Source organism: Enterobacter sp. KB-280D8, assembly GCF_041399405.1.
GTDB classification, from domain to species: domain Bacteria; phylum Pseudomonadota; class Gammaproteobacteria; order Enterobacterales; family Enterobacteriaceae; genus Enterobacter; species Enterobacter cloacae_N.
On record NZ_JBGKEC010000006.1, the window covers coordinates 1 to 114,844 of the forward strand.

General features: G+C 56.9%; 100 protein-coding genes and 6 tRNA genes (1 of these 106 cut by a window edge). 45 read left to right on the forward strand and 61 right to left on the reverse strand.

What is annotated here, in order from left to right; all coding sequences use genetic code 11:
* Nucleotides 1–164 precede the first annotated feature (164 nt).
* The 9 genes from AB8818_RS16415 to AB8818_RS16455 form a co-directional block, all read right to left on the reverse strand.
* Complete coding sequence (locus tag AB8818_RS16415; RefSeq protein WP_192983666.1) at nt 165–2,519, reverse strand: type VI secretion system Vgr family protein; 2,355 nt, start codon at nt 2,517–2,519, stop codon at nt 165–167.
* Nucleotides 2,519–5,176 carry a type VI secretion system ATPase TssH gene (gene tssH / locus AB8818_RS16420; protein ID WP_192983664.1) on the reverse strand — a complete coding sequence of 886 codons (2,658 nt, stop codon included), beginning with the start codon at nt 5,174–5,176 and terminating at the stop codon, nt 2,519–2,521. Before tssH ends, AB8818_RS16415 begins: the two co-directional genes overlap by 1 nt.
* A 169-nt stretch (nt 5,177–5,345) precedes the next feature.
* Nucleotides 5,346–5,837, reverse strand: coding sequence for a type VI secretion system effector Hcp (hcp, locus tag AB8818_RS16425; protein ID WP_050861762.1), 492 nt, complete (start codon nt 5,835–5,837; stop codon nt 5,346–5,348).
* A gap of 4 nt (nt 5,838–5,841) precedes the next feature.
* Nucleotides 5,842–7,524: an OmpA family protein gene (locus AB8818_RS16430; protein WP_371199929.1), complete on the reverse strand. Its 1,683-nt coding sequence runs from the start codon at nt 7,522–7,524 to the stop codon at nt 5,842–5,844.
* Complete coding sequence (tssL, locus tag AB8818_RS16435; RefSeq protein WP_192983659.1) at nt 7,524–8,252, reverse strand: type VI secretion system protein TssL, short form; 729 nt, start codon at nt 8,250–8,252, stop codon at nt 7,524–7,526. Before tssL ends, AB8818_RS16430 begins: the two co-directional genes overlap by 1 nt.
* The gene (gene tssK, locus AB8818_RS16440) at nt 8,249–9,598 is read right to left on the reverse strand and encodes a type VI secretion system baseplate subunit TssK (RefSeq protein WP_192983656.1); all 1,350 of its coding nucleotides are present in this window, start codon (nt 9,596–9,598) and stop codon (nt 8,249–8,251) included. The genes tssL and tssK overlap by 4 nt, the downstream gene beginning before the upstream one ends.
* A gap of 18 nt (nt 9,599–9,616) precedes the next feature.
* Entirely contained in the window at nt 9,617–11,161 is a 1,545-nt protein-coding gene (gene tssC / locus AB8818_RS16445) for a type VI secretion system contractile sheath large subunit (RefSeq protein ID WP_192983654.1), read from the reverse strand.
* 32 nt (nt 11,162–11,193) lie between these two features.
* Nucleotides 11,194–11,691, reverse strand: coding sequence for a type VI secretion system contractile sheath small subunit (tssB, locus tag AB8818_RS16450; RefSeq protein ID WP_192983651.1), 498 nt, complete (start codon nt 11,689–11,691; stop codon nt 11,194–11,196).
* A gap of 641 nt (nt 11,692–12,332) precedes the next feature.
* Nucleotides 12,333–12,470 (reverse strand): hypothetical protein, encoded by a 138-nt coding sequence (locus tag AB8818_RS16455; protein WP_159427010.1) that lies wholly within the window; start codon nt 12,468–12,470, stop codon nt 12,333–12,335.
* Between the two features lie 12 nt (nt 12,471–12,482).
* Between AB8818_RS16455 and lpxP the strand changes: the two genes are divergently transcribed.
* A complete protein-coding gene (gene lpxP / locus AB8818_RS16460; RefSeq protein WP_116341078.1) occupies nt 12,483–13,403 on the forward strand; it encodes a kdo(2)-lipid IV(A) palmitoleoyltransferase in 921 nt (306 codons plus the stop codon).
* Between the two features lie 358 nt (nt 13,404–13,761).
* Nucleotides 13,762–13,833: a membrane protein YpdK gene (gene ypdK / locus AB8818_RS16465; protein ID WP_099458937.1), complete on the forward strand. Its 72-nt coding sequence runs from the start codon at nt 13,762–13,764 to the stop codon at nt 13,831–13,833.
* 53 nt (nt 13,834–13,886) lie between these two features.
* Here ypdK and alaC read toward each other — a convergent pair whose 3' ends face one another.
* Entirely contained in the window at nt 13,887–15,125 is a 1,239-nt protein-coding gene (gene alaC / locus AB8818_RS16470; protein WP_192983648.1) for an alanine transaminase, read from the reverse strand.
* A gap of 386 nt (nt 15,126–15,511) precedes the next feature.
* Here alaC and AB8818_RS16475 point away from each other — a divergent pair, with 386 nt between their 5' ends.
* Together AB8818_RS16475 and AB8818_RS16480 are read left to right on the forward strand one after the other, a co-directional pair.
* The gene (locus tag AB8818_RS16475; RefSeq protein ID WP_116338459.1) at nt 15,512–17,218 is read left to right on the forward strand and encodes a sensor histidine kinase; all 1,707 of its coding nucleotides are present in this window, start codon (nt 15,512–15,514) and stop codon (nt 17,216–17,218) included.
* Nucleotide 17,219: 1 nt separating this feature from the next.
* Entirely contained in the window at nt 17,220–17,951 is a 732-nt protein-coding gene (locus AB8818_RS16480) for a LytTR family DNA-binding domain-containing protein (protein WP_116338457.1), read from the forward strand.
* Nucleotides 17,952–17,989: 38 nt separating this feature from the next.
* Here the strand turns inward: AB8818_RS16480 and glk are convergent, their stop codons facing one another.
* On the reverse strand, nt 17,990–18,955 hold the full coding sequence (gene glk / locus AB8818_RS16485; protein ID WP_192983644.1) for a glucokinase: 966 nt from the start codon (nt 18,953–18,955) through the stop codon (nt 17,990–17,992).
* Nucleotides 18,956–19,159: 204 nt separating this feature from the next.
* Here glk and AB8818_RS16490 point away from each other — a divergent pair, with 204 nt between their 5' ends.
* A complete protein-coding gene (locus AB8818_RS16490; protein ID WP_192983641.1) occupies nt 19,160–20,395 on the forward strand; it encodes an ion channel protein in 1,236 nt (411 codons plus the stop codon).
* Here the strand turns inward: AB8818_RS16490 and ipdC are convergent, their stop codons facing one another.
* On the reverse strand, nt 20,396–22,054 hold the full coding sequence (gene ipdC, locus AB8818_RS16495) for an indolepyruvate decarboxylase (protein ID WP_192983638.1): 1,659 nt from the start codon (nt 22,052–22,054) through the stop codon (nt 20,396–20,398).
* A 185-nt stretch (nt 22,055–22,239) separates the two neighbouring features.
* Here ipdC and mgrA point away from each other — a divergent pair, with 185 nt between their 5' ends.
* Nucleotides 22,240–23,238, forward strand: coding sequence for an L-glyceraldehyde 3-phosphate reductase (mgrA, locus tag AB8818_RS16500; protein WP_192983635.1), 999 nt, complete (start codon nt 22,240–22,242; stop codon nt 23,236–23,238).
* Between the two features lie 127 nt (nt 23,239–23,365).
* The gene (locus AB8818_RS16505) at nt 23,366–23,716 is read left to right on the forward strand and encodes a DUF2502 domain-containing protein (RefSeq protein WP_116338447.1); all 351 of its coding nucleotides are present in this window, start codon (nt 23,366–23,368) and stop codon (nt 23,714–23,716) included.
* A 32-nt stretch (nt 23,717–23,748) separates the two neighbouring features.
* Here the strand turns inward: AB8818_RS16505 and AB8818_RS16510 are convergent, their stop codons facing one another.
* Nucleotides 23,749–24,987, reverse strand: a complete 1,239-nt coding sequence (locus AB8818_RS16510; protein ID WP_192983632.1) for an Nramp family divalent metal transporter — start codon at nt 24,985–24,987, stop codon at nt 23,749–23,751.
* A gap of 346 nt (nt 24,988–25,333) precedes the next feature.
* On the opposite strand from AB8818_RS16510, the gene AB8818_RS16515 reads away from it, so the two are divergent.
* On the forward strand, nt 25,334–26,521 hold the full coding sequence (locus AB8818_RS16515; protein ID WP_116338443.1) for a NupC/NupG family nucleoside CNT transporter: 1,188 nt from the start codon (nt 25,334–25,336) through the stop codon (nt 26,519–26,521).
* A gap of 45 nt (nt 26,522–26,566) precedes the next feature.
* Here AB8818_RS16515 and AB8818_RS16520 read toward each other — a convergent pair whose 3' ends face one another.
* The 3 genes from AB8818_RS16520 to AB8818_RS16530 form a co-directional block, all read right to left on the reverse strand.
* Complete coding sequence (locus AB8818_RS16520) at nt 26,567–28,756, reverse strand: EAL domain-containing protein (RefSeq protein WP_192983629.1); 2,190 nt, start codon at nt 28,754–28,756, stop codon at nt 26,567–26,569.
* A 215-nt stretch (nt 28,757–28,971) separates the two neighbouring features.
* Nucleotides 28,972–29,047, reverse strand: a tRNA-Ala gene (locus AB8818_RS16525).
* Nucleotides 29,048–29,088: 41 nt separating this feature from the next.
* Nucleotides 29,089–29,164: transfer RNA gene (locus AB8818_RS16530), tRNA-Ala, on the reverse strand.
* A gap of 217 nt (nt 29,165–29,381) precedes the next feature.
* Between AB8818_RS16530 and AB8818_RS16535 the strand changes: the two genes are divergently transcribed.
* Both AB8818_RS16535 and AB8818_RS16540 read left to right on the forward strand, forming a co-directional pair.
* Nucleotides 29,382–29,744 carry a YfeC-like transcriptional regulator gene (locus AB8818_RS16535; RefSeq protein WP_028013988.1) on the forward strand — a complete coding sequence of 121 codons (363 nt, stop codon included), beginning with the start codon at nt 29,382–29,384 and terminating at the stop codon, nt 29,742–29,744.
* 1 nt (nt 29,745) lies between these two features.
* Complete coding sequence (locus tag AB8818_RS16540; protein WP_116338439.1) at nt 29,746–30,129, forward strand: YfeC-like transcriptional regulator; 384 nt, start codon at nt 29,746–29,748, stop codon at nt 30,127–30,129.
* A 51-nt stretch (nt 30,130–30,180) separates the two neighbouring features.
* Here AB8818_RS16540 and gltX read toward each other — a convergent pair whose 3' ends face one another.
* On the reverse strand, nt 30,181–31,596 hold the full coding sequence (gene gltX / locus AB8818_RS16545; protein WP_116338437.1) for a glutamate--tRNA ligase: 1,416 nt from the start codon (nt 31,594–31,596) through the stop codon (nt 30,181–30,183).
* Between the two features lie 258 nt (nt 31,597–31,854).
* Between gltX and AB8818_RS16550 the strand changes: the two genes are divergently transcribed.
* The 4 genes from AB8818_RS16550 to AB8818_RS16565 all read left to right on the forward strand — a co-directional run bounded on the left by AB8818_RS16550 (nt 31,855) and on the right by AB8818_RS16565 (nt 32,232).
* Nucleotides 31,855–31,930: transfer RNA gene (locus tag AB8818_RS16550), tRNA-Val, on the forward strand.
* A gap of 41 nt (nt 31,931–31,971) precedes the next feature.
* A tRNA-Val gene (locus tag AB8818_RS16555) sits at nt 31,972–32,047 on the forward strand.
* Nucleotides 32,048–32,076: 29 nt separating this feature from the next.
* Nucleotides 32,077–32,152: transfer RNA gene (locus AB8818_RS16560), tRNA-Val, on the forward strand.
* A gap of 4 nt (nt 32,153–32,156) precedes the next feature.
* Nucleotides 32,157–32,232, forward strand: a tRNA-Lys gene (locus AB8818_RS16565).
* 43 nt (nt 32,233–32,275) lie between these two features.
* Here the strand turns inward: AB8818_RS16565 and AB8818_RS16570 are convergent.
* The 3 genes from AB8818_RS16570 to xapA form a co-directional block, all read right to left on the reverse strand.
* Entirely contained in the window at nt 32,276–33,160 is an 885-nt protein-coding gene (locus AB8818_RS16570) for a LysR family transcriptional regulator (protein ID WP_116343114.1), read from the reverse strand.
* 67 nt (nt 33,161–33,227) lie between these two features.
* Entirely contained in the window at nt 33,228–34,484 is a 1,257-nt protein-coding gene (locus tag AB8818_RS16575; protein ID WP_166711913.1) for a nucleoside permease, read from the reverse strand.
* Between the two features lie 51 nt (nt 34,485–34,535).
* Nucleotides 34,536–35,360, reverse strand: a complete 825-nt coding sequence (gene xapA / locus AB8818_RS16580; protein ID WP_163330542.1) for a xanthosine phosphorylase — start codon at nt 35,358–35,360, stop codon at nt 34,536–34,538.
* A gap of 207 nt (nt 35,361–35,567) precedes the next feature.
* Here xapA and AB8818_RS16585 point away from each other — a divergent pair, with 207 nt between their 5' ends.
* Nucleotides 35,568–35,909 (forward strand): FlxA-like family protein, encoded by a 342-nt coding sequence (locus AB8818_RS16585; protein ID WP_163330543.1) that lies wholly within the window; start codon nt 35,568–35,570, stop codon nt 35,907–35,909.
* Here the strand turns inward: AB8818_RS16585 and AB8818_RS16590 are convergent.
* Complete coding sequence (locus AB8818_RS16590; RefSeq protein ID WP_116343121.1) at nt 35,906–36,841, reverse strand: LysR family transcriptional regulator; 936 nt, start codon at nt 36,839–36,841, stop codon at nt 35,906–35,908. The genes AB8818_RS16585 and AB8818_RS16590 overlap by 4 nt on opposite strands.
* 89 nt (nt 36,842–36,930) lie before the next feature.
* On the opposite strand from AB8818_RS16590, the gene AB8818_RS16595 reads away from it, so the two are divergent.
* Nucleotides 36,931–37,926 (forward strand): bile acid:sodium symporter family protein, encoded by a 996-nt coding sequence (locus AB8818_RS16595; protein ID WP_163330544.1) that lies wholly within the window; start codon nt 36,931–36,933, stop codon nt 37,924–37,926.
* Here the strand turns inward: AB8818_RS16595 and AB8818_RS16600 are convergent.
* The 3 genes from AB8818_RS16600 to zipA all read right to left on the reverse strand — a co-directional run bounded on the left by AB8818_RS16600 (nt 37,923) and on the right by zipA (nt 41,208).
* Entirely contained in the window at nt 37,923–38,138 is a 216-nt protein-coding gene (locus AB8818_RS16600; RefSeq protein WP_094944600.1) for a DUF3820 family protein, read from the reverse strand. The two genes, AB8818_RS16595 and AB8818_RS16600, sit on opposite strands and share 4 nt — an antisense overlap.
* A gap of 1 nt (nt 38,139) precedes the next feature.
* The gene (ligA, locus tag AB8818_RS16605) at nt 38,140–40,155 is read right to left on the reverse strand and encodes an NAD-dependent DNA ligase LigA (RefSeq protein WP_116343125.1); all 2,016 of its coding nucleotides are present in this window, start codon (nt 40,153–40,155) and stop codon (nt 38,140–38,142) included.
* Nucleotides 40,156–40,224: 69 nt separating this feature from the next.
* The gene (gene zipA / locus AB8818_RS16610) at nt 40,225–41,208 is read right to left on the reverse strand and encodes a cell division protein ZipA (RefSeq protein WP_116343127.1); all 984 of its coding nucleotides are present in this window, start codon (nt 41,206–41,208) and stop codon (nt 40,225–40,227) included.
* A gap of 230 nt (nt 41,209–41,438) precedes the next feature.
* Here zipA and cysZ point away from each other — a divergent pair, with 230 nt between their 5' ends.
* From cysZ to crr, 5 genes are all read left to right on the forward strand, one after another.
* Entirely contained in the window at nt 41,439–42,200 is a 762-nt protein-coding gene (cysZ, locus tag AB8818_RS16615) for a sulfate transporter CysZ (RefSeq protein ID WP_116343129.1), read from the forward strand.
* Nucleotides 42,201–42,363: 163 nt separating this feature from the next.
* A complete protein-coding gene (gene cysK, locus AB8818_RS16620) occupies nt 42,364–43,335 on the forward strand; it encodes a cysteine synthase A (protein WP_014884739.1) in 972 nt (323 codons plus the stop codon).
* A gap of 317 nt (nt 43,336–43,652) precedes the next feature.
* A complete protein-coding gene (gene ptsH, locus AB8818_RS16625) occupies nt 43,653–43,910 on the forward strand; it encodes a phosphocarrier protein Hpr (RefSeq protein WP_000487600.1) in 258 nt (85 codons plus the stop codon).
* 44 nt (nt 43,911–43,954) lie between these two features.
* Nucleotides 43,955–45,682 (forward strand): phosphoenolpyruvate-protein phosphotransferase PtsI, encoded by a 1,728-nt coding sequence (ptsI, locus tag AB8818_RS16630; RefSeq protein ID WP_116343133.1) that lies wholly within the window; start codon nt 43,955–43,957, stop codon nt 45,680–45,682.
* A 40-nt stretch (nt 45,683–45,722) separates the two neighbouring features.
* Entirely contained in the window at nt 45,723–46,232 is a 510-nt protein-coding gene (gene crr, locus AB8818_RS16635; RefSeq protein ID WP_003861316.1) for a PTS glucose transporter subunit IIA, read from the forward strand.
* Between the two features lie 44 nt (nt 46,233–46,276).
* On the opposite strand, the gene pdxK is transcribed toward crr, so the two are convergent.
* From pdxK to AB8818_RS16685, 10 genes are all read right to left on the reverse strand, one after another.
* Nucleotides 46,277–47,113 (reverse strand): pyridoxine/pyridoxal/pyridoxamine kinase, encoded by an 837-nt coding sequence (gene pdxK / locus AB8818_RS16640; protein WP_192983626.1) that lies wholly within the window; start codon nt 47,111–47,113, stop codon nt 46,277–46,279.
* A 5-nt stretch (nt 47,114–47,118) separates the two neighbouring features.
* Nucleotides 47,119–48,030 (reverse strand): cysteine synthase CysM, encoded by a 912-nt coding sequence (cysM, locus tag AB8818_RS16645; protein WP_192983623.1) that lies wholly within the window; start codon nt 48,028–48,030, stop codon nt 47,119–47,121.
* Between the two features lie 67 nt (nt 48,031–48,097).
* Nucleotides 48,098–49,192, reverse strand: a complete 1,095-nt coding sequence (gene cysA / locus AB8818_RS16650; RefSeq protein WP_023615695.1) for a sulfate/thiosulfate ABC transporter ATP-binding protein CysA — start codon at nt 49,190–49,192, stop codon at nt 48,098–48,100.
* On the reverse strand, nt 49,182–50,057 hold the full coding sequence (cysW, locus tag AB8818_RS16655) for a sulfate/thiosulfate ABC transporter permease CysW (protein WP_192983620.1): 876 nt from the start codon (nt 50,055–50,057) through the stop codon (nt 49,182–49,184). Before cysW ends, cysA begins: the two co-directional genes overlap by 11 nt.
* Nucleotides 50,057–50,890, reverse strand: coding sequence for a sulfate/thiosulfate ABC transporter permease CysT (gene cysT, locus AB8818_RS16660; RefSeq protein WP_061097449.1), 834 nt, complete (start codon nt 50,888–50,890; stop codon nt 50,057–50,059). Before cysT ends, cysW begins: the two co-directional genes overlap by 1 nt.
* Complete coding sequence (locus AB8818_RS16665) at nt 50,890–51,903, reverse strand: sulfate ABC transporter substrate-binding protein (RefSeq protein ID WP_192983617.1); 1,014 nt, start codon at nt 51,901–51,903, stop codon at nt 50,890–50,892. Before AB8818_RS16665 ends, cysT begins: the two co-directional genes overlap by 1 nt.
* A gap of 173 nt (nt 51,904–52,076) precedes the next feature.
* Entirely contained in the window at nt 52,077–52,976 is a 900-nt protein-coding gene (locus AB8818_RS16670; RefSeq protein WP_116343143.1) for a Dyp-type peroxidase, read from the reverse strand.
* Nucleotides 52,977–53,068: 92 nt separating this feature from the next.
* Nucleotides 53,069–53,644, reverse strand: a complete 576-nt coding sequence (locus AB8818_RS16675) for an RpoE-regulated lipoprotein (RefSeq protein WP_192983615.1) — start codon at nt 53,642–53,644, stop codon at nt 53,069–53,071.
* A gap of 63 nt (nt 53,645–53,707) precedes the next feature.
* On the reverse strand, nt 53,708–54,157 hold the full coding sequence (locus AB8818_RS16680) for a DUF2919 domain-containing protein (protein ID WP_192983612.1): 450 nt from the start codon (nt 54,155–54,157) through the stop codon (nt 53,708–53,710).
* Nucleotides 54,144–54,569 (reverse strand): GNAT family acetyltransferase, encoded by a 426-nt coding sequence (locus AB8818_RS16685; protein WP_116343149.1) that lies wholly within the window; start codon nt 54,567–54,569, stop codon nt 54,144–54,146. The genes AB8818_RS16680 and AB8818_RS16685 overlap by 14 nt, the downstream gene beginning before the upstream one ends.
* A gap of 212 nt (nt 54,570–54,781) precedes the next feature.
* Here AB8818_RS16685 and amiA point away from each other — a divergent pair, with 212 nt between their 5' ends.
* A complete protein-coding gene (amiA, locus tag AB8818_RS16690; RefSeq protein ID WP_116343151.1) occupies nt 54,782–55,657 on the forward strand; it encodes an N-acetylmuramoyl-L-alanine amidase AmiA in 876 nt (291 codons plus the stop codon).
* A complete protein-coding gene (hemF, locus tag AB8818_RS16695; protein ID WP_192983610.1) occupies nt 55,657–56,556 on the forward strand; it encodes an oxygen-dependent coproporphyrinogen oxidase in 900 nt (299 codons plus the stop codon). The genes amiA and hemF overlap by 1 nt, the downstream gene beginning before the upstream one ends.
* Before the next feature lie 79 nt (nt 56,557–56,635).
* On the opposite strand, the gene maeB is transcribed toward hemF, so the two are convergent.
* Nucleotides 56,636–58,915: an NADP-dependent oxaloacetate-decarboxylating malate dehydrogenase gene (maeB, locus tag AB8818_RS16700; protein WP_116343155.1), complete on the reverse strand. Its 2,280-nt coding sequence runs from the start codon at nt 58,913–58,915 to the stop codon at nt 56,636–56,638.
* Nucleotides 58,916–59,204: 289 nt separating this feature from the next.
* Between maeB and tal the strand changes: the two genes are divergently transcribed.
* Nucleotides 59,205–60,155 carry a transaldolase gene (tal, locus tag AB8818_RS16705; RefSeq protein ID WP_116343157.1) on the forward strand — a complete coding sequence of 317 codons (951 nt, stop codon included), beginning with the start codon at nt 59,205–59,207 and terminating at the stop codon, nt 60,153–60,155.
* Between the two features lie 19 nt (nt 60,156–60,174).
* A complete protein-coding gene (gene tkt, locus AB8818_RS16710) occupies nt 60,175–62,163 on the forward strand; it encodes a transketolase (RefSeq protein WP_116343159.1) in 1,989 nt (662 codons plus the stop codon).
* A gap of 78 nt (nt 62,164–62,241) precedes the next feature.
* Here the strand turns inward: tkt and AB8818_RS16715 are convergent, their stop codons facing one another.
* Nucleotides 62,242–63,285 (reverse strand): DUF1176 domain-containing protein, encoded by a 1,044-nt coding sequence (locus tag AB8818_RS16715; protein WP_163330551.1) that lies wholly within the window; start codon nt 63,283–63,285, stop codon nt 62,242–62,244.
* A gap of 106 nt (nt 63,286–63,391) precedes the next feature.
* The gene (gene nudK, locus AB8818_RS16720; RefSeq protein WP_116343163.1) at nt 63,392–63,985 is read right to left on the reverse strand and encodes a GDP-mannose pyrophosphatase NudK; all 594 of its coding nucleotides are present in this window, start codon (nt 63,983–63,985) and stop codon (nt 63,392–63,394) included.
* 236 nt (nt 63,986–64,221) lie between these two features.
* On the opposite strand from nudK, the gene narQ reads away from it, so the two are divergent.
* Together narQ and acrD are read left to right on the forward strand one after the other, a co-directional pair.
* Nucleotides 64,222–65,916, forward strand: coding sequence for a nitrate/nitrite two-component system sensor histidine kinase NarQ (gene narQ / locus AB8818_RS16725; protein ID WP_192983607.1), 1,695 nt, complete (start codon nt 64,222–64,224; stop codon nt 65,914–65,916).
* A gap of 142 nt (nt 65,917–66,058) precedes the next feature.
* Nucleotides 66,059–69,172, forward strand: coding sequence for a multidrug efflux RND transporter permease AcrD (gene acrD / locus AB8818_RS16730; protein ID WP_163330553.1), 3,114 nt, complete (start codon nt 66,059–66,061; stop codon nt 69,170–69,172).
* A gap of 108 nt (nt 69,173–69,280) precedes the next feature.
* On the opposite strand, the gene ypfM is transcribed toward acrD, so the two are convergent.
* The gene (ypfM, locus tag AB8818_RS16735) at nt 69,281–69,340 is read right to left on the reverse strand and encodes a protein YpfM (protein WP_015572204.1); all 60 of its coding nucleotides are present in this window, start codon (nt 69,338–69,340) and stop codon (nt 69,281–69,283) included.
* A 387-nt stretch (nt 69,341–69,727) separates the two neighbouring features.
* On the opposite strand from ypfM, the gene AB8818_RS16740 reads away from it, so the two are divergent.
* The 3 genes from AB8818_RS16740 to AB8818_RS16750 are packed head-to-tail and all read left to right on the forward strand — an operon-like array spanning nt 69,728 to nt 71,437.
* The gene (locus tag AB8818_RS16740; protein ID WP_163330554.1) at nt 69,728–70,084 is read left to right on the forward strand and encodes an ArsC family reductase; all 357 of its coding nucleotides are present in this window, start codon (nt 69,728–69,730) and stop codon (nt 70,082–70,084) included.
* Nucleotides 70,085–70,087: 3 nt separating this feature from the next.
* Nucleotides 70,088–71,215: a succinyl-diaminopimelate desuccinylase gene (gene dapE / locus AB8818_RS16745; RefSeq protein ID WP_028014016.1), complete on the forward strand. Its 1,128-nt coding sequence runs from the start codon at nt 70,088–70,090 to the stop codon at nt 71,213–71,215.
* A 24-nt stretch (nt 71,216–71,239) separates the two neighbouring features.
* The gene (locus AB8818_RS16750) at nt 71,240–71,437 is read left to right on the forward strand and encodes a YpfN family protein (RefSeq protein ID WP_013098222.1); all 198 of its coding nucleotides are present in this window, start codon (nt 71,240–71,242) and stop codon (nt 71,435–71,437) included.
* An 83-nt stretch (nt 71,438–71,520) separates the two neighbouring features.
* Here AB8818_RS16750 and ypfH read toward each other — a convergent pair whose 3' ends face one another.
* From ypfH to dapA, 6 genes are all read right to left on the reverse strand, one after another.
* Nucleotides 71,521–72,216, reverse strand: a complete 696-nt coding sequence (gene ypfH / locus AB8818_RS16755) for an esterase (RefSeq protein ID WP_192983604.1) — start codon at nt 72,214–72,216, stop codon at nt 71,521–71,523.
* A gap of 73 nt (nt 72,217–72,289) precedes the next feature.
* Nucleotides 72,290–74,236 (reverse strand): tRNA(Met) cytidine acetyltransferase TmcA, encoded by a 1,947-nt coding sequence (locus tag AB8818_RS16760; RefSeq protein ID WP_192983671.1) that lies wholly within the window; start codon nt 74,234–74,236, stop codon nt 72,290–72,292.
* Nucleotides 74,236–75,105: a neutral zinc metallopeptidase gene (locus AB8818_RS16765; protein WP_116343173.1), complete on the reverse strand. Its 870-nt coding sequence runs from the start codon at nt 75,103–75,105 to the stop codon at nt 74,236–74,238. The genes AB8818_RS16760 and AB8818_RS16765 overlap by 1 nt, the downstream gene beginning before the upstream one ends.
* Nucleotides 75,106–75,225: 120 nt before the next feature.
* A complete protein-coding gene (gene purC / locus AB8818_RS16770) occupies nt 75,226–75,939 on the reverse strand; it encodes a phosphoribosylaminoimidazolesuccinocarboxamide synthase (RefSeq protein WP_023332985.1) in 714 nt (237 codons plus the stop codon).
* 109 nt (nt 75,940–76,048) lie between these two features.
* Nucleotides 76,049–77,083: an outer membrane protein assembly factor BamC gene (gene bamC, locus AB8818_RS16775; RefSeq protein ID WP_028014020.1), complete on the reverse strand. Its 1,035-nt coding sequence runs from the start codon at nt 77,081–77,083 to the stop codon at nt 76,049–76,051.
* Between the two features lie 16 nt (nt 77,084–77,099).
* Nucleotides 77,100–77,978: a 4-hydroxy-tetrahydrodipicolinate synthase gene (dapA, locus tag AB8818_RS16780; RefSeq protein WP_061097432.1), complete on the reverse strand. Its 879-nt coding sequence runs from the start codon at nt 77,976–77,978 to the stop codon at nt 77,100–77,102.
* 145 nt (nt 77,979–78,123) lie between these two features.
* Between dapA and AB8818_RS16785 the strand changes: the two genes are divergently transcribed.
* Both AB8818_RS16785 and bcp read left to right on the forward strand, forming a co-directional pair.
* On the forward strand, nt 78,124–78,693 hold the full coding sequence (locus AB8818_RS16785; protein WP_028016134.1) for a glycine cleavage system transcriptional repressor: 570 nt from the start codon (nt 78,124–78,126) through the stop codon (nt 78,691–78,693).
* Nucleotides 78,693–79,163 carry a thioredoxin-dependent thiol peroxidase gene (gene bcp / locus AB8818_RS16790; protein WP_032659360.1) on the forward strand — a complete coding sequence of 157 codons (471 nt, stop codon included), beginning with the start codon at nt 78,693–78,695 and terminating at the stop codon, nt 79,161–79,163. Before AB8818_RS16785 ends, bcp begins: the two co-directional genes overlap by 1 nt.
* A gap of 96 nt (nt 79,164–79,259) precedes the next feature.
* On the opposite strand, the gene AB8818_RS16795 is transcribed toward bcp, so the two are convergent.
* Complete coding sequence (locus AB8818_RS16795; RefSeq protein ID WP_116343175.1) at nt 79,260–80,324, reverse strand: AI-2E family transporter; 1,065 nt, start codon at nt 80,322–80,324, stop codon at nt 79,260–79,262.
* 221 nt (nt 80,325–80,545) lie between these two features.
* Between AB8818_RS16795 and bepA the strand changes: the two genes are divergently transcribed.
* Complete coding sequence (gene bepA, locus AB8818_RS16800; protein WP_192983602.1) at nt 80,546–82,009, forward strand: beta-barrel assembly-enhancing protease; 1,464 nt, start codon at nt 80,546–80,548, stop codon at nt 82,007–82,009.
* A 13-nt stretch (nt 82,010–82,022) separates the two neighbouring features.
* On the forward strand, nt 82,023–82,379 hold the full coding sequence (arsC, locus tag AB8818_RS16805) for an arsenate reductase (glutaredoxin) (RefSeq protein WP_049136756.1): 357 nt from the start codon (nt 82,023–82,025) through the stop codon (nt 82,377–82,379).
* Here arsC and AB8818_RS16810 read toward each other — a convergent pair.
* Complete coding sequence (locus tag AB8818_RS16810) at nt 82,376–83,200, reverse strand: helix-turn-helix transcriptional regulator (protein WP_116343179.1); 825 nt, start codon at nt 83,198–83,200, stop codon at nt 82,376–82,378. The two genes, arsC and AB8818_RS16810, sit on opposite strands and share 4 nt — an antisense overlap.
* Nucleotides 83,201–83,347: 147 nt before the next feature.
* On the opposite strand from AB8818_RS16810, the gene celB reads away from it, so the two are divergent.
* Genes celB through AB8818_RS16825 form a run of 3 tightly spaced genes read left to right on the forward strand, consistent with a single transcriptional unit; the run spans nt 83,348 to nt 87,045 of the window.
* On the forward strand, nt 83,348–84,667 hold the full coding sequence (gene celB, locus AB8818_RS16815; protein ID WP_166711945.1) for a PTS cellobiose transporter subunit IIC: 1,320 nt from the start codon (nt 83,348–83,350) through the stop codon (nt 84,665–84,667).
* Nucleotides 84,668–84,670: 3 nt separating this feature from the next.
* Nucleotides 84,671–85,627: a N(4)-(beta-N-acetylglucosaminyl)-L-asparaginase gene (locus AB8818_RS16820; RefSeq protein WP_192983599.1), complete on the forward strand. Its 957-nt coding sequence runs from the start codon at nt 84,671–84,673 to the stop codon at nt 85,625–85,627.
* Entirely contained in the window at nt 85,627–87,045 is a 1,419-nt protein-coding gene (locus tag AB8818_RS16825) for a M17 family metallopeptidase (RefSeq protein ID WP_192983668.1), read from the forward strand. Before AB8818_RS16820 ends, AB8818_RS16825 begins: the two co-directional genes overlap by 1 nt.
* 66 nt (nt 87,046–87,111) lie before the next feature.
* Here AB8818_RS16825 and AB8818_RS16830 read toward each other — a convergent pair whose 3' ends face one another.
* The 4 genes from AB8818_RS16830 to AB8818_RS16845 all read right to left on the reverse strand — a co-directional run bounded on the left by AB8818_RS16830 (nt 87,112) and on the right by AB8818_RS16845 (nt 91,560).
* Nucleotides 87,112–87,813, reverse strand: a complete 702-nt coding sequence (locus AB8818_RS16830) for a DnaA inactivator Hda (RefSeq protein ID WP_211438414.1) — start codon at nt 87,811–87,813, stop codon at nt 87,112–87,114.
* 97 nt (nt 87,814–87,910) lie between these two features.
* Nucleotides 87,911–89,200, reverse strand: a complete 1,290-nt coding sequence (gene uraA / locus AB8818_RS16835; protein ID WP_163330559.1) for a uracil permease — start codon at nt 89,198–89,200, stop codon at nt 87,911–87,913.
* An 86-nt stretch (nt 89,201–89,286) separates the two neighbouring features.
* Entirely contained in the window at nt 89,287–89,913 is a 627-nt protein-coding gene (gene upp, locus AB8818_RS16840) for a uracil phosphoribosyltransferase (protein ID WP_008501641.1), read from the reverse strand.
* A gap of 216 nt (nt 89,914–90,129) precedes the next feature.
* Nucleotides 90,130–91,560 carry a 6-phospho-beta-glucosidase gene (locus AB8818_RS16845; protein ID WP_192983596.1) on the reverse strand — a complete coding sequence of 477 codons (1,431 nt, stop codon included), beginning with the start codon at nt 91,558–91,560 and terminating at the stop codon, nt 90,130–90,132.
* Between the two features lie 266 nt (nt 91,561–91,826).
* Here AB8818_RS16845 and purM point away from each other — a divergent pair, with 266 nt between their 5' ends.
* From purM to ppx, 4 genes are all read left to right on the forward strand, one after another.
* Entirely contained in the window at nt 91,827–92,864 is a 1,038-nt protein-coding gene (purM, locus tag AB8818_RS16850) for a phosphoribosylformylglycinamidine cyclo-ligase (RefSeq protein ID WP_008501643.1), read from the forward strand.
* Nucleotides 92,861–93,502 carry a phosphoribosylglycinamide formyltransferase gene (gene purN / locus AB8818_RS16855; protein ID WP_163330561.1) on the forward strand — a complete coding sequence of 214 codons (642 nt, stop codon included), beginning with the start codon at nt 92,861–92,863 and terminating at the stop codon, nt 93,500–93,502. Before purM ends, purN begins: the two co-directional genes overlap by 4 nt.
* Nucleotides 93,503–93,709: 207 nt before the next feature.
* The gene (gene ppk1, locus AB8818_RS16860) at nt 93,710–95,770 is read left to right on the forward strand and encodes a polyphosphate kinase 1 (protein ID WP_163330562.1); all 2,061 of its coding nucleotides are present in this window, start codon (nt 93,710–93,712) and stop codon (nt 95,768–95,770) included.
* A gap of 3 nt (nt 95,771–95,773) precedes the next feature.
* Complete coding sequence (ppx, locus tag AB8818_RS16865) at nt 95,774–97,312, forward strand: exopolyphosphatase (protein WP_116343195.1); 1,539 nt, start codon at nt 95,774–95,776, stop codon at nt 97,310–97,312.
* Nucleotides 97,313–97,316: 4 nt separating this feature from the next.
* On the opposite strand, the gene AB8818_RS16870 is transcribed toward ppx, so the two are convergent.
* Nucleotides 97,317–99,557, reverse strand: coding sequence for an EAL domain-containing protein (locus tag AB8818_RS16870; protein WP_192983594.1), 2,241 nt, complete (start codon nt 99,555–99,557; stop codon nt 97,317–97,319).
* A 371-nt stretch (nt 99,558–99,928) separates the two neighbouring features.
* On the opposite strand from AB8818_RS16870, the gene AB8818_RS16875 reads away from it, so the two are divergent.
* Nucleotides 99,929–100,099, forward strand: a complete 171-nt coding sequence (locus AB8818_RS16875; RefSeq protein WP_162874990.1) for a YfgG family protein — start codon at nt 99,929–99,931, stop codon at nt 100,097–100,099.
* Here the strand turns inward: AB8818_RS16875 and AB8818_RS16880 are convergent.
* On the reverse strand, nt 100,096–100,986 hold the full coding sequence (locus AB8818_RS16880; protein ID WP_166711954.1) for a LysR family transcriptional regulator: 891 nt from the start codon (nt 100,984–100,986) through the stop codon (nt 100,096–100,098). The genes AB8818_RS16875 and AB8818_RS16880 overlap by 4 nt on opposite strands.
* Nucleotides 100,987–101,083: 97 nt before the next feature.
* Here AB8818_RS16880 and AB8818_RS16885 point away from each other — a divergent pair, with 97 nt between their 5' ends.
* The 3 genes from AB8818_RS16885 to AB8818_RS16895 are packed head-to-tail and all read left to right on the forward strand — an operon-like array spanning nt 101,084 to nt 103,587.
* Nucleotides 101,084–102,313 carry an MFS transporter gene (locus AB8818_RS16885; protein WP_192983592.1) on the forward strand — a complete coding sequence of 410 codons (1,230 nt, stop codon included), beginning with the start codon at nt 101,084–101,086 and terminating at the stop codon, nt 102,311–102,313.
* Nucleotides 102,314–102,364: 51 nt separating this feature from the next.
* On the forward strand, nt 102,365–102,832 hold the full coding sequence (locus AB8818_RS16890; RefSeq protein ID WP_116343203.1) for a DUF6130 family protein: 468 nt from the start codon (nt 102,365–102,367) through the stop codon (nt 102,830–102,832).
* An 11-nt stretch (nt 102,833–102,843) separates the two neighbouring features.
* Nucleotides 102,844–103,587 (forward strand): alpha/beta fold hydrolase, encoded by a 744-nt coding sequence (locus AB8818_RS16895; protein WP_192983590.1) that lies wholly within the window; start codon nt 102,844–102,846, stop codon nt 103,585–103,587.
* Between the two features lie 89 nt (nt 103,588–103,676).
* Here AB8818_RS16895 and iolB read toward each other — a convergent pair whose 3' ends face one another.
* The 9 genes from iolB to iolD all read right to left on the reverse strand — a co-directional run.
* Nucleotides 103,677–104,501: a 5-deoxy-glucuronate isomerase gene (gene iolB / locus AB8818_RS16900; protein WP_192983588.1), complete on the reverse strand. Its 825-nt coding sequence runs from the start codon at nt 104,499–104,501 to the stop codon at nt 103,677–103,679.
* Between the two features lie 9 nt (nt 104,502–104,510).
* The gene (gene iolE / locus AB8818_RS16905) at nt 104,511–105,401 is read right to left on the reverse strand and encodes a myo-inosose-2 dehydratase (RefSeq protein ID WP_192983586.1); all 891 of its coding nucleotides are present in this window, start codon (nt 105,399–105,401) and stop codon (nt 104,511–104,513) included.
* An 11-nt stretch (nt 105,402–105,412) separates the two neighbouring features.
* Nucleotides 105,413–107,317, reverse strand: a complete 1,905-nt coding sequence (gene iolC, locus AB8818_RS16910) for a 5-dehydro-2-deoxygluconokinase (RefSeq protein ID WP_192983584.1) — start codon at nt 107,315–107,317, stop codon at nt 105,413–105,415.
* A gap of 12 nt (nt 107,318–107,329) precedes the next feature.
* Nucleotides 107,330–108,463, reverse strand: a complete 1,134-nt coding sequence (locus AB8818_RS16915; protein ID WP_192983581.1) for a Gfo/Idh/MocA family protein — start codon at nt 108,461–108,463, stop codon at nt 107,330–107,332.
* Nucleotides 108,464–108,471: 8 nt separating this feature from the next.
* Entirely contained in the window at nt 108,472–109,500 is a 1,029-nt protein-coding gene (locus AB8818_RS16920) for an ABC transporter permease (protein WP_013098254.1), read from the reverse strand.
* An 11-nt stretch (nt 109,501–109,511) separates the two neighbouring features.
* Entirely contained in the window at nt 109,512–111,059 is a 1,548-nt protein-coding gene (locus AB8818_RS16925) for a sugar ABC transporter ATP-binding protein (RefSeq protein ID WP_163330572.1), read from the reverse strand.
* A gap of 48 nt (nt 111,060–111,107) precedes the next feature.
* Nucleotides 111,108–112,037 (reverse strand): sugar ABC transporter substrate-binding protein, encoded by a 930-nt coding sequence (locus AB8818_RS16930; protein ID WP_041908742.1) that lies wholly within the window; start codon nt 112,035–112,037, stop codon nt 111,108–111,110.
* A gap of 31 nt (nt 112,038–112,068) precedes the next feature.
* A complete protein-coding gene (iolG, locus tag AB8818_RS16935) occupies nt 112,069–113,055 on the reverse strand; it encodes an inositol 2-dehydrogenase (RefSeq protein WP_042715811.1) in 987 nt (328 codons plus the stop codon).
* A 301-nt stretch (nt 113,056–113,356) separates the two neighbouring features.
* On the reverse strand, nt 113,357–114,844 hold the 3' portion of the coding sequence (gene iolD / locus AB8818_RS16940) for a 3D-(3,5/4)-trihydroxycyclohexane-1,2-dione acylhydrolase (decyclizing) (protein ID WP_192983579.1). Its footprint extends 438 nt past the window's final position; 1,488 of the gene's 1,926 nt are visible here — the last part of the coding sequence; its start codon lies off the right edge, out of view; its stop codon occupies nt 113,357–113,359.

Here is a 114,844-nt window from a genome sequence, read left to right on the forward strand (position 1 = left end):
GCTTTTACTGGTGATGTGGATCCCGCCATGCCACATGTTATTCGTCCCGGCCAGCCAGGAGCCGTGTGGCTCCTGGCAGAGCGACTGCATCATGTCATCCAGGGTGGCGTATTGTTCACCATTCGCTTTTCGGGCAGGAAAACAGATTTTCATTTCGGTTATCCTTAACGTGAAGGGATATTACGTGTTTTGGGTGGCTCCACGCTGGCATTTGTCTGGCTGAACTTAGGCGGTGTGATGTCCATGCTGCCGCCGGCCATCGGTGAGCGGTAATGTGCAGACTTGACCAGGTAATCCCCCGGGGTTTCTTCCACAATACCGCCGTTGTCCAGCGTGATACTGGAGCCGCCACCGTTGAGTCGCAGTTTAGGCGCACTGATGAGCAATTCATCCTTGTTACTGCTGATGGTAAACAGCAGCTCTGATGTCATCTCCATAGAGCTCGCCTCTGCGCGGACCTCAACATCCCCCTGATTAGCAATCAGCTTTGCCCCGGATTTATGAGCAAACAGCCCGACAGACTCACTGGCAGCCAGCGTGATATTCTTCATTGCTCCCATATCCAGATGCTGACCTGCACTCAGGATGGTGTTCTGCTTGCTGGTCATCTGAAGATGCTCACCCGACGTGAACGCCACGCCCTGCGGTGCACTGCCCAGCAGTACCGCGGACTGAAGGTCTCTCAGGCGGTTTTCCAGCAGTCTGTTCTGGCTTTCGAGGTCACAGGTGAGTGCCTGAGCCTGCTGCGCAAGCAGATTGAGCCGCTTCATTTCGGCCGCTGACTGATTCAGGCGTTCAATAGCCGGCGCCATATCCAGCATTTTGCCCTGTGCCGCCGGTTGTGCATCAGCAGTCAGGAACATCCCCCGTCCGGCACGCAGCGCCCCGTATTCATCGGTGCGCAGTTCAAAACCGGTTCCGCGGGGCTCACGCTCACTATCTACAACATGACCGCCGTTGAGTTGCGTCTTGCCAAACGGCGTCGCCAGCTTGAAATGCTCTTCCTGACGCTTATCTTCCAGACGGAATTTGTTGTCTCCGGCCGTACGCCAGATGTTGCGCGTGTGATTATCACGGGTTACGTGGTCCGGGTGTTCTGAATCGTGCTGAGCGTGGGCAATGTACGGGCGGTCAGGGTCACCCCCGTCGAACATCACCGAGACTTCAGTGCCATCAAGCAACGGGGAGTGGAAGCCGAAGGTATCCCCGGCGTACGGTTTTGCCATGCGCAGCCAGAGGTAGGCATAGCCCTGCTCGGTGCTGTTACGGTCAAAATCAAGCCGGACGCGATATCGCCCCTGGTTGTCCAGATGCGCGTAGGTGTCATGCTTCTCATCGCTCTCCACCCGGGCAGGCAGGGAGCCGGCCACCACCGGGCGGTTCAACAGAGCCGGACGAAAACAGACCGTTTCTCTGTAAGGAATGCCCGTAAAGCGCAGCTGAAAGCCTTTGTCGCGTGCACCTGAGGTGTGAATACCGGTGATGACGATGCCGTTCTTCAGCAAGTCAGGCAGCCCACTGCCCTGTGGCTCCAGCACTTCGCCCGGAGCCAGAACCGGCCTGCTTGCTCGCCCCGTGACTGTTTGCTGAGCATTGAGGTAGCGCTCATGACGCAGGCGGGCATACCAGGCGCCGCTCTCCGGAGTGTGCTCATCCCCTTGACTCAGGAACGGCTCAGCATAGTGATACACCTCACCGATGGTGGCCCCACTCTCCTGACGAACCGTCACCGAACTGTCCTGTGGGGTCAGTGCATCACGGTAGTTATAGTCGCGGCTAGCCACACTATCTGTGACCACGCGGTCTGTCGGCCGAATATCCCAGACGCTCTCCTGGCCGTTATCACTCGTGCGTGACGGCGGGATAACAGGCAGCTTCACGCCAAACTGATACTGCATCTGGCTGTCCTGGAAAATTACCACATCCTGTTCAATGCGGCCGTCCATCTCAAAGCGCCAGAAAATGCCGACTTCAGCCAGCAGACGCTGAACAAAGGCCAGGTCCGTTTCACGCCACTGGGTAATGAGCTCGCGGACCGGGTAGGCCTGCGACAGACGGAATTCAAAATCCGCCCCTTCCAGCCCATGGGAACGCAGGATTTGCTCCACCACCTCCGGCACAGACTGGTTCAGATACACCGCACAGCGTTCGGTATGCTGCATGAGCGCAATACGCGGCACCAGTCTCAGGGCATAGGTAATTTCATCCCCCGAAACAGAGATACGGCGAAAATCATCCACCACGCCATACACCGTACGCACAGGTACGGCAGGCGTACCGTCATAAAGCGGCGTCTGAAAGGTAAAAGAGGCGGGTTTGAGCATCAGCTCACTGCCGGCAATATTCGCAGCACAGGTGACGGTGACATCGTAACGCCACGGCTGGCTCAGGGTTTCAGTGGCACGATAGCGCAGGACATCGAGAAAATGCGGGCATTCATGGACGTCCATGCGATAGCGGGACAACCCCAGAACTTCATCAATTTTCTTCTGTGCCAGACTGGCAATGCTCTCCATCATCACGCCTCCTCTGTGGTATCCGTGGCATCAAATGCCAGCCCAATCCCCTCTTCATCATTCCAGCCGAGCGTCAGAGAATGTGGTTTTTGCTTCGCCGCCATGTAGGTCAGCAACTGCTGACTCAGCACCGGCAGAATTTGTTGATTGAGCAGGCTGTCGACGTTACGCGCCCCTGTATCCGGCAGCAAGCAGGAGGCAGTCAGTGCGTCATACAGACTTTCGTTAATATGCGTGGTCAGGCCGTAGTGACGGTTCAGGCGCTTGCTGACCTGTGACAGCTTCATTTCCACGATGGTGCGCATCGCCGCTTCGGCCAGTGGACGGTAAATCACGGTCTGGAAGCGAGCCAGCAGCGCGGGCTGGAAGTGTTCACGCAGGATCGGACGTAGCAGTTCATGCAGATCGCCTTCGGTGGCCTCCGGCTGTTCGTCAAGCAGTTGCATCAGGTGATCGCTGCCGAGGTTGGAGGTCATGAGGATGACGGTATTGCGAAAGTCGATTTCTCGCCCTTCGCCGTCGCGCATAAAGCCGCGGTCGAATACCTGATAGAACAGGTTCATGACGTCACGGTGTGCTTTTTCCACCTCATCGAGCAGCACCACACTGTACGGGCGCTTACGAACCGCTTCGGTGAGAATGCCGCCCTGACCGTAACCCACGTAGCCCGGCGGCGAGCCTTTCAGCTGCGACACTGTGTGCGGCTCCTGGTATTCGGACAGGTTGATGGTGATGAGGGATTTCTCACCGCCGTAAAGCACGTCCGCCAGCGCGAGTGCAGTTTCGGTCTTACCGACGCCACTCGGGCCAATAAGCAGGAACACGCCCTGCGGACCATTCTCGGACGTGAGACCCGTTTTTGCCGCACGCAGACGCTGAGCGATAGCGTTAAGGGAGGCATCCTGCCCGACCACACGTTTACCGATTTCATTTTCCAGGGTCAGCAGTTCAGTCTGCTCGTCTTTCATCAGGGAAGAGAGCGGCACGCCGGTCCAGTCGGCAATCACGTTGGCGACCGTGCGGGTGTCTACATCTACCTGAACCAGCACGTCGCCCTGCTGTGCCTGTTCTAGCTGCTGTTGCAGGTCGGAAATCTCAGCCTGCTGGCTGATGTCCTGGCGGCTGGCCATCAGCTGCTGTGCCAGCGCCTTTTCGTTGCTGAAACGCGCTTCCTGCTCTTCGATACGCGCATCCAGTTCAGTTCGCTGCTGCTCAATGGCACCCAGGCGGTCACCATGACGGTTACTGCCGGCGGCGATATCTTCCAGTAACGCCTGCTCTTCCAGTTCCAGTGCGGTCAGTTGTGCTTTCAGGCGTACAATGGCTTCCGGCACGGTATCAAGACTCATGCGCACTCGCGCGGCGGCGGTATCCAGCAAATCAACAGCCTTGTCCGGCAACTGGCGGCCGGTCAGGTAGCGACGGGACAGGGTGACGGCCGCACGGACCGCATCGTCAGTGATGTGCACGTTATGGTGTTCGGCATAGCGGGATTTCAGGCCTCTGAGCATCAGGCACGCCGTCTCATCGTCCGGCTCGTCCACCTTCACCATCTGGAAGCGACGCTCCAGGGCAGCATCGCGCTCAAAATATTGTTTGTATTCAGACCATGTGGTGGCGGCGATAGTGCGAAGTTCGCCACGCGCCAGTGCCGGTTTGAGCAGGTTGGCCGCATCTGCGCCTCCCGCCTGGTTACCCGCGCCGATGATGGTGTGGGCTTCGTCAATAAACAGCAAAATTGGGGCAGGCGACTGTTGTACAGCATCGATGACGTTTTTCAGGCGCTGTTCGAACTCACCTTTCACTCCTGCACCTGCCTGCAACAGGCCGAGGTCGAGGGTGCGCAGAATAACCGGTTTCAGGCTTTCCGGAACGTTGCCTTCAGCGATACGTAAAGCCAGACCTTCCACCAGTGCCGTTTTGCCGACGCCTGGTTCACCCACCAGAATCGGGTTGTTCTTGCGACGCCGCGAGAGAATGTCCACCATCTGACGAATTTCAGTATCACGACCAAAGACCGGGTCGATTTTGCCTTCTCTGGCTTTGGCGGTGACATCAAGGGTGAATTTATCCAGCGCATTCTGCAGGGCCGGGGTCAGTTCCCCCTCTTTCAGTTCTGCCCCCACCGGGCGGCCAACAAACTCCACCTCACCACCGTGGCTCTGCGCCAGCTCTGCTTCCTGCTGCACGTCTGGACGTTCGTCCGACTGTGCGTCGAGCAGCGGACGTAGACGCTCCAGCTGGCTCTGGCCCAGCGTCAGCAGCGGCCACAGCCCGTCACAGCGAACCAGTTTCTGTTTCTCAACCAGCGCCATCAGCAGATGGATGCTGCGAATTTGTTCCTCACCGTTAAGAGAAGCAATCAGCCAGGCTTCCTGTAGAAGAGACTGAATGGCATCAGACAGCTGCGGACGGTGTCGTACCGAGCGCGGCTGTTTATCGAGCCAGCCCAGCAAATCCTGCCAGATGGCGTCCATGTCCCATTCGTAGCGGCGGGCCAGCACCGTCAGGTCACCTTCACCCTGCTCCAGCAGTTTCAGCAGCCAGTGCTCAGGCAGGATTTCTGCGTGCGCGCGGGTCTGACACAGGGAGGCAGCCCCTTCCATCGCGCTGGCGCAGTAAGGGTTGAGACGTCGAAGGAGGATTGCCGGGTTTTCCATGTTTGCTTGCTCACTGTTGAGGACCATTCAGGCACGCTACCGCCCCTGGCCGTTACCGAGGCCCATAAGGTCTGTTTCCGGGATATGATGTTTTTGCTGAACGCCCGCAGGAGCAGACGCTCAGCAAAAGCAAAAAAAAGCGGACAGAGAAACTCTGCCCGCTCGTGACTTACGCGGTGGCGCGTTCGTTCCAGGAATCGGAATGAATGATGTTGCCGTCTTTGTAGGTCCAGGTGATTTTTTCGTAGCGCAGCTCAATCTGCTCCAGATGGTTGTGCTTCTCAAAAGAAGGATCCTTGATATCGTGCATCACCGGATTCACCTTCACCACTTTGACGTTCTCGAGTTTTGTGTTGAAGTACTCCACTTCCTGACCCGCATCGTTGATTTTGTACCACTTGAATTCAGCAGATTTCAGGGTCTGACCGGTGGTCACCGCCTTGTACAGATACGGGCTTGACGAGTCGATTTCCTTGGTGAACTTGAACGGGGTGTGGATACGGGTACCGGTCAGCTTGCCGGTGTTGTTGTCGGTCGGGATGTACAGATCATGCTGCTGTGCAACCACTTCGATGCTGCCGTCACGATCCTGAACATCCACAGACCCTTTGATGTCCGCGCCGCCGTCGTCTTTCAGCCAAAGATAAACAGGAATTGCCATGGAATTACTCTCCATTGTGTTGTGATGCGCCATCATCCTGCGATGACGCCTGGGTGTGGCCCGGTATCTGACAGGCGTTCGCCTGCGGTACCAGACTGATTTCGACACGGCGGTTGAGCGCACGGCCCTCCGGGGTGTCATTGGTTGCGATCGGACGGCTTGCGCCATAGCCCTGCACCGCAAAACAGCTTTCCGGCACGTCACCGGTGTCACGCATCCAGTCACGCACCGCCTCGGCACGTTTCTGTGACAGCGTCTGGTTCAGCTGTGCGTTACCTGTATTGTCTGTATGACCCGCGACCACAATCAGCCAGCCCGGTTTGGCCTTAATGCCGACCAGAGAATTGACGAGCATTTTGGTCGAGCCGGTTTTCAGCACCGCTTTGCCGGAGTCAAACAGCGACATACTGTCGAGACGGACAATTTTCGGTACCGGCTTTAGCTTCGGTTTTGGCGGTGGCGGCGGAGGCACATACGTATCAATGGCCTGCTGCACGGCCAGCCACAGACGATTGCCCTGATACAGCCCGAGCCCGTAGCGATATGGCTCTCCCTGACGCTGCCAGCGCTCCAGCAACAATGCATCCTGCTGCAGGGCGTGCAGGGCCTGCGCTTTCGGGGAGTAGTGGTTCATCGGGATAGCCTGCCAGCGCTGAAGGTCGGCGCTGACCGTGCGGATAAGCGACTGGTTATGCCGCACGGACAGGGCAATGGCACCCAGGGCGCATAACAGCAGAATCATCACCACCCAACGCCCGGTTTTGCCACCCTGCAACGGGGTGGTATAAGGAGCCAGCAGAGGAAGTACCGCATCGGCAAAATGCCAGCGCGGTTCACAGGCAGTGACATGGCCGGCAGGGGCAATGCGGGTCTGGCGGAACAATAACTGTGGCCACAGCGCGGCTGTCGAGGTGGATACCGACCCGAGACGCAGGGTGACAGCAAATGGTCGTAAGGCCGGACACAACCTGTCCGCTTTGCCCAGTTCATCCAGCATCACGGCGTGAAGCAGCGATGTCGCCTGGGACAGGTATGGCTGAATTAGAGCCGTCTGCGGGGACTGCTGCCATTCGCTGAGGGTGACAGCAGGTTCGTCTTCAGGACATACCAGGGTCGTATTTCCCTGTACCACTATCCAGGGCGTTTCCGGACCGCTGAATTCGGCACTCAGGACCACCGGCACGCTAAAGCCGGTCAGGTCCCGCAACTGCTTCATCTGCAGGCGCAATGCTTTCAAAGAGGCACGCAACAGCGCCTCATCTTCATGCTGGTCCGGCAAACAGCGGTACATTGCGGCGAGCTGGCCTGCCATCGTCGGCGTACGGGCCAGCAGACGCTCAGCAAAAGGCGTGAGTCCGGACAGTTCAGTTATCCGGAGGTACCACCCCTGCGCCGTGCCACGTGTCTGCCCTGCTGCGAACATGCTATCACCCACATCCCCGCAGACCAGCACCACCGGTCCGGTATGACTGTCGGGCGGGAAAATTCCGGCCTCATCAGCCAGTTGTACTGGTTGCTGTTGACGGTAACGGCGACGGGCAAGCATGCCCGCAACCAGCAAGACCACCAGAGTCAGGATGGCTTTCCCGGCAACCGGCCAGGTCAGGAATCCCCATACCAGCCACAACACGGCGGCAAGGCAGAGCACTACCGGCAGAGCAGCCCGGACGACTGTTTTTCCACGCATCAGGGCTGCTCCGGCAGTTGCTGGCGCAGCAGATCCTGCAACCACAAATGACCACCCAGCCACACCACACCGGTCAGGATCACCGCCAGCACAATCCAGAACCAGACGGATCGCAGCAGGTTATAACGACGGCGACCGGTCTTCTGAACCACCAGTGATGTCCCGCTTTCCAGCGGTGGCACTCGCTCATTCAGGGCAGCGATCACTTCATCGCGCTGAGACTGTCCCACCCCGGAGAGGCTGTATTGCCCCTGAAACCCCAGCGCCAGCACCCGCTGGTAGCAAGTTAGCACCGCAGGCTCCGGCGCGGGCTGACGCAGCACCTCCGCGATACGATCGTACAAGGCTCCGCCCGCTCTCAGGGAGCCGAAGTAAACCGCCTGCAGTGGCGCAGAACGCCAGGCTCGTTGCCCGGCATCAAGGGGCATATTCAACGCACCAAGGGCACTGTCGCCGGATACTGCCGCTTGCGCATTTTCCGTGTGCTGAGCCACGGGTTTACGATTCATAACGGTTTCATCCAGCAGGGCGCACTGGGCATAAGTGATGTGATCAATACTTTCAGCACCCAGCCCGGCGCGCTCCAGCGCCTCGCGTACGCTTTCCACCTGCGCTTTGCAGGCCGCATACAGCGCAGGGCCATCCGCCACCTGCCCACCGTGACGCAATTGCGCCACGGTTAGCCAGGTCTCTGCCATCAGGGCATCAATGTCGATAACTTTATTCATGAGCGCAGCACCGCAAACAGTTCAAGCTCCAGCTCGCCGAGCAGGGATGGAACGTAGAATACGCACCCCCCCTGATCCAGCATTTCGCGGGCCGCATCACTCTCCATGTCCAGTACAAAGTACTGGTTCTCCAGACGCACCGGCAGTGCAGCAGGGACACGGCTCAGGGCAATGAGGCCAATTCCCTCGACGGCCACGCCGGATACTTCACCGACATTCGCCGGGGCACCGGCAATACACATCTCAGCGAACCGTTCGGCAATCTGCCATGCCGGCTGACTGGCTCGTACGGAAAGGTAAAAATCCGCTTCATCGCGCAGACGAATATCATGCAGTACCGCTTTCCAGGTCTCCGGATCCAGACGATCCATCCTGACCGCGACCACTCGTGACGGCAGGCTGGCTTCCAGCAGCTCACTGATGAGATCAAACAACGGCGGGAAGGTCTTTTCCGGCGCGCTGTGGTCATAACCCGGAATGGCATCCAGATCGTGCTCAAGCGAGAAGGTCAGCATACTGCCGGCAAGACGCGCCAGCTCGGCCCAGACCTGCTCAGGATGTCTGTCAGGGAAGCGCTCATACTCACAGAGCACCCGTGCATGCGAGTTCAGGGCATTCAGCAACCAGAACAACGACACGTCAGCGACCGCAAAATCGGCCATCCGGTCATTACTTTCACGACGCATGGACATCAGACGCTGACGGCGGGAGCGCAACTGGCGATTCAGCAGCGCAAGACGTTCACACAGATTACGACTTGCCGAGAAGAGCGCCATCGGCGGGATAAAGTCAGGATCCTGACGCCAGCCCCCCTGCCCGTCCTGTAACAGACGGGCAATGGCGCAGGTATCCCAGGCAACGTTGTCTTCATGTCCGAAACGGAATGCCAGATTAAACCGGGCCACCGCCATCGACTCTTCTTCCTGACCGAAGCGGTCGGCGATTGTCTCCCAGGCTTCCCGATAGCGCAGCGGGCGCTCTGCAGGTAGCGTGTCTGTCTGCACATTCACGATCCCGGCCTGCATCACCGGTAACGCCACATACACTGTCACCGGGGCATTGCCGGCAGAAGCCGGTGCCTCGATTTCACGTGGCTCCGGAGGCAGGTCACTGAATCGGGTATCAACCAGTGTGTCATCCGGTAACCAGAGACGAAGTGACTGCGCCTGCACGCGGCCGGAGGCCAGCATCGCGTCATCAAGCTCAACCCGACCAACACCCCAGGGGAAAGCATTTCCGCGGGCGGCAATACCAGCCCGGGAAAATGCATCCCATTCAGACTGCTGCTGGAACTGCTGAGGGGCCAGAAGTGCCCCTTCATTCCATAACGGACGATGAATTTTCATCCCTGATTTCCCCTCGCCTCAGGATTTGGCTTTCGGCATCTGGGAAACCAGTGACAGGTTCACGTCCATGCCTTCTACCTGGAAGTGCGGAATAGCGTACAATTTCACGCGGAAGAAGCCCGGGTTGTCCTCAATATCTTCCACCACCACTTTCGCATCACGCAGTGGATGAGACGCCTGCAGCTCGTCGCCCGGGTCGGTCATTTCGGTCACCAGGCTGCGGACCCAGGTATTCAGCTCCAGCTCCAGCAGTCGGCGATCCTTGGTAGTACCGATGTTTTCACGCTGAATCAGCTTCAGGTAGTGAGCGATACGCGACAGCAGGAAGATGTACGGAAGACGGGCGTTGATGCGGCTGTTCGCCGTTGCATCTGCGGTGTCATACAGTGCCGGTTTCTGCGTGGAGTTAGCCGAGAAGAAGCAGGCGTAGTCGCGGTTTTTGTAGTAGGACAAAGGAATGAAGCCCAGATTCGCGAATTCAAATTCACGGGTTTCCGGGATCATCACCTCGCTTGGGATTTTCACCTGATTGCCGGTACCGAGATCGTACAGATGGATCGGCAGGTCCTGAACCGCACCGCCAGCCTGTGGCCCACGAATCTGTACACACCAGCCATTATTGATAAAGCTGCGCACCATGTTGGACGCGAAGGCAAACGATGCGTTGGTCCACAGATATTTGTCATGATCCGGACCTTTGACCTCTTCGACATAATTGAAGCTGCGAACCGGAACGGTATCCGGGCCATACGGTAAGCGTCCCAGTACGCGCGGCATCACCAGGCCGATGTAGCGGGCGTCGTCAGTATCGCGGAACGATTTCCACTTGATGTACTCCGCGCGGTCAAAATAGTTACCAATATCTTTAATCGCCGCGACGTCTTCCATGGACTCCTTGAGGAAGAATTTCGGGCCTGCCGAGCCGATAAACGGCATATGTGCCGCAGCAGAGACCTTGGAAATGTTGCGCAGGAGAGCGACATCCTGCGCTGAAGCGTCGAACTCGTAAGCGGAAATCAGTGCCGCAATGGGCTCGCCGCCCGGGGTGTCATATTCGTCGATGTAGGTATGTTTATACAGACCACTCTGAATGACTTCTGGACAGTCTTCAAAGTCCTGACGCAGGTCTTCTTTAGACATACTCAGCAACTCAATTTTCACGTTCTGGCGAAAATCGGTTTTATCCACCAGCGACTTCACACCGCGCCACAGGCTTTCAACCGCCTGAAAGTCATCATGGTGCATGACAGCGTCCAGCTGGCGGCTGATCTGATAATCGAGCTCAGCGATATGATGATCAATCAGGCTCTTATCCAGTTTTTCGACCTTCGAGCCTGCTTTGGTCAGACATTCCAGAAAGACCTGCATACCTGCAGTCAGACGCTCATCCGCGGTCGCATCTGACATCGCCTGGGCATCTTGCCAGATATCCAACGCGCTCAGCTCAGAGACAGGGCTCAGATTGATTTTCTCAAACAGGGAAGCGTAAACCCCACCCGCAAAAGGACGTTCCAGCACCACGCTTTCACCGTCAGCAATATTATTTTGTACAGACATGAGCATTCCTTGATTAATCCGTTAAAACAGCTTGATGGTTAAGGTTTTTTTGGTGCCAGAGCTGATAGCTCATTTCGCAAATCAGCGCTAAGCGACTGGTCAAGAACGATTTTTTCCAGCTCTTTTCGGAAAGTCTGGTTATCCAACAGGTTGGCCTTCAGATCGCGAAGCAAGTTGCGCATCGCCAACATCGCCTTCAACTGCGGTATCTGGGCAGCAACCTGCTCCGGCGTGAAATCTTTCATGCTCTGGAAAGTCAGCTGAATGTTGTCTTCACCACCATCGTCAGAGAGCGTATTTTTAACGGTCAGATTAACTTTTGGGGAATATTCGGAAAGGACACTGTCAAAATTATTTTTGTTAATATTAACTTTTTCACGCTCGGATATTGACGCAGATTCCTGTCCGTTGCTGAAATCACCCGTAACAAGCAATTTCAAGGGTAATTCCATTTTCTTACTTGCTCCGCCAGTATGCAGGTCAAGCTTCAGGTTAATACGTGCCTTAGGCACCTCATTCTGAAAACTGTCAGCCATCTCATCGTCCCTCTTTGTTTTGCTATGAAAACTTCACGGTATCGTTCTTGATGCGCAATAATAGAATAATGATCGGCGCAAAATCAAATGCACAGATCATTTATCCGAATCAAGAAATTTCTTAAGAATTTTCCACTAAAACATTATTGCGAAATGGCTGGTCAACTCAGAAAAAGACGCTACTTCTGGACTATAAAACGAATATTCATATCGAATAAACGATCGCAGGCAGATAAACCCTCACAAAAACACCCTGTCTTGACCTGCATCATAACAATGAAGTCAAAAATAATAAACACACAGGCAAACGTTATTGTGACTCGATAAAATGAAGACGTTAAGAAATAATGAAAACACACGATTTTATTGATTGCATGAATAACACCTAAGAAATTTCGCAGGGAATTTTCTTATTAATTTACCTGGAGTGTTAAATAATTTTCTTAACTAAGTGACCTGCCACAACTTAACCCGCGACGCTTTTTATTCATTCAGCCCCCCCATTTTGAGATGTTTCCATCGCCAACACATGCAGACTGACGCTTTCACAGCAGAGAATATAAAAACTGTAAAATCAAGCACCTCCCTGACTGTCGCTTTTTTAATCAAAAACGAGTAATAGCACATAACGTATAACGGTGCTACATTACGCCGCCCGCCCAAATCAGCAGTGGCCAGGCAACGCCGTAAAGTTCGGTAAAGCCTGCAACCATCACCTTGAAGAACGGTCTTATCGGCACGTCGTATCGCAAACTCTGCGCTACCTTTACAGGCTTCATATAGGTTTTACTATTTTGTCTCAATCCAAATTTCAACGTGCGTTTTTACACCCACGTTACTGGTTTACATGGTTTGGTCTTGGCGTTCTCTGGCTGCTGGTTCAACTACCCTACCCTGCGCTGCGTTTGCTGGGGTCTAAACTGGGTAGCGTCTCCCGCTATTTCCTGAAGCGTCGCGAATCCATCGCGCGTAAAAATCTTGAGCTTTGCTTCCCTCAGTACAATGCTGAAGAGCGGGAGAAACTCATCGCTGAAAACTTCAAGTCTATCGGCATGGCGTTGCTTGAAACCGGCATGGCCTGGTTCTGGCCGGATGAGCGCGTGCGCAAGTGGTTTGACGTGGAAGGACTGGATAACCTTAAACGCGCGCAGATGCAAAAACGCGGCGTGATGGTCGTTGGCGTTCACTTTATGTCGCTGGAGCTGGGCGGCCGCGTGATGGGGCTTTGTCAGCCCATGATGGCAACCTACAGACCGCACAACAGTGCGCTGATGGAGTGGGTGCAAACGCGCGGACGTATGCGTTCCAACAAAGCGATGATCAGCCGTAATAACCTGCGCGGTATGGTTGGTGCTCTGAAGAAAGGTGAAGCCGTCTGGTTTGCACCCGATCAGGATTACGGACGTAAAGGCAGCAGCTTTGCTCCCTTCTTTGCCGTAAAAGACGTGGCGACGACCAACGGTACTTTTGTCATTTCGCGTTTGTCAGGTGCCTCCATGCTGACCGTGACAATGGTGAGAAAAGCGGATAAGTCAGGCTACCGTCTGCACATCTCCCCAGAAATGGCTAACTATCCGGAAAACGAGTGTGAAGCGGCAGCGTTTATCAATAAGGTCATCGAAACAGAAATCATGCGTGCGCCTGAGCAGTACCTATGGATGCATCGCCGTTTCAAAACGCGCCCTCTCGGCGAAGCCTCGCTCTATATTTAAGCCTTCCAGTAAGGTTAGTTTCGCTAAGAAACTAACCTTTTCAATCACCTGTCATCCCATGACTAAACCGCCTTTCATAGCGTCGCCCAAAGTGAATTTATTGCGTCGTGAAATCAAACTGTCGCCGTTCCACGACACTCGTAAGTGACGGAAATTATTTAAAAAAATCCCTCTTGCCACCCCTCATTTTTAGGCGTACATTAGCGCCGTCTGGCTACAGGAAAGCACAGAATTCTGAGCTGGAGTCGGCGGCATAACGGGAAAATTCTCATTTCTGATTTGGCCGGATTTCAGCTCTCTATAATCAGTTGGACTCTGTTTTTAAGTGCGTACCACAAGATACGCGGAGCGATGAAACGTGAAATATTTCTTTATGGGCATTTCGGTGATCGTTTTAGTCTGGGCCGGAACCTTTGCCCTGATGATCTAGTGAAGAACATGCAGTCAAAAAAACAGGAGCCATTTGGCTCCTGTTTTTTTATGTCATGACGATGCGGGGTGTTCTGCGACGCTCTTTGAGGTGAGAAGACCGTCGGCCCGGAACATACTTTTGATGCCCCTCACCGCCTGACGAATACGGTCGCTGTTTTCAATCAGGGCAAATCGCACATGGGTGTCGCCGTAATCACCAAAGCCAATGCCCGGTGACACACACACCTTCGCATCCTGCAGTAGTTTTTTAGCAAACTCCAGCGATCCCATCGCCGCGTACGGTTCCGGAATTTTCGCCCAGACGTACATGGACGCTTTCGGCATTTCCACCATCCAGCCGGCCTCATGCAGCCCTTTTACCAGCACGTCGCGGCGGCGCTTATACTGGGTGGCAATCTCGTGAACGCACTGCTGGTCGCCTTCCAGGGCAGCGATAGCGGCGACCTGCAGCGGAGTGAAGGTACCGTAGTCGTGGTAACTCTTGATTCGCGCCAGTGCACTCACCAGCGTTTTATTACCCACCATAAAGCCAATACGCCAGCCCGCCATGTTGTAGCTTTTCGACAGGGTAAAGAACTCTACCGCCACGTCACGCGCGCCCGGAACCTGCATAATCGACGGGGCTTTCCAGCCGTCATAGACGATGTCTGCGTAGGCTAAATCGTGAACCACCAGCACGTCATAACGCTTGGCCAGCGCGACAACTTTCTCGAAGAAATCGAGCTCCACGCACTGGGCCGTTGGGTTCGACGGGAAACCCAGGATCATCATTTTAGGTTTCGGATAGCTTTCGCGAATGGCACGTTCCAGCTCGTTAAAGAAATCGACACCTTCCACCAGCGGCACGGAGCGGACCTGCGCCCCGGCAATCACCGCGCCGTAGATATGGATCGGATAGCTTGGATTAGGCACCAACACCGTATCGCCATGATCCAGCGTGGCCAGCATCAGGTGTGCCAGCCCCTCTTTCGAGCCGATGGTGACAATCGCTTCACTTTCAGGATCAATATCAACCTGATAGCGATCCTGATACCAGCGCGAGATCGCGCGACGTAACCTGGGAATACCGCGAGAGGTTGAGTAGCCGTGCGTATCCGGGCGCTGGGCAACCGTGCAAAGCTTTTCAACGATATGCGGCGGCGTTGGGCCGTCAGGGTTACCCATGCTGAAATCGATAATATCTTCGCCGCGCCGACGCGCAGCCATCTTCAGTTCAGCAGTGATATTGAAAACATAAGGGGGGAGACGATCGATACGCGTAAAACGGCGTTCAGGACTGAATTCAGCCATAGATTCCTCAGATTAACGTTAGCGCCCGGACCGTCCGAGCGACGCTGCCACCGATGTGGCGTGCTTAGAAAATAACCTGAAAAAAATCATGCTGTCGAGGGGGAAATGAAAAAAAAGCGCGCGCGTGAAAACCGGAACACTGCAATGCCTGAAAGTGTAAGCATGGTTCTGATATCGGCTTTATGTTAGCCGTTATTTAACACAATGATATCAAAACAGTTACCTGCCGATATGGCGCTGAGAACAAATCGGGTCGCATCAATCCTTACCAGACAATCCCCTTTGTAAATTATGGTTTTTCCTCATTTGATAAACCCGACGGATAGCTGGTCAATACGCCTCAGGTTTTTTATCATGGTTTTTTCCCGTTTTCCCAGGTCTGCTCCGTGCACGAGATATTCACTATGCTGCTGGCGGTTTTTGACCGTGCGGCATTAATGCTGATTTGCCTTTTCTTCCTTATTCGCATTCGCCTGTTTCGCGAGCTGTTGCATAAATCCGCACACTCGCCGAAAGAGCTGCTGGCCGTAACCGCCATCTTTTCGCTGTTCGCCCTGTTCAGCACCTGGTCCGGGGTGCCGGTAGAGGGTTCGCTGGTTAACGTGCGCATTATCGCCGTCATGTCCGGCGGAATTTTGTTTGGCCCGTGGGTGGGTATCATCACCGGCGTGATAGCCGGGACCCATCGCTACCTGATTGATATCGGTGGCGTCACGGCAGTGCCGTGCTTTATCACCAGCATTATCGCCGGGGTGCTATCGGGCTGGATAAGCCGCAAGATCCCGAAAAAACAGCGCTGGCGCGCCGGGATCGTCGCGGGCATGGTGTGCGAAACGCTGACCATGATTCTGGTCGTCGTCTGGGCCCCCACCACCGCGCTGGGGCTGGATATCGTTTCAAAAATAGGTATTCCCATGATCCTGGGCAGCGTCTGCATCGGTTTTATCGTGCTGCTGGTGCAGAGCGTTGAAGGGGAGAAAGAGGCCAGCGCCGCCCGTCAGGCCAAGCTGGCGCTGGACATCGCCAACAAAACGCTGCCGCTCTTTCGTCACGTTAACGCGGAGTCGCTGCGCCAGGTCTGCGAGATTATCCGCCACGACATTCACGCTGACGCCGTCGCCATCACCAATATCGACCACGTGCTGGCCTACGTTGGCGTTGGGGAACACAACTATCGCGACAGCGATGACACCATTAGTCCGACCACCAGACAGGCGATTAACTACGGCAAAATCATTATTAAAAACAATGATGAAGCTCACCGAACGCCGGAGATTCACTCGATGCTGGTGATCCCGCTGTGGGAGAAAGGCGTTGTAACGGGCACGCTGAAAATTTATTACTGCCACGCGCATCAGATCACCTCCACGCTGCAGGAGATGGCCATTGGCCTGTCGCAGATTATTTCTACCCAGCTTGAGGTCTCCCGGGCAGAACAGCTGCGCGAGATGGCAAATAAGGCAGAGCTGCGCGCGCTTCAGAGCAAAATTAATCCCCATTTCCTGTTTAACGCGCTGAATGCCATCTCCTCTTCCATTCGTTTGAATCCGGACACCGCGCGCCAGCTGATTTTTAACCTGTCGCGCTATCTGCGCTACAACATCGAACTAAAAGATGACGAGCAGATCGACATCAAAAAAGAGCTGTATCAGATCAAAGACTACATTGCGATTGAGCAGGCGCGCTTTGGCGACAAGCTCACGGTAATTTTCGATATTGATGAAGAGGTCAACTGCGTGATCCCGAGCCTGCTGATCCAACCGCTGGTCGAAAACGCGATTGTTCACGGTATTCAGCCCTGTAAAGGCAAAGGGGTGGTCACCATCAGCATCACTGAAAGCGGAAACCGGGTGCGTATTGCCGTACGCGATACCGGCCACGGGATTGACCCAAAAGTCATTGAGCGCGTGGAGTCTAACGAAATGCCAGGGAATAAAATCGGGCTATTGAACGTACACCACAGAGTCAAGCTTCTCTACGGCGACGGGCTGCATATTCACCGTCTTGAACCAGGCACTGAAATCGCTTTTTACGTCCCGAATGAACGCTCCCCTGTTCATGCGGCGACATCACTGTTACCTCAGGGCGAGTAATATGAAAGTTATCATCGTAGAAGATGAATTCCTGGCTCAACAGGAGCTCAGCTGGCTTATCAAAACCCACAGCCAGATGGAGATTGTGGGTACGTTTGATGACGGTCTGGACGTGCTGAAGTTTTTGCAGCACAACCGGGTCGACGCGATTTTTCTCGATATCAATATTCCCTCGCTGGATGGCGTACTGCTGGCGCAAAACATCAATCAGTTTGCCCATAAGCCGTTTATTGTGTTCGTTACCGCCTGGAAAGAGCACGCCGTAGAGGCCTTCGAGCTGGAGGCGTTTGACTATATCCTGAAACCTTACCAGGAGTCGCGGATTGTCAGCATGCTGCAAAAGCTGGAGGCCGCATGGCAGCAGCAGACCGCCCCCGCTAGCGCCAGCCCCGCGGTACGCGAAAACGACACCATTAATCTGGTCAAAGATGAGCGCATCATCGTGACCCCGGTCAACGATATCTACTACGCCGAAGCGCACGAAAAGATGACGTTTGTCTATACGCGACGGGAATCATACGTCATGGCGATGAACATCACCGAGTTTTGCAGCAAGCTGCCAGCGGCCCACTTTTTCCGCTGCCACCGTTCGTTCTGCGTCAATTTAAATAAGATCCGCGAGATCGAACCGTGGTTTAACAACACCTATATTTTGCGTCTCAAAGATCTGGATTTTCAGGTGCCAGTGAGCCGCAGCAAAGTGAAAGAGTTCCGCCAGCTGATGCACCTGTAACGAAAGAGCCCTCTCCCGCAGGAGAGGGTAATGATGCGTCAGAGGATTTGACCGAGAACCTGACGCAGATGGGCACCCGAACCCAGCAGGCCTGGGTTATCATGCACGATGAGATAAACAGGAATGTCCTGTACATAGCTTCTGAAGCGCCCTTTATCTTCAAACCCGCCGCGGAAGCCGGAGGCTTTAAAGAAGTCGAGGAAGCGCGGCACAATCCCGCCCGCAATATAGACCCCGCCGAAAGTGCCCAACGTCATCGCCAGGTTGCCGCCGAAACGTCCCATGATCACGCAGAACAGCGACAGAGCGCGGCGGCAGTCAATGCAGTTGTCCGCCAGAGCGCGTTCGGTGACGTCCTTCGGCTGCAGATTTTCCGGCAGACGACCATCCGATTTCACAATCGCCCGGTACAGGTTCACCAGCCCCGGTCCTGAAAGGACGCGCTCGGCGGAAACGTGGCCGATCTCCGCGCGTAACTCTTCGAGGATAATGCCCTCTTCTTCGCTGTTTGGCGCAAAGTCTACGTGGCCGCCTTCACCCGGCAGGCTCACCCAGCGCTGAGCAACATGCACCAGGTGCGACACGCCCAGGCCGGTACCGGCACCGTAAACAGCAATCGGCTTGCCCTCGACCGGCTCAGCACCGCCAAACTGGATCAGGTGCTCCGGCTTTAGCATCGGGATCGCCATGGACACCGCGGTGAAGTCGTTGATGATTTCCAGATGCGCAAACCCGAGGTTTTTTTTCATCTCTGCGATGGAGAAGGCCCAGGTATGGTTGGTCATTGCGACCCAGTCGCCGGTTATCGGGCAGGCAATGGCGATGCAACCGTCTTCGACGCTCGCCTGATGCTCTTCCAGATAGACGCGAACAACGGCCTCAAGGCTTGGGTAATCCAGCCCTGAGTAGGTTTTCGCCCGGGAAATTTCACCGCTACTTACATCGCATAATGCGAGACGCGCGTTCGTGCCGCCCACATCGCCTACCAAAGCATACTTTGTCATTCTTCTACTGCTCCGCTAAAGTCAGAATAAATCTTTGGGACACTGTAAATTCAAGGCGTGATAACAACAACGACCGGAAGGTGAATGCCCGTGGATTATCGATCTTCGTCACAGAATAACTTTACCGTTTCAGCACCTTTTGCACTATTGCCAGAAGGCTTAATGTGCAAAGTAACGTAATACCTTTTGTACAAGGAAATCATCATGCTCCACCCGCGAGCCAGAACCATGCTGTTGCTGGCCATTCCTGCGCTGATCATCGGCGTGGCCTCAAGCCTGGTACTTATTGTCGTGATGAAAGTCGCGTCGGTGCTGCAAACCCTGTTATGGACGGCGCTTCCGGTAAAGCTGGGGGTCACCGCTGATTCTTCGGCGTGGATCATTGTAATGCTGACATTAACCGGCATTGCGGTGGGCCTGGTGATCCGTTTAAGTCCCGGTCATGCCGGACCGGACCCGGCGCTGGAACCGCTGATTGGCGCTCCGATTCAGCCCTCTGCACTGCCGGGGCTGATCGTCGCGTTGATCGTGGGCCTGGCGGGCGGCGTGAGTCTGGGCCCCGAGCATCCTATTATGGCGGTGAATATAGGTCTGGCGGTTTACCTTGGCTCACGCATTCTACCGCGCGTCGGCGCGCTGGACTGGACCATCCTCGCCTCCGCTGGCACCATCGGGGCACTTTTCGGCACGCCTGTTGCTGCCGCTCTGATTTTTTCACAGACGCTCACCAGCAATGATGATGCCCCACTCTGGGATAAACTTTTTGCTCCGCTGATGGCTGCAGCCGCCGGCGCGCTGACGACCAGCCTGTTTTTCCATCCCCATTTTTCCCTCTCTCTGCCCCACTACGGAGAGATGCAGATAGCGGATATTTTCAGCGGCGCCATCGTCGTCGCGATAGCCATCGCGCTGGGGATGGTGGCTGTATGGTGTCTTCCGCGCCTGCACCGGCTGGTGCATAAGCTCAAACATCCGGTGCTGATTCTGGGTACAGGGGGATTAATCCTCGGAATATTAGGCTCGATTGGCGGGACGGTGACGCTGTTCAAAGGTCTGGACGAGATGCAGCAGCTCGCCTTCAGCCAGGTATTTAGCGTTTCCGATTACCTGCTGTTTGCTGTCATCAAGCTGGCGGCGCTGGTCGTCGCTGCAGCCTGCGGTTTCCGCGGTGGACGCATCTTCCCGGCGGTGTTTGTCGGTGTGGCGCTGGGGCTGATGCTGCACGAGCATGTCGATGCGGTTCCGGCGGCGATTACCGTCTCCTGCTCTATTCTGGGGATGGTACTGGTGGTGACACGTGATGCGTGGCTAAGCCTGTTTATGGCGGCGGTCGTGGTGCCGGATTCAACGCTTTTCCCGCTGCTCTGCATCGTGATGTTGCCCGCCTGGCTCCTGCTGGCGGGCAAACCGATGATGATGGCCTGGCGAAACGACAAGTAATCAGGCGCTATTGCGCGCTTCCAGCGCTTTGGTGATCGCTCCCAGCAGCGGCGGGATGTCCGCTTTTGGCAGCATCACCTCAATCAGCGAGAGCCGCTCGTGGTGCGCCACTTTCTCCAGCACGTCCGCCAGTTGCTCCGCTTCACTGACCCGCCAGCACTTAGCCTGAGGATCGAGGCTCAGGGCCTGCGGGATTTGCGTCCAGTTCCATAGCGCAATGTCGTTGTAACGCTGCTCTGGCCCGTGAATTGCCCTTTCAACCGTGTACCCTTCGTTGTTGAGCACCAGGATGATGGGGTGTTGTTTATCACGCAACATTGACCCGAGCTCCTGAATGGTCAGCTGCGCCGCGCCATCACCCGTCAGCACAATCACGCGCCGGTTCGGGCAAGCCGTTTGCGCGCCGAACGCCGCGGCAAGGGTGTAGCCGATCGAGCCCCACAGCGGCTGGACGATAAAATTCACGTCGGCAGGCAAACGCAGGTCAATCGCGCCGAAGGCCGAGGTTCCCTGATCGGCAAGGATGATATCTCCCGGGCGAATAAACGTTTGCAGCGTTTTCCAGAAATTCTCCTGGGTAAGCGATCCCTCCGGTTGAGGGAAGTTCATCGCGCTATGGGACAAGGGAGCTGGCTTCTCGTGAACATGCTGTTTGCACAGCTCCACCAGCGTTTCAATTGCCTGAAGCATTGGGATGCCGGTAAACCAGATATCACCGACGCGTGAAGCATGAGGCTGAACCTCTATCGTTTGCGACGGGGTTAACTGGTGGGTGAAGCCAGCCGTCAGGGTATCGGTAAATCGCGTGCCGATGCACAGCACCGTGTCCGCCCCCTCTATCGCCTCTTTTACCGGGCCGGCGCTTGCCGAACCGCTGTAAGTGCCGTAAAAGCCGGCGTGACGTTCGTCGAATATGCCTTTGCCCATCAGCATGGTGGCGTGTGCCATCGGTACGTCCTTCACCCACTTCTGTAGTGCATGCTTCAGCCCATGGCGCAGAACAAGGAAATCCGCTAACAGCGCGGTACGTTTGCTGGCAGCCAGTTTATTCTCCGCGGCATCCCAGAACGCTTTCAGGCAGGCGCTATCGGCATGGGCATGCCGAAGCGTGAGAGCGTTTACAGGCGGCGTGGCGGCTTTTTTTGCCACATCGGCAGGTAACATCAGATAGCCGGGGCGACGTTCCCGGAGCATGGTCGTCAGTACCCGGTCAATTTCATAACAGGCGTTTTGTTCAGTCAGGATCGCCTGTGCAACGGTGATCGGTTCGCTCATATGGTAAAAATGACGGAACTCACCATCGCCCAGCGTATGGTGCAGCAGCTCCCCTCTTTGCTGAGAAGCCGTGCCCGGCGCCCCAACGATATGCAGTACCGGAACGTGCTCGGCATAGCTGCCCGCAATGCCGTTCATGGCACTTAACTCCCCTACGCCAAACGTCGTCAGCAGCGCCGCGAAGCCCTTACAGCGGGCATATCCGTCAGCGGCATAAGAGGCGTTTAATTCGTTGGCACAGCCCACCCAGCAGATATCCGGGCTGTCTATCACGTGGTCGAGAAACTGCAGGTTATAGTCGCCCGGCACGCCAAACAGATGATCGGCTCCACAATCTGTAAGACGGTCCAGCAGGTAATCGGCGACGCAGTACGGGGTACGCATAAACAGGTATCCTTCTGATGTTGACCTCACCTTGAGTATTAAATAAGCGTGATGGCTGTCCAGAATTGGCGGTAAGAAGGGTATGGAAAGAATGCTTTACAAAAAAGGCTGCGCTATGCTGCTTTTTTTCACGTTAATGTAAACGTATACACTACTTTTTCTCTGCAGCGCGAGGGGTCATAAAAATGGGTTATCAGCCGGACAAAAGTCGTTACCAGACAATGGAGTATCGCCGCTGCGGGCGTAGCGGGCTCAGGTTACCTGCCGTCTCGCTCGGGCTGTGGCATAATTTTGGTGACGCCACGCTTCTCGAAAACAGCCGTCAACTTTTACAGCGCGCATTCGATGTGGGTATTACGCATTTCGACCTTGCCAATAACTATGGTCCCCCGCCGGGGTCCGCCGAGCGTAATTTCGGCCGTATTTTGCAGGAGGATTTCCTGCCCTGGCGCGACGAGCTAATCGTCTCCACGAAAGCGGGATATACCATGTGGGACGGCCCTTACGGCGACTGGGGATCGCGCAAATATCTGCTGGCAAGCCTGGATCAAAGCCTGAAGCGCATGGGGCTGGAGTATGTCGATATCTTCTATCATCACCGTCCCGATCCTGAAACGCCGTTGCAGGAAACCATGAAAGCGCTTGACCATCTGGTGCGCCAGGGCAAAGCTCTGTATGTCGGGTTATCCAACTACCCCGCCGAACTGGCGCGTAGAGCGATTGATATCCTGAACGATCTGGGCACGCCCTGCCTGATTCACCAGCCGAAATACTCGATGTTCGAACGTGCGCCGGAACAGGGTTTGCTGGATGTTCTGCAGGAAAAAGGGGTCGGCTGTATTCCCTTCTCGCCGCTGGCAGGCGGACAGTTGACCAACCGGTATCTTAACGGTATTCCCGCCGATTCCCGTGCGGCAAGCGGCAGTCAATTCCTTAACCCGGATCAGATCACCGAAGAGAAGCTGGAGAAGGTACGCAAGCTAAACGCCCTGGCGGAAAGCCGCGGCCAGAAACTCTCCCAGATGGCGCTGGCCTGGGTGTTACGCCATGAGGAAGTGACCTCGGTGCTGATTGGGGCAAGTAAAGCGGCTCAGATCGATGACGCCGTGGGCATGCTGAAAAACCGCCATTTTTCCGCAGAAGAGCTGACGCGTATTAACGAAATCCTGAACAGCTCAAAATAAAACCACTTTTAGCAAAAAGTGCTCTCCCTCAGCAATTCGGAGTTGAGGCGATGAAACGAGGCTTTACCAACTCGTAATATTGCGTTAACAGGCCCCACGAAGGCCCCGATCGTGAAGGAGAAAGAGTATGTTCAGGTCACTGATTCTTGCAGCGGTATTACTGGCTTCAGCCCCGCTCATCGCCACTGCGGGCGAAATCACCCTGTTGCCATCAGTAAAATTACAAATTGGCGATCGTGACGACTACGGCAGATACTGGGACGGTGGCTACTGGCGCGACCGTGACTACTGGAACCGTCATTATGAATGGCGTGGTGACCGCTGGCGCAGGCATGATAACGGCCTGCATCGCGGCTGGTATAAAAATAACGCCTATGAACGCGGCTACCGCGAAGGCTGGAACGATCGTGACGACCGCCGCGGCGGCTGGGGTCACGGCGGAAAAGGACATGGTGGTCACGGCCACGGTCGTCATTAATGCAAAAAGGAGCCTCCCGGCTCCTTTTTCTTTTATAGCCCCAGCGCTGTGCCAATCAACAGCCATAAGTTTAGCGCTACGACTACCATCACAATCGCCCAACCGGTTCGTTTCACCAGCGTCGTGTTAACCAAATCGCCCATCAACGTTTTATTGCTGGTGAAAATCAGCAGCGGCACCAGTGCCAGCGCAATACCAAAGCTTAGCAGCACTTGGCTCATCACCAGAATTCGCGTTGGATCGAGCCCCATCAGAATCACAACAAATGACGGCAGCATGGTGACAAAACGACGCACCCATAGTGGAATATGGAAGCGCACAAAACCCTGCATCACCACCTGCCCTGCCAGCGTACCTACCACCGTGGAAGAGAGGCCGGCAGCGACCAGGCTCAGACCAAATATCGTTGCAGCAGCATGGCTCAGTAACGGCTCCAGCGTGAGATAGGCCTGATCGAGATCGGCAATACCGGTATGGCCGTTAAAGTGGAAAGCGGCGGCGGCGGTGGCCATCATCGCCAGATTCACAAAACCCGCGATGGTCATGGCGATTGCCACATCCCATTTGGTTGCCGAATAACGTTCTTTGCGCGTCCCACCATGAAGATGCTGGGTAAGCGAGGAGTGTAAATAAATGACATGCGGCATGATGGTCGCCCCCAACACCCCGGCGGCCAGGAACACCGCTTCCGAGGTAGGCAGGCCTGGGATCACCATGCCTTTCGCGAGCTGCGCCAGGTTCGGCTGTGAGAAAATCAGCTCAACGATGTACGCCGCAGCGACAAACAGCAGCAGACCACCAATGACCTTCTCCAGCGGCTTTTGCCCCCGACGCTGCAGCATCAGGATCAGGAAAGTAGCAATCCCGGTCAGTACCGCCCCTTGTAACAGTGACACACCCAGAATTAGCTTAAAGCCGATCGCCGCGCCGATAAACTCAGCGAGGTCGGTTGCCATGGCGATGATTTCTGCCTGAACCCAGTAGAGCCAGACCGCTGGACGCGGATAGTGGTCGCGGATTTGCTCCGCCAGGTTTTTACCCGTGGCAATCCCCAGCTTTGCAGAGAGCATCTGGATCAGCATCGCCATCAGGTTAGCCCAGACGACCACCCACAGCAGCTTATAGCCGAAGCTGGCCCCGGCCTGAATATTGGTCGCAAAATTACCCGGATCGATATAGCCGATGGCAGCAATGAACGCAGGCCCCATTAATGCGAACCGCAACTTGCGCGCTGCTCTGCCACTGCTACCCTCTACGCGACTGTTTGTCATTATCTGCCTCTGGAAATATAGCCTTTGCTATGTTTAATGCTATCAAAATGAGAATGATTATCAAGATCATTTGGATGGTTTGAAATGATTTCTCTGATAGCTAAGAACGATAGATGGGCAGGTGGTGCGACATCACAGAATGTGAAAATGCGCAGTCATTTGTGAAGCGTAGCACACAAACTTAACTTTTCACTCATTTACCTAACATAACAAAAATGTATTGTGGATCACTATTTTTGAGACTCGTCACAGGATGTAACTATAGTGTGTCCTTGATCTCGTTTTCTTTTCGCTTGTTACATAGAATGTGCACGAAAATTAAACCTGCCTCATATTTGGAGCAAATATGGACCGCGTCCTTCATTTTGTCCTGGCACTTGTTGTCGTTACTGCACTCGCATTGCTGGTCAGCACAGACCGCAAAAAAATTCGTATTCGTTATGTTGTCCAACTGCTGGTCATTGAAGTTTTACTTGCGTGGTTCTTCCTGAACTCCAACGTAGGCCTCGGCTTCGTGAAAGGCTTCTCCGAAATGTTCGAAAAACTGCTCGGATTCGCCAACGAAGGGACAAACTTTGTCTTCGGTAAAATGAACGACGAAGGTCTGGCGTTCTTCTTCCTGAAGGTACTGTGCCCAATCGTCTTCATCTCCGCGCTCATCGGTATTCTGCAGCACATCCGCGTTCTGCCGTTCGTTATTCGTGGAATTGGTTTCCTGTTATCCAAAGTGAACGGCATGGGTAAGCTGGAATCTTTCAACGCCGTAAGCTCCCTGATCCTCGGTCAGTCTGAGAACTTCATCGCGTATAAAGATATCCTCGGCAAAATGTCCCGTAACCGCATGTACACCATGGCGGCAACCGCAATGTCTACCGTTTCCATGTCTATCGTGGGCGCGTATATGACCATGCTGGAGCCAAAATATGTTGTTGCAGCGCTGGTTCTGAACATGTTCAGCACCTTTATCGTTCTGTCGCTGATCAACCCGTACCGTGTTGACGCCAGCGAAGAGAACATTCAGATGTCAAACCTGCACGAAGGTCAGAGCTTCTTCGAAATGCTGGGTGAGTACATTCTGGCCGGTTTCAAAGTGGCGATTATCGTTGCCGCCATGCTGATCGGCTTCATTGCGCTGATTGCTGCACTGAACGCCCTGTTCGCTGCGGTGCTGGGTATCTCCTTCCAGGGCATTCTGGGCTACATCTTCTATCCATTTGCCTGGGTGATGGGTGTTCCGGCTCACGAAGCGCTGCAGGTGGGCAGTATCATGGCGACCAAGCTGGTTTCAAACGAATTCGTTGCGATGATGGATCTGCAGAAAATTGCCGGCACGCTCTCTCCACGTGCGGTGGGTATTCTGTCCGTATTCCTGGTCTCCTTCGCCAACTTCTCGTCCATCGGCATTATCGCCGGTGCGATTAAAGGCCTGAATGAAGAACAAGGTAACGTAGTTTCTCGCTTTGGCCTGAAACTGGTTTACGGCTCCACCCTGGTGAGCGTTCTGTCTGCTTCTATCGCAGCACTGGTACTGTAACGTTTACTGTTAAAACAAAAACCGGGAGTCTGGCTCCCGGTTTTTTTATGCCCGCAATTCTTTCAGCGGTTTGGGTTTGCCTATCAGATAGCCCTGCAGATAATCCACGCCGAAGCGAAGCAGCATCTCCCGCTGCGCCGGTGTTTCTACATATTCCGCAACAATGCACAGCGATTTCGTTTTCGCCAGATTACACATCGACTGGACGATCATCGCATCCATATCATCAGTGCAAATATCTTTAACAAAGCAGCCGTCAATTTTAATGATATCTGCCTGCAGACGTCTGAGACGCTCGTAGTTGGCATAACCGGTGCCAAAATCATCAATGGCAATCCGGAAACCATAATCCCGCAGCTGTTGAATATTGCTGATGCTGCAGCCGGAATTTGAGAAGGCCTGCTCTTCAGTGATCTCAATCACCACGGTCTGAGGCGCAACGCCGTAGCGCTCAAACAGCGTACAAATCTCGGTCGCCACCTCCTGTTGCATCAGCGTGAGCGGCATCAGATTGACGGAGAATCGGGCGCCAGCCTGCGTCGCAGGGTGATCGCGCAGCCACTGCAGTAATTTTTCCATAACGCACATATCAAACCGGTGGCTGAGGTTGAACTGGGCAACCAACGGAATAAAGCGATCCGGGGTGATGATCTCCCCTTCACTCTCCATGCGCGTCAGAATTTCATAGTAGCCGCTACCGTCTGCCTTCTGAATCGGCTGCACGTATAAATGGAACCGATCTGTCTCCAGAGCATGCTTAATACGCGCTAACATCAGAACACGCTCCGTTGTTTGTCCCGATGCTGCCTCCAGGCTATTCGTCAGCGCAAGCACGTTGTGCCCTGCGCAAGATTGCTCGGCCAGCCAGCTCAGTTGCCCCAGCGTGTGATGCAAATTTTCACCGTTTTCTACCATCCCCCAGGACGCACCAAACTCAATATCCAGCCCGGTGTTGTTCCAGAAAATCTTACGGCTGTTCAGCCGATCGACCATATGCTGGAGACGCTCTGCAATTTCTGGCCCCAGCAATACCACCACCAGCTCGCTTCCGGGTAACTGGAAGAGCATCTCATTCTTTTGCAGAAGCGGCTGCAGCGACGTGGCGATCGTTCGTTTGCAATGGACCCGCATGAGGATCCCGTAGTGGCGGCTCAAAAATTCCAGGTTATCCATGCGCAACATGCAAACCTTGGCCTCCGGATGCATCTCAAGATGCTCTTCCAGCGCACGAATATTGGGTAAACCGGTTAGCGGATCGGTGAGCGCCCTGCCCTGCCACCCCCGCTTCAGCCACTCGCTACGCTGGTAAATCCGCGACATGTAAAGCAAGCAGATGGCAAAAGAGATCAGCACGGACAGAATAAAGGAGAGCGAATGGCCGGTTTCCACCCCGTTCAGGAAGTTATAGTTGTAGGTCAACAGCAGAAGCGCTGAAGCAGCCCACAGCAGTGAGATAAGCGCGTAGGTCAGGCGGCTTATCGCTAAGGTAAAAAGAATAAAAATCAGCGGCATTAAATAGCCCGCAATAACAGGTGATTCAAAAGGCCCACATAAAACGGCCAGGACGAAGCCTAAAAGCATCAGCCAGACAAATATATATAATGAATTCTTGTGGAAAAACACGGGCTTCACGCTTTGCCGCCAGAAGGTTATGGCATAGCGGGGATTAATTATCATTCTTAACGGGTAATAGAACATCATGGTAAAAATCAGCGCCGCGCAAATCAGGCTTTGAATATCCACGACGTTATAAATTACCGTTCCTTCGCCGAAGAAGGTGGAGATAGTTACCGGGAAATCAAAGAAATAGCCAGCTAAATACATCGACAGCTTAATGCCGACGGGAACGATAAAACCGAGCCAGAATATACGTAACCCGACGTGCTTGTTCGGGATGCAGAAGCGCCAGCGCCTGCCCAGAATGAGGCGCAGAAGGCCACACGCCGCGAACAGCGAAAAGGTCTGACAAAACAGTAATACTGAATATTGTAGCGGTACTAAATTAACGTAAAATAAATTAGTGACACTAAAACCTAACAAAATGGGAAGAACGGCCCGGCGACCAAATAACAGTATTACCGCCAGCATTACGCTCAGGGGGAGCCACGCTAAATAAACATCGTGACCATTTACCATTGCGCGGGGAGAGAGGTAACGGGAAAAAGGTACCGCAATCAGACATATTGTCAGGGCAATTATAAATATCTTTACATTATTGTACGTTTTTCTATTCATTAAGATGATGACATTATTATCCGTTCATTTTATTGACCGGATGGATAATAGGTTTATTAATTGCACGAATCAAGTTGAAGTCTATTTATAGACTGGTTTATTGATGTCGATTGAGGTCAGGTACAGGAATACCTTCTTTTTGATAACAAAAAGCGGTGAGGGGTTTTACAAACAGATAAAAAAAACCCTCGTCTTTTGACGAGGGTTTAAAATTTTGGTGGAGCTAAGCGGGATCGAACCGCTGACCTCTTGCATGCCATGCAAGCGCTCTCCCAGCTGAGCTATAGCCCCACATGTGACTTTACTAACCGCACTCTGTTGGGTTCAGAGTTTGGTGGAGCTAAGCGGGATCGAACCGCTGACCTCCTGCATGCCATGCAGGCGCTCTCCCAGCTGAGCTATAGCCCCATCGTAAAGCTGTCATGTTGACGGGCGGCATAATATGAATTCCGCCGCGGAGTGTCAACGGCAAAATCAGTTCCAGCTATTCAATCGCCGAAAAATCATGCAAATGAATCACTTTGCGAGCCTGCTCGCAGTCATGAGTTAAGCCTGTCACGTTTTCATGTAAAACGGTGCTATAAAATGAGCCATTAATTAACCCTACGAATATTCAGGAAATTGCATGATCAAGGAACGAATGACGCCGGAAGAGTTAGCCCTCCTCACTGGCTATAGCCGACAGACCATCAATAAATGGGTACGTAAAGAGGGTTGGATAACGTCACCTAAGCCCGGCGTCCAGGGGGGTAAAGCGCGACTGGTGCATGTGAACGAAAAAGTGCGTGACTTTATCCGCAGCGCACGCAGGGCAACGGAAACATCCGCTATGCCTGACGGCATCAGCACTGACGGTTCGCTTCATACCCTACTCCTGACGCTGGCCAATGAAATGACGCCGGAAGAGCAGAAGCAGATGACATCGCTGCTGTTGCGGGAAGGGATTACCGGTTTGTTGCAACGTTTAGGGATTCGCGATCAGAATTAATATGAAAAGACTACGTAGCAAAATGACCACAGAAGAGCTGGCGGAGAATTTGGGAGTTGCCAGACAAACGGTAAATCGCTGGATACGCCAGCAGGGGTGGAAAACCGAAGGGCTTAATGGCGTAAAAGGCGGTCGGGCGCGGCTCATTCACGTTGATGCGCGCGTGAAGGAACATATTATGACCCTCCCGGCTATCCGTAACCGTCAGGCGGTTTATCATCTGGCTGAGGTGACCTCCTCTTACGGTGAACATACTTCAAATCTGCGTCCGGGCATTATCGAAACGCTGGAGAGTATGACTGAGCTTGAGCAAAAGCGTCTGGATACCTTACTGAAGCGCGAAGGCATACGCGGTTTTCTTGCTCGTCTGGGTATTGCTGAATGAAAGGCAAAAAAAACGGCAGGATACCCTGCCGTTTTTTCTTATAAGACTTTATTACTGCTGATTTTCACGTTCTGCAATAAAATCCAGCGCCTTGTTGATGCGCGCCACGCTGCGTGATTTCCCGATGGCATGGACAGTCACGTCCAGTGCTGGAGACTGGCCCGCACCGGTCACCGCAACGCGTAGCGGCATACCGACTTTGCCCATGCCAACTTCCAGCTCGTCTGCGGTCGCCTGAATGGCATGATGCACATTCTCAGCGGTCCACTCGGTGAGCGCAGCCAGCTTGTCACGCACCACTTCCAGCGGCTGACGAGCTACCGGGCGCAGGTGCTTCTTCGCGGCGTCCGCGTCGAACTCGTCAAACTCTTCATAGAAGTAGCGGCAGCTTTCGGCAATTTCTTTCAGCGTTTTGCAGCGCTCGCCGAGCAGTTTCACCAGGTCCGCCAGCTCAGGGCCGGTGCGGGTATCAATATTTGCCTGCTCAATGTGCCACTGCAGATACGTCGCCACATATTCCGGCGGCATGGTATTGATGTAGTGGTGGTTCAGCCACAGCAGCTTGTCGGTATTAAATGCGCTCGCTGATTTGCTCACAGAGCTCAGAGAGAACAGTTCGATCATCTCTTCACGGCTGAAGATCTCCTGGTCACCGTGGGCCCAGCCCAGGCGCACCAGATAGTTCAGCAGCGCTTCCGGCAGATAACCGTCGTCGCGATACTGCATGACGCTGACCGCACCGTGACGTTTAGACAGTTTTTTACCATCGTCGCCGTTGATCATGGAGACGTGCGCATAGACAGGCACAGGCGCATTCAGCGCTTTCAGGATGTTGATCTGGCGTGGGGTATTGTTGATATGGTCTTCACCACGGACAACGTGGGTAATTTCCATATCCCAGTCATCAACCACTACGCAGAAGTTATAGGTTGGAGAACCGTCGGTGCGACGAATGATCAGATCGTCCAGCTCCTGGTTGCTGAATTCGATCGGGCCACGGATCTGGTCGTCGAAAATCACCGAGCCATCCTGCGGGTTAGCAAAACGCACAACGCACGGTTCATCAGCAGCATGCTCGCTATGGTCGTGGCGGCAGCGGCCGTCATAACGCGGTTTTTCACCGTTCGCCATCTGCTCTTCGCGCAGCGCATCCAGACGCTCTTTGGAGCAGTAGCATTTATACGCCGTGCCCGCGACCAGCATCTCATCAATAACAGCGTTATAGCGGTCAAAACGTTTAGTCTGGAAATACGGGCCTTCATCCCACTCCAGGTTCAGCCAGTTCATCCCATCCATAATGGCTTCAATTGCTTCCGGCGTGGAGCGCTCAAGATCGGTGTCTTCTATACGCAGCACGAACTCACCTTTGTTGTGGCGTGCAAAAAGCCAGGAGTAGAGAGCAGTACGAGCACCACCGACGTGCAGATAGCCTGTCGGGCTCGGCGCGAAGCGAGTTTTGATTTTCATGAAATGGCCTTACGTTATAAAGATGCCGGCAATCGGCAAATCCCGGGGAAAAAACGATGGGCAATATTCTATCACTGTGGGGGGATTCCTCAATGTCGATCCCTTTATCGTGGCGGAGTTTACTGTTTTTGTTTAGAAATCATGCGCCACCGCCCGTTTTGCGATCGTTTTGTTTAATTTTACGACGAACGAATAAAAACTTTAGAAAATGCGTTGACTCATTTTCAACTCTCCCTATAATGCGACTCCACACAGCGGGGGTGATTAGCTCAGTTGGTAGAGCATCTCCTTTACACGGAGGGGGTCGGCGGTTCGAGCCCGTCATCACCCACCATCTACTTCGGTAGACTCGCAGTGTAGATAAGAATTGAGATTGGGCGATTAGCTCAGTTGGTAGAGCATCTCCTTTACACGGAGGGGGTCGGCGGTTCGAGCCCGTCATCGCCCACCATTCTCACCTTATCGCAGCAGTTCCGAAATGGGCGATTAGCTCAGTTGGTAGAGCATCTCCTTTACACGGAGGGGGTCGGCGGTTCGAGCCCGTCATCGCCCACCATTTCGGGTCGTTAGCTCAGTTGGTAGAGCAGTTGACTTTTAATCAATTGGTCGCAGGTTCGAATCCTGCACGACCCACCAATGTAAAAAAGCGCCCTAAAGGCGCTTTTTTGCTATCTGCACTTTACATCTTCAACGCCGCAATTAACGTCTTCACCGCAGGCGTCGCCTGCTTCTCGTCATACACTACATACAAATCTGCCGGTATACGCTCCCGTAACGGGCGGAATACCACGCCCGGCCACTGCATTTGCGCGTAGCTGTCGGCAGCAAGCGTAATCCCCATTCCCATGCTGATCATCGCCAGTACCGTTTGCGGCTCAACGGCTTCACGCACGATCATCGGCGAAAACCCGGCTTGCTGGCAAACACGATGTAAAAATGCCCAGTCAGAATGTGCTGAAGGCATCGTGACAAAATACTCATCCTGCAATTCTGTAAGCGCAACGGATGATTCGCTGACCAGGCGGTGATCTTCCGGCATCGCCACCAGAAAAGCCGCTTCACGCAACCGCAGGCTGGTAAAACCCGCGGTAGGTTCCGTTGCCATTCGCCAGATCCCGACATCCAGCTCCCGGCGCTCAAGCAGCGCCATCTGCATTACCGGCGATTTTTCGCGAAAAACGACATCAACGTTCGGATGCTCTTTCAGGAAAGCGCGCATCACCGTGCGCACCTCACTCCACATGGCGGTGCCGACAATCCCCAGCTCGATGCGCCCTGCTTCCCCCCGGCCAATTTGCTCGACGCGAGCCAGAGCCTGGTTTGCGCTGGCGAGCAGCCGGCGTGACTCTTCCATCAGCACTTTACCGGCATGCGTCAACGCGACGCTCCGCGAGTGGCGAATAAACAGTAACGTGCCCAGCTGACTTTCCAGCTCTTTAATGTGCAGGCTTAACGGAGGCTGGGACATGTTGAGACGGGCCGCAGCCCGTCCAAAATGTAGTTCCTCCGCCACGGCCAGAAAATAGCGCAGCAGCTTGAGATCGGTTCGATAGACGCGTTCCATCAAAACATATCCTGGCGATAACACTTATGCGCCTACCTTAAAGCCTTTCAGCGTCCGGAGGGAAAATTTAGTGCGCAACTGTGCGCATCTCGCTGTTTTTACTGGCGTGGCGATAGTTAAAGCTGAAGTAAAAGACCACCGCGAGCACCAGAGCATAGGCCGCAAACACCAGCCAGATCGTCTGCCAGTCCTTCACTCCTTCAACCGAGAAATAATCAACCGCCGCACCACTCAATACCGAACCGAAATACGCCCCGATACCGTTAACGGTCGTCATAAACAACCCTTGCGCGCTGGCGCGGATATCGGCGCTGACCTCCTGTTCAACAAACACCGAGCCGGAAATGTTGAAGAAGTCGAACGCACAGCCGTAGACAATCATTGAGAGCATGAGCAGCGCAAAGCCCGTTGCGGACGGGTCACCAAAGGCAAACAGGCCAAACCGCAGCATCCAGGCCACCATGCTCATCAGCATGACGGCTTTAATACCAAATCGTCCGAGGAAGTACGGAATGGTCAGGATGAAGAATACCTCAGACATTTGCGAAACGGAGAGCAGAATGGACGGATATTTGACGATAAAGCTATCTGCATACGCCGGATTACGCGCAAAATCATGCAGGAAGGGGCTGCCAAACGTGTTGGTTATCTGCAGCACGGCGCCGAGCAACATGGCAAATAAAAAGAACACCGCCATCCGGGGCTGTTTAAACAGGATAAACGCATTGAGGCCCAGCTTGCTTGCCAGAGACGGAGACGTTTTCGATTTCACAACCGGAATGGCCGGCAGGGTCAGAGAATAGAGTGCCAGCAGCAGAGACGCACCAGCCGCTATATAGAGCTGCACGTTGCTTAGCTCCGCGCCCATGAGGCTTATGGCCCACATCGCCGCTATAAAGCCCACGGTGCCATACACCCGCACTCGCGGAAAATGGCTCACCGTATCCAGCCCTGCCTGTTCAAGACAGGAGTAGGAAATGGTGTTCGACAGCGCAATCGTGGGCATGAAGGCCATCGCATTCACCAGCATGACCCAGAACATCAGCCCTGGCTCATTTACCTGCGCGGCATAGCAGAGCGCGACGGCGCAGACGAGGTGGCAAATGACGTATGCGCGGTCTGCCCGCAGCCACTTGTCGGCAATAATCCCCACCAGCGAAGGCATAACGATCGCGGCAAGTCCTTTGGAGCTGTACACCATGCCCACGTCAGAGCCGGTAAAGTGTAGGGTATTAATCATGTAAGCGCCGAGGGTAACCAGCCAGCTCCCCCAGATAAAATATTGCATAAAGGACATCATCTTTAAGCGAGTCGTGATGTTCATAACCTATTCCTTATCGCAGTGTGGCCCTGGCGGGCCACTTTATTGTTTTACTCAGGCAATATGGCGAAGAAAACCGCAGATAAGATTGATAAAGTTCTGGCGGGAGAGCTCGGCGGCAGCAAGGGTTTGCTCATGCGAGAGTTTTACCTCTCCCAGACCTTCGGCGAGATTGGTAATAGCAGAAACGGCCACCACCTTCAGGCCGCAATGGCGTGCGGAAATCACTTCAGGCACCACGGACATCCCCACCACATCGCCGCCGATAATCTGCATCATGCGGATTTCGGCCGCCGTCTCGAAGTTCGGGCCGGGATAAGAGACAAACACCCCTTCATGCAGCGGGAAGCCTTCTTTCGCTGCCACGGTTTGCAGAACGGCGCGGTAATCAGCGTCGTAAGCATTGGCCAGAGAGAAGAAACGATCGCCAAAGCGCTCATCGTTCAGCCCCACCATCGGCGTGCCCGGCATGGTGTTGATATGGTCGCTCAGGGCAACCAGACTTCCTGGCTGAACCTCCGGGCGAAGTGAGCCCGCCGCATTGGTGCTAAACAGTAGCTCGCACCCCAGTAGCTTAAAGGTGCGGATCGCATCGGTCATGACGGTCATTCCTCGGCCTTCATAGAAGTGCCCTCGCCCCTTCATGCAGGCGACAGGCACCCCGGCCAGATGCCCAAGCACCAGCTCGCCGGCATGTCCGTGCACGGTGCTCACCGGGAAGCCAGGCAGCTTTTCGTAGCTCAGGGAAACGGCGTCGTCTATCTGGTCGGCGAGCGCGCCAAGGCCGGAGCCGAGAATAAACGCCACGCGAGGGGTAAAGTTTGGCTTAGCGGTGCGAATGATGTCAGCACAGTACCACGGGTTATTCGAGAGGGTCATAGAGGCTCCTTGAGGATTAAGATCGCGATAGCAGGGATCGCATGACTTATGTCTTATATCCGCAGCCTGCAGGTCATCTCCAATACACTTTTATCGCACCATCAATACTGATTGTGTATTAATGCAACCCCCTGCCAGATATGGCAGTTTTGCTCAAGCTAATCCCGTCGGTGCCGATACCTCTGTTTTATAGCGCGAGGAAAAAGTATGACGACCATTCAGGCTTCAACCCAACCCATTCAAACCAGCAGCGGCGGGAGCGGCGCTTCCGGCAGTAACGATATCGCGGCGCAAATCAGCCGCATTACCGATAAGATCAAAAAGCTGACACAGCAGTTAAAAGAGCTGGCAAACAGCCCCGGCAGTACGGATGAGAAGAAGAAGCAGCAGGAACTGATTCAGACCCAGATCAAAGTGCTGCAGGCGCAGCTCGCGGCGCTGCAGCGCCAGCAGGCCGAAGAAGCTCAGAAGAAGCAGGATCAAAAGCTGGGCAAAGTGGAAGGTGTGAACAGCCCGTCAGACAATCATCAGATTGATATCTACATCTAATCGTCTGATGCGTTAAACAGTGGGTCGCGTATGCGGGCTTCAGTTAATCGTTGTGCCTGGATACGCACCACTTCCCAGATAGCCTGCGCCGCCCCCGAGAGTGAACGATTTTTTCGCCGCACCAGCATCAGCTTTCGCTCGACAACCGGCGTTAATCGCTTGACGGCCAGTCGGCTTCCCTGCGGCAGGGGAAGCGCCAGGGCGGGCAACACGCTGATGCCAATGCCGGCTTCCACCATCGGAAACAGCGTCGCCGGGTGACCAATCTCCTGTACGATCGTTGCCTTAACGCCCTGATTCACCAGCGCGGAATCAATCAGCGGGCGGCTGCCCGAGGCATAATCCTGTAAAACCAGGTTCGCGCCCGTCAGGGACTGCCAGCTGACCTCCGGCAACGTTGCCAGCGGGTCGTCGTCACGGCAGAGCAGCAAAAAGGGCTCAGAAAGTACGCTTTCGCACGCCAGATCGCTCACCTGACCGGGATCGATAACAATACCAAAATCCACATCTCCCTGACGGATGCTCTCCAGCACCCACTGCTGCGGCCGGTCATGCAGGACAAAATCAATGTCCGGATAGCGGTGGCTTCCCTCGGCAATACACTGCGGGATAAGATGCGCGGATATCGTCTGGCTGGCCGCAACCCTCACGGTGCCCGACAGCTGCTGCCCCAGCCTCCCCACGTCTCTGAGCGTGCTGTTCAGCTCATCCAGCAGCCGTTCAAGGCGCAGGGCCAGCTGCTGCCCTGCTTCGGTTAACACCACTTCGCGCGTGGTGCGGTCAAGCAACCTAACGCCGGTCTGATTTTCCAGCTCTTTCACGCTGTGGCTGACCGCCGACTGGCTCAGGCCAATCATCTCCCCTGCCCGACTGAAGCTGCGGGCGTGGGCGACGGTAACGAAAATGCGAAGCTGACGCAGGGAATAATTCATCTATTTAATTCATGAATGGATGCAATAAATCAATTTTATTTCTCAAATGGAAAAAAGCACAATAGCGACATCTGTTTTCAGGAGTCATTATGAAACTATTTCGTATTCTTGATCCGTTTACGCTCACCCTGGTGGTTACCGTTCTACTGGCCTCGTTCTTCCCCGCTCGCGGCGGTTTTGTGCCGTTTTTTGAGGGACTAACGACGGCCGCTATCGCGCTGCTGTTCTTTATGCACGGTGCCAAACTCTCCCGTGAAGCGATCATTGCAGGCGGCGGACACTGGCGACTGCATCTGTGGGTGATGTGCAGCACTTTCATTTTGTTCCCGATCCTTGGGGTGCTGTTTGCATGGTGGGCGCCGGTTAACGTCGACCCGGCGCTCTACACCGGTTTCCTGTATCTCTGTATTCTCCCGGCTACCGTGCAGTCCGCCATTGCCTTTACCTCGCTGGCTGGCGGAAACGTAGCGGCAGCCGTTTGTTCAGCATCCGCCTCCAGCCTGTTAGGGATTTTCGTCTCCCCGCTGCTGGTGGGCCTGCTGATGAACATGCACGGTGCGGAAGGTAACCTGGAGCAGGTCGGCAAAATCTGTCTGCAGCTGCTGTTGCCGTTTGTGCTGGGGCATCTTTCCCGACCGTGGACCGGCGCGTTTGTGGCGAAGCATAAAAAATGGATTTCAAAAACCGACCAGACCTCGATTCTGCTGGTGGTTTACTCCGCCTTTAGCGAAGCGGTGGTAAATGGCATCTGGCACAAGGTGGGCGCAGGCTCGCTGCTGTTTATCGTGGTGGTCAGCCTCGTCCTGCTGGCGATTGTGATTGCGGTAAACGTCTTTGTGGCACGCAGGTGCGGCTTCAACAAAGCGGATGAAATTACGATTGTGTTCTGCGGTTCGAAAAAGAGCCTGGCGAACGGTATCCCGATGGCGAACATTCTGTTCCCCACCTCGGTGATCGGAATGATGGTGCTGCCGCTGATGATTTTCCACCAGATCCAGCTGATGGTCTGTGCGGTGCTGGCGCGTCGCTACAAGCGCCAGACGGAAAAACTGGCGCAGGAAGAGACCCGCGCCGCGAAGGCTTAAGGACGTTTCAGGGGCTGCACCAGCTGGGTCAGCCCCTCGGTTTTAATCAGTAGCGTGATAGCCATCAGCTCGCCCAGTCGCCCTACAGGAAATTCATCCTTGCGGGCAAACCACAGCAGATACTCCTCCGGCAAATCAATCAGCCTGCGGCCCTTGTATTTACCGAACGGCATCTCCGTATTGGCAATCTCAACGAGCTGCTCTTTCTCCACGTTACTCTCCTAACAGACGCATCATTTCCGCTTCATCGATAACCGCAATGCCGAGCTCCTGGGCTTTCGCCAGCTTAGACCCCGCCGCTTCCCCGGCGATCACCAGGTCGGTTTTCTTCGACACGCTGCCCGCCACTTTGGCCCCCAGCGCCACCAGACGCGCTTTCGCATCATCGCGAGAAAGCTGACTCAGGCTACCGGTTAGCACCACGGTTTTACCGGCAAATGGACTATCAATTTCTTCGGCGTTAACCACCACTGGCGCGGGCCATTTAATGCCTTCTTCCAGCAACTGGCCGATGACCTCGCGGTTGCTCTCTTCAGCAAAGAAGTTAAAGACGTGCGTGGCGACGACGATGCCAACGTCCGGCACTTTCTGCAGCTCGTCGATGCTTGCCTTTTCCAGCGCCTCCAGCGTACCAAAGTACGCGGCTAAACCTGCCGCCGTCGCTTCGCCAACTTCACGAATGCCCAGCGCGTAAAGGAAACGGGCGAAGGTCGTCTCTTTCGCCGCTTCCAGCGCGTTAACCACGTTCTGGGCTGACTTCGGCCCCATGCGATCCAGACCGGTCAGTTTACCCGCCGTCAGCCTGAAGAGGTCCGCTGGCGTATGGACATACTCTTTCTCAACCAGCTGATCGATAATCTTGTCGCCCATGCCGTCGACGTCCATCGCCCGACGGGAGACGAAGTGCTTCAGGGACTCTTTACGCTGCGCGCCACAGATCAGGCCGCCCGTACAGCGGGCCACCGCTTCGCCTTCCACACGCTCAACGTCAGAGCCGCATACCGGGCAGTGGGTCGGGAAGACGACCTCGCGCGTATCGTCAGGACGTTCTGACTCTACGACGTTGACCACCTGCGGGATAACATCCCCCGCGCGGCGAATCACCACTTTGTCACCAATGCGCAGGCCCAGGCGTTCGATTTCATCGGCGTTATGCAGCGTAGCATTACTCACCAGCACGCCCGCGACCTGCACCGGCTCCAGTCGTGCGACTGGAGTAATCGCGCCCGTACGGCCCACCTGGAACTCTACGTCGCGAACGAAGGTCATCTGCTCCTGGGCAGGGAATTTAAACGCCACCGCCCAGCGCGGCGCGCGCGCCACAAAGCCCAACTGCTCCTGCAGCGCCAGCGAATTCACCTTGATGACAACGCCATCAATATCAAAACCGAGCGTCGGGCGGTCCTCTTCCACTTTGTGGTAGAACGCCAGTACCGCTTCCGGCGAATCGCAGAGCTGAACGCGGTTGCTCACCGGCAGGCCCCAGGCTTTAAACTGCAGCAGACGCCCGAGGTGCGTATCCGGCAGTTCGCCCCCCTCCAGAATACCCACGCCGTAGCAGAAGAAAGTAAGCGGTCGCTTCGCGGTGATGCGTGGGTCAAGCTGGCGCAGAGAGCCTGCCGCCGCGTTACGCGGGTTAGCAAACACTTTCCCGCCGGTGCGACGCGCTTCTTCATTGATTTTTTCGAAGCCCGCCTGAGGCAGGAATACTTCCCCACGCACTTCCAGACGCGCAGGAATGTTGTCACCCTGTAATTTCAGCGGGATCGCGCGGATGGTACGCACGTTGGTGGTGATGTCTTCACCCGTCGTACCGTCGCCACGCGTGGCGGCGCGCACCAGCACGCCGTTTTCATAGAGAAGGCTGACCGCCAGGCCGTCGAGCTTCAGCTCGCAGCACCAGGTGAGGGAATCGCTGCTTTTCAGGCGATCCTGCACGCGCTTGTTAAACGCGAGGAAGCTCTCTTCATCGAAGACGTTATCCAGTGACAGCATTGGCACTTCATGACGCACCTGGCTGAAAGCCCCCAGCGGCTCAGCACCGACGCGCTGTGTGGGAGAATCCGGCGTAATCAGCTCCGGATGCTGCGCCTCCAGCTCGCGCAGCTCGCGCATCAGCCGGTCGTACTCCGCATCCGGTACTTCCGGAGCGTCCATAACATGATAGAGATATTCATGATGGCGAAGCGTGGTTCGCAGTTCAGTGAGTTGTTGTTCGATTGAGTCCATATCGCACCATCAATGAGAAAAAACCCCCGACAGGCGGGGGTTGAGGAGGAGTTGACGTAAACGCGACGATTACGCGTTGGCTTCCTTAACTTCGCGGATGCGGTCCTGATACTCGCGCAGCTTCTGCGGGGTCATCATTCGACGCTGATCGTCGAGCACCACACCACCCACTTCATCAGCAATATGCTGAGCGGACTGCAGCATCAGCTTAAAGTTTTGCAGCTCGTCGCCGTAGGACGGCACCTGCATAAAGATAGTGACGCCCGGGGTCACGAAATCACCGGTCATTTCCGGATCGAAGGTGCCAGGGTTAACCATGTTAGCCAGGCTGAACAGCGCCGGGCCGCTTCCGTCTGGGCTCAGGTGGCGATGGAAAATGTTCATATCGCCAAACTTGAAGCCTGCCTGTTGAATACTGTTAAGCAGAACGTCACCGTTGAGATGGCTGCCGTGATGCGCGGCCACGTTCATGATGATCACCGCTTCTTTGCGCTGTGGCTTTTCGACAACCGGTTCTGGCTCGACGACCGGCTCTGGCTCAACGTGCGGAGCCGGAGCGGGCTGCGGCGCAGGCTGCACATGAACAGGCTGCTGCGGCTGTTGTACCGGCTGAGCGGGCTGCTGCTGGACGGGCTGCTGCATCGGCTGGTGTTGAACCTGTTGTGGCGCAGCGGGCTGCTGTTGCACAGGCGCTTGCGGCGCCTGACGCACAGGTTCTTCCACCGGCTGCGGCGCTGGCTGACGCGGCTGGGCAGAGGCATACGGCGGTTGATACTGGTGCTGCGGAGCGCGGGGGGCTTCATGCTCCCCATGAGCCGCGCCGGGCGCAGTATTGACCCGATGAACACGAACTTCACCCACGCCGTCGTCGTCGCTGCCGTCGATGTCATCTTCAGTGTCATCGTCGTCACGACTGGACTTCATGCGCTTCAGTGGGCGATCGCGAAACATCGAGGAACGCTCTTTACGGCTGGTCCAGAAACCATGTACCAGTAAAGCGATTATGGCGATCGCGCCAACAATGATTAATATCAGACGCAAATCCTGCATCATTATATTCTCTGTTGTTCTAACACCTTGCCACCACGGCAAACATTTACTCACTAAGAGTATTTGCCGTTTACGTCAAGTGCAAGTGTGTGCAGAGCATTCACAGCATAAAGATGAAGTAAATCGTGCTTTTTGCTGGTTTTTCGAACATTTCCGAACTGGTCATTGGTCCGCAAGTGGATAATATAGGCGGGCAATTCCACTGGTTGTGAAAAAAGGAGTACAGCCTGGTTATGGTTTCAACATCGTCTTCTCCCCCGCGCAGCGGCGTCTGGTATTTTTCACAGGGCTGGAAACTGGTTTCACTGCCGGGTATCCGACGCTTCGTCATTCTGCCGCTGCTGATCAACATTATTCTGATGGGCGGCGCGTTCTGGTGGCTGTTCACAAAGCTCGAAAGCTGGATCCCGTCGCTGATGAGCTACGTACCGGACTGGCTGCAGTGGCTGAACTATCTGCTCTGGCCAGTGGCGGTCATCTCTGTGCTGCTGGTGTTCGGCTATTTCTTCTCAACGATTGCGAACTGGATAGCCGCGCCGTTTAACGGCCTGCTGGCGGAACAGCTGGAGGCGCGGCTTACCGGCGCGACGCCGCCGGACACGGGCGTACTGGGGATCGTGAAAGATATCCCGCGCATTATGAAGCGCGAGTGGCAGAAATTTGCCTGGTACCTCCCCCGCGCGGTTGTGCTGCTTGCTCTCTACTTTGTCCCCGGCATTGGCCAGACGGTTGCGCCGGTGCTGTGGTTCCTGTTCAGCGCCTGGATGCTCGCCATCCAGTACTGCGACTATCCGTTTGATAACCACAAGGTGCCGTTTAAAGCGATGCGCACTACCCTGCGCACCCGGAAGGTCGCCAATATGCAGTTCGGCGCGCTGACCAGCCTGTTCACCATGATTCCCTTCCTTAACCTGTTCATCATGCCGGTTGCGGTTTGCGGCGCGACGGCGATGTGGGTGGACTGCTACCGTGCTAAGCACGCGTTATGGAAATAATGCAAAAATGTGTAAAGCAGGGGTGGCTTATGCCGCCCCTTATTCCATACTGATCCCCATTATTTCCTTGCAGTATATAGATATGCGAATTCCTTACTTCCCCCTACCTGCTTAGCAGGTATGCTGGGTCGGTATCCCAATTTCATACAGTTAAGGACAGGCCATGAGTAAGATTTATGAAGACAACTCGCTGACTATCGGTCATACGCCCCTGGTTCGACTGAACCGTATCGGTAATGGACGCATTCTGGCGAAGGTCGAATCACGCAACCCGAGCTTCAGCGTAAAATGCCGTATCGGTGCAAACATGATTTGGGATGCTGAAAAACGTGGCGTGCTGAAGCCTGGCGTTGAGCTGGTGGAACCGACCAGCGGTAACACCGGTATCGCTCTGGCCTATGTTGCCGCCGCGCGTGGCTACAAGCTGACGCTGACCATGCCGGAAACCATGAGCATTGAACGTCGCAAGCTGCTCAAAGCGCTGGGCGCGAACCTGGTCCTGACCGAAGGCGCGAAGGGCATGAAGGGTGCCATTCAGAAAGCGGAAGAGATTGTGGCCAGCGATCCGGCGAAATACCTGCTGCTGCAGCAGTTCAGCAACCCGGCTAACCCGGAAATTCACGAGAAGACCACCGGCCCGGAAATCTGGGAAGATACCGACGGCCAGGTTGATGTATTTATCTCCGGCGTGGGTACCGGCGGAACGCTGACCGGCGTGTCTCGCTATATTAAAGGCACAAAGGGTAAAAAAGACCTGATCACCGTTGCCGTTGAGCCAACCGACTCACCGGTTATCACCCAGGCACTGGCGGGTGAAGAGCTCAAGCCAGGCCCGCATAAAATACAGGGCATTGGCGCAGGCTTCATTCCGGGCAACCTGGATCTGAAGCTGATCGATAAAGTCGTCACCATCACTAACGAAGAAGCCATCTCTACCGCGCGTCGCCTGATGGATGAAGAAGGCATTCTGGCGGGTATCTCTTCCGGTGCGGCCGTTGCGGCGGCGCTCAAACTTCAGGAAGATGAAGCCTTTACCAATAAGAATATTGTGGTTATCCTTCCTTCCTCGGGTGAGCGTTACTTGAGCACCGCACTGTTTGCCGATCTGTTTACCGAAAAAGAGCTGCAACAGTAGTGCCAGCATGTTAATAACGCGTAAAAAAGCACCTTTTCAGGTGCTTTTTTGTGGCCTGCTTCAAACTTTTGCCCCTCCTGGCATTGCTTCACCCCGTAGGGTCTGGTATTTAAACCAGCAATTATTTTGATGCGTGAAATTAATCAGTGAACGAAATAGCCTTGCTGAATCGATTTTATGATTTGGTTCAAGTCTTGCTTTCGCTGCATAATGTTTAATGACGATCGAAACGTCAGCGCTAACAATACAGGCTAAAGTTCAGTCGCCAGGCTAGACTTTAGTTCCACAACACTAAACCTATAAGTTGGGGAAATACAATGTTCCAGCAAGAAGTTACCATTACCGCTCCGAACGGTCTGCACACCCGCCCTGCTGCTCAGTTTGTTAAAGAAGCGAAAGGCTTCACATCTGAAATCACTGTGACTTCCAACGGCAAAAGCGCCAGCGCAAAAAGCCTGTTTAAACTGCAGACTCTGGGCCTGACTCAGGGCACCGTTGTCACCATCTCTGCTGAAGGTGAAGACGAGCAGAAAGCAGTTGAGCATCTGGTAAAACTGATGGCTGAGCTCGAGTAAGTTTCCGGGTTCTTTTAAATATCAGTCACAAGTAAGGTAGGGTTATGATTTCAGGCATTTTAGCATCCCCGGGTATCGCTTTCGGCAAAGCACTGCTGCTGAAAGAAGACGAGATCGTCATCGACCGGAAAAAAATTTCTGCCGACAAGGTTGATCAGGAAGTTGAACGTTTTCTGAGCGGTCGTGCCAAGGCATCTGCGCAACTGGAAGCAATCAAAACTAAAGCTGGCGAAACTTTCGGTGAAGAAAAAGAAGCCATCTTCGAAGGGCACATCATGCTGCTCGAAGATGAGGAGCTGGAGCAGGAAATCATAGCCCTGATTAAAGATAAAGGCATGACGGCCGACGCGGCTGCGCATGAAGTTATCGAAGGTCAGGCAACTGCCCTGGAAGAACTGGATGATGAATACCTGAAAGAGCGTGCGGCTGACGTACGTGACATCGGTAAGCGCCTGCTGCGCAACATCCTGGGCCTGGCCATCATCGACCTGAGCGCGATTCAGGATGAAGTGATCCTGGTTGCCGCTGACCTCACCCCGTCTGAAACCGCACAGCTGAACCTGAAAAAGGTCCTCGGTTTCATCACCGACGCGGGTGGCCGTACCTCCCACACCTCTATCATGGCGCGCTCCCTGGAACTGCCTGCCATCGTGGGTACCGGTAGCGTCACCTCTCAGGTGAAAAACGGCGATTATCTGATTCTGGATGCCGTAAACAATCTGGTTTACGTCAACCCAACTAACGAAGAGATCGAAAAACTGCGCGCGGTTCAGGAGCAGGTTGCGACTGAAAAAGCGGAACTCGCTAAGCTGAAAGACCTGCCAGCCATCACCCTGGACGGCCATCAGGTAGAAGTGTGCGCAAACATCGGTACCGTCCGCGACGTTGATGGCGCTGAGCGCAACGGTGCGGAAGGCGTAGGTCTCTATCGTACAGAATTCCTGTTCATGGACCGCGACGCGCTGCCAACGGAAGAAGAGCAGTTTGCTGCTTATAAAGCCGTGGCTGAAGCGTGTGGCTCTCAGGCGGTTATCGTCCGTACCATGGACATCGGTGGCGACAAAGAGCTGCCGTACATGAACTTCCCGAAAGAAGAGAACCCATTCCTGGGCTGGCGTGCGATTCGTATCGCGATGGATCGTAAAGAGATCCTGCGTGACCAGGTTCGCGCAATCCTGCGTGCCTCCGCTTTCGGTAAACTGCGCATCATGTTCCCGATGATCATCTCTGTTGAAGAAGTGCGTGCACTGAAGAAAGAGATCGAAATCTACAAACAGGAACTGCGTGACGAAGGTAAAGCGTTTGACGAGTCAATTGAGATCGGCGTGATGGTGGAAACACCTGCTGCGGCGACTATTGCGCGTCATTTAGCCAAAGAAGTTGATTTCTTTAGTATCGGCACCAATGATTTAACGCAGTACACCCTGGCAGTTGACCGTGGTAATGATATGATTTCACATCTCTACCAGCCAATGTCACCGTCCGTACTGAACTTGATCAAGCAAGTTATTGATGCTTCTCATGCAGAAGGTAAATGGACTGGCATGTGTGGTGAGCTTGCAGGCGACGAACGTGCTACACTTCTGTTGCTGGGTATGGGTCTGGACGAATTCTCTATGAGCGCCATTTCCATCCCGCGCATTAAGAAGATTATCCGTAACACGAACTTCGAAGATGCGAAGGTGTTAGCAGAGCAGGCTCTTGCTCAACCGACAACGGACGAGTTAATGACGCTGGTTAACAAGTTCATTGAAGAAAAAACAATCTGCTAATCCACGAGATGCGGCCCAAATTACTGCTTAGGAGAAGATCATGGGTTTGTTCGATAAACTGAAATCTCTGGTTTCTGATGATAAGAAAGACTCCGGAACTATTGAGATTGTTGCTCCGCTCTCCGGCGAGATCGTCAACATCGAAGACGTGCCGGATGTAGTGTTTGCTGAGAAAATCGTTGGTGATGGCATTGCTATCAAACCAACTGGCAACAAAATGGTTGCTCCAGTTGACGGCACCATCGGTAAAATTTTTGAAACCAACCATGCGTTCTCTATCGAATCTGATAGCGGTATCGAACTGTTCGTTCACTTCGGTATCGACACCGTTGAACTGAAAGGCGAAGGCTTCAAACGTATCGCGGAAGAAGGCCAGCGTGTTAAAGTTGGCGACCCAGTGATTGAATTCGATCTGCCACTGCTGGAAGAAAAAGCCAAGTCTACCCTGACGCCGGTTGTTATCTCCAACATGGACGAAATCAAAGAACTGATCAAACTGTCTGGCAGCGTCACCGTGGGTGAAACCCCGGTTATCCGCATCAAGAAGTAATTCTTGCCGCACAGAAAAATGGCGCCTTCGGGCGCCATTTTTGTTTATGCAGGGAGGATAAGCTCGTCGTAGCCTTTCGACTGGGTATAAAGCATCACGTCAGTCACCCGATCGCCGGCCATGCGAATGGCATCGGCAACGGTTTTCCCCTCTACAATGCCACTCACCAGCTCTGAACAGAACAGGTCGCCCGTCCCTTTCAGATCGGTTTCTACGCGCGGGTGCGCGCTGACGGTCACGCCTTCATTCGTCACCAGCACCACGTGGATGTTTTCCGGGTCGTCTGCGACCGGCGCGCTGGTGATCGCCACCCATTTCAGGCTGTCAGAGAGCAGTCCCTGCGCCGCCGCGATGGCGCTTTCCGACGTACGGCACGGTTTGCCGCTCAACACTTCAAGCTCATAGACGTTTGGCGTGATCCCCTGCGCCAGCGGCAGCAGGTGCTCCCGATACGCCTGCGGGATCTCGGGCTTCACGTACATCCCGCTGTCGATATCGCCGATAACCGGATCGACCAGCACCAGCAGGTCAGGATGCTGCGCTTTGACCGCCTTCAGCCAATGCGCCAGCAGTACGATCTGGCTGGCACTGCCCATATAGCCGGTGGTGACCGCCTTAAGCTCGCGCAGGATCTCTCGCTCTTCCAGCGCCTTCAGGTAGCCGCTGAACCACTCGTCGGGGATCACTCCACCATAAAACGTGTCATAGTGCGGCGTGTTGCTGAACAGTACCGTCGGCACGGCGGTAACGTTCAGCCTGTGGGTACGAATATTCGGAACCGCAATACTGTTCCCCACGCTGCCGTAAACCACCTGCGACTGCACGGCGACAATGTCGGTTTGCTGCGCCCGGGTATTATCCCGGAATAGAATCATCTCCATGATGCTTAAATCCCCGCCCCCTGCGAATAACTTTCTTCACCAAAGACGCCGGTAGACAGATAGCGATCGCCGCGATCGCAAATAATCGCCACCACTACGGCACCCGGGTTTGCCTGTGCTACCCGAATCGCACCCGCTACCGCGCCGCCCGAGCTAACGCCGCAGAAGATACCTTCGCGCACGGCCAGCTCACGCATGGTATTTTCTGCCTCGCGCTGGTGAAGATCCAGCACCTGGTCCACAAGCTGCGCATTAAAGATGCCGGGCATATACTCCGCAGGCCAGCGGCGAATGCCCGGAATGCTGCTCCCCTCTTCCGGCTGCAGGCCAACGATGGTGACGGCTTTCGCCTGCTCGCGCAGAAAACGCGACACGCCGGTAATGGTGCCGGTGGTACCCATGCTCGAGACAAAATGGGTGATGCGTCCGTCGGTTTGTTGCCAGATTTCCGGCCCGGTAGTGGTGTAGTGCGCGTACGGGTTGTCCGGGTTGTTGAACTGGTCGAGCAGCTTACCTTCGCCGCGCCCGGCCATTTCTAACGCTAAGTCGCGCGCGCCTTCCATCCCCTGCTCTTTGGTCACCAGAATCAGCTCGGCCCCGTAGGCACGCATCGCGGCGCGGCGCTCCAGGCTCATGTTGTCCGGCATCAGCAGCTTCATGCGGTAGCCTTTCAGCGCCGCAATCATCGCCAGGGCGATGCCGGTGTTGCCGCTGGTGGCTTCAATCAGCACGTCGCCGGGCTTAATTTCACCGCGTTTTTCGGCCTGGACAATCATCGACAGCGCCGCGCGGTCTTTTACCGAACCCGCCGGGTTATTGCCTTCGAGTTTGACCCAGATTTCACTGCCGTTGTCTGGCCCCATACGCTGAAGCTTGACCAGAGGCGTGTTGCCGATGGTGTTTTCGAGTGTATTCACGTTTTTTACTCAATAAAAAGCCCGGTAAGCATCACGCCACCGGGCGAAAAACATACTCAATAACCTATCAGGCTGACTCCGCCAGAGCAATATCCTCGCGCGTCTCAATCCGCTCGTTACCGTGATAAATCCGGGCGTGCTGCAGCCCGACAAACAGGCGCTCTCCCCGGTGCGGCGGTACATCGTCGCGCATAACCACGGTCAGCGGCTCGGTATACCAGCCCAGAGGCTGTACCACCAATTGGGTGTAGTGACCTTTAGGGCTAGCTTCCAGCACCTGAACCGGCAGCGGTGAATCCAGGCTGGTTCGGCGGCTGACGTCCACCTCCCATGGGCGCAGGAACAGATCGACCGGCCCCTGATGCGCGGAGGTGTAGCCCAGCGGCCAGCGGTGCGCGCCGACGTGGAACTGCCCACCGCGAATGGTGCCCTGCAGACGGTTTACCTCGCCCATAAACTCCAGCACGAAGCGGGTCGCCGGCTCGCGCCAGAGCTGTTCCGGCTCGTCAACCTGCTCAATGTTGCCCTGGCTCATGACCACCACGCGGTCCGCAACTTCCATCGCCTCTTCCTGGTCGTGGGTCACGAAGACGCTGGTGAACTTCAGCTCTTCATGCAGCTGGCGCAGCCAGCGGCGCAGCTCTTTACGCACCTGCGCATCCAGCGCGCCAAACGGCTCATCCAGCAGCAAAATTTGCGGCTCAACGGCAAGCGCGCGCGCCAGCGCCACGCGCTGTTTCTGCCCACCGGAAAGCTGGGCCGGGAAACGGTCCGCCAGGTGAGCCAGCTGCACCATCTCCAGCAGTTTGGTCACTTTCGCTTTAATGGTTGCCGCATCCGGGCGCTCGCGACGCGGCAACACGGTCAGGCCAAAGGCGATGTTGTCGAACACGGTCATGTGGCGGAAGAGAGCGTAGTGCTGAAACACAAAGCCCACTTTACGATCGCGGGCGTGCAGGCGGCTCACGTCGGTGCCGTGGAAGCGGATATGCCCGCTGGTCTGATGCTCAAGCCCGGCGATAATACGCAGCAGCGTGGTTTTGCCCGAGCCAGACGGCCCAAGCAGCGCCACCATTTGTCCGGAAGGGATATCCAGCGAGATATCATTCAGCACCTGGGTGCGACCAAAAGACTTCTTAATATTGGCAATCTCAATGCTCATGATTTCCCTCCTGATGCTGACGTTTTTCCTGATTTTCTAAACGCCACTGCACCACACTCTTCAAAAACAGGGTCAAAATGGCCATCAGCGTCAGCAACGCTGCGGCAGTAAACGAGCCGATGGTGTTGTAGTCCTGCTGCAGCAGTTCAATCTGGAGCGGCAGCGACAGGGTCTCACCACGGATGGAGCCGGAGACAACGGAAACGGCACCGAACTCACCGATCGCGCGGGCGTTGGTCAGCACCACGCCATAAAGCAGCGCCCAGCGGATATTTGGCAGCGTCACGCGACGGAACATCTGCCAGCCTGTCGCGCCCAGCAGCACCGCTGCTTCATCTTCGTTGCTGCCCTGGCTTAACATCACCGGCACCAGCTCACGCACCACAAACGGACAGGTCACGAAGATGGTCACCAGCACCATGCCCGGCCAGGCGAACATGATCTGCAGGTTATGCGCATCCAGCCAGCCGCCCAGCGGACCGTTGGAGCCGTAAAAGAGCAGGTACACCAGACCCGCCACCACCGGCGACACGGCAAAGGGAATATCCAGCAGCGTCAGCAGCATCTGACGTCCCGGGAAGTTAAAGCGCGTCACCAGCCAGGCCAGCAGGGTACCGAATACCAGGTTCACCGGTACCGTGATCAACGCAATCAGCACCGTCAGCCAGATGGCATGCAGCATATCCGGGTCCGCCAGGTTCTCCAGCGCGGGCATCAGGCCCTTGCTGAACGCCTGAACGAAGATATAAACCGTCGGGACGACGAGAATGAGGGCGGACACCAGCACGCCCACGCCAATCAGAAACCATTTTCCCCAGTTGATGCGGGGCGCATCGTATCGCTTCAATTGCGTAACTTCCGCCATCAGTGACCTACCACACGTCGACCAAAGCGACTTTGCAGAGTGTTAATCGAGTACAGCAGCAGCAGCGAGGCCGCCAGGATCACCGAAGCAATCGCGCTCGCCGCCGGGTAATCAAACTCCTGCAAACGGATGAAAATCATCAGCGAAGTAACTTCCGTTTTCCAGGCGATGTTCCCGGCGATAAAAATCACCGCGCCGAACTCACCCAGGCTGCGGGTAAACGACAGCGCGACGCCCGCCATCAGTGCCGGAGAAAGCTCCGGCAGAACCACTTTACGGAAGCTCTGCCAGCGCGTGGCGCCCAGCGTTTCCGCCGCTTCTTCATATTCCGGACCCAGCTCTTCCAGCACCGGCTGCACGGTACGGACCACAAACGGGATGCTGGTAAAGGCCATCGCCACCGCGATCCCAAGCCAGGTATAGGTCACTTTGATATCAAACTTCGCCAGCCACTCGCCGTACAGCCCGTTCACGGAGAAGAGCGACGCGAGGGTTAAGCCCGCGACCGCCGTCGGCAGCGCAAACGGCAGATCCATCAGTGCATCAAGCAGCGTGCGGCCCGGGAAGCGATAGCGGGTTAAGATCCACGCCATCAGCAGGCCAAACACGCCGTTAAAAATGGAGGCGACAAACGCCGACAGCAGCGTCACCTTATAGGCCGCCACCACCTGCGGGTTGGTGATGACCTCCCAGTACTGCGCCCAGCTCATCTGAGCAAGTTGCATCACCAGCGCGCTGAGCGGCAACAGCAGGATCAGGCAGACGAACAGCAGGCTGGTCCCCAGGCTTAAGGTAAAGCCCGGCAGCACGCGTTTTGTCGAGACTGCAAACATTACTTACGCCCCGCCGCCAGCAATTTGTCTAACTCACCGCCGCTGGCAAAGTGCGTTTTCATCACCTCAGGCCAGGAGCCGAAATGATCTTCCACGCGGAACAGCGCGGTCTGCGGGAATTTGTCTTTCAGTTTGTTCATGACGTCCGGGTTGTTCACGCGGTAGTAGTAATCGGTAATGATGGTCTGCGCCTGCGGGCTGTACAGGTAGTTGAGATAGGCTTTTGCCGCTTTCTCGGTGCCGTTCGCCTGCACGTTTTTATCCACCCACGCTACCGGGAACTCGGCCAGGATGTTGGTTTTCGGGATAACCACCTCGAAGCCCTGCGCTTCGTACTGCTTGCGAATGTTGTTCACTTCGGATTCAAAGCTGATCAGCACGTCACCCAGACCGCGTTCGGCGAAGGTGGTGGTCGCGCCGCGGCCGCCGGTATCGAACACTTCGACGTTTTTCAGGAACTGGGTCATGAACTGCTCGGTTTTGGCTTTGTCGTTGCCGTCAGCCTTGTCCGCCGCGCCCCACGCAGCTAACCAGGTGTAGCGCGCGTTACCGGAGGTTTTTGGGTTCGGGAAAATCAGCTTCACATCGGAACGCACCAGGTCGCTCCAGTCGTGGATGTTCTTTGGATTGCCCTTACGCACCAGGAAGCCCATGGTGGAGTAGAACGGCGAGCTGTTGTTCGGCAGGCGGCTCTGCCAGTCAGCCGGGATCAGCTTGCCCTTGTCGTGCAGGATCTGCACGTCAGTCACCTGGTTATAGGTCACGACGTCCGCTTTCAGCCCCTGCAAAATCGCCAGCGCCTGCTTGGACGAGCCGGCGTGGGACTGCTTGATGGTCAGCTTATCGCCGTTATTGTCTTTCGCCCACTGCTGCTCAAACGGTGGGTTAAGGGCGGCAAACAGCTCGCGGGAGACGTCATACGAGCTGTTCAGCAGCTCGGTCGCCTGCGCCTGGGCCACCAGCAGTATACCAGCCAGCGCCAGAGTTCCTTTTTTCAGTACAGTAACGGCCATTGCGCACCCTTATAAATGTGATGACTATCTTATAGTCATAATATTTATAACGGGGATGAAAGGAGTAACGGTTTTATATACCGTTTGGTGATTTACAAGCAGAAAAGGGAATAAGGGGTGCGGCCTGATGCCCTCACCCCGGCCCTCTCCCACAGGGAGAGGGAGAAAGGCTATTACAGTGCCAGCAGACGCTCAACGGACGGCGCAAAGTAGTAGCCGCCGGTCACCGGTTTGGTAAAGCGCAGCATGGCGTCGCGCTTGCCGTCGGTGTCACCGAACATGCTCAGCAGTTGCTGCTCAATGTTGTGCAGGCGCGCGCAGTAGGCGCAGAAGTATAGGCCGTGCGTGCCGCTTGCGGTGCCGTACGGCAGGCTCTGGCGAACAATCTTCAGCCCTTTACCGTCCTCTTTGAGGTCAACGCGGCTCAGGTGAGAGGTCACCGGACGCTCGTCGCCGTCAATCTCTTCGTTGGCTTCTTTAGTACGACCAATCATCATCTCCTGGTCGTGCACGCTCATGCGGTTAAGCTGCTTGAGGTTGTGCTCCCAGCGCTGGACGAACACATAGCTGCCGCCCGCGTCCACGCCGTCTTTAATCACCGCCACGTCGCGACGAACCTCTTCACCCGCCGGGTTTTCGGTGCCGTCAACGAAGCCGCTCAGATCGCGCTCCTCCACCCAGCGGAAGCCGTGAACCTCTTCCTGCACCTCAATACTGTCGCCAAAGGCCGCGACCGCCGCCTGCGCAACGGAGAAGTTCACGTCATGACGCAGGGAGAGAATGTGGATCAGCACGTCATACTGGGTAGCTGGTGCCAGACCTTTGCCGTAAGGGATAAAGTCTTTCAGCTCTTCCGCCCCTTCGCCGCCGCTCAGCTGACGCCATACGTTATTGCCGAAGGCAACAACGGCACCGAGGTGGGCGTCGGGGAATTTGGCCTGGAAGGTCGCCAGCTTGTCCACAAACGCTTTACTGGCCGCACGCAGGGCATCCACGTCCCCTTTTACATTGGCTTCAATCCAAATCGCCGCGCGGCAATGTTCTGGCAAAATGCCACTCTGAACCTGAGACATCGCTCCTCCTGAAATAAAGATGCCACGTCAGCGTGGCATTGATGGCGGCTATTATACCCGGATTTCAGCGAGGCGGTTTGTTCAGGCGCAAATTACTGCTTCCAGACTATTTTGCTCACTTTCCAGCTCTTCAGCGTGTCGTCAGACGGCATCAATCCTTCCGGGCCGCTCCAGGTTCCGGTGAAGACATAGCTGATGTGCTGGCTGCCTTCCGCCTTACATTCCACCGCAACGCCATCGTCTGAAGGGGCGCTGCTGCAGTTGCCAAAGGCCTGTTTATAAAGATCGCTAAACGGGGTGCCGACCTTTACGCCGCTGGCGGTCGGGATAGCATCGTCCAGCACCGCAATGCGGTTCACCGTCCCTTTATCGCCGTTAATTACCAGCGCCAGCTTGTCACCCTTCAGCGCTTCAAAGTAACGCACAATGTTGCCATTCTCGGTTTTCATCCCGCTACGCAGGCGGTAGTCGCTGCTCAGGGCATCCTGAATAGCGTCCTGATTGAGCGCGGTCGACGCGGTGATTTTTCCTACGCCCTGCTCGGTGACTTCGATGGAAGAGCCAAACCAGTTCCACGGATACGCGGCGGACCAGTTAATAGAAGAGAGCGTGGAACAGCCGGTCAACGCCAGCGGGAGAGCGCATAAAAGTAAACGCAGCGATTTCATTGAAACGTCCTTTCTAATTAAATCAACGCTTGTTGGAGTGCGGCATCGGCAAAAAGTGCCGCGCTAATCTGACTCTTGCGTAAAACAGGCGCGTAATCGGGGATTCGTCAGCAGCCACAGCAGCGCCACGATATCCGCCACCACCAGCGCGATGCCAATACCCGAAAGCGGTTCACCCAACCACCAGAGCACGGGTTGCCAGAACAGCAGCGCGATCTGGGCGAGGATCAGCAGCCAGCGAAGGGCGCGCCACAGACGCGGGATTACGTGCCGCCGACCGCTGCATAAAAAAGCCACCACCGCCGGTACGCCCGGCAGTAAGCCGAGCCAGAAAGCATCGTGATCGGGATAAAAGAGATTCAGCAGCGTATCGCCCTGCCCGCGCGAGGCGCCGGCCATCACAAACAGCACCCAGGTGCGGGCCTGCAGGAGCAAAACGCACCAGAATAAAAACGGCAGCCTGACGCGGCCCTGTGCATCAAAGTCAGCCGGGTGGATCTCAGTACTCTTCATCTTCGATTAGACGCTTACCTAAGCTCAGCACGTCAGCGTGCTCATAGCCCAGACGTTCATACATGCCCAGCACCACGTCGTTATCTTCCCGCACCATGATCTGAATTTTCGGACAGCCGCGGGCGATCAGCTTCTTCTCAAGCCGATTAAGCAGCGCGTTGGCGATGCCGCGCGCCCGGTATTCCGGGTGGACGCCCAGATAATAGGCCGAGCCGCGATGGCCATCGTAGCCGCCCATCACGGTACCGACGACCTCGCCGTTCACTTCCGCGACCAGAAACAGGCTAACGTCGTGATTCAGCTTACGTTCGATATCCATTTCCGGATCGTTCCACGGACGCAGCAGATCGCAGCGCTCCCAAAGGGTGATCACCTCTTCGAAATCTTCCTGGCGAAAAACGCGTATCTCCATGGTATTAACCGCCTTTTCGGGTTTAAAAACAGTGATTATGGCGTGAACGGGGCGTTTAGCCAATAACCGGGGAAAATCTCGCCAAAATTTGGCATAATGTCACTTTGTCACGTATTGAAATGAAAAGTAAAACAATTCTCAATAAGGACTGTCGTAACGGGAAACACGATACGATATAACACCAGGACCCCTTTTTTTAGTATTCAGGCCGCATGAGCACATTCAAACCATTAAAAGCACTCACATCGCGTCGTCAGGTTCTCAAAGCGGGGCTGGCGGCCTTAACGTTAACGGGCATCGCAAAGCAGGCTCAGGCAAAAGACGAGAGCACGCTCAAAACCAGTAACGGACACAGTAAGCCAAAAACCAAAAAGCCGGGCGCAAAGCGTCTGGTGATGCTCGATCCGGGCCACGGCGGGATTGATACCGGTGCCATTGGCAAAAACGGTTCGAAAGAAAAACACGTCGTGCTGGCGATTGCAAAAAATGTGCGATCGATTTTACGCAGCAACGGCATTGACGCCCGCCTGACGCGCACGGGCGACACGTTCATTCCGCTGTACGACCGCGTCGAGATTGCCCACCAGCACGGTGCGGATCTGTTTATGTCCATTCACGCGGACGGCTTTACCAACCCTTCCGCCGCGGGCGCGTCGGTGTTTGCCCTCTCCAACCGTGGCGCCAGTAGCGCCATGGCGAAGTACCTTTCTGACCGTGAAAACCGGGCGGATGAAGTGGCCGGAAAGAAGGCCACTGATAAAGATCATCTGTTGCAGCAGGTGTTGTTCGATCTCGTGCAAACGGACACCATCAAAAACAGCCTGACGCTCGGCTCGCATATCCTCAAGCGGATTAAGCCGGTGCACCGCCTGCACAGTAAAAGCACCGAACAGGCGGCGTTTGTGGTGCTAAAGTCACCGTCCATCCCGTCCGTGCTGGTGGAAACGTCCTTTATTACCAACCCGGAAGAAGAACGACTGCTCGGCACCACGGCGTTTCGCCAGAAGATCGCCAACGCCATCGCCTCCGGCATTATCAGTTACTTCAACTGGTTCGATAACCAAAAAGCGCACTCCAGGAAACGTTGATGAAACCCAATGCTCAACTGGTAAAAACCTTCCTGCTGCAGCTGCAGGATGCGATCTGCCAGAAACTGGCCGCCGCAGACGGTGGTGAATTTCAGGAAGATAGCTGGCAGCGCGAGGCCGGCGGCGGCGGGCGCAGCCGCGTGCTGCGAAACGGCGGTATTTTTGAACAGGCGGGCGTAAATTTCTCCCACGTTCACGGCGACGCCATGCCCGCCTCCGCTACCGCGCATCGCCCTGAGCTGGCGGGCCGCAGCTTCGAAGCGATGGGCGTTTCGCTGGTGGTGCATCCACATAACCCGTTTGTGCCCACCAGCCACGCTAACGTGCGTTTTTTCATTGCGGAGAAGCCAGGGGCCGATCCGGTCTGGTGGTTTGGCGGCGGTTTCGACCTCACGCCCTACTACGGCTTCGAAGAGGACGCCGTGCACTGGCACACCACCGCGCGGGATCTTTGCCTGCCGTTTGGCGAAGACGTCTACCCGAAATTTAAAAAGTGGTGCGACGACTACTTTTACCTGAAGCACCGCGATGAGCAGCGCGGCATCGGCGGGCTGTTCTTTGACGATCTCAACGTGCCCGATTTTGACACCGCGTTCAGCTTTATGCGCGCGGTGGGCGAAGGCTTTACCGATGCCTATATGCCCATCGTCGAACGCCGTAAAAACACCGACTACGGCGTGCGCGAGCGTGAATTCCAGCTTTATCGCCGCGGGCGCTACGTGGAGTTCAACCTGGTGTGGGATCGCGGGACGCTGTTTGGCCTGCAGACCGGCGGGCGCACGGAGTCGATTCTGATGTCGATGCCGCCGCTGGTGCGCTGGGAGTACTGCTACGAGCCAAAAGAAGGCAGCCCGGAGGCTGCCTTGTATGAGTTCCTTAAAGTACGCGACTGGGTTTAACTGCCGGATGGCGCTGCGCTTATCCGGCCTACTCAACCCGTAGGTCGGGTAAGCGAACGCGCCACCCGACTCACAAGGCTTACAGCGGCTGCGTCTGCGCCTCAACCACAGCCAGCGCCACCATGTTCACGATGCGGCGCACGGAGGCAATCGGCGTTAACACATGCACCGGTTTCGCCACGCCCATCAACACCGGTCCGACGGTCACCCCTTCAGAGCTGGAGACGCGCAGCAGGTTGTAGCTGATACGCGCCGCTTCCACGTTCGGCATAATCAGTATGTTCGCCGACCCCTTAAGCGGGCTGTCCGGCATACGTTCGTTACGAATGCTTTCCACCAGCGCGGCATCGCCGTGCATCTCCCCGTCAATCATCAGCTCCGGCGCGCGCTCGCGCACCAGCTCCAGCGTCTGGCGCATTTTGCACGCCGCCGCCGATTTGGACGAACCGAAGTTAGAGTGCGACAGCAGCGCTACCTTCGGCTCGATACCAAAGCGACGCACCGTTTCCGCCGCCATCACGGTGATCTCCGCCAGCTCGTCCGGGGACGGATCGTCGTTAACGTAGGTGTCAGCAATAAAGGTGTTGCCGCTCGGCAGCAGCAGCGCGTTCATCGCCCCGGCGGTGTGGACGCCGTCGCGATAGCCGAAGATCTCCTGCACCACGCTAAAGTGCTCGTGGTAGTCGCCGATGGTGCCGCAGATCAGCGCATCCGCCTCGCCGCGATGGACCATGATCGCGCCGATCACCGTCGTGTTGCTGATAACGGCTTTCTGCGCCTGCTCCTGGGTGATCCCCCGGCGCTTCATGATCGCGTAGTATTCGCTCCAGTACTCTTTGAAGCGCGGATCGGATTCGTTGTTCACGATCTCGAAGTCAACGCCCGGCTTAATCTGCAGGCCCAGCTTCTGGATCCGCATCTCGATCACGCTCGGACGACCGATCAGGATCGGCTTCGCCAGCCCTAAGGTGATCAGCTCCTGGGTAGCGTGCAGCACGCGCGCCTCTTCACCTTCCGCCAGCACCACGCGCTTCGCGTCTGCGCGGGCCTGAGAGAAGATTGGCTTCATGAACAGGTTGGTTTTATAGACAAACTCGGTGAGCTTATCGACGTAAGCGTCGAAATCCTGAATCGGACGCGTTGCCACGCCGGAGTCCATCGCCGCTTTGGCGACGGCTGGCGCAATTTTGACAATCAAACGCGGGTCGAACGGTTTTGGAATGATGTAGTCCGGGCCAAAGCTTAGATCCTGATCCCCGTACGCGGAGGCGACCACTTCGCTCTGCTCGGCGTGGGCCAGCTCGGCGATGGCGTGAACGGCGGCAAGCTTCATCTCTTCATTGATCGCCGTCGCGCCAACGTCCAGCGCGCCGCGGAAGATGAACGGGAAGCAGAGCACGTTGTTGACCTGGTTCGGGTAGTCCGAACGGCCGGTACAGATAATGGCGTCTTCACGCACCGCTTTCGCCAGCGGCGGCAGGATTTCCGGCTCAGGGTTCGCCAGGGCCAGGATCATTGGCGCACGCGCCATCTTCTTCACCATCTCCTGGGTCAGCACTTTCGGACCGGAGCAACCGAGGAAGATATCCGCGCCGTCGATCACGTCCTCAAGCGTACGTTTGCCGTCGTCCTCCACCGCATACGCCGCTTTGGTTTCCGCCATGTTCGGCTCGCGGTCTTTGTAGATAACGCCCTTAGAGTCGCAGACCACGATATTGTGTTTCTGCATCCCCAGCGCCACCAGCAGGTTCATACAGGCGATAGCCGCCGCGCCTGCGCCAGAAACCACCATGCGCACGTCGGAGAGGTTTTTCTCCACCACGCGCAGGCCGTTCAGAATGGCGGCGGTGCTGATAATCGCCGTCCCGTGCTGGTCGTCATGGAACACGGGAATGTTCATACGCTCACGCAGCTTCTGCTCGATATAGAAACATTCCGGCGCTTTGATGTCTTCCAGGTTGATCCCGCCGAAGGTCGGCTCCAGCGCGGCTACCACGTTGATGAATTTATCTGGATCGAGTTCGTCCACTTCGATATCGAACACGTCGATACCGGCAAATTTCTTGAACAGTACGCCCTTCCCTTCCATCACCGGTTTACCGGCCAGTGCACCAATGTTGCCCAGGCCCAGTACCGCCGTCCCGTTAGAGATAACGGCGACAAGGTTACCGCGCGCGGTGTATTTGTAGGCCGCAAGCGGGTCTTTTTCGATTTCCAGACACGGTGCCGCCACGCCCGGCGAGTAGGCCAGCGCCAGATCGCGCTGCGTCGCCAGCGGCTTGGTTGGGGAAACCTGAATTTTACCGGGGACAGGGAACTCGTGAAAATCGAGGGCACTCTGTTTCAACTGCTCATCCATCTTATTTTTCCTTTCACGTATCGATCAAAAGGGTGACGTAAGCGATCCTGATGCACACCCTGGTGTGCCGCCTAGTATCGCCTCAGGACAGCGCATAAACTTTGAAGGCTGCCAAACTCTCACCATCACACATTAAAAATTGTTATCAATTTATAACAGCCATGTTACCCGTCTCAAAAGCAATGCCTGCCCCGTCTGCTATGCTTTTTTGTTAAGTCCATCATGATTTTCTCAGAAGTGTGAACTAACGCACTCATCTAACTCTTTTATTTCCAAGGAGTAATGATTTATGAACCAGCTAGACGGCATCAAACAATTCACCACCGTGGTTGCAGACAGCGGCGATATCGAGTCGATTCGCCACTATCAGCCGGAGGACGCGACCACCAACCCTTCGCTGCTTCTGAAAGCGGCAGGGCTTGCCCACTTTAGCCATCTGATTGATGACGCGATTGCCTACGGTAAACAGCGCGGGAAAACACAGGAACAGCAGGTTGCTGAAGCCAGCGACAAGCTGGCGGTTAATTTTGGTGCGGAAATTCTGAAAAGCATTCCGGGGCGCGTGTCGACCGAAGTGGATGCCCGCCTCTCATTCGATCAGGAAAAGAGTATTCACAAAGCGCGCCGCCTGGTGGAACTCTACCAGGAACAGGGGATCGATAAGTCGCGCATTCTGATCAAGCTCGCGTCCACATGGGAAGGCATCCGCGCGGCGGAGGTTCTGGAAAAAGAGGGGATCCACTGCAACCTGACGCTGCTGTTCTCGTTTGCCCAGGCGCGCGCCTGTGCCGAAGCGGGCGTGTTTCTGATCTCGCCGTTTGTCGGGCGCATCTACGACTGGTATCAGGCGAAACAGCCGATGGATCCGTACGTGGTAGAGGAAGACCCTGGCGTGAAGTCGGTGCGTAATATCTACGATTATTACAAGCAGCACCGCTACGAAACCATCGTGATGGGCGCCAGCTTCCGCCGCACCGAGCAGATCCTCGCGCTCGCAGGCTGCGACCGTCTGACCATCTCCCCCGATCTGCTGAAAAAGCTGCAGGAGAGCGACGAAACGGTGATCCGCAAACTGGTGCCGACCTCTACCGTACTGCCAAAACCGAAAGCCATGACCGAAGCGGAGTTCCGCTGGGAGCACAATCAGGACCCTATGGCCGTGGAAAAACTGGCTGACGGCATCCGCCAGTTCGCCGTCGACCAGCGCAAACTTGAAGATCTTCTCGCCGCCAAACTTTAACCTTGCCACGGAGTGAACTATGTCCCGTAAAGAGCTCGCCAACGCCATTCGCGCCCTCAGTATGGATGCCGTACAAAAAGCCAATTCCGGCCACCCTGGCGCCCCGATGGGAATGGCCGATATTGCCGAAGTGCTGTGGAACGACTTTCTGAAGCACAACCCCACAGACCCAACCTGGTACGACCGCGACCGTTTTATTCTCTCCAACGGCCACGCCTCGATGCTGCTCTACAGCCTGCTGCACCTTTCCGGCTACGATCTGCCGCTGGAAGAGCTGAAAAACTTCCGCCAGCTGCACTCTAAAACGCCGGGCCACCCGGAGATCGGCTATACCCCGGGCGTGGAAACCACCACCGGCCCGCTGGGTCAGGGTCTGGCGAATGCCGTCGGTCTTGCGATTGCCGAGCGCACGCTGGCGGCGCAGTTTAACCAGCCGGACCATCAGATTGTCGACCACTACACGTATGTCTTTATGGGTGACGGCTGCCTGATGGAGGGGATCTCCCACGAGGTCTGCTCGCTGGCGGGCACGCTGGGGCTCGGGAAGCTGATTGGCTTCTACGACCACAACGGCATCTCCATCGACGGGGAAACCGAGGGCTGGTTTACCGACGACACGGCGAAACGCTTTGAGGCCTACCACTGGCACGTGGTGCACGAGATCGACGGCCACGATCCTGAGGCGGTGAAAAAAGCGATTCAGGAAGCGCAGAGCGTGAAGGACAAACCGTCCCTGATTATCTGTCGCACCACCATCGGCTTCGGCTCGCCGAACAAAGCGGGCAAGGAAGAGGCGCACGGCGCGGCGCTGGGCGAAGAGGAAGTGGCGTTAACCCGCCAGAAGCTGGGCTGGAAGTATCCGCCATTTGAGATCCCGAAAGAGATCTACAGAGCATGGGATGCCCGCGAAGCGGGTGAAAAAGCCCAGCAGGCGTGGAACGAAAAATTTGCCGCCTACAAAAAAGCGCACCCGGAGCTGGCGGCCGAGTTTTCCCGCCGCATGAGCGGCGGCTTGCCGGAGGACTGGGACGATAAAACCCAGGCGCTGATTGAAAATCTGCAGTCCAACCCGGCGAAAATCGCCACCCGTAAGGCGTCGCAAAATACCCTCAACGCCATTGGCCCAATCCTGCCTGAGCTGCTCGGCGGCTCGGCGGATCTTGCACCAAGTAACCTGACCATCTGGTCCGGCTCGAAATCGCTGAAAGAGGATATTGCCGGGAACTACATCCACTACGGCGTGCGCGAGTTCGGAATGACCGCGATTGCAAACGGCATCGCCCATCACGGCGGCTTCGTGCCCTACACCGCCACCTTCCTGATGTTCGTCGAGTACGCCCGAAACGCGGCGCGCATGGCGGCGCTGATGAAGGCCCGGCAGATCATGGTCTACACCCACGACTCCATCGGCCTGGGGGAAGATGGCCCGACGCACCAGGCGGTGGAACAGCTGGCGAGCCTGCGCTTAACGCCAAACTTCAGCACCTGGCGTCCGTGCGACCAGGTGGAAGCGGCGGTGGGCTGGAAGCTGGCGGTTGAGCGCCACAACGGGCCTACAGCGCTGATCCTGTCGCGCCAGAACCTGGCGCAGATCGAGCGCACCCCGGAGCAGGTTAAAAACATCGCCCGTGGCGGGTACATCCTGAAAGACAGCGGCGGCAAGCCGGACGTGATCCTGATTGCCACCGGTTCCGAGGTGGAAATTACGGTGAAAGCGGCGGAGAAACTGACCGCCGAAGGCCACGCGGTGCGCGTGGTGTCCCTGCCTTCAACGGATATCTTTGACGCCCAGGATGAGGCGTATCGGGAATCGGTGCTGCCGTCCAACGTAGCGGCACGCGTGGCGGTGGAAGCGGGTATTGCCGACTACTGGTATAAGTACGTGGGGCTAAAAGGAGCGATTGTTGGCATGCGGGGTTACGGTGAATCGGCACCTGCCGACAAGCTCTTCCCGTACTTCGGCTTTACCGTTGAGAACGTGGTGGAGAAGGCGCTGAGCGTGCTGTAGTGCGTTCTTCGTTGCCGGGTGGCGCTGTCGCTTACCCTGCCTGCGGTTCGAGGTTTTGTAAGCCGCCACCCGGTAAAACTAGCGTGTGATCCACAGCGTGGGCCAGGCGTCTGGCCCATTCCAGCTATCGCAGCTTGGCTCTTCCGCATAGCGCACCAGGCGGAAGCGCTGGCCGTCAAAACGCCAGCGCGTCTGGATCCCGCAGTCCCCGATACCGCGTCCCAGCGCCAGCGTCGTCAGCTCGCGCGTTTTTTCATCAAAGCTGGCGTTCATCAGCTCCATGTCGCTGCTCTGGCTGGAGGGGGTAAACGGCAGACGTAACCTGACGCTGCGGGCAGTGAACGGTTTTTTACGTGATACCAGCCACGCCAGATCGACCGTGTTATAGGCTCCTGCCTCACAGCTGACGATTAACAGCGCTTTGTCGTCGGTTAATGCGGTGACGCGTACTTCACGGCGGTTAGGATCCAGCGAGCACTGGCTGTTGTTCATCCGCCAGGTTCCATAATCCAGCAGATCGTTTAGCTCGCTATGCGTCAGCGGCGTCGGCGTCGGGTTCACCACGGCCACCTTTTTTAATGCTGGTGCAGGAGGCACGCTCAGCGGCGGGCTATCCCCTTTTTTAATCCATGCCGTTTCGCTGCCAACGCGCTTCTGCTGGGCGTCAATAAACAGCAGCGCTGCCTTCAGCCCGACCAGCGAAATCGTCTGCTTCCCCCCGCGCAGGGTCAGCGCCTGCCCTTCCTGAATAGTTTTCAGAAATGCGTTGAGGGTACCCGTATCGTCGGTCTTGAGATGCCAGGGCGTTAACTGCCAGTGCTGTGAATTGAGTTTTAGCGGAACGTTGTCGAGCAGAAGGCGCGGGGCGATGTCCGGCTCTTTTACCGGCGGGGCCGAAAGCCCGCCGAGATCGATGCGCAGGCTGGCGTCCGTTTTCGCGCCGGCGCTACGGCTCAGCGTCATAACCAGACCGCGATGTTCCCCCGTATTCCGGGCAACACAAAAATTCTGGTTATTGCAGGTGACCTGCCAGTCTGAGAAAGACTGCTGCGCAGGTGCCGCCCACACCAGAGGCACGGGTAGCACGCAGAAAAAGAAGAGAAGCAAAACGCAGTAGCGCATGAATGGCACAGCCCCGGAAACGAAAAGGTCAATCTGGGGCGTATCTTCGTGCCCAGCGCGGGCGGGCTCAATCGGATTTATCGGATAGATTTATCTGAAATGCAGGCTATTGCGACATCGGTTTGGGGTTCATTAACCCGCTGGTTTGTAGATATTGCAACAGGATCACCGCTTTACCGTCGCGGATCTCGCCGCTTTTCACCATCTCAACGGCCTGAGCGAAAGGCATTTCCAGCACTTCAATATCTTCATCCTCCACGCCGCCACCGCGATGCGTGCGCTGGGCATCGGTATATTCCGCAATGAAGAAATGGACCAGCTCGGTCACGCCGCCAGGTGACATGAAAAGCTCAAAGACTTTTTGCACCGCGCCCACTTCAAAACCGGTCTCCTCGACGGCCTCCTTGCGGATGCAGACTTCCGGTTCATCGTCATCAAGCAGGCCGGCGCAGGTTTCAATCAGACGCCCGTCCGCGTTGCCGTTGACCCAGGTCGCGACCCGAAACTGGCGAATCAGCACCACGCTTTGCTTTTCACGATTATACAGCAGAATGGTTGCGCCATTGCCCCGGTCGTAGACTTCGCGTTTGTGGCGAATCACGTCACCGTTCTTACGGGTTAAATCGTAAGTGATATTCCGCAGGACAAAGTAATTTTCAGAGAGGATTTTGTCTTTGATAACGGTAATGTTCAGGGACATACGGGCTCCACGGCAAAATGAGTCTGTTTATACTACGCCGTGAAGCCCGCTTTGTCGCCCGTCGGTTAAGACGGCGCGTCTCTTCTCGTCAGATTTCATGTTAATCCCCAAAGCGGCTTTTGGATCAATAACCTTATTTTTAGTATGAATAAGCTATTTGCTCACTACCGCGTTATAAGGCAATGTACAACTGCCCGTAACCTGTGGCAGAGCCATTTTATTCAGAGAGCCGTTCCGTGACCGTTAAACGCCCCGTTTCCGGAAGCCTTGCCTGGGCTTTCTTTTCGATCATTGCCCTGTCCGTGCTGACCAGCACCGTCGCGCTGCTGACGCTTGCCAGCAGCCAGCGTGATGCCGAAGCCATTAACATTGCGGGTTCGCTGCGCATGCAGAGCTACCGCCTCGGCTACGAGATGCAGCGCAACAGCCCCTTCCTTAAGGCGCATCTTGAGAACTGGCAGCAGACGTTAAGCGCGCCTTCCCTGGAGAAGCTGAACCGCTGGTACGTCCCGGAAAACGTCAAGGCGCGCTATCAGCAGCTGCATGTGGCCTGGCGGGAAATGGATAAGCACATCGCCCGCGGCGACAGCGCATGGTATGACGCTAACATTGAGGATTTTGTCGGCCGCATTGATGCCTTTGTTCTCGCCCTCCAGCACTACACCGAAAATAAAATCCAGACGGTGACCCTTCTCTCTCTGGTTGGCGCGCTCGGGATCCTGCTGCTGACGCTATTTACCCTGCGGCGCATCCGCCGCCAGGTGGTGTTGCCACTGAACAACCTGGTAGCCGCCAGTGAACGGATTGAGCGAGGGGAATTTACCACCCCGGCGCCGGACACCGCGCTGCCCAACGAGCTGGGCCAGCTTTCCCGCGCCTTCAACCATATGTCAGGCGAGCTACATACTCTCTATCGGTCGCTCGAAGCCTCCGTCGCGGAAAAGACGCGGCATTTGCATGAAGCCCACCAGCAGCTCGACATGCTGTTCAAATGCTCTCAGGCGCTGAATACCGGACAGATTGACAGCCTGTGCTTCCGGCATATTTTACAGATTGTCCATGAATACACGCAGATGAATTACCTGGAGCTACGCACCAGCGACGACTGGCGGCTGTGTGAAGGGACAGAGGTGAGCGGCATTTCTCTGCAAACCCTGCCGGTGCTGATGCAGGACACCCTTTACGGCGAGCTGCGCTGGCAAAGCGAGACGGGCAGCGTTCCTCTTCCGCTGATGAGAAGTGTCGCGACCATGCTCGGGCGCGGGCTGTACTTTAACCAGGCGCAGAAACACTACCAGCAGCTGCTGCTGATGGAGGAGCGCGCCACCATCGCCCGCGAGCTGCATGATTCGCTGGCGCAGGTACTCTCCTATCTGCGGATCCAGCTCACGCTGCTTAAACACGCCGTGCCGGCGGAAAATACCCCCGCGCAGACCATCATCACCGACTTCTCCCGCGAGCTGAACAACGCCTGGCAGCAGCTGCGCGAGCTGCTGACCACCTTCCGCCTGACGCTAAACCATGCGAATTTACCCGCGGCGCTTCAGGAGTCCCTCGATGCCCTGCAGAGCCAAACGCAGGCGAAGCTGTACCTCGACTGCCGCCTCTCCTCGCTGGCGCTTGACGCGCAGAAGCAGGTGCATTTGCTGCAGATCGTGCGGGAGGCCGTCCTGAATGCGATTAAGCACGCGCAGGCCAGCGAGATCACCGTCAGCTGCGTAACCGCCGTGGACGGCACGCACAACGTCAGCATTCGTGACAACGGCATCGGAATTGGCGAGGCCAGCGAACCGCCGGGACACTACGGGCTGAACATTATGCGAGAACGCGCGCAACGGCTCGGCGGAATGCTGCACTTCTCGCAGCCGCAAAACGGCGGCACGCAGGTCAGCGTGACGTTCCCCGCACCCGCGCCGTTAACAGGTAAATAACGGTAAAGGGGGAAGCGCCGGGAAAAGCGCATGATAATTTACATTATCTCCTTTATTTCTCCACGTTTGGCCTGGGCCTTGCCGCTAAAGTGATGCGGGCAATAAACAATAATGACGTGCAGCAAAACGAGGTCACTTTTCCATGGCGAATTTTTTCATCGATCGCCCCATTTTTGCCTGGGTGCTTGCCATCCTGTTGTGTCTGACAGGCGTCCTGGCGATTACTTCTCTTCCCGTTGAGCAATATCCCGATCTGGCACCGCCTAACGTGCGTGTCACCGCCAACTATCCCGGCGCTTCCGCACAAACGCTGGAAAACACCGTGACGCAGGTTATCGAGCAGAACATGACGGGTCTGGATAATCTGATGTACATGTCCTCCCAAAGCAGCGCCACGGGACAGGCCACGGTCACCCTGAGCTTTGAGGCGGGCACCGACCCGGACGAAGCGGTGCAGCAGGTACAAAACCAGCTGCAGTCGGCCATGCGTAAGCTGCCCCAGGCGGTGCAGAACCAGGGGGTCACCGTGCGTAAAACCGGTGATACCAACATTCTGACTATCGCGTTTGTCTCCACCGATGGCTCAATGGATAAACAGGACATTGCGGACTACGTCGCCAGTAATATTCAGGACCCGCTCAGCCGTATTAACGGCGTAGGGGATATCGACGCCTACGGTTCACAGTACTCAATGCGTATCTGGCTCGATCCTAACAAGCTGAACAGCTATCAGATGACCGCAACCGACGTGACGGACGCCATCAAAGCCCAGAACGCCCAAATTGCCGTGGGGCAGCTGGGAGGCACGCCTTCGGTTGATAAACAGGCCCTGAATGCCACCATCAATTCACAATCCCTGCTTCAGACGCCGGACCAGTTCCGCAACATCACCCTTCGCGTGAATCAGGACGGTTCAGAGGTGCGCCTGGGCGATGTCGCTAAGGTGGAAATGGGTGCGGAGAAATACGATTACCTGAGCCGCTTTAACGGCAATCCGGCCTCCGGTCTTGGGATCAAGCTGGCCTCCGGCGCGAACGAAATGGCGACGGCGAAGCTGGTGCTGGACCGTCTGGATGAGCTGTCGCAGTATTTCCCGCACGGGCTGGAGTACAAAGTCGCCTATGAAACCACCTCCTTCGTTAAAGCCTCGATTGAGGATGTGGTGAAAACCCTGCTGGAAGCGATCGCGCTGGTGTTCCTGGTCATGTACCTGTTCCTGCAAAACTTCCGCGCCACGCTGATCCCCACCATTGCCGTCCCGGTAGTGCTGCTGGGTACTTTTGCGGTGCTCTACGCGTTCGGCTACAGCATCAACACCCTGACGATGTTTGCCATGGTGCTGGCGATTGGCCTGCTGGTGGACGATGCCATCGTGGTCGTGGAAAACGTCGAGCGCATCATGAGCGAAGAGGGGCTTTCCCCGCGTCAGGCCACACGCAAATCCATGGGGCAAATTCAGGGGGCGTTAGTCGGTATCGCGATGGTGCTGTCGGCGGTCTTTATCCCGATGGCCTTCTTTGGCGGTACAACCGGGGCAATTTACCGTCAGTTCTCAATTACCATCGTCTCGGCGATGGTGCTTTCCGTGCTGGTGGCGCTGATCCTCACCCCCGCGCTCTGTGCCACCCTCCTTAAGCCGCTGCACAAAGGGGAACATCACGGACAGAAAGGGTTCTTCGGCTGGTTTAACCGTATGTTCAACCGCAATGCCGAGCGGTATGAATCTGCCGTCGGTAAAGTGCTGCACCGCAGCCTGCGCTGGATGATGATTTACGTTGTGCTGCTGGGCGGCATGGTGTGGCTGTTTCTGCATCTTCCCACCTCGTTCCTGCCTCAGGAGGACCGGGGGATGTTCATCACCTCGGTGCAGCTCCCGAGCGGCTCAACGCAACAGCAGACGTTGAAGGTGGTTCAGAACGTTGAGCAGTACTTCTTCACCAAAGAGAAAGATAACGTTGTCTCGGTCTTCTCCACCGTTGGCTCCGGCCCGGGCGGGAACGGGCAGAACGTCGCTCGCATGTTTGTCCGCCTGAAAGACTGGGACGAACGCGACGCCAGAACGGGAACCTCGTTCGCCATCATTGAACGGGCAACCAAAGCTTTTGCGGGCATTAAAGAGGCACGCGTTTTTGCCAGCAGTCCGCCCGCGATCAGCGGCCTGGGCAGTTCCGCCGGGTTTGATATGGAGCTGCAGGATCACGCCGGCGCGGGCCACTCGGCGCTGATGGCCGCGCGCGACAAGCTGTTAGAACTTGCAGGGAAAGATCCCGGCCTGACTCGCGTTCGTCACAACGGTCTTGACGACAGCCCGCAGCTTCAGGTGGATATAGACCAGCGTAAGGCGCAGGCGCTGGGCGTCTCGATCGACGATATCAACGACACCCTGCAAACCGCGTGGGGCTCAAGCTACGTAAATGACTTTATGGATCGCGGCCGCGTGAAAAAAGTGTATGTCCAGGCAGCCGCGCCTTTCCGCATGTTGCCGGATGACATTAACCGCTGGTTTGTACGTAATAATTCTGGCGGGATGGTACCCTTCTCCGCCTTTGCCACGTCGCGCTGGGAGAGCGGTTCGCCGCGCCTGGAGCGCTACAACGGCTATTCGGCAGTTGAAATCGTCGGGGAAGCCGCGCCGGGCATCAGCACCGGTACCGCCATGGACACCATGGAAAAACTGGTGCAGCAGTTGCCCGCTGGTTTTGGTCTGGAATGGACGGCCATGTCTTACCAGGAGCGCCTCTCCGGGGCACAGGCGCCCGCGCTTTATGCGCTTTCTCTGCTGGTGGTCTTCCTCTGCCTTGCCGCGCTGTATGAGAGCTGGTCGGTTCCGTTCTCGGTCATGCTGGTGGTGCCGCTTGGGGTTATCGGTGCGCTGCTGGCGACCTGGATGCGCGGCCTGGAGAACGACGTTTACTTCCAGGTGGGGCTACTCACGGTGATCGGCTTATCGGCGAAAAACGCCATTCTGATCGTAGAGTTTGCCAACGAGATGAATGCTAAAGGCCACGAGCTGATGGCCGCCACGCTGCACGCCTGCCGTCAGCGCTTGCGTCCGATCCTGATGACCTCGCTGGCATTTATTTTTGGCGTACTGCCGATGGCAACCAGCACGGGTGCAGGCTCAAGCAGCCAGCATGCGGTGGGTACCGGCGTCATGGGGGGGATGATTTCGGCCACCATCCTGGCGATTTATTTTGTTCCGCTGTTCTTTGTGCTGGTGCGTCGTCGCTTCCCGCTCCGGGAGCGACAGGAATAACCCGCAGCCATAAAAAAGGCGGCTTTATCGGCCGCCTTTTTATTGTGTGATTAATTCACACTATGGTTATTTTACTTATTTTAGTGCTCTTGCAATTCTTACTGAATGTCATTTACGAAGCATGCCTTCGATAAAATCTTTCCAGTTCCCCAGTTCACGTTCAATCATAACAACCTCTCTTATTATTATGCGCATTCTACGAAAACGTATCATCATTGTGAAGACTATTTAACCAATCGCTGCGATTGTACCCCGCCACCGCCGGGGATTTATGATAAATATGAACGGAGAACCTTAAATTTTGTGTGATGGGCAGCAATATTTTGAAATAACCCTGCGAACGGGTGAGTTCTATTTTACTCGCTGAGTTTATGGGGAATTTAAACCCTATGGACATCTATGCTTAAAGGGTGAAAGAATATTCAGCGTACAAGTGTGAGTTGAATTAAGATGAAGCGTAAATCCAGACAATTCCTGAATGTGTTATATTCCACTTAAGGATATATCTTCGAATTTATTGAACATTTAATCGCCATAAGAGCAAAAGGATTCAACATGGTTGTGATGTACGGCATTAAAAATTGCGACACCATCAAAAAAGCGCGCCGCTGGCTGGAAGCAAACCACGTGGAGTACCGCTTCCACGATTACCGTGCCGACGGGCTTGATGCACAATTTCTGCATACCGCCATTAACGAACTGGGATGGGAAGCGCTGCTGAACACCCGCGGCACCACCTGGCGTAAGCTGGATGAATCCGTGCGCGCCAGCATCGTTGATGCCGACAGCGCGGCAAAGCTGATGCTCGATATGCCGGCAATTATCAAACGCCCATTGCTCTGCAAGCCAGGTCAGCCTATGCTGCTGGGTTTCAGTGAAACCCTTTATTCTGACTTTTTCGTTGAGGTGTAGTGTATGTCATGCCCGGTCATTGAGCTGACTCAACAGCTTATTCGCCGTCCTTCCCTTAGCCCGGACGACGCAGGTTGTCAGGCATTAATGATTGAGCGCCTGCGTGCCATCGGTTTTACCGTTGAGCGCATGGATTTTGGCGATACCCAGAACTTCTGGGCGTGGCGTGGCCAGGGCGAAACGCTGGCCTTTGCCGGGCACACTGACGTCGTTCCCGCGGGTGACGCAGATCGCTGGATTAACCCGCCGTTTGAGCCAACCATCCGCGATGGCATGCTCTTCGGTCGCGGCGCGGCGGACATGAAAGGCTCGCTGGCGGCGATGGTGGTGGCGGCAGAGCGCTTTGTGGCTCAGCATCCGAACCACAAAAACCGTCTCGCGTTTTTGATCACCTCCGATGAAGAAGCCAGCGCCCATAACGGTACCGTAAAGGTCGTTGAGGCGCTGATGGCGCGTAACGAGCGTCTCGACTACTGTCTGGTCGGCGAGCCGTCCAGTACCGAAGTGGTGGGTGATGTCGTCAAAAACGGTCGCCGCGGCTCGCTGACCTGTAACCTGACCATTCACGGCGTTCAGGGGCACGTGGCTTATCCACATCTGGCCGATAACCCGGTCCACCGCGCCGCGCCAATGCTGAACGAACTGGTGGGCATCGAGTGGGATAAAGGCAACGAGTTCTTCCCGCCGACCAGCATGCAGATTGCTAACGTTAAGGCCGGGACCGGCAGCAACAACGTGATCCCGGGGGACTTCTTCGTCCAGTTCAACTTCCGCTTCAGCACCGAACTGACCGACGAGACGATCAAAGCCCGCGTTGTCGCTCTGCTGGAAAAATACAACCTGCGCTACACCGTCGACTGGTGGCTTTCCGGCCAGCCGTTCCTGACGCAGCGCGGCAAGCTGGTGGATGCGGTAGTGAACGCCATCGAGCACTATAATGAAATTAAGCCGCAGCTGCTGACGACGGGCGGCACCTCAGACGGACGCTTTATCGCCCGCATGGGTGCACAGGTTGTCGAACTGGGTCCGGTTAACGCGACGATTCACAAAATCAACGAGTGTGTGAACGCTGCCGATTTACAACTGCTGGCCCGCATGTATCAACGTATTATGGAGCAACTCGTCGCCTGACGAACGCTCAGAGAGGAATAGCGAATGGATTGGCTTGCAAAGTACTGGTGGATTCTGGTTCTGGTGTTTCTGGTAGGCGTACTGCTTAACGTGATTAAAGACCTTAAGCGCGTTGACCACAAAAAATTTCTCGCCAACAAACCGGATCTTCCGCCGCACCGGGATTTTAACGACAAGTGGGACGATGACGACGACTGGCCGAAGAAAGACCAGAAGAAGTAATCCCCTCCCCCTCGCCCCAGAGGGGCGAGGGGGCCATGTTCCCTCTCCCCTTAGGGAGAGGGTTAGGGTGAGGGGATAAATGCTTATATAAATTCAACAATATCATCATCATTCGGCTTGCCGCCGCTGAGCGCTTCATCAAAGTAGTGTTTCGGCACGGTATAACGCAGATGGTCGAGCGCAAACTGCATACTGCGGTCGTCAATCGCGTGGCCCAGATCGTCAACAATATCCAGCGTCACATCCCCGCCTTCGCGCACCAGCGCTTCCTGGGCTGCCACCGCATGCGAAAGCTCAATCACCCGGTCTTCGCCGCCGTGAATAAGATGGATAGTGGTCTGCGTGGTCGCGCTGGTCGGTAGCGTCGCGTAGCGCCCGTTAAACGCGATCACGCGTGAAGCCAGACCGGGCTGCGCTTTTACGCTTTCCAGCGACATGATTGACCCCTGAGAGAAACCAATCAGCGCCGTTGCGTCAGCGCCTACGCCGCTCTGCTGCTGCCAGTAGCGTACGATGCCGATAAACGTGGGCATAATGGCATCAATGCGCGCCTGACGGTTCTCTTCCGTCACGCCCTGAACCGCGAACCACTGCCGTCCGTTCGGGCCGCACGGCTCCACGCCGCCGATGCTGACAATTAGCGCTTCCGGGAAAACGGGGGCAAACCAGCGGCCAATCTGCCCCATGTTAACGGCATTATCGCCCACACCATGAAACAGGAGCAGTAACTGTTTAGCCGGTTTGTCAGGGCTTTGAACAACAAAATGGTCGTGTTTCATGGCGGTCTCCTTAATTGATGAGCAGGATTTTACGCCTCTGCGGGGTAATGACCATGCCACTTTACTGAAGAAGTCATTGAAAAAATTGCCATTGCAAAATGTCTGCTTTCAACCGCTGGCAGCGGGAATAGTCAAGACTCTCAAGCGCTTGCGCAGCTTCACTCCGCAGCTTAGCCAGCAACGCTTTTCGCCCCGTCTCGTCCGTCTTTCCCTCGATTTTCCCGCGCAGAGCCGGGAGCGGCATGTCTGTGGTTAACACCAGCCGCGTCAGCGCGGCAACCGAGGTTGAAAACGCCCGGTGCGCAAAGGCAAACCCCGCCAGCTCCAGCCAGTCGTCACTATTAAGGGTAGCTTCCCAGGCATCGCTTACCGGGATCTTTTCGCCGTTCCGGGCCGACAGGACACGCATATCGCGACACAAGCGCTGATGTTCCTGAGCGCACAGCCGGTGCCCGGCCTCGCTCTGCGGCAGTATGGCCATCGCCGTGTAGCACCCGCTGCTGGCTTCCCGATGGCTGCCCATTCGCACCAGCACAAAGCCGCACTGCTGCCAGAAACGCCACAGCTCGTCGGTATAGCCAAAACTGACCGAGAGATAATCTTCACCGCTGGCGCTGCGAATAAGCCGCTGGCCGATGCCTTCCCGTTGACGGTGGGGATGTACCGCAATGCGGCTAATCCGTCGCCCCTTCAGCGTCGCCGCGAGTGGCGATCCGCCGTGCGCCGCCAGCGACTGCGCCACAAGGTTCCCGCGTGGACGACGAAAGCCCGCCCACACCGCGCGGCTCAGCTCAGGAGGCAATCCCCCCTCTTCCACCAGCCAGAGCGCGCCAGCGATATCCACACCCGCGTGTGCAACCGCAAAGTGCTGGCCAGGTGCGTCCATCATCCGACGTAAATCGAGCGGAGACGTCTGGTAGTGCGCGGCACACAGCAGTTCATACACGCTTGCCACGCGTGCCGGGTCGCTCTCCCACATCCGCGGCTCCAGCGTCCGTAAACGCACCTCACCTTCCGGCTTGCTGTCAATAAGCGCATCGTCAAACAGCAGCGTATTCCCGGCTATCCGCTCAAGCGGACACCCGGCTGCCCAGCGAATGGGGGTGGATAAGGTATAGCGCCGCAGCCCGCTGAACCGGGCGCAGAACTTGAGCAGAAACCCTCTGCCCGTGCCTTCATAACCCTGGACCGTGGTGGTCAGCAGTACGCGGGGAAAACGCGCCACCAGCTTGTCCAGCAGCGGGCCAGGGATGGCGGCGGCTTCATCAACAATCAGCCAGTCGGCTTCTGTCGCGGAGGCCAGCAGTGCATCCGGGGCCATAAAGTGAAAACGCTCGCCGGCGAAGCGCGCAATAACATCCGTTGCCCCTTTTGCCGGTGCCGTCACCACTGCATTTCCGTGGATGCTTTTGAGCAGCATCCCCGCCAGGGCTGACTTTCCGCGTCCGCGCGGTGCCGTCACGGCAGCGACGCCCGAAGGCATGGCCAGAAGCGCGTTGAGGATCTCCGCCTGCTCGCGCTGCGGCTCGCCGCTGGCAGGCTGCCAGGCGGGAAGCTCCGGCGCAGCGGGAAGAGAGAGAGGACGATGCTGTTGCCAGACGATCGCATCCGCATCGGCGGCAAGCGTCCGGCAAAAATGGTGAACGAAGTGCGGGGTGGCGATCGGCTCCGCGCTGTCGCTCCAGCGTACGGAATCGCCGTCGGGCCTGTCGGCCCACTCAGAGAGCGGCGGCACCAGCAGCACCAGCAGGCTACCGGCGCGCAGCGTCCCGCTGAGCGCGGCAAAGGCTGAAACGTCAAACCCGGCACGCGCGTCAAAAACGGCGTGAAGGTATTCGCGTCCCAGCAGTCCGCTAACGGCTTTAGAGGGATTGTCATCGAGCCACAGCCAGTCTCCCGGCAAGGCATCACGCAGGCCAACCGCCTGGCTGAACGTCCACTGTTCATCACCCGTGAGCACCACCAGACGGCGGTGCCCGGTACGCTCAAGCTCGCGCGTCAAATGTTCAAACGACACCATCACATGGCTTTGCCGAAGGTATTACACTGGGCCGGATCGCCGCTGTCAAAGCCGCGCTTGAACCAGCTGTAGCGCTGCTGCGACGTACCGTGAGTGAAGCTGTCCGGCACGACATGACCCTGGCTCTGCTGCTGTAAACGGTCGTCGCCGATAGCCTCAGCCGCGTTTAATGCCTCTTCTAGATCGCCGGATTCCAGCACGCCCTGCTGCTGCATGCTGTGGCCCCAGACGCCCGCAAAACAGTCCGCCTGCAGTTCCATTTTGACGGAAAGGCGGTTCACTTCAGCCTGAGATGCATTCTGCTGAAGCTGGCGCACTTTGGGCTCAATCCCCAGCAGCTTTTGCACGTGATGGCCGACTTCATGCGCGATAACGTAGCCCTGGGCAAAATCACCGTCAGCGCCAAGCTTGCGTTTCATGTCATCGTAAAAAGAGAGATCGATATAGACGGTGCCGTCTGCCGGGCAGTAGAACGGCCCCATCACAGATTGCCCGGTACCGCATCCGGTGCGGGTTGCACCCCGGTACATCACCAGCTTCGGCTGCTGATAGGTGCGCCCCATCTTCTCAAACTGCTGACTCCATGTGTCTTCAGTTGTGGCGAGAATAACGGAGGTAAATTTGGCCGCTTCATCTTCATTCGGGCTGATGGAGCGCGGAGATTGTTGCTGCTGTTGCAGCGGTTGACCGGTCATCAGACCGGTGAGATCGACGCCGTAATAACCCGCGACCAGCACCACAATCAGCAGGATGATACCGCCCTTGCCGCTGGGTAAGCGGAAGCCGGGCCCGCCCATTGAAGGACCGCCGCCGCCATCACCGCGTCTGTCTTCTACATTGTCACTTTCACGACGCCCTTGCCAGCGCATAACCACCTCGAACTATTCCATTAATAATAGCTATGATCGTAGGCGGTTAACGGCAAGATTACCATAGGAAACAAAGGTAAGACGCCAAAGGATGCGAACATCCTTTGGCAACAGAGGGACTTAGTCGAGCTTAACGCCTAAACGGTGAGCAACCGCTTCGTACGCTTCAATCAGGCCACCCAGGCTCTGACGGAAACGGTCTTTGTCCATTTTATCCAGGGTTTCTTTATCCCACAGGCGGCTGCCGTCCGGGGAGAACTCATCACCCAGCACCACTTCACCTTTGAACAGACCGAACTCCAGCTTGAAGTCGACGAGGATCAGGCCCGCGTCATCAAACAGCTTTTTCAGCACGTCGTTGGCTTTGTAGGTCAGTTCCTGCATGCGCGCCAGGTTCTCTTTGCTCACCCAGCCGAAGGTTTCGCAGTAGGATTCGTTGACCATCGGATCGTGCATGGCATCGTTTTTCAGGAACAGGTCGAACAGCGGTGGATTCAGTTCGATACCTTCTTCAATGCCCAGACGCTTCACCAGGGAGCCTGCCGCACGGTTACGAATCACGCACTCAACCGGAACCATATCCAGTTTTTTCACCAGACATTCCGTATCGGACAGCAACGCTTCCATCTGGGTCGGGATACCCGCTTCGGCCAGTTTGGTCATAATGAAGTGGTTGAACTTGTTGTTCACCATGCCTTTACGATCGAACTGCTCAATGCGTGCGCCATCCCCTGCTGACGTATCATTGCGGAACTCGAGCACCAACAGATCCGGGTTCTCCGTGCTGTATACGGTCTTCGCTTTGCCACGATACAACTCAGCTTGCTTCTGCATCTTCATTACTCCTGGTGTGATAATTTGTGTTCAAAACCGGGTATATTATGCCACGCACACGTTTGCGTAGCACGAAAATAAAAAGGGCGGGATTAACCCGCCCTCGTATTTATTTGCTGAATGCAGCCTGGAACACAGCAACCAGCGCATCGTTCTGCGCCTGGGTCAGCGTGTGACCTTTTGGATCGATAAACTGCAGACTGCTGCGGTTATCAAGGTCGCCTACCTGAATCTTGTAGTCACCGGAAGCAAGCTGAGGATCTTTGGCGCCCAGCTCCTGCCATGCGCTGTCGGACAGCGGCTTATAGGTCGCCGTCATGCTACCGGTTGAACGGGTGCTGTCGGTCACTTTCATGCCCACTTTTTCCAGCGTCGCCGGCAGACGCTGCCAGGTCTGGTTAAACGGTGCACGCACCACCAGCATTGGCAGGCCGGTATCATCCGCGCCGCTCTGAACGTCGTAAGTGACGCCGTTACGGTTCTGCGCGGCGTTGGCGGCATCGGTAGCGGTCTTATCCAGACCTGCGGCAATCACGTTCAGCATTTCAGTGCTGTAACGCTGCATAGAGGCGGCATCCGCAACCGGTTTACCCGCTTGCTCCAGGTTCAACAGCTTAACGTTAACCGCCTGCTGGTAACCCTGTGGTTTCACGGAGACCTGATAGCGTCCACGGTACTGCTGATCTTCATCAAGACGGTTCCACTCGATCCAGTCGGTGGTTAACGTCTGGCTGGCGTCATCACGTTTATCAATGGTGTAGTTCTTCGCCTGAATAACGCTGACCACCTGCGGCCACAGATTGCTTCCGCGCGCGCTTTCAACCAGCAGAGAGGCCGTATCACCGGTAAACTGGGTACGCGCACCGCTCACCAGCGCCAGAGGCTGAGCTGGCGGACGAATATCAAGCGCTTTACCGACCAGACCACTGCCGTTGGTCACGGGGATATTATAATCGCCGTTTTGAATCGGCAGGATCATACCAGCCGGTGCATGAAGTTCAGCAAGCGGGGTCGCATCCAGATAGGATTCATCACCGCTCACCTGGCGCTTGTAGCGCGAGTCTGAACTACAGGCAGCGAGCAGCATAACAAGCGAAACACTCGCAACCTTCGCCAGGCGCGACTTCTGTACTGAATAAGCCATCAAATCTCCCTAAACTTTACAGCAAACCGGCATGCTTCAGCGCAGCCCTGACGATGTCGCGACCGTGGTCGGTAATCGGTGTCATAGGCAAACGCAGCGTATCGGATGCTACAAGCCCCAACTCCTTACACGCCCATTTCACTGGGATCGGATTGGGTTCGACAAATAATTTATTGTGCAGCGGCATCAGACGCTGATTAATGACGCGCGCTTCATCATAGTGACCGGCTGCGGCCAGTTTGCACATTTCAGCCATATCGCGCGCCGCAACGTTTGCCGTTACGGAGATCACGCCATGGCCACCGAGCTGCATAAAGTCCAGCGAGGTCGCATCATCACCACTCAACAGGATAAAGTCGTCTGAAACCAGCTCTTTGATCTGATGAACGCGGCTTAAGTTCCCTGTCGCCTCTTTAATACCGATAATATTTTTTACTTCCGAGAGACGACCAACGGTTTCCGGCAGCATATCGCAGCCGGTACGGGACGGCACATTATACAGAATTTGTGGCAAGTCAGTATGTTCAGCGATGGCTTTGAAGTGCTGGAACAAACCTTCCTGAGTAGGACGGTTGTAGTAAGGGGTTACCGTCAGACAGCCCACGATGCCGCTGTCGTTAAAACGTTTGGTCAGGCTGATCGCTTCTGCGGTTGCATTAGCGCCTGTCCCCGCAATGACCGGAATACGTCCGTCAGCCAGTTCCAGGGTCAGCATAACCACATCGCCGTGCTCTTCGTGGCTCAGCGTTGCAGATTCACCGGTAGTCCCTACCGAAACGATCGCCGAGGTTCCATTGGCGACATGGTAATCAATCAGCTTCTTCATGCTGGACCGGCAGACATTACCTTTTTCATCCATCGGTGTAACAAGCGCGACAATACTTCCCGTGAACATGAGCCATCCTCTGTGCGAACAAGAGTCTCAATGGTACGTTTGGAACTGTAATAAAAGCAAGCGACCTGAGGCCCTCTGGCGGTTGTATGCACGTTTTTTTTATGCTTTCCTTAGGAAGACTTAACCATGCAAAGGAAGAACAGGTTTGACAACCTCATCACAACATTACCTGGTTATCACTGCGCTGGGTGCCGACAGGCCGGGTATCGTGAACACCATCACCCGTCACGTGAGCAGCTGCGGCTGTAATATCGAAGACAGCCGCCTTGCGATGCTCGGCGAAGAGTTCACGTTTATCATGCTGCTGTCCGGAACATGGAATGCCATTACCCTTATTGAATCCACCCTGCCGCTGAAAGGCGCGGAGTTGGATTTGCTGATCGTCATGAAGCGCACTACCGCGCGCCCGCGTCCGGCCATGCCTGCGACCGTCTGGGTGCAGGTTGAAGTCCCTGATTCTCCACATCTGATTGAGCGCTTTACCGCGCTGTTCGACAGCCATCAGATGAACATTGCCGAGCTCGTCTCCCGCACGCAGCCGGGCGACGAGAGCGCCGTTCCCACGCTGTTTATTCAAATTACCGCGCACAGCCCTGCCTCGCAGGATGCGTCAAATATCGAGCAAGCGTTCAAAGCCCTCTGTACAGAATTAAACGCGCAGGGCAGTATAAGCGTCGTCAATTATTCGCAGCACGAACAGGATGGAGTTGAGTAATGAATCCACTGAAAGCCGGTGACATCGCACCGAAATTTAGCTTACCGGATCAAGACGGCGAGCAAGTAAATTTGACCGACTTCCAGGGACAGCGTGTTCTGGTCTATTTCTACCCGAAAGCCATGACCCCCGGCTGCACCGTACAGGCCTGCGGCTTACGCGACAACATGGACGAGTTGAAGAAAGTCGGCGTGGAAGTGCTGGGAATCAGCACCGATAAACCAGAAAAGCTGTCACGATTTGCGGAAAAGGAGCTGCTGAACTTCACGCTGCTTTCCGACGAAGACCACCAGGTATGCGAGCAGTTCGGCGTCTGGGGTGAAAAGACCTTTATGGGTAAAACCTACGACGGCATTCACCGCATCAGCTTCCTGATTGACGCTGACGGTAAAGTTGAACATGTATTTGACGACTTCAAAACCAGCAACCACCACGACGTGGTGTTGAACTGGCTGAAAGCAAGCGCCTGATAAACAGCAAAACGGCAACTCAGGTTGCCGTTTTGAGTGTTTTCCCCCTCTCCCCGTGGGAGAGGGCCGGGGTGAGGGCATCAGCCCGCACAAAAACTACTTCTCTTCCATCGCCGGCACATCCGGCCACGCATGCACCACAGCTTTAATCAGCGTCGCCAGCGGAATAGCAAAGAACACGCCCCAGAACCCCCAAAGCCCGCCGAAAATCACCACGGATAAGATAATCACCAGCGGATGCAGGTTCACCGCCTCGGAGAACAGCACCGGCACCAGCAGGTTACCGTCCAGCGCCTGAATGATGAGGTATACCGCAAAGCAACTCCAGAACTCCGTACCCAGGCCAAACTGGAACAGCGCAACGCCCACCACTGGAATGGTCACCACAAACGCGCCGATGTAGGGGATCAAAACCGAAAATCCGACCAGCACCGCCAGCAGCAGCGAGTAGTTCAGGCCGAAGATCAAGAAGCCAATCCAGGTCGCGACCCCGACCACTATCATCTCCAGCACCTTGCCGCGAATGTAGTTGGTGATCTGCTGGTTCATCTCTTCCCAGACCTGCCCGGCCAGACCGCGATTGCGCGGCAGCACGCGGCGGACTGCGTTAAGCATTTGCTCTTTGTCTTTGACCAGGAAGAACACCATTAACGGCACAAGCACAAGGTAAACTGCCAGCGTCAGCAGCCCCACCAGCGAGGCCAGAGAGTATTTCACCACCGAGTCGCCCATCGTCATGATGCGGGCGCGCATGTTTTCGGCCATCGCATCAATAATCCCGGCATCCATCAGCGCGGGATAACGACGCGGCAGCGTGGCGGCGAAATCAGAGAGTTTATTCAACATGCCGGGCATATCGCGGATCAGGTAGATCCCCTGCTGCCAGGCAACCGGCATCACCACGAATGCCATCAACATAAGAATGCCGACAAACAGCACCAGCACGATACTCGTTGCCCAGCGGCGTGAACAGCCGATATGTTCCAGGCGCGCTGTTGGCCACTCCAGCAGGTACGCCAGCACAATCGCCACCAGCAGGGGGGCGAGAAGACCGCTGAAGAAGAACAGAATACCGAACCCGGCAACCAGAATAACCAGCAAAGCAATGGCTTCCGGGTCACTGAACCGACGCCGATACCACTGCATTAACATTTCGAGCATACAACCCTTCCCTGAATCGATTGGCGGGAGTGAGACGATGAATTGTATCTAATTGTCACAAAAAAGACTTTCGCTTTTTGTATCCCTGTCACAATCCGCAAAAGCCTGATGAATGGGATTTTCTTCATGCGGTAACACGGCTACACTCGCAGGGCAGCAGAGATGAACGATATGCCGGTTCATCGGTCAAATTAGCACCTCCAACATACAGGACAGTGGTTATGTTCAGGCAGTTGAGAAAAACACTGGTTGCAACACTGATTGCCGCAGTGACGGTCGGTCAGGTGTTGCCCGCTTTCGCTGACTCGTCCGATTCATTGCCGGACATGGGCACCACGGCAGGAAGCACGCTCTCTATCGGGCAAGAGATGCAGATGGGTGATTACTATGTGCGCCAGCTGCGCGGTAGCGCCCCGCTGATCAACGACCCTTTGCTGGTGCAGTACATTAACGGGTTGGGGATGCGTCTGGTTTCGCACGCCGACTCGGTAAAAACCCCCTTCCACTTCTATTTAATCAATAACGACGAAATCAACGCCTTCGCCTTCTTTGGCGGTAACGTGGTGTTGCATTCGGCGTTATTCCGTTACTCAGACAACGAAAGCCAGCTGGCCTCGGTGATGGCGCACGAAATTTCGCACGTCACCCAGCGTCACCTGGCGCGTGCGATGGAAGACCAGAAGCGTAACGCCCCGCTCACCTGGGTGGGCGCACTGGGCTCTATTCTGCTGGCGATGGCCAGCCCACAGGCCGGGATGGCGGCCCTGACCGGTACGCTGGCGGGAACGCGCCAGGGGATGATCAGCTTCACCCAGCAAAACGAGCAGGAAGCGGACCGCATCGGCATCCAGGTTTTACAGCGCTCCGGCTTTGACCCGCAGGCGATGCCGAGCTTCCTGGAAAAACTGCTCGACCAGGCGCGTTATTCATCCCGTCCGCCGGAAATTTTGCTTACCCACCCGTTACCGGAAAGCCGTTTGTCGGATGCGCGCAACCGTGCCAACCAGATGCGCCCGGTGGTCGTGCAGTCGTCGCAGGACTTCTACATGGCTAAGGTAAGAACGCTCGGCATGTACAACTCCGGGCGTAACCAGCTCACCAGCGATCTGCTGGATACCCTGGCGAAAGGCAACGTGCGGGAAAAAAATGCCGCGCAATATGGTCAGGCGCTGCAGGCGATGGAAGCCAGCAAATATGACGAGGCGCGTAAAGCGCTGCAGCCGCTGCTGGCAGCCGACCCCAATAACCCGTGGTATCTCGATCTCTCGACGGATATCGATCTGGGACAGAAGAAAGCCACCGATGCGATTAACCGCCTGAAAGGGGCGAAAGACGTACGGACCAACCCGGTGCTGCAGCTTAACCTGGCGAACGCTTACTTACAGGGCGGTCAGCCTGCGCAGGCCGTGACCATTCTGAACCGCTATACCTTTAACAATAAAGACGACCAGAACGGCTGGGAGCTGCTCGCCCAGGCCCAGGGTCAGCTGGGTAACCGCGATCAGGAGCTGGCGGCGCGTGCTGAAGGGCTGGCCCTGGCGGGTCGCCTCGATCAGGCGATTTCCCTGCTCAGCAGCGCCAGCTCGCAGGTGAAGCTCGGCAGCCTGCAGCAGGCCCGCTACGACGCGCGTATCGACCAGCTGCGCGGCCTGCAACAGCGCTTTAAGCCGTACGAGAAGATGTAATAAAGGAGAAGTCATGACAGACGCGGTAAAAATTTACCATAACCCTCGCTGCTCCAAGAGCCGCGACACGCTCAGCCTGCTGAAGTCTAACGGCATCGACCCGGAGGTGGTGCTGTATCTGGAGACGCCGCCGGACGCGCAGACAATCCGCGAACTGCTGCACATGCTGGGGATGGGCAGCGCGCGCGAACTGATGCGTCAGAAAGAGGATCTGTATAAATCGCTTAATCTGGATGACAGCCGTCTCACCGAGGCTGAGCTGGTACAGGCGATGGTCGACAATCCAAAGCTGATTGAGCGTCCGATTGTGGTGGCGAACGGCAAGGCGCGCATTGGCCGCCCGCCGGAAGATGTGCTCGACATCCTCTAGTCCTTACGCCGCAGCGCTTCCAGAAACGCCTGCGGCGTACTTTCTCCCAGCTTTTTCTGCGTTTTGCCCCGGTTATAAAACTCGCACAGCGCGATTAATACCTCTCCGGCAGGTTCATCATTCACGCGCGGAATAATATCGCGTAATGGCACCGCCACCTGAAGCGCATTTTGTTTCTGGGGATGCGTTTTTACAGCCACATCTTTTACAGGCTGTGTCGGCTCAAAGCCAAAAGTCTCAATAGATTGTATATCAGCGGGACAGGCCTCCAGCAGCGCCTGCGTCCAGGTAGTAAGCAACCGGGGCGAAAGACCTGCGTAGAGCCGGGCATAGCACCAGCCGCTTACCGGTTCACGCGCCCAGAGCAGATGCTGTTCTCCCCCATCGTCCATATGCAGCGACAAAGGCAGATGATGCAGCATCAGCGTATGCGGCAGGATGCCGGCCTTCAGCGCTTTTTTCCCCTGCAGTGAACTCCCCTTATGTTTCGCGGGTGCCGGTTTGAGATAGCGATTGAGCGTTGCCCTTGAAACGGGGATCCCCAGCACGTCGTTAACCATCTTCAGCAGTTCATCCAGCGGCGCCCCTGAGATATCGCGCAGGGCATTGACCAGCGCAACCTGCTCCCGTCTCAGCGCTTTGTGTATCACTTTTGGCGTGGTGTGATTATCCGAAACCCGATCTCGGTTGCGCCAGCGCCTGACTGTCGTGACCGAGATCCCCAGCTCAACGGCCAGCTCTCTGTCGCTTTTATCTGACTGCTGCAGATAGCGGCGGATACGCGGCGTGGTGGTGGCGTTGGCGTGTAGCTTAATTTCCATCGCAACAACTCCATTAACTAATCATGTGAGATTTATATTACAAAGGCGGTTGCTTTGTGACCGATTTCACCTTTCGCTCGCCGTGCTTCACTGATAATCCACAGACATAACATAAACACCCCCCCTCAATCTTGTACGGAGTTCACAATGAACAATGTTCTGGGATTTCTTGAAGCAAAACTGATGCCGCTGGCGGCCAAAACGGCCCAGCAACGTCATCTCGGGGCCATTCGCGGCGCCTACGTGTCATTCATGCCGTTTATCATCGTCGGCTCTATTCTGCTGGTGATCTCGTCGTTCCCGAATCAAGCCTATCAGCAGTTTATGTCTCAGGCCTTTGGTGAGAGCTGGAGCGCCATTATTGAAATCCCATTCAACGCGGTCTTCTCCACCATGTCGCTGTTTATCAGCTTCCTCGTGGCCTACCGCCTGGCCGAACATTATGGCGAGGACCGCATCTCCTGCGGCATTCTGGCGCTGGTCGCGTTTCTGATCCTGACGCCGTTTATCAAGGTGGCAGAAAACGGCGGCATTACCGTGATGCCGGTGGAGTGGATTGGCAGCAAAGGTCTGTTCGTGGCGATGATCGGTTCCCTGCTGTGGACGGAGCTGTTCTGCTGGCTGAAGCGCAAAAATCTGGTCATAAAAATGCCCGACGGCGTGCCGCCTGCGGTGCAGGAGTCGTTCGCGGCGCTGATCCCCGCCCTGCTGGTGATGATTCTGGTGCTGGGTATCCGCATCGTCTTCGAAAACACCCACTACCACACGATTCATCAGTTTATTTATGAAGTCGTTGCCACGCCGGTACGCCACTACGGCACCTCATACTTTGGCGCGCTGATGACCGTCTTCAGCATCACCATTCTGTGGTCCGTGGGCATTAACTCCGGCTCGATGATAAACGGCATTATTCGCCCGCTGTGGATGGAGAACCAGACCGACAACATCGCTGCCATTCAGGCCGGGGCAACGCCGCCGCACATCATCACCGAGCAGTTTTTTGACATGATCTGGATGGGCGGCGCGGGTGCCACGCTGTCGCTGGTGATAGCGATGCTGATTTTCGCCCGCAGCAAAAACATGCGCGAAGTGGCGCGCCTCGGCGCCGGGGCTTCGGTGTTTAACATCAACGAACCGATTCTGTTTGGCCTGCCGGTGATCATGAACCCGATCATGCTCATCCCGTTCAACCTGGTACCGCTGGTGCTGGTTACCGTGCAGTATGCGGCGATGAAGGTTGGCGCGGTCGCCGTCACCACCGGGGTGTTTATTCCCTGGACACTGCCGCCGGTGATCAGCGGCTTTATCGTCACCGGGCACCTGAGCGGCAGCGTGATGCAGCTGATTAACCTGCTGATTGGCGCCATGCTGTACCTTCCTTTCATGCGTATCGTGGACAAACAGTACCGCGCGGCGGAAATTGCCACCGTTACGCACACCGACACCACCCTTGCAAAACAGGAGTAAAGCATGTGGGGAATTATCGCCACCTGGCGAATGGCGCTTGAAGGCGTGACGGAATCCGCGTCTGCGCTGGCGGCGGGAAAACCGGTCGCGCCGGCGGTGGTTGATGCCGTCGCCGCCGTCGAAGACTTTCCGTTTTATAAATCCGTCGGCTACGGCGGGCTACCTACCGAAAACGGCGAGGTCGAGCTGGACGCGGCCTACATGGACGGCGACACGCTGGCATTCGGTGCCGTGGGGAATCTGGTGGATATCGCCAACCCGGTGCGCGTGGCGCACGCGCTCAGCCGCCAGCGCTACAACAGCCTGCTGGTCGGCCAGGGCGCACGGGAATGGGCGCTAAGCCAGGGCTTTGCCGACAAAACCATGCTCACCGACCGGGCCATGCAGCACTACCGTAAGCGCTGCCGCGAGACGCTGGATAAAGGCTTGAGCCCGTACGACGGGCACGACACCGTCGGCATTATCGGCCTCGATAAACAGGGCTCGATGAGCGTCGCCACCTCCACCAGCGGCCTGTTTATGAAAAAACGCGGCCGCATTGGGGATTCACCGATTATCGGCTCTGGGTTCTACTGCGACAGCGAAACCGGCGCGGCCACCGCCACGGGCGTCGGTGAAGATCTGATGAAAGGCTGCACCAGCTACGAAATCGTCCGCCGCATGGCGCAAGGGATGTCTCCCCAGCAGGCGGCAGATTCGGTGGTGTTCGAGCTGGAGGACAAGCTGATGTCGCGCTTCGGCCGCGCGGGCGATCTCTCCGTGGTATGCATGAATAACAGGGGCGAATTTGGTGCCGCCACCAACATCAAAACCTTCTCGTTCGTGGTGGCGACGGCCCGTCAGCCTCTCACCGTTTATCGTACCGAGCGCCAGCGGGAGAAAACGCACTATCACGCGGTAGACGATGAGTGGATGCAGGCCTATGCCGCGCGGATCCGTGCGCCGATTGAGGAGTCATGATGATTGAATATCAGTTTATCACCGCGCTTTCTGACGCGGCTCCGCAATGCCATTTGATTGCCTCCACCTCCTGTACGCACTTGCCCGAAACGGCGCTTGTCGCGGAAATGCGCGATTCTGCCAGCATAGCTGACACCCGCTTTGGCTGCGCGCCGTTTGCCCGCATCACTCTGCTGCCGGACGCGCTCTGGCATGACGCACTTACTGAAAGCCTGCTTGCCGCCCTGCGACCGCTGATTGCCTCTCCCGTCAGCGCAGATATCGTGCTGGACGTAACAAATATCGACGACGTCGTCCTGGCGCAGGTTCTGCGCTTTCTCTTTAATCAGGCGCACAGGCTAAGCGATTTGCAGTTGAAGAAAACCAGTGACGAGGTCCGTCTTCAGCGCATCACCGCGCTCTGTTTACCAGAACAGCAGGACCGACTGGCGGTTATTTTCCGCCAGCAGCAGGCTATCGCCCACGGTATGGTCGCGGCGCGACGCCTGGCGGATATCCCGTCCGACCGCTGCACGCCGCAGTTTGTCGTCGAAGAGGCGCAAAAACTCTGCGCTACCTTCCCCACCCTGCGCTGTGAGGTGTTGGATGAAAAGCAAATCGTTGAGCAGGGGCTGGGGCTGCTGAACGCCGTCGGCAAAGGGGCGACCTGTCCGCCGCGTCTGCTGGCGATTCATTACGACGGCGTGTCTGACGGCCCGGTGCGCTGCTACGTGGGTAAAGGCATCACCTTCGATACCGGCGGCCTGTGGCTGAAGGAAGGCGCGGGCATGTACACCATGAAATACGACATGTGCGGCGCGGCCAACGTGCTGGGGCTGATGCTGACCGCCGCAGAGCTGGCGCTGCCCGTGCGCATCATGGGCGTGCTGGCGTTGGCGGAAAACGCCATCGGCCCGGACGCCATGCAGCCCGGCACGGTGGCGACCGCCTGCAACGGCACCACCGTTGAAATCAACAACACCGATGCCGAAGGCCGACTGGTGCTGGCCGACGCCATCGCCTGGGCCAGCCAGCGCCATCCGCAGGCGCGCTATGTCATTGATATGGCAACCTTAACAGGTGCGGTGGTGAAGGCGCTGGGGTATGAGCTGAGCGGGCTAATGACGCAGGATGAAGCGCTGCGCGCCGCGCTGACGCGGGCGGGTAAGCAGAGCGGCGATGAAGTGTGGTCCCTGCCTTTAGATGCGCGGCTGAAAAAGCAGACCGACAGCGCCATCGCCGATCTGTGCAACACCCCGACCAACAACGCGGCGATCAGCGCTTCGGCGGCGTGGCTGCTGCACCATTTCTGCCCGCCGACGATCCCGTGGGCGCATCTGGACATCAGCGGCACGGCGCTGTGGCGTGAGAATGGCAGGAGCGTGGCGTCGGGGAGACCGATTCCACTTTTGGTGGAGCACTTGCTGGGGGATCTTTAGCCCGGTGGCGCGGGCCTACGGGTGCCATATGTAGGCCGGGTAAGGCGTAGCCGCCACCCGGCATAACTACAGCTTGAGAATATCTTTCACAAACGGAATGGTCAGCTTGCGCTGGGCGGTAATCGAGGCGCGATCGAGCTGATCGAGCGTATCAAACAGGGTGCGCATTTCGCGGTCCAGACGCTTGAGCAGGAAACGGCCCACGTCTTCCGGCAGCTCAAAGCCGCGCTGCTTTGCGCGCAGCTGTAACGCCTGAAGCTTATCTTCATCCGACAGCGGCTGGAGCTTGTAGATTTGCCCCCAGTCCAGACGAGACGCCAGATCCGGCAGCCCCAGATTCAGCTGTCGCGGCGGTCGATCGCCGGTGATCAGCAGCCGGGTTTTTCCCGACTCCAGAATGCGGTTGTAGAGGTTGAAGATCGCCATTTCCCACGGCTCGTCCCCCGCCACGCATTCGATATTATCGATGCAGACCAGCGAGAGATGTTCCATTCCCTCCAGCACCTCAGGCACGAACCAGGTACGTTTATCCAGCGGCACGTAGCCTACCGCGTCACCGCGCGCCGAAAGCTCCGCGCAGGCGGCATGCAGCAGGTGGCTGCGCCCCGCGCCTTCGCGTGACCAGATATAAATGTATCCGCTGTGATCCTGGCGCAGCACGTTTTGCAGTGCAGCCAGTAAAGAGGGGTTATCACCCGGCCAGAAACTCGCGAAAGTTTCGTCGTCAGGGAGATAAAGTGGCAGAGAGAGCTGTGCCGGTCCGTTCAGAAATACCTCAACCAGAGATCTTACATAAAATCGGCGATGAGTTTAACACGGAACCTGCCAGGAGAGAACCGGGCGGATCGTCCACCCGGTTAAAGGATCAATGTGGCGCTTTTTCGCTTTCGTCAGCGTCCAGCACCACTTCTTCCGGGCGGATCACCGAGATCAGCTTGAAAATCAGGCTCAGGCCCACACCGACGATGGTCGCCAGCGCCATGCCCTTCAGCTCGGCCGCGCCAATATGCACCTTCGCACCGCTCACGCCGATGATCAGGATGACGGAGGTCAGGATCAGGTTTTGCGCTTTGCTGTAATCCACTTTGGATTCAATCAGTACGCGAATACCGGACGCGCCGATCACCCCGTACAGCAGCAGGGAAACGCCGCCCATCACCGGAACCGGGATAATCTGGATCGCTGCCGCCAGCTTGCCCACGCATGAGAGCAGAATGGCGATGATCGCCGCGCCGCCGATAACCCAGGTGCTGTAGACGCGGGTAATCGCCATCACGCCGATGTTTTCGCCGTAGGTGGTGTTTGGCGTGGAACCGAAGAATCCGGAGATGATAGTCGAGAAACCGTTGGCAAACATGGAGCGGTGCAGCCCCGGGTCGCGGATCAGGTCGCGCTTAATGATGTTCGCCGTCACCACCAGGTGGCCAACGTGCTCGGCAATCACCACCAGCGCGGCAGGCAGAATGGTGAAAATAGCAAACCATTCAAAGCGCGGGGTGTAGATGGTTGGCAGCGCGAACCAGGGTGCCTGAGCAATCGGGGTGGTATCCACCACGCCCATGACGAAGGAGAGCGCATAGCCCGCCAGCACGCCGATCAGGATCGGGATAATCGCCATAAAGCCGCGGAACAGCACGGAGCCAAACACCGTCACGCCCAGGGTTACCAGCGAGATAATGATGGTTTTGGAATCCGGCGACTGGCCGTCCGCAGGCAGCAGGCCGGCCATGTTTGCCGCCACGCCCGCCAGTTCCAGACCGATGACCGCAACGATAGCGCCCATCGCCGCAGGCGGGAACATCACGTCCAGCCAGCCGGTACCCGCTTTCTTCACGATGAAGGAGACCAGGCAGAACAGCACGCCGCACATGATAAAGCCGCCCAGCGCGACTTCATAACCCAGCGGCAGCAACAGTAGCACCGGTGAGATAAAGGCAAAGCTCGACCCGAGATACGCCGGGATTTTGCCTTTACAGATAAAGAGGTACAGCAGCGTACCGACGCCGTTGAACAGCAGCACGGTAGCCGGGTTAATGTGAAACAGGATTGGCACCAGCACGGTTGCGCCAAACATGGCGAACAGGTGCTGCAAACTAAGCGGGATAGTCTGTAAAAGCGGCGGTCTTTCACTCACCCCGATAGCACGGCGCGTCATAGTGTTTTCCTCTGTGTAGTATCGTTGTTGGTGTTTTATTCAAAAAAAAGCCGACTATCAAAGTCGGCTTATTTATCGTTATTCGATTATTTCGTACCAAAGATCTTATCGCCGGCATCGCCGAGCCCCGGGATGATGTACCCGTGCTCGTTCAACCCCTGGTCGATAGACGCGGTATACAGTTCAACGTCCGGGTGCGCTTTTTCCAGCGCCGCGATCCCTTCCGGTGCAGCCACCAGAACCAGCACCTTAATGCTGCTGCAGCCCGCTTTTTTCAGCAGGTCGATGGTGGCGATCATAGAACCGCCGGTTGCCAGCATCGGGTCAACCACCAGCGCCATGCGCTCGTCGATGTTAGACACCAGCTTCTGGAAGTAAGGAACCGGCTCCAGCGTCTCTTCATTACGGTAGATGCCGACCACGCTGATGCGCGCGCTTGGGACGTGCTCCAGCACGCCTTCCATCATGCCGAGACCCGCACGCAGGATTGGCACCACGGTAATTTTCTTACCTTTGATCTGCTCAACCTGTACCGGGCCGTTCCAGCCCTCGATGGTCACTTTTTCCGTTTCCAGATCGGAGGTCGCTTCGTAGGTCAGCAGGCTACCCACTTCAGAAGCCAGTTCGCGAAAACGTTTCGTGCTGATGTCATGCTCACGCATCAGGCCCAACTTGTGTTTAACGAGTGGGTGTTTCACTTCCACAATCTTCATTCTCTTTCTCCTCTGAGGTGGCATCCGCAAAAAAATCGCGGGATTATACCGCTTTTTTCGGATTGCGCCATACCCATGTTGCTTGACAGGGATCAAGCAAAGACAAAAAACCGGAGACAGGTCTCCGGCTTAAGTGCGAGGTTCTGCCCGGTGGCGCTACGCTTACGCGGGCCTACGTGTATTGTAGGTCGGGAAAGCGTTAGCGCCACCCGACAATTACAGGTTATCGCCGTTGCTCGCGATCACCTGCTTATACCAGCCGAACGATTTCTTCTTGCTGCGGTTCAGCGTGCCGTTACCTTCGTTATCTTTATCCACAAAGATAAAGCCGTAGCGTTTTTTCATTTCGCCCGTTCCGGCAGACACCAGGTCAATACAGCCCCACGGGGTGTAGCCCATCAGGTCAACACCGTCTTCCACCACCGCTTTTTTCATCTCGCGAATGTGGGCTGCGAGGTAGTCAATACGGTACTGGTCGTTCACCGTGCCGTCGCTCTCCTGCACGTCAATCGCGCCAAAGCCGTTCTCAACGATAAACAGCGGCAGCTGGTAGTGATCCCAGAACCAGTTGAGGGAGTAGCGAAGCCCCACCGGGTCAATCTGCCAGCCCCAGTCGGATTTCTGCACGTACGGGTTAGAGACCAGGCTCTTGCTCTCGTCGTAATCCAGCTGCGGGTTATCCGCCGTCGCCTTGGTGGCGAAGGACATATAGTAGCTAAAGCCAATGTAATCCACGCAGCCCTGCGTCAGCGCTGCTTTATCTTCTTCGGTGATATCCAGCGCGAAGCCGCGACGTTCAAAGTAGTTGAGCAGATGCTGCGGGTATTTGCCGCGCACGTGAACGTCGGTGAACCAGTAGCGGCGATGCATGGCGTTCATCGCCATCATCATGTCGTCTGGCGCGCAGGTCAGCGGATAGATGGGACACATGGCAATCATGCAGCCGATCTGCAGCGACGGGTTAATCTCGCGCCCCGCCTTCACCGCCAGGGCGCTGGCCACCAGCTCGTAGTGCGCGGCCTGGAACATCACCGGCTCGCGGTCTTCACCCGGCGCATATTTCAGCCCGGAGTTGGTGAACGGCGCAAAGTCTTCGTGGAAGTTGGCCTGGTTGTTGATCTCGTTAAAGGTCATCCAGTACTTCACTTTATGCTGGTAGCGCTCAAAAACGACCTTCGCAAAGCGGACAAAGAAGTCAATCAGCTTACGGTTGCGCCAGCCGCCGTATTCCGTGACCAGGTGGAAAGGCATCTCAAAGTGGGAAAGCGTAATAACCGGTTCAATGCCGTACTTCAGGCATTCGTCGAACAGATCGTCATAGAATTTCAGGCCCGCCTCGTTGGGCTCAAGCTCGTCGCCTTTCGGGAAGATGCGCGTCCAGGCGATGGAGGTACGGAAGCATTTGAACCCCATCTCGGCAAAGAGTTTGATGTCTTCTTTATAGCGGTGGTAGAAATCGATGGCCTCATGGTTAGGGTAGTTTTTCCCCTCCAGAACGCCGTTGGTGATTTCACGCGGCACGCCATGCGCGCCCGCGGTCATCACGTCGGCCACGCTTACGCCCTTGCCGCCCTCTTTCCAGCCGCCCTCAAGCTGGTGTGCCGCCACGGCCCCACCCCACAGAAAATCTGCTTTAAATCCTGACATTCGCTTTCCCTCATTCTGCGTTATTTTCTGCAAAAACAATTACAGAAACCGGTTTCATTTCGATGATGTGCAAAGGGGATATCCGTTGCAAGCAGTTCTCCGAAACCGGTTTCATTTTCGTGAACGGAGTCAAGTTTGGCTGCATTTACAGGCTATGCAGAAAAAAAGATCCTCACGTCCAGAATAGGCTCGCAAACGTTTGCCTGGACTGTTAGAATTGCGCCGATTTTTCTTACTAGCTATGCAATCGCGTGGGGATTTAAGCCGTGACCAACAAAACTTCTCTCAGCTACAAAGATGCCGGTGTTGATATTGACGCAGGTAATGCGCTGGTTGACCGAATCAAAGGTGTGGTGAAGAAAACCCGCCGCCCGGAAGTGATGGGTGGTCTGGGTGGATTCGGCGCACTGTGCGCGCTGCCGCAAAAATATCGTGAACCTGTTCTGGTCTCGGGTACTGACGGTGTAGGCACCAAGCTGCGCCTGGCGATGGATTTAAAACGTCACGACACGATCGGTATCGATCTGGTCGCGATGTGTGTGAACGACCTGGTGGTTCAGGGCGCAGAGCCGCTGTTCTTCCTCGATTACTACGCGACCGGCAAACTGGACGTGGATACCGCAGCCAGCGTCATTAACGGTATCGCCGAAGGCTGTCTGCAGTCCGGCTGTGCGCTGGTAGGCGGTGAAACCGCTGAAATGCCGGGCATGTACCACGGCGAAGATTATGACGTCGCGGGCTTCTGCGTCGGCGTAGTAGAAAAATCAGAAATTATCGACGGCAGCAAAGTGGCCGATGGCGATGTGCTGATCGCACTGGCCTCCAGCGGCCCGCACTCTAACGGTTACTCTCTGGTACGTAAAATCCTCGAAGTGAGCGGCTGCGACCCGCTGACCACCGAGCTGGACGGCAAACCGCTGGCCGACCACCTGCTGGCGCCAACCCGTATTTACGTGAAGAACGTGCTGGAACTGATTGAGAACGTTGACGTGCACGCTATCGCCCACCTGACCGGCGGCGGCTTCTGGGAAAACATCCCGCGCGTCCTGCCGGACAACACCCAGGCGGTGATCGACGAATCCTCATGGCAGTGGCCGGCCGTCTTTAACTGGCTGCAGACCGCAGGGAATGTGAGCTCTCACGAAATGTACCGCACCTTTAACTGCGGCGTGGGCATGGTTATCGCCCTGCCGGCAAGCGAAGCGGATAAAGCGGTTAAGCTGCTGACAGAGAAAGGTGAAAACGCGTGGAAAATCGGTACGATTAAAGCCTCCGATTCCGAACAGCGTGTGGTCATTGAATGAAAAACATCGTGGTGCTCATTTCCGGCAACGGAAGCAATTTGCAGGCAATCATAGACGCCTGCAAACAGAAGAAAATCAATGGCACCATTCGGGCAGTTTTCAGCAACAAGGCCGACGCGTTCGGCCTTGAGCGCGCGCGGGAAGCGAACATTCCTGCACACGCGCTGGAAGCCAGCCAGTTCGCCGGGCGTGAAGCCTTTGACCGCGAGCTGGTGCATGAGATTGATGCCTACGCGCCGGACGTGGTCGTGCTGGCGGGCTATATGCGTATTCTGAGCCCGGCCTTCGTCGAACACTTCGCCGGTCGTCTGCTGAATATCCACCCTTCCCTGCTGCCAAAATATCCCGGCCTGCACACCCATCGTCAGGTGCTGGAAAACGGCGACGAGGAGCACGGCACCTCCGTGCATTTCGTTACCGACGAGCTGGACGGCGGCCCGGTTATCCTGCAGGCGAAAGTCCCGGTCTTTGACGGCGACAGCGAAGAAGACGTGACCGACCGCGTGCAGGCCCAGGAACATGCCATTTACCCGCTGGTGGTGAGCTGGTTTGTCGACGGGCGTCTGGAGATGCGCGACGGCGCGGCCTGGCTGGACGGCGTGAAGTTACCCCCGCAGGGCTATGCAGCGGAAGAGTAGTTTGTTATGTCGGGTGGCGCAGCTGCGCTTACCCGACCTGTACATTGCATTACCCGATATTCCCTCCCCCAACCCGCTAAAATCCCCAACAAAAAAAATAACTGTCATACTTTTCTGGCACTGTTGGACATATCGTGGAAATGCTCGCCATAATAAGGACGAGACGGATTTACCACGTCCTGTGATTGAACTGGAGTGTGAGCTGTAATGGGTCAGGAAAAGTTATATATCGAGAAAGAGCTAAGCTGGTTAGCATTTAACGAACGTGTACTCCAGGAAGCGGCAGACAAAAGTAACCCGCTGATCGAACGCATGCGTTTTTTAGGCATTTATTCCAACAACCTGGATGAGTTCTACAAGGTTCGCTTTGCCGAGCTGAAAAGACGGATCATCATCAGCGAAGAACAGGGCTTAAACTCGCACTCGCGGCATCTGCTGGGCAAAATCCAGTCCCGCGTGTTAAAAGCCGATCAGGAATTTGACGGCCTGTATAACGAACTGCTGCTGGAGATGGCGCGCAATCAAATCTTCCTGATTAACGAACGTCAGCTTTCCGTTAACCAACAAAGCTGGCTGCGTCACTACTTTAAACACTACCTGCGCCAGCACATTACCCCGATTCTCATCAACCGCGAAACCGACCTGGTGCAGTTCCTCAAGGATGACTATACCTACCTGGCGGTGGAAATTATTCGCGGTGAATCCATCCGTTACGCCCTGCTGGAGATCCCGTCCGATAAGGTTCCGCGCTTTGTGAACCTGCCGCCGGAGACCCCGCGCAGACGCAAGCCGATGATCCTGCTGGATAACATCCTGCGCTACTGTCTGGACGACATCTTCAAAGGCTTCTTCGATTACGATGCCTTAAACGCCTACTCGATGAAGATGACCCGTGACGCCGAATATGACCTGGTGCACGAGATGGAAGCCAGCCTGATGGAGCTAATGTCCTCCAGCCTGAAACAGCGCCTGACGGCCGAGCCGGTGCGCTTTGTCTATCAGCGCGATATGCCGGACGCCATGGTGGAGATGCTGCGCGAGAAACTGACCATTTCGCGCTATGACTCCATCGTGCCGGGTGGCCGTTACCACAACTTTAAAGACTTTATTGGCTTCCCGAACGTCGGCAAAGCCAATCTGGTGAACAAGCCGCTGCCGCGACTGCGCCATCTGTGGTTCGATAAGTTCCGCAACGGGTTCGACGCCATTCGCGAGCGCGACGTGCTGCTCTACTATCCGTATCACACGTTTGAGCACGTGCTGGAGCTGCTGCGTCAGGCCTCCTTCGACCCGAGCGTGCTGGCGATCAAAATCAACATCTACCGCGTGGCAAAAGATTCCCGCATCATCGACGCGATGATCCACGCGGCGCACAACGGCAAAAAAGTGACCGTGGTGGTTGAGCTGCAGGCGCGCTTCGACGAAGAGGCAAACATTCACTGGGCGCGCCGTCTGACGGAAGCGGGCGTGCACGTGATCTTCTCCGCGCCGGGGCTGAAAATTCACGCCAAGCTGTTCCTGATTTCGCGCAAAGAGGGCGACGACGTGGTGCGTTATGCCCACATCGGCACCGGGAACTTTAACGAAAAAACCGCACGGATTTACACCGACTACTCGCTGCTGACCGCCGATGCCCGCATCACTAACGAGGTGCGCCGGGTCTTTAACTTTATCGAAAACCCGTACCGCCCGGTAAGCTTCGATTATCTGCTGGTCTCCCCGCAGAACTCGCGCCGCCTGCTGTACGATATGATCGATAAAGAGATCGCCAATGCCCAGAAAGGCTTGTCGTCCGGCATCACGCTGAAGCTTAACAACCTGGTCGACAAAGGACTGGTGGACAGGCTCTATGCAGCGTCCAGCTCCGGCGTGCCGGTTAACCTGCTGATCCGCGGCATGTGCTCGCTTATCCCTGAACTGGAAGGCATTAGCGACAATATTCGCGTTATCAGCATCGTTGACCGCTACCTGGAGCACGATCGGGTCTATATTTTCGATAATGCGGGCGATAAACAGGTCTATCTCTCTTCGGCAGACTGGATGACGCGCAATATTGACTATCGAATTGAAGTCGCAACCCCGCTGCTGGATCCGCGTCTGAAACAGCGTATCCTCGACATTATCGAGATCCTGTTCAGCGATACGGTTAAAGCGCGCTATATCGACAAAGAACTCAGTAACCGCTACGTACCGCGCGGCAATCGCCGTAAAGTGCGGTCACAGCTGGCGATTTACGACTATATCAAATCACTCGAGCAACCCGATTAACCTATGCCGATAAATGATAAGACCCCACGCCCGCAGGAATTCGCCGCGGTCGATCTTGGCTCTAACAGTTTTCACATGGTCATCGCCCGTGAGGTGGATGGCGCGCTGCAGATCATCGGTCGTCTGAAGCAGCGCGTACACCTGGCGGATGGGCTTGATGAGCGCAGCATGCTCAGCGAAGAGGCGATGGAGCGCGGCCTGAACTGCCTGTCGCTGTTTGCTGAACGCCTGCAGGGCTTCTCGCCCTCCAGCGTGTGCATCGTGGGCACCCACACTCTGCGCCAGGCGCTGAACGCGCCGGAGTTCCTCAAGCGGGCCGAAAAAGTGATCCCCTACCCGATTGAGATCATCTCCGGTAATGAGGAAGCGCGTCTGATTTTCATGGGCGTTGAACACACCCAGCCGGAAAAAGGCCGCAAGCTGGTGATCGACATCGGCGGTGGCTCAACGGAGCTTGTGATCGGCGAAGATTTTGAGCCTCGCCTGGTGGAGAGCCGCCGTATGGGCTGCGTCAGCTTCGCGCAGATGTATTTCCCGGGCGGCACCATCACCCGCGAGAACTTCCAGCGGGCGAAAATGGCTGCGATCCAGAAGCTGGAAAACCTGGCCTGGCAGTACCGCATTCAGGGCTGGAACGTGGCGCTGGGCGCGTCGGGCACCATCAAGGCGGCGCATGAGGTGCTGCTGGCGATGGGTGAAAAAGACGGCTTTATCACGCCTGAACGCCTGACCCTGCTGACTGAAGAGGTGCTGAAGCATAAAAGTTTTGACGCCCTAAGCCTGCCGGGGCTTTCCGACGAGCGTAAGGCAGTCTTCGTGCCGGGTCTGGCTATTCTCTGCGGCGTATTTGACGCGCTGGCAATTAAAGAGCTGCGCCTCTCCGACGGCGCGCTGCGTGAGGGGGTGCTGTATGAGATGGAAGGCCGCTTCCGCCATCAGGATATTCGCAGCCGCACCGCCCAGAGCCTGGCCAACCAGTACAACATCGACCGCGAGCAGGCGAAGCGCGTGCTGGAAACCACGGTGCAGATGTACGAACAGTGGCAGGAGCAGAACCCCAAGCTCGCGCACCCGCAGCTTGCCGCTCTGCTGAAATGGGCCGCGATGCTGCACGAGGTGGGGCTGAACATCAACCACAGCGGGATGCACCGCCACTCGGCCTATATTCTGCAAAACAGCGATCTGCCCGGCTTCAACCAGGAGCAGCAAACCATGATGGCAACCCTGGTGCGCTATCACCGCAAAGCCATCAAGCTCGACGATCTGCCGCGCTTCACGCTGTTTAAGAAAAAGCAGTTCCTGCCGTTAATTCAGCTTCTGCGTCTGGGCGTGCTGCTGAATAATCAGCGGCAGGCGACCACCACGCCGCCGACGCTGAAGCTGAAAACCGACGATCACCACTGGACGCTGAGCTTCCCGCACGACTGGTTTAGCCAGAACGCGCTGGTCCTGCTGGACCTGGAAAAAGAGCAGCAGTACTGGGAAGCGGTCACCGGCTGGATGCTCAAAATCGAGGAAGAGAGCGCCGACGTCGCCGCGTAACGGCTCAGGCGTCCGCGGTGGACGCCTCTGCTTCCAGCAGTGACTCAAGCGGTGCCGGTCTGCCAATCAGATAGCCCTGCACATAATCGATACCTAGCGCGTGAACCGCGCTACGTATCTCTTCGGTCTCGACATATTCCGCCACCACCAGCATCTTCTTCATGCGCGCCAGATGGCAGATAGACGCCACAATCTGGTAATCCAGACTGTTGTTGACGATATTGCGGATGAAGTCGCCGTCTATTTTGAGAATGTCCGCATCCACGCTTTTCAGCCGCGCGTAGCTCGCATACCCGGTGCCGAAATCATCAATCGCAATGCGCACCCCCATTTTCTGCAGCTGCCGGAGAATGTGGAGCCCCTGCTCCGCGTTGCAGAAGGTGCTGCACTCCGTGACTTCAAAGATCAGCTGCCACGGCTCAATGGCATATTTCACCAGCAGGCGGCTCACCTCAAGCGGGAACTGCACCCGACACACCGTTGAAGGGGCCAGATTAATGGCAAAGCGCTGGCCGGGCAGCCGTTCGCGATGCGCGGCAAGGAAGCGCAGCGTATGCTCCAGCACCCACAAATCCACCCGAGAAGAGAGGCCAAACTCCTGGGCTATCGGCAGAAATTGTTCAGGGGAGATCAACAGTCCGTTTGCGTCTGTCATCCGCAGCAGGACCTCGTGATAGCTATCGCCACGCAGGCCGCGCACGGGCTGAACGAGCAGCGTGAATGCGTTGCTATCCAGCGCACGCTGCAGGCGACTCATCACCGCGACTTTATCCTTCAGACTGCGCTGCATATGCACGGCTCCGCGCTGCTGAAGATTTTCCGGGTGGTTAGAGGAGAGCGACAGATCGGCAACCACGCCCAGCTCACCCAGCACCAGATAGAGGTGGTTAACTGGCGAACGCACATAGCAATAGCTCACGCCCACCTGCGGCTGCAGCGGCATGCCGTCCCAGACAAAGCGAAACTGCTTGATGTGCTCGTCCAGGGTTTCAATCCGCTGCTGGTGCGATTCGGCGTTAAGGCGAACCGCCATGTCACAGCCCGTCAGGTGATAGACCTGCTCATTGGGCTGGAGCGTGCCATTAATCCATTGCGCCAGCTGCTGTTTGTACTGAATACGCAGTAACACGCCATAGTTACGGCCCAGGATTTCCAGCTCCGGAACGCGGAGTAAACAGAGCGCCGACCACGGGTTTTTCGCCAGAGCGCGCGAGAGCGCCCGCAGGTTAGGCATATGCAGGACCGGGTCGAGCAGCGCCAGCCTGCGGGCGCGTTTGTTCACCGCCCGCTGCCGGGTCGCCAGCATCGACATGTAAATCACCACAAACGAGAAGACCAGATAGCTGGAAGAGGTGATCGCCAGCTGAATGTCGTACCCCTGGTTCACAGGAATATAGCGGTAAAAATAGTGAATAGAGACGAGCAGGATCGGGATCCAGATAATCGAAATCAGCTTATAGCCAAAACGCATCGCGCCCCAGAGCATCACCGGCATCAGCAGCGACAGGGTGTAGTTAGTGGTGAAAATCGAACTGTTTTCATTCATCGGGAGCAGCAGCAGCGAAAGCAGCCCGCCAAGCGCAATGGCCCAAATCAGAAACTCAGCGAGCGTCACCTTTTTGTCTATCTGGGTACGGATCTGCGAGACGAGGCTTTTGAGATAACGCGGATGACGAATCAGGCGGATCAGCAGATAACTTAACGGCACGCCCGTCAGGCCGCTGACCAGCAAGGCCTGATAGTTGATCAGCGTGCGAATATTGAGGGGGTTAAGCCCCGCCAGGCTCTGGCGGCTCTCATATACGCCCAGATACACCGCAAACTGGAACAGCACCAGAAACAGCGTCGCGGGACAGAAGGCCTGCCAGAAGATGCGCTGCGCCATCAGCCGTACGTCGCCGTACGCCGTCATATTGCGTCTGGGCGCAAATACCCGGTAGCCGCCCCAGCTCAGCACTAAAGGGACAATAAAATGGAGCACGCCTGCAACGGTTTCAAACATCCCGACCGACGGGTAATAGCGGATAAACAGCGACAACACGATCCCGGGAAGAGCTCCAGGACCAAAAAACATCATCAGCGAAAGCAAAAACGAGAGCGGTAAATAATAAAGTGCCACTATCCCGTCGCCCAGCTGCGTGAACGTATTCGCCACGCTCAGTACGGGAAGTAAAACCACCGGTAAAATAAGCGGCAATGCCCACCAGCGGTGTTTATTGTTTTTCAGGAAAGCGAAAATATTCATAGATGCCCGGTTAAACCCCTTTTTCTCCAGAGGGAAAATAAAGACAGGCATCCAACCTGACCTGGCGCCGCCCGACGACATGCAGGGCGAACGGTATGGAGGAGGGATTTTAAATATCAGGGCCGGGAATCCGTTGACATAAATCAAACTATTTTACGCAAATAAGCCTTGCATAGCGTTTTTTTGAAATAATTTTCTTCATATTATCAATATGGTAAATGCAATTATTAATTTCAATAACAATAATTAATGTATACGTTGACGGTTATTTACACATGACGGAATTGACCCTCTCTTTCCGCTGTGCCTTAATATCCCCGTCGCCCAAAAGGGCATGCCCAGGAAAAAAGAGAGTGAGTCAGGCCACGCGTATGCGCAAACGACACCGTTTTAACACCCGAATGACCCGCATCATACTGCTCATCAGCTTTCTGTTTTTCTTTGGCCGCTTCGTTTACTCTTCCATCGGCGCCTGGTATCACCATCAGGACAAAACCCAGTCACAGCAGTCCAGCCTGAACGTCGACGCCGCTGACCGCTAGCCCGCCGCAGTGTCTTGCACCAGCCGAATAATCCCGGCAATCCCTTTGCTGAGGATCTTATCCTGCCGCATCACGATGGCCAGCTGCCGCTGCAGCATGGGCGTGAGCGACATGACGCAGAGCCCTTCACGGTCAGCGTCATGCTCAACCGCCATTCGCGGAACGATACTGTAGCCCAGCCCCACGCGAACCATACGCTTAATCGCCTCAATGCTGCCAAGCTGCATCACCGGCGCGATCGCTAACCCATTGGCCGCAAACCAGCCATCAATCAGCGCCCGCGTACTGCTGCCTGACTCAAAGACAATCAGCGGCTGAGCATGGAGCGCCTGTGGGGTTAATTCCCGGAAAGCATCCTGCTGCTCCCGCGCCGCGATAAAAACAAACTCCTCGTCCATCACCGGCATAACGTCCAGCGCTCTGCCGCTCACCGGCAGCGTCACCAGCCCCATATCAAGACGGTTCTCTTCGATGGCCCTGACGATATCGAGGGTGTTGCCCGTTGTTACGCCCACCCGCAGGAGCGGATAGTCGCGGCGCAGCTGCTCCAGCAGGGGTGGCAGAAGATGGATGCAGGCCGTCGCCCCCGTGCCAAGGGTAATAGTCCCGCTGACATCGTGGCTGAACGCGCTCACGGACAGGAGGGTTTCGTCCACGACCTGCTGAATGCGCTCCCCGTGCGCCAGCAATGCCTCTCCGGCCGCCGTGGCCTTAATGCCCCGTCCGGTACGTTCCACCAGCCGCGTTTGCAGAAACTGCTCCAGCTGGCGTATTTGCAGGCTGACCGCGGGCTGGGAAATGCCCAGCAGATCCGCCGCCGCCGAAAAGCTGCCGCGCTGGATCGCCAGGCGGAACGTCGCGAGATAGCCGAGGTTAAGCGTCGTCATTCAAAGTTTCTCTTATACAGCGCATAAGGTTGCAGGCCTGCCAGCACAATACCGCGCTCGCTATGCTCAGGACAACTGCATAACGGAATGAAAAACAATGGAAACACCTGCCCTGCCTCGTCGCCTTGCCCTCACTGCCGGATGTCATCAACTCCTCAACTGGGGGATCTCATTTTATATGCCCGGCACCTTTGCGCGGGCGATTTCAGCCGATCGGGGTTGGTCAGCACCGCAGATTTATCTCGGCCTGACGCTGGCGATGCTGGTGATGGCGGCGGTCTCCCCTTACGTCGCCCGTCTGCTGGCACGTTTTGGCGGACAGAGGGTGGTGATGGGCGGAACGCTGCTGATTGCTGCAAGCTGCGCCGGTATGGCGTATACCCGGACGCTGTCTGGCTGGTACTGCGCCTGGCTACTGTGCGGCCTCGGGATGCGCCTGTCGCTGTATGACGCACTGTTCGCCGCGCTGGTTAACCTGTACGGCCAGCAGGCACGCGGGAGCATCTCACGTATTACGCTGATGGGCGGGCTGGCGTCCGCCGTCTTCTGGCCGCTTGGAGAGGCTTTACTCAATGTGATGGCATGGCAGGACGCGCTGAAGGTCTACGCCCTGTCCGGATTACTGAGCGCCCTGCTTCTTCGCCACTTCCCGCGTCAGCGCTTTGCGGTGAAGCCAAAAGCGAGCGCGCCGGTCTCGCCCCAAGACAGGCGTAACGGCTGGCTGTATGCGACCTTTATTGCGCTCATTACCTTTGTCTCAAGCGGGACCTCTACCCACCTCCCCGAGTTTATCGCCAGTTTCGGCCTGCCGGTCGCGGTCGGCATGCTGTGGGGGATCGGCCAGACGGGCGCGCGCTTTATGGAGGTACTGGCGGGAGTACGCTTAACCCCTTTAAAACTTACGCTTTTTACTGCTATTGCCATGCCGCTTTGTTTTCTCATCGGGCTGAGCAGCACCCTGTTTGTCTGGTGTGCCGCCGGATTTGTGCTGGGTTATGGCGCAATTAACGGGCTGGTAACCATTGTCAAAGCGACCCTGCCGCTGGAGCTGTTCAGCGCGGAACGTTACGCCAGCCGGACAGGCATGCTTCTCATCCCGGGGCAGCTGATGGCCGCAGCTTCTCCGTGTGCCTTTGCATGGCTGAATAAAACGCTGGGGATCGCGGGTGCAATGTGGGTTTCAATGGGGCTGACGCTGGTAATTGCCGGGCTGGCGATAGCGATTGTGCGCCGTCCCGGGAGGCAAAGTGTATCGCACTGTATCCAGAACCCTGCGCTGACAAACGGGTACAAAACGCCGCCTCCGGCAAATATCTCCGATACATAAAAATGGTTTTCTTTCCCTGTCGCCATTCAGAACCGATGAGGAGAGAAACCGATGATCCGTCGTTATGCACTTATCCCCCTGCTTTTCCTGGCATCTGTAGCCCATGCCCGGGCCACACCGCTGGACAACCTGAGCGCCGCGGACGTTAACGGCCCCGCCGCCGTTGCGCCGCTGGCGCAGCCGCAGCCGCCCGCCAGGCTGATCGTCGATCCCCCGCTCGCTGGCCCGCTGAGCAAAGGCGCGGTGTTTATTCAGTACCGGGCCGAAAACCTGCGCATCGAACCGGTGTTCGGCCCCGAGGCGCTCAAGGTAACCCCGCGTATCGGACACATTCACGTGGTGGTGGACGGCGCGCCGTGGCACTGGGCTGACGCCAGCGGCGAGCCGGTGATCCTGGTGGGACTGCCCGCCGGCAAGCACAAGGTAACGATTATCCTGGCCGACCCGACGCACAAGCCGCTCGATCACAAAACCATTGAATTCACCGTTCCGCCCCACGCGGCGGTCCACCATTTTTAAGGAGTCTGAAGATGAAAGCACTGTCTGTAGTGACGGCGGGCCTGCTGGCCCTTTCCGCCAGCGCCTTTGCACAGAGTAAAACCAGCGTTGTGCTGGTGCACGGCGCGTTTGCCGACGGCAGCAGCTGGAATAAGGTGATCGCCCTGCTGCAGAAGCAGCACGATGAGGTGATTGCCGTCCAGCTCCCGCTCACCTCTCTCAGGGACGACGTTGCGGCCACAAAACGGGCCATCTCCCGGGCGCAAGGCGACGTGGTGCTGGTGGGCCACTCCTGGGGCGGCACTGTGATTAGCGAGGCGGGCAACGATGCGCGGGTGAAATCGCTGGTGTATGTAGCGGCATTCGCGCCGGATTCAGGCCAGTCGACGGCAGATCTGGCAGGAAGCTACCCTGCACCGCCGGGCAGCGCGGGCATCACCAAAACGGCAGACGGTTATTTATACCTGCCGACAGGAGCCGTCAGGAAGGACTTCGCGCCGGATGTGAAGCCAGAAGAACAAAACGCTATCGCGGCCACGCAGGGGCCAATTAAGGCCGATGCGTTTGGTGAAAAGGTCACCCACGCGGCGTGGCATGATAAACCAAGCTGGTATGTGGTCAGCAAGAATGACCGAATGATCAACCCGGAGCTTGAGCGCGCCATGGCGAAGACGATCCATGCGAAAACCGCCGAGGTGGCGGCGAGCCACGTGTCGATGGTAAGCCAACCGGAGGCCATCGCCCGGACGATTGAGCAGGCGAGGCGGATGCACTGAGGACAATTCGCCCGGCGGCGCTACGCTTGCACGGGCCTACGATTTCGTAGGTCGGGTAAGTGCAGCGCCACCCGACAAAAAAGGCCGTCTCAGCCCCCACCATCCGCGGGATAATCACGATTAATCCACGCGTGGTCCTTTTCCCACGTAAACATCCATTTGCGCACCGGGCCGGCCATCACGTTAAGGTAGTAACTGTCATACCCGGCCATCGTCGCCACCGGGTGATATCCCTTCGGCACCATCACCACGTCGCGATTGTAGACCGCCATACACTCATCCAGCGTTCTGTCGTCGGTGTAGACCCGCTGCATGCAGAACCCCTGTTCCGGATTGAGGCGATGGTAGTAGGTCTCCTCCAGATATGTCTCCTGAGGCGGGTTATCCGTATCGTGCTTGTGGCTCGGGTACGAGCTGGTGCAGCCCTCGTTAGTCCATACCTCCACCACCAGCAGGCTGTCAGCCGGTTTGTCTTCCGGCAGAATGTTGTGCACGTAGCGCTGGTTGTGGCCCTTGCCGCGCGCCTCGGCGTCGATGTCCTGCGGGGCTATCAGCCGCGTCGGATACGTGCCCTTGCCCGGCGCGGCGCAGACCGCCAGCTCAAGCTTCGTCAGCGCCTTTACCTGCACCGTTTCCTGCGGAGTGACGTACACCGCCCACGGCTTGATGCGCTCGAACGGGCTCATCCGCTCGCCGATGTCGTTAAACTGTGCGGAAGGGGTGCTGATGGAGGCCCGTCCGGCAACCAGCACCAGACAGCGTTCTTCGCTGACGGCGGGCAGCGTCAGCGTCTGCCCCTCCTGCAGCTCATACGCCTCAAACCCGACGTAGCCCCACCCCGCGCTTTCCGGCGTAACGGACTGGGTTCGCCCCTCTGCGTTCGGCTGTTGCCAGCGTGATAACAGACGTGACATGTCCCCTCCTCAAATCAGTCCGGCGTCGCGCGCCAGGCGGCTCAGGTTGTTGTACCCCAGACGGGCGTAGGTCAGCGGATGGGCAATCGCCGGATCCTGCTCCGCCTCGACCACCAGCCAGCCGTGATAATCCTGCGCCTTCAGCAGCCGCATAATCGGCGGGTAATCGACGCAGCCGTCGCCCGGCACGGTAAACACGCCGCTCAGCACCGCATCGAGGAAGCTGGTTTTGCGGTTTTTGACGTCCGCCAGCACGTCGGCGCGCACGTCTTTGCAGTGAACGTGGTTGATGCGCGACGCCCAGCGCTGCGCTACCGCCAGCGGATCGGCCCCGGCAAAGGTCAGGTGGCCGGTATCCAGCAGCAGTCCAACCTCGTCGCCGGTGTAGGCCATCAGGTTGTCAACGTCCTCGGCGGACTCAATCACCGTGCCCATATGGTGATGGTAGGCAATCTGCACCCCCTGCTGCTGGGTGTAGCGGGCAAATTCGGTGAGCTTCTCGCCGTACTCCTTCCAGCGCTCCTGCGGGAAGCGCGGGCGCAGATGCACCGGCGTCTGCTGCTCGCCGTGAATGCAGCCGCTCACCTCCGCAAAGACCAGCACCTTCGCTCCCAGCTCACGCAGCAGCATCAGGTGGGACTGCACGGCGGCAATCTCCTCCTCCACGCTGCGCTCCAGCAGGCGGCCGGAGTACCAGCCGGAGACCAGCTTCAGGTCGTGGCGCTGCAAAATCGGGCCAAGCAGGCGCGCTTCGCGCGGGAATTTGTTGCCCAGCTCGAAGCCGGCAAAACCGGCCTCTTTTCCTTCGCTCAGACAGGTCTCCAGCGACGTCTCGGCGCCGAGAGAAGGCAGATCGTCGTTCGTCCACGTCAGCGGGTTAATGCCTAATTGCACACTCATTGTCGTCTCCATTATGCGTGTCCGCGCTCGCGCCACCAGGCGATAAGCTGCAGGTAGTTGTCCCGAATGCGCGCCACCAGCTGCGCATCGTCAATATCGTGCTTCAGCCACGCGCGGGAGGCATCGCCAAACAGCGTGCGCCCTACGGCGAAGCCTTTTACCAGCGTCTGCCCCGCAGCGGCTCTGAAGTCGGCGCGCAGCTGTTCTGCCGGGGCGTCCAGGCCGAGGATCACCACCCCGCGGCAGTGCGGGTCCCGGCGGTCGATAATCTCGCCGAGCGCCGTCCAGCCGTCGGCGGAAAGCGGCGGCAGCTTCCACCAGTCCGGGTAGATGCCCAGGTTGTAGAAGCGGGAGATGGCGCGCAGGTAGAGCTCGTCGCTGCGCGGCATGGTCGCAGGCAGGATCACCTCCAGCAGCAGCTCGTGCCCGGACCGGCAGCAGGCGTGGTACACCTCGGCAATTTTCTGCTCCTGCTCCAGGCGCAGGCCGTGGGCATCTTCCGGATGGAAGAAGACCAGACACTTCACCACGTGCTCCTGCGGCCAGCTGATAAGCTGGGTGCCGATGTTGCCGTGCTCCATCTCCAGCGGCCGGGAGCCCGGCAGCTCAATGGGGCGACCAATCCACCACCCTTCCCCGGTGATCGCGTTCAGCGCGTCCTGACCAAAGGTGCCGTCGCACAGCAGACCGGCTTTGCCCTCCAGCCCGGCGCGGCTCGCCGCCTCGCGGCTGGCCTGCAGGATCAGCTGCTTCAGCGCCGGAATGCGCTTAAGCGACGCGCCGCACTGCATCGCCATATCCTCAAGCTGGCTGCGGTGATCGAAGGCCATCACGCACAGCTCCGGCCATTCGCGGCGGCGGGTGGTCACCCGGTGGAGATGGTTAAGACGCGGGTCGAGATCCGGGCGCGGCACGTTCGCGGCGCGGGAAAGATAGTCATCCAGCTCGATTTTGCTCGGCATGGCCGGGGCGCAGCCGTGGCGCGAGACCACCAGCGCGCCGCAGGCGTTGGCGTAGCGGCACGCCTGCTCCCAGCACTCGTCGTTCAGGTAGCCGCGCAGCAGGCCGGACATAAACGCGTCCCCCGCGCCGAGGACGTTCAGCACCTCCACGCGCACGCCGGTGACCGTCAGGCCGTCGTCCAGCCGGGGCGGAATGACGTCGGTGTAGACCGAGCAGCCGAGCGCGCCGCGTTTGCAGACCAGCGCTGCGTCACTGACGGCGCGCACCTGCCCCAGCGCCTGCAGGGTATCCGTGCTGCCACCCGCAATGTGAAACTCCTCTTCGGTGCCGACAATGACGTCGAAGAGGTGCAGCACCTCCTGCAGCTCGCGGGTGACCTTATCGGCGGCGATAAAGCGCGTTTCGCCGTCGCCTAAGGAGGTGAGCCCCCACAGCACCGGACGGTAGTCGATGTCCAGCACCGTGCGCACGCCGTGACGGCGGGCATAGCCCAGCGCCGTCAGCACCGCCTCGCGAGTCTGCGGATGAGAAAGGTGAGTCCCGGTGATGGCAAGACAACGTGCGGAGGCAATGTAGCTTTCGTCCACATCGCTGGCCGTAATGGCCATATCCGCGCAGTTATCGCGATAAAAAATTAAGGGAAAGGTGTCCCGGTCTTTAATACCGAGTAGCACCAGCGCCGTAAGGCGTTGTTTATCGGTAATCAGATGGCTGGTATCGCAGCCCACCTGGTTGAGCTCTTCGCGCAGGAAGCGGCCCATATGTTCATCGCCAACGCGCGCCAGCATCGACGAGCGCAGGCCCTGGCGCGCGGTGCCGTACGCCACGTTGCCGGAGGATCCGCCGAGGTATTTGGCGAAGCTCGACACATCTTCCAGGCGGGCACCAATCTGCTGGCTGTAGAGGTCTACCGCCACGCGGCCCATGCATATCACATCAAACTGCTTTTCCACGTTGATACCTCATCAGACAATGTCGTTCACGTTCAGCCAGCGGCCTTCCCGGTGCGAGAGCGCAATCGCGTCCAGCACGCGCGACACCTTCCAGCCCTCTTCGAAGTCCGGCCACATCGGCGCGTCGGCGGCAATGCCATCCACCAGGTCGCGCACCTCCACCGTTTTTTGATCGTTAAAGCCAATCCCGTGGCCCGCGCCCATGCAGAACGCGGCGTAGTCCGGGTGCGCCGGGCCGACGAGCAGCGTACGGAACCCCTGACGGTTCACCGGATCGTCATGCAGATAAAGCTTCAGCTCGGCCATGCGCTCCTGGGTGAAGCTGATGGCGCCTTTCGTCCCGGTGATGACGTACGACAGCCCCATCTTGCGGCCGCAGGCAACGCGGGAGGTTTCAATCACGCCCTGCGCACCGCCCGCAAAACGCACCATCGCGTGGGCCTGGTCCTCGTTTTCGACGGCAATCATCTCTGACGATCCGGCCTTCGCCGGGCGTTCAGGGACCACGATCTTCAGGTCGCCGCAGACCTGCTCGATATCCCCCACCAGGTACTGGGCCATATTGACTATGTGCGCCGCGAGGTCGCCCAGCGCGCCCAGCCCGGCGGTCTCTTTAAAGCAGTGCCAGTGAATGGGAGCGCGCGGGTCGGCCATATAGTCTTCGTTGTGGGTGCCGTAGAAGTGGATCACTTCGCCAATCTCGCCGCGGGCAATAATCTCCTTCGCCAGCTGCGCCGTTGGGTTCTTCATGTAGTTGAACCCCACCAGCGTTTTCACCCCGGCCCGCTTCGCGGCGTCGACCATCTCGCGCGCGTCGTGGGCGTTAAGCGCCAGCGGCTTCTCCGAGTAGACGTGCTTGCCGTGGCGGATCGCCTCCAGCGCCATCTCCTTATGCAGGTGGTTAGGTGAGCAAATATCCACCACGTCAATGGCCGGGTCGGCCACCAGCGCCCGCCAGTCGCCCGTGGAGCGGTTGAAGCCAAACGCCCGCGCGCGCTCTGCCGCCAGCTCCGGCGTGACTTCCGCCACCATCTCGCGCACCAGCCTGCCGCGCAGGTTGAACACCGTCGGGGCCTGGGCATAGGCGATAGCGTGCGCCTTGCCGATATACCCGGTGCCAATCAATCCAATACGAACCTCTTTCATCGTGTTCCTCACAGTGCGCCGCGACGGCTTTTGGCATAGGTATCGAATGCCACCGCCAGAACGATAATTAATCCGGTGATAATCTGCTGGTAGTAGGCCGAGACGTTCATCAGCACCAGGCCGTTAATCAGAATGCCCATGATGATGGAGCCGATAATGGTGCCGCCGATGCGCCCGTAGCCGCCCATCAGCGAGGTACCGCCGATCACCACCGAGGCGATGACGCGCAGCTCAAAGGAGATCCCGGCCACCGCCTCGGCGCTTCCCAGACGCGCGCTCAGGATGAAGCCCGCCAGACCCGCCAGACAGCCGATCAGCACGTAGACGCTGACCAGCACGCGCTTGACGTTGACCCCCGCCAGGCGCGCCGCCTCCGGGTTGCCGCCGATGGCGTAGACGAAGCGGCCCCAGCGGGTTTTGTGCAGCGCCAGATAGCCGCCGACGGCGACGATGGCAAAGATCCAGATCGGAATAGAGATGCCGAGCAGTTCCCCGCGCCCCCACCAGCGGTAGCCCTGATCGAAACCGGCAATCGGCGCGCCGTCGTTAATCACCAGCGTCAGGCCGCGCCAGATGGTCATCCCGCCGAGGGTGACGATGAAAGGTGGCAGGCGCAGGCGGGTGACGCCCAGGCCGTGCAGGAAGCCAATCGCCGTGCCCATCGCCAGACATATCCCCAGGCCGATCAGCCAGCTCATGCCGCCCCAGGCGTTCGGGTCTACGGTGGTGAAGTTATCACCCTTGATCACGTACGCCGCGGTCATGGCGCACACCGCCAGAATGGAGCCCACGGAGAGGTCGATCCCGGCGGTCAGAATGACGAACGTCATCCCCACGGCCATGATCCCGTAGATGGAGACTTCGGTCAGGATGTTGAAAATATTGCGTTCAGAGAAAAAGTTGCTGTTCTGCGACTGGAAGAAGATCAGCAGCAGGATCATGAAAATCAGCACCCCGAAGCGCTCGAAGAAGGCGATGGGATCGATGCGTCCGGCGCGTTTGACCGGGGCCTGCGTTTTAGAAATCATCTGCGTCATGAGAAACTCCGTTATGCCGCGTTCAGGGCGTTGTGGTTGATGGCCATCATCGTCATCAGCCGTTCTTCGTTAGCGTCGTCACCGTGGATCTCGCCGGTCACCCGGCCTTCGCTGAGGGTGATGATCCGGTCAGACACCGCCATCACTTCAGGCAGATCGGAGGAGATCACGATCACCGCCACGCCCTTTTTCGCCATGTCAAACAGCACCTGGTGCACTTCCGATTTGGTCCCCACGTCGATGCCGCGCGTCGGCTCATCGACGATCAGCACCCGCGGGTTGAGCGCCATGCAGCGCGCGAGGATCACTTTTTGCTGGTTGCCGCCGGAGAGCTTGCGCACCTCCTGCGCGCTGTTGACCATTTTGATCTGCAGCGCCTGGCGGTAGGACTCAATCAGATCGTCCTCTTTGCGGGTGTTCACGAACCAGCGCCACTGCAGCAGCGAGGAGAGACAGGAGAGCGACAGGTTGTCGCGAATCGACAGCCCCAGCACCGCCCCCTCTTTTTTGCGATCTTCCGGCACCAGCGCCACGCCCTGATCGAGGGCATACAGCGGGTCGCGCGGCTGGTACGGCACGCCGTCCAGCTCAAAGCTCCCCGAGGTAAACGCGTCTGCGCCAAACAGGCAGCGGGCCACCTCGGTACGTCCCGCCCCCACCAGCCCGGCAATGCCTAAGACTTCCCCGGCGTGGACGTGGAAGCTGATGTCGTGCAGGGCGATACCGTGCGGATCCAGCGGCGGCTTTTCGCGGCTCAGCCCCTTCACCGCCAGGCGGACGGGTTTGTCTTCATGATGGGTTTCGCTGGCGGGGCGGCGGTTAAAGGCCACGTCGCGCCCGACCATCAGTCGGATCAGCTGTTCGACGTTAGTCTCCGCCACCGCGCCGGTGCCGGTGAAACGGCCGTCCTGGAAAACGGTGAAGCGATCGCAGAGCTGGAAAACTTCGTGCAGACGGTGGGTAACATAAATAATGCTCACGCCGCGGTTTTTAAGCTCGCGCACCACGCGGTGCAGGCTTTCCACCTCGCTGTCGCTCAGCGCGGCGGAAGGTTCGTCCATGATGATTAACCGGGCGTTGAGGGTCAGCGCGCGGGCGATCTCCACCATCTGCTGCTGGGCGACGCTCAGACGGGCCACCGGCGTGGTCGGCGCAACGTTCAGTTGCAGGTAATCGAGAATAACCTGCGCCTCCTGGTTGACCGCCTTTTCGTCGACGATCAGGTTACGTTTACGCGGCTCGCGCCCGAGAAACATGTTTTCCGCGACGGTCATGTTAGGCAGCAGGTTGAATTCCTGATAGATGGTGATAATGCCCTTGTTCTGGCGTTCCACCGGGGAGTCGTCCACCGGCAGCGTTTCGCCGTTGAACCAGATCTCCCCGCGGGTTTGCGGCTGCGCGCCCGCGAGCGCCTTCAGTAGCGTGGATTTTCCCGCCCCGTTTTCCCCCAGCAGGGCGTGGATCTCCCCCGCGCCGACGGTCAGTTGGGCGCTGCTCAGCGCCCAGACGCCGGAAAAACTTTTTGCCAGGTCGGTCACTTTCAGTAAGGGTTGCGACATCGGTCTGCTCCTCCTCATGATGAGCCGCCAAAGGCGGCTCGGGACATATCAGTTACCGGCCTCACCGATACGCTCAGCCTGCTGCAGGTTCTCTTTGGTGATCAGCGTCGGCGGGTAGTCGGCCCCGGTGATGGCTTTCTTCTCGCGCACGTTGGCCACCAGCTGGCTCATCGCCGTCTGCACCGCAAAGCCCGGACGCTGATCCGCCGTTACCGCCAGCCAGCCGTCGCGCACGCGGGCCAGCGCTTCCGGTACCGCGTCAAAGCCGGTGACCAGAATTTCGCCCGGCTTCACACCCTGGCTTTGCAGCGCTTCAATCGCCCCCAGCGCCATGTCGTCGTTGGCGGAGAGGATCACCTGCGGGCGTTTCGGCAGCGAGGGCAGCACGCTTTCAACGATGCGCATCCCTTCGGAACGCATCCAGTTGCCGGTCTGATCGGCGACGATCTTGTACTTATCCCCGCCCGCCTTCAGGCTGTCGCGGATCCCCTTAGTGCGTTCGATGTTGGAGGAGGAGCCCGGCTGGCCGGTCAGCAGAATGATCTCCGCGCCGTCGGGGAATTTGGTTTTAACGAAGTCGCCAATCGCCTGGCCGCCCTTGTAGTTGTTGGCGCCAAAGTGCGGCACTTTCTTCTGGCTGTCGACGGAGCGGTCAAGGGTGACCACCGGCAGCTTCGCATCCTGAATTTCATCCACCGCGCTGGAGACCGCGTTCACGTCGTTCGGGGAGACGATAAAGCCCTGCGCCCCGCGGGTGATGGCGTTTTCCAGGTCAGCCACCTGCTTCGGTGAACTGCCCTGCCCGTCCAGTACCTGAAGCTTCACGCCCATCTCTTTTGCGGCTTTCACCGCCGTGCGCTGCATGTGAACTTCAAACGGCATCGCCAGGTTTGGCGTACTGAAAACAATCTGCTCGTTTTCGGCGAGGGCGGCCCCGGATGTCATGGCGATGAGGGCGGCTAAGATCAGTTTTTTCATTATTATGTCTCTCTGTGTAGGGTTGGTGTGTTTAGAGGACGATCTCGCGCTGGCTACGCAGCGACTCCAGCGCTTTATCCGCAAGGTACAGCGCACGTTCACCATCATCGCCGCTGCAGTCAGGCACCGCTTCGCCGCGTAATACCGCAACAAAGTGCTCCCATTCCGCGGCGTAAGCGGATTTGTAGCGCTGCAGGAAGAAGTGTTCCGGCAGCGCGCTGGTGCAGCCCTGTTTGCCGTAGTGCTGCACCTGGTTTTCCAGAATGTTGCCCGCGCACAGCAGCCCTTCGGAGCCGTGCAGCTCCAGGCGCTGGTCGTAGCCGTAAGATGAGCGGCGGCTGTTGACGATGGTCGCCATCGCGCCGGAGGCGTATTTCAGAACGATAAACGCGGTGTCGATATCCCCCGCCTCGCCAATCGCCGGATCCACCAGGTTGCTGCCCTGGGCATACACCGACACCGGCTCTTCGCCCATGATGAAGCGGGCCATGTCGAAGTCGTGAATGGTCATATCGCGAAACATGCCGCCGGAGACGCGCACGTACTCTGCGGGCGGCGGAGACGGATCGCGGGAGATGATGAGCAGCGATTCCGGTTTGCCGATGCGCCCGGCCTGCGCGTCGGTTTTCACGCGGCGGAACTGCGGGTCAAAGCGGCGGTTAAAGCCGATGAACAGCGGCACGTCGTACTCTTTAACCACCTTCAGGCAGTCGCGCACGCGGGCGAGGTCAAGGTGGACCGGCTTTTCGCAGAAGATGGCCTTGCCGTGGCGCGCGGCCATTTCAATCAGGTCCGCGTGGGTATCGGTGGCGGAGGCGATCAGCACGGCATGAACGTTAGGATCGGTCATCGCCTCATCCAGGCTCTGCTGGCGGGCCTGATACTGCGCGGCGAGGCGGGTGGCAAATTCCTGATTCGGGTCAACCACGGACCAGAGCGTGGTCGCGCCGTGGCTGGCGATGTTAGCTGCATGTACCTGGCCAATTCGGCCAGCGCCCAGTAAAGCAATGTTAAACATAACGGCTCCCGGTGTTGGTGAATGCTGTGAACTAACGACCCTATAAATAAAACATTTATTTCATTTTTATAAATAGTGAAAATTATGTTTTTGAGTGCGGGTTAACACTTTTGAGATGAATGAGATAAATTTTGTTATCAATCTCACAACATTGAGGAAGGGATGCCCCTCACCCTAACCCTCTCCCCAGAGGGGAGAGGGGACGGTTGAGTGCGGGCTTTTCCCCCTCGCCCCTCTGGGGAGAGGGCCGGGGTGAGGGGGAAAACAAAATGAAATGAAAATTTCGTTACGTTGGAAAAACTCAATACTGGCGGGCTTTTTTCACCTGCGCCTGCGTTTGTTCCGCAGCCTCACGCACGGCAGAAGACTCTGCCACCTGCGCGTCACCGGTTCGCCACCAGGAGGCGTAATCGTGGGTCATGGTCTTCGGCAGCACCTTGATGTCCAGCAGCGTCGGGCCCGGATGCGCCCGTGATGCCTCCAGCGCCGCCAGCAGGGTTTGCTCGTCGTTCACCCGCCACGCGCGGCAGCCGTAGCTCTCCGCGTTTTGCGCAAAATCGACCTTTACCAGCGGCCCGTCGAGCCGCCCGGTTTCCGGGTTACGATGGCGATTTTCCGTGCCAAAGCTGCCCATCCCGTGCCCCATCTGCAGGTTGTTAATGCAGCCGAAGCTGGCGTTATCAAACAGCAAAACGGTGACCTTAATCCCCTCCTGCACGGCGGTTTGCAGCTCGGAGTGCAGCATCATGTAGGAACCATCCCCCACCATGGCGTACACCGGCAGCCCGGGTCTGGCGAGCTTCGCGCCGATGGCCGCTGCAATCTCGTAGCCCATGCAGGAGTAGCCGTACTCCAGGTGATAGCTGTCCGGCGTTTTGACCTGCCAGAGACGCTGTAAATCGCCCGGCAGCGAACCAGCCGCGCCCACCACGATGGCGTTATCTTCAATATGCTGGTTGATCAGCCCCAGCACCCGCGTCTGGGTCAGGCGGGTGTTGAGCGTCTCGCCGTACTCCGCCAGCTGCGCATCCAGGTGCCCCGCCACTTCAGGCGCGTCGCCAGGACGCCACTGGCGATCCCACAGGCGGCGGCACTCGTCGCGCCAGGCGGATTTCGCCTGGGCGATCGCTTCTCCCCAGCCGCTGCGGTAATCCCTGAGCGCGTGGGTTAATGCCTGGAGTCCGGTTTGGGCATCGGCAATCAGCGCGGTGGCGTCCAGCTTCAGGGCGTCAAACTCGGCCACGTTCAGCAGCAGGAATTCAACGTCCGGGTGGGAAAAGAGCGCCTTAGAGCCGGTGGTAAAATCGGTCAGGCGGGTGCCGATGCCGATCACCAGGTCGGCCTGTGGCGCAAGCTGGTTAGCGGCCATTCCCCCCGTCACCCCTACACCGCCCAGGTTAAGTGGGTGGTCACTTACCAGCGCCCCCTTTCCGGCCTGGGTTTCGGCAAACGGCAGCTGCAGCGTCTCGACAAATTCGCGAAACGCCTCATGCGCGCCGGAATAGCGCACGCCGCCGCCGCACACCACCAGCGGACGACGCTTGCGGGCGATCAGCGCCCGCGCCTGCGCCAGACGCTGCGGGTCAGGCGGACGGCGCTCAATATGGTGCACGCGACGCGCGAAGAAGCTCAGCGGGTAATCCCAGGCTTCTCCCTGCACGTCCTGCGGCAGGCAGATGGTCACCGCGCCGGTATTGGCGGGGTCAGTAAGCGTTCGCATCGCGCTTAACATGGCGCTCATCAGCTGCTCCGGCCGATTGATACGGTCCCAGTAGCGGGAGACCGGACG

What these genes read in the sequence shown, in the direction of transcription:
- AB8818_RS16760 (WP_192983671.1), bottom strand. Translation starts at nt 74,236, where the DNA reads ATGGTGTCGTTTGAACATTTGACGCGCGAGCTTGAGCGTACCGGGCAC.
- AB8818_RS16765 (WP_116343173.1), bottom strand. Translation starts at nt 75,105, where the DNA reads ATGCGCTGGCAAGGGCGTCGTGAAAGTGACAATGTAGAAGACAGACGC.
- tssC (WP_192983654.1), bottom strand. Translation starts at nt 11,161, where the DNA reads ATGCTCATGTCTGTACAAAATAATATTGCTGACGGTGAAAGCGTGGTG.
- AB8818_RS16540 (WP_116338439.1), top strand. Translation starts at nt 29,746, where the DNA reads ATGAAAAGACTACGTAGCAAAATGACCACAGAAGAGCTGGCGGAGAAT.
- AB8818_RS16875 (WP_162874990.1), top strand. Translation starts at nt 99,929, where the DNA reads ATGCGCAAACGACACCGTTTTAACACCCGAATGACCCGCATCATACTG.
- tkt (WP_116343159.1), top strand. Translation starts at nt 60,175, where the DNA reads ATGTCCCGTAAAGAGCTCGCCAACGCCATTCGCGCCCTCAGTATGGAT.
- bamC (WP_028014020.1), bottom strand. Translation starts at nt 77,083, where the DNA reads ATGGCTTATTCAGTACAGAAGTCGCGCCTGGCGAAGGTTGCGAGTGTT.
- tssB (WP_192983651.1), bottom strand. Translation starts at nt 11,691, where the DNA reads ATGGCTGACAGTTTTCAGAATGAGGTGCCTAAGGCACGTATTAACCTG.
- bcp (WP_032659360.1), top strand. Translation starts at nt 78,693, where the DNA reads ATGAATCCACTGAAAGCCGGTGACATCGCACCGAAATTTAGCTTACCG.
- iolE (WP_192983586.1), bottom strand. Translation starts at nt 105,401, where the DNA reads ATGAGTGTGCAATTAGGCATTAACCCGCTGACGTGGACGAACGACGAT.
- AB8818_RS16750 (WP_013098222.1), top strand. Translation starts at nt 71,240, where the DNA reads ATGGATTGGCTTGCAAAGTACTGGTGGATTCTGGTTCTGGTGTTTCTG.
- AB8818_RS16575 (WP_166711913.1), bottom strand. Translation starts at nt 34,484, where the DNA reads ATGAACATCACGACTCGCTTAAAGATGATGTCCTTTATGCAATATTTT.
- pdxK (WP_192983626.1), bottom strand. Translation starts at nt 47,113, where the DNA reads ATGGAGATGATTCTATTCCGGGATAATACCCGGGCGCAGCAAACCGAC.
- ptsI (WP_116343133.1), top strand. Translation starts at nt 43,955, where the DNA reads ATGATTTCAGGCATTTTAGCATCCCCGGGTATCGCTTTCGGCAAAGCA.
- AB8818_RS16795 (WP_116343175.1), bottom strand. Translation starts at nt 80,324, where the DNA reads ATGCTCGAAATGTTAATGCAGTGGTATCGGCGTCGGTTCAGTGACCCG.
- glk (WP_192983644.1), bottom strand. Translation starts at nt 18,955, where the DNA reads ATGACAAAGTATGCTTTGGTAGGCGATGTGGGCGGCACGAACGCGCGT.
- AB8818_RS16455 (WP_159427010.1), bottom strand. Translation starts at nt 12,470, where the DNA reads ATGAAGCCTGTAAAGGTAGCGCAGAGTTTGCGATACGACGTGCCGATA.
- AB8818_RS16880 (WP_166711954.1), bottom strand. Translation starts at nt 100,986, where the DNA reads ATGACGACGCTTAACCTCGGCTATCTCGCGACGTTCCGCCTGGCGATC.
- tssL (WP_192983659.1), bottom strand. Translation starts at nt 8,252, where the DNA reads ATGAATAAAGTTATCGACATTGATGCCCTGATGGCAGAGACCTGGCTA.
- AB8818_RS16825 (WP_192983668.1), top strand. Translation starts at nt 85,627, where the DNA reads ATGATTGAATATCAGTTTATCACCGCGCTTTCTGACGCGGCTCCGCAA.
- AB8818_RS16810 (WP_116343179.1), bottom strand. Translation starts at nt 83,200, where the DNA reads ATGGAAATTAAGCTACACGCCAACGCCACCACCACGCCGCGTATCCGC.
- uraA (WP_163330559.1), bottom strand. Translation starts at nt 89,200, where the DNA reads ATGACGCGCCGTGCTATCGGGGTGAGTGAAAGACCGCCGCTTTTACAG.
- maeB (WP_116343155.1), bottom strand. Translation starts at nt 58,915, where the DNA reads ATGGATGAGCAGTTGAAACAGAGTGCCCTCGATTTTCACGAGTTCCCT.
- cysW (WP_192983620.1), bottom strand. Translation starts at nt 50,057, where the DNA reads ATGGCGGAAGTTACGCAATTGAAGCGATACGATGCGCCCCGCATCAAC.
- cysK (WP_014884739.1), top strand. Translation starts at nt 42,364, where the DNA reads ATGAGTAAGATTTATGAAGACAACTCGCTGACTATCGGTCATACGCCC.
- dapA (WP_061097432.1), bottom strand. Translation starts at nt 77,978, where the DNA reads ATGTTCACGGGAAGTATTGTCGCGCTTGTTACACCGATGGATGAAAAA.
- AB8818_RS16675 (WP_192983615.1), bottom strand. Translation starts at nt 53,644, where the DNA reads ATGAAATCGCTGCGTTTACTTTTATGCGCTCTCCCGCTGGCGTTGACC.
- celB (WP_166711945.1), top strand. Translation starts at nt 83,348, where the DNA reads ATGAACAATGTTCTGGGATTTCTTGAAGCAAAACTGATGCCGCTGGCG.
- acrD (WP_163330553.1), top strand. Translation starts at nt 66,059, where the DNA reads ATGGCGAATTTTTTCATCGATCGCCCCATTTTTGCCTGGGTGCTTGCC.
- mgrA (WP_192983635.1), top strand. Translation starts at nt 22,240, where the DNA reads ATGGGTTATCAGCCGGACAAAAGTCGTTACCAGACAATGGAGTATCGC.
- AB8818_RS16740 (WP_163330554.1), top strand. Translation starts at nt 69,728, where the DNA reads ATGGTTGTGATGTACGGCATTAAAAATTGCGACACCATCAAAAAAGCG.
- ypfH (WP_192983604.1), bottom strand. Translation starts at nt 72,216, where the DNA reads ATGAAACACGACCATTTTGTTGTTCAAAGCCCTGACAAACCGGCTAAA.
- AB8818_RS16505 (WP_116338447.1), top strand. Translation starts at nt 23,366, where the DNA reads ATGTTCAGGTCACTGATTCTTGCAGCGGTATTACTGGCTTCAGCCCCG.
- AB8818_RS16670 (WP_116343143.1), bottom strand. Translation starts at nt 52,976, where the DNA reads ATGTCTCAGGTTCAGAGTGGCATTTTGCCAGAACATTGCCGCGCGGCG.
- AB8818_RS16820 (WP_192983599.1), top strand. Translation starts at nt 84,671, where the DNA reads ATGTGGGGAATTATCGCCACCTGGCGAATGGCGCTTGAAGGCGTGACG.
- cysT (WP_061097449.1), bottom strand. Translation starts at nt 50,890, where the DNA reads ATGTTTGCAGTCTCGACAAAACGCGTGCTGCCGGGCTTTACCTTAAGC.
- AB8818_RS16930 (WP_041908742.1), bottom strand. Translation starts at nt 112,037, where the DNA reads ATGAAAAAACTGATCTTAGCCGCCCTCATCGCCATGACATCCGGGGCC.
- hcp (WP_050861762.1), bottom strand. Translation starts at nt 5,837, where the DNA reads ATGGCAATTCCTGTTTATCTTTGGCTGAAAGACGACGGCGGCGCGGAC.
- cysZ (WP_116343129.1), top strand. Translation starts at nt 41,439, where the DNA reads ATGGTTTCAACATCGTCTTCTCCCCCGCGCAGCGGCGTCTGGTATTTT.
- crr (WP_003861316.1), top strand. Translation starts at nt 45,723, where the DNA reads ATGGGTTTGTTCGATAAACTGAAATCTCTGGTTTCTGATGATAAGAAA.
- purC (WP_023332985.1), bottom strand. Translation starts at nt 75,939, where the DNA reads ATGCAGAAGCAAGCTGAGTTGTATCGTGGCAAAGCGAAGACCGTATAC.
- zipA (WP_116343127.1), bottom strand. Translation starts at nt 41,208, where the DNA reads ATGATGCAGGATTTGCGTCTGATATTAATCATTGTTGGCGCGATCGCC.
- tssH (WP_192983664.1), bottom strand. Translation starts at nt 5,176, where the DNA reads ATGGAAAACCCGGCAATCCTCCTTCGACGTCTCAACCCTTACTGCGCC.
- xapA (WP_163330542.1), bottom strand. Translation starts at nt 35,360, where the DNA reads ATGACCCTCTCGAATAACCCGTGGTACTGTGCTGACATCATTCGCACC.
- AB8818_RS16570 (WP_116343114.1), bottom strand. Translation starts at nt 33,160, where the DNA reads ATGGAACGCGTCTATCGAACCGATCTCAAGCTGCTGCGCTATTTTCTG.
- arsC (WP_049136756.1), top strand. Translation starts at nt 82,023, where the DNA reads ATGACAGACGCGGTAAAAATTTACCATAACCCTCGCTGCTCCAAGAGC.
- bepA (WP_192983602.1), top strand. Translation starts at nt 80,546, where the DNA reads ATGTTCAGGCAGTTGAGAAAAACACTGGTTGCAACACTGATTGCCGCA.
- AB8818_RS16430 (WP_371199929.1), bottom strand. Translation starts at nt 7,524, where the DNA reads ATGCGTGGAAAAACAGTCGTCCGGGCTGCTCTGCCGGTAGTGCTCTGC.
- AB8818_RS16520 (WP_192983629.1), bottom strand. Translation starts at nt 28,756, where the DNA reads ATGAATAGAAAAACGTACAATAATGTAAAGATATTTATAATTGCCCTG.
- AB8818_RS16870 (WP_192983594.1), bottom strand. Translation starts at nt 99,557, where the DNA reads ATGAATATTTTCGCTTTCCTGAAAAACAATAAACACCGCTGGTGGGCA.
- iolB (WP_192983588.1), bottom strand. Translation starts at nt 104,501, where the DNA reads ATGTCACGTCTGTTATCACGCTGGCAACAGCCGAACGCAGAGGGGCGA.
- ptsH (WP_000487600.1), top strand. Translation starts at nt 43,653, where the DNA reads ATGTTCCAGCAAGAAGTTACCATTACCGCTCCGAACGGTCTGCACACC.
- ipdC (WP_192983638.1), bottom strand. Translation starts at nt 22,054, where the DNA reads ATGCGTACCCCGTACTGCGTCGCCGATTACCTGCTGGACCGTCTTACA.
- hemF (WP_192983610.1), top strand. Translation starts at nt 55,657, where the DNA reads ATGAAACCCAATGCTCAACTGGTAAAAACCTTCCTGCTGCAGCTGCAG.
- AB8818_RS16515 (WP_116338443.1), top strand. Translation starts at nt 25,334, where the DNA reads ATGGACCGCGTCCTTCATTTTGTCCTGGCACTTGTTGTCGTTACTGCA.
- tal (WP_116343157.1), top strand. Translation starts at nt 59,205, where the DNA reads ATGAACCAGCTAGACGGCATCAAACAATTCACCACCGTGGTTGCAGAC.
- AB8818_RS16490 (WP_192983641.1), top strand. Translation starts at nt 19,160, where the DNA reads ATGCTCCACCCGCGAGCCAGAACCATGCTGTTGCTGGCCATTCCTGCG.
- AB8818_RS16685 (WP_116343149.1), bottom strand. Translation starts at nt 54,569, where the DNA reads ATGGAGATACGCGTTTTTCGCCAGGAAGATTTCGAAGAGGTGATCACC.
- AB8818_RS16415 (WP_192983666.1), bottom strand. Translation starts at nt 2,519, where the DNA reads ATGATGGAGAGCATTGCCAGTCTGGCACAGAAGAAAATTGATGAAGTT.
- dapE (WP_028014016.1), top strand. Translation starts at nt 70,088, where the DNA reads ATGTCATGCCCGGTCATTGAGCTGACTCAACAGCTTATTCGCCGTCCT.
- AB8818_RS16590 (WP_116343121.1), bottom strand. Translation starts at nt 36,841, where the DNA reads ATGAATTATTCCCTGCGTCAGCTTCGCATTTTCGTTACCGTCGCCCAC.
- AB8818_RS16845 (WP_192983596.1), bottom strand. Translation starts at nt 91,560, where the DNA reads ATGTCAGGATTTAAAGCAGATTTTCTGTGGGGTGGGGCCGTGGCGGCA.
- AB8818_RS16535 (WP_028013988.1), top strand. Translation starts at nt 29,382, where the DNA reads ATGATCAAGGAACGAATGACGCCGGAAGAGTTAGCCCTCCTCACTGGC.
- nudK (WP_116343163.1), bottom strand. Translation starts at nt 63,985, where the DNA reads ATGTCCCTGAACATTACCGTTATCAAAGACAAAATCCTCTCTGAAAAT.
- AB8818_RS16920 (WP_013098254.1), bottom strand. Translation starts at nt 109,500, where the DNA reads ATGACGCAGATGATTTCTAAAACGCAGGCCCCGGTCAAACGCGCCGGA.
- ppk1 (WP_163330562.1), top strand. Translation starts at nt 93,710, where the DNA reads ATGGGTCAGGAAAAGTTATATATCGAGAAAGAGCTAAGCTGGTTAGCA.
- AB8818_RS16890 (WP_116343203.1), top strand. Translation starts at nt 102,365, where the DNA reads ATGATCCGTCGTTATGCACTTATCCCCCTGCTTTTCCTGGCATCTGTA.
- ligA (WP_116343125.1), bottom strand. Translation starts at nt 40,155, where the DNA reads ATGGACTCAATCGAACAACAACTCACTGAACTGCGAACCACGCTTCGC.
- iolG (WP_042715811.1), bottom strand. Translation starts at nt 113,055, where the DNA reads ATGTTTAACATTGCTTTACTGGGCGCTGGCCGAATTGGCCAGGTACAT.
- cysA (WP_023615695.1), bottom strand. Translation starts at nt 49,192, where the DNA reads ATGAGCATTGAGATTGCCAATATTAAGAAGTCTTTTGGTCGCACCCAG.
- AB8818_RS16915 (WP_192983581.1), bottom strand. Translation starts at nt 108,463, where the DNA reads ATGAAAGAGGTTCGTATTGGATTGATTGGCACCGGGTATATCGGCAAG.
- gltX (WP_116338437.1), bottom strand. Translation starts at nt 31,596, where the DNA reads ATGAAAATCAAAACTCGCTTCGCGCCGAGCCCGACAGGCTATCTGCAC.
- AB8818_RS16885 (WP_192983592.1), top strand. Translation starts at nt 101,084, where the DNA reads ATGGAAACACCTGCCCTGCCTCGTCGCCTTGCCCTCACTGCCGGATGT.
- AB8818_RS16680 (WP_192983612.1), bottom strand. Translation starts at nt 54,157, where the DNA reads ATGAAGAGTACTGAGATCCACCCGGCTGACTTTGATGCACAGGGCCGC.
- amiA (WP_116343151.1), top strand. Translation starts at nt 54,782, where the DNA reads ATGAGCACATTCAAACCATTAAAAGCACTCACATCGCGTCGTCAGGTT.
- AB8818_RS16895 (WP_192983590.1), top strand. Translation starts at nt 102,844, where the DNA reads ATGAAAGCACTGTCTGTAGTGACGGCGGGCCTGCTGGCCCTTTCCGCC.
- tssK (WP_192983656.1), bottom strand. Translation starts at nt 9,598, where the DNA reads ATGAAAATTCATCGTCCGTTATGGAATGAAGGGGCACTTCTGGCCCCT.
- upp (WP_008501641.1), bottom strand. Translation starts at nt 89,913, where the DNA reads ATGAAGATTGTGGAAGTGAAACACCCACTCGTTAAACACAAGTTGGGC.
- AB8818_RS16925 (WP_163330572.1), bottom strand. Translation starts at nt 111,059, where the DNA reads ATGTCGCAACCCTTACTGAAAGTGACCGACCTGGCAAAAAGTTTTTCC.
- AB8818_RS16585 (WP_163330543.1), top strand. Translation starts at nt 35,568, where the DNA reads ATGACGACCATTCAGGCTTCAACCCAACCCATTCAAACCAGCAGCGGC.
- AB8818_RS16665 (WP_192983617.1), bottom strand. Translation starts at nt 51,903, where the DNA reads ATGGCCGTTACTGTACTGAAAAAAGGAACTCTGGCGCTGGCTGGTATA.
- AB8818_RS16595 (WP_163330544.1), top strand. Translation starts at nt 36,931, where the DNA reads ATGAAACTATTTCGTATTCTTGATCCGTTTACGCTCACCCTGGTGGTT.
- ppx (WP_116343195.1), top strand. Translation starts at nt 95,774, where the DNA reads ATGCCGATAAATGATAAGACCCCACGCCCGCAGGAATTCGCCGCGGTC.
- alaC (WP_192983648.1), bottom strand. Translation starts at nt 15,125, where the DNA reads ATGGCTGAATTCAGTCCTGAACGCCGTTTTACGCGTATCGATCGTCTC.
- AB8818_RS16715 (WP_163330551.1), bottom strand. Translation starts at nt 63,285, where the DNA reads ATGCGCTACTGCGTTTTGCTTCTCTTCTTTTTCTGCGTGCTACCCGTG.
- AB8818_RS16510 (WP_192983632.1), bottom strand. Translation starts at nt 24,987, where the DNA reads ATGACAAACAGTCGCGTAGAGGGTAGCAGTGGCAGAGCAGCGCGCAAG.
- AB8818_RS16480 (WP_116338457.1), top strand. Translation starts at nt 17,220, where the DNA reads ATGAAAGTTATCATCGTAGAAGATGAATTCCTGGCTCAACAGGAGCTC.
- purN (WP_163330561.1), top strand. Translation starts at nt 92,861, where the DNA reads ATGAAAAACATCGTGGTGCTCATTTCCGGCAACGGAAGCAATTTGCAG.